This is a genomic window from Streptomyces vastus (assembly GCF_039532825.1).
Lineage (GTDB): Bacteria > Actinomycetota > Actinomycetes > Streptomycetales > Streptomycetaceae > Streptomyces > Streptomyces vastus.
The window spans coordinates 1-113,854 of sequence record NZ_BAAASJ010000014.1 but is presented as its reverse complement, the minus strand read 5'-3'; the positions used below and the strand labels follow the sequence as shown (position 1 = coordinate 113,854).

The window sequence follows — 113,854 nt, the reverse complement described above, 5'->3', positions numbered from 1 at the left end:
CGGTCCATGTCCTCGAAGTCGTAACGCCCCTTGACCGGCTCGGGATTGTCCGCACCCCAGCCCATGATGTGCTGGATCTGCGGCAGCGGCTGCTCAGCGAGGCGCTCCGCCACCCGCCGCGTGGCGGCGCCGCTGCCCTCGTCGGCGCTGAACTGGGTGTGGGTGAAGCCCCAGCCGACGTCCGGTCCCGCCTCCTCCGGAGGAACAGCGGGCGTGCCGTGCACCTTGTCGCCGTCACGGGTCGTACCGGCGGCGCTCCCGCCGTCCCCGGGCAGTGTGTTGATCAGGGTCAGCACCAGAGCCAGAGCCGCCGCGCCCACACCGAGCAGCGCGGTGAGCCGCCACCGCCGTACCCCCGAATTCCACCCATGACGTCCCATCAAGGACAACAGTAGTGGCGGGGGTGGCCGGTTGGGATGGGTTCCGGTGCACAGCCTGGTAACAGGACGGAGGGGATACACGGGGAGGTCGGCGCACACCGGACACTCGGGGTCCAACACGGAATCCGCGTGCATCGGACGCGCGCGTGACGGATCATGGCGGCATGTCTGCGAACCCACACGACGCATTGCCGATCCGACTCAACGTCGACGACAGCGACTCCCCGTCGGACGTCGTCGACGCGCTGTTCCTCGGCCGCTTCGCGACGGGCGAGCAGCCGCACTCGCACGCGGTGAACATCGACCGCGTACGGTCCGGGGCGACGCTGTTGCCGCCGGGCGCCACGGTTTTGCGATCCGCCCGCGACGACAACCACAGCTCCACACTCGCCGAGGGCGACGGCTGGACCCTGCTCATCTCGCGCTGGAACCGCGGTGCCGATGTCACGGTCACCGCGACCAGCGAGGAACTGGCCGCGAAGGTGCTCGGCCAGGCCACGGACAGCGCGGAGGACGAGCCCGAGCCGCAGCCGGAGAACGTGACGATGGGCTTCTGGTACGTCTCGCCGAGGCGCGGCCCGCATCGTACGACCCGGCAGATCTCGGCGGGTACGTGGGAGGAGGTCCGCCCCAACTACACGGCACCGGTCGCGGACGCGATGGACCGCCTGATGAAGACGACCCCGGAGAACATCGCGGGCCGTCTGCTCCTGCTGCACGGCCCGCCCGGTACGGGCAAGACGTCGGCGCTGCGCACCCTGGCCCGTTCCTGGCGCGACTGGTGCCAGGTCGACTGCGTGCTCGACCCGGAGCGCCTCTTCTCCGACGTCGGCTATCTGATGGACATCGCGATCGGCGAGGAGGACGCCACGGGAAAGGACCGCTGGCGGCTGCTGTTGCTGGAAGACTGCGACGAGCTGATCCGCGGCGAGGCCAAGCACACGGCGGGCCAGGCGCTTTCGCGCCTGCTCAACCTCACGGACGGCCTGCTCGGCCAGGGCCGCAACGTCCTGGTGGGCGTGACGACGAACGAGGACCTGGAGCGCCTCCACCCCGCAGTCGTCCGCCCCGGCCGCTGCCTGGCCCGTATCGAGGTCGGCCCGCTGACCCACCGCGAGTCGGTGAACTGGCTGGGAACGGAGAAGGGCGTCGGCCGCGAGGGGGCGACGCTGGCCGAGTTGTACGCCCTGCGCCGGGGCACGTCGCCGACGTCGGTGCCGGGAGCTCGGGAGGGCGCGGACGCGGGGCTGTATCTGTAGGCCACGCCGAGCCTTCCCGGCTGGTGCTTTGATGGGGTTATGACCCTTTTCGTGGGCACGTCCGGCTGGCAGTACAGGGACTGGCGAGGAGTCCTGTACCCGGCCGGACTGCCCACGCGGCTCTGGCTGGAGGAGTACGCGACGCGGTTCGCCACGCTGGAGATCAACAACGCCTTCTACCGGCTGCCGTCGCGGGAGACCTTCGAGTCCTGGCGGGACCGCACGCCACCGGACTTCGTCATCGCCGTCAAGGCGAGCCGCTTCCTGACCCACATCAAGCGCCTGCGGGACCCCGAGGAACCGGTACACCGCCTGATGACCCACGCCGCCGGCCTCGCCGACCGCCTGGGCCCGATCCTCCTCCAGCTCCCACCCACACTGCGCGCAGACCCGGCCCTCCTCGACACCTGCCTGGCCTGCTTCCCACCCGGCACCCGGGTAGCGGTAGAACCCCGCCACGACTCCTGGTGGACCCCCGAGGTACGCGAGATCCTGGAGTCCCGGCACGCCGCACTCGTCTGGGCCGACGTCCTCTCCCGCCCGGTAACCCCGCTGTGGCGCACCACGGACTGGGGCTACCTGCGCTTCCACGTGGGCCGAGCCCACCACTGGCCCCACTACGGCCGCCAGTCCCTGGCAACCTGGACACACCGCATCGCAGTCACCTGGCCCGACAACCAGCAGATCTACACGTACTTCAACAACGACCCCCACGCAGCAGCGGTCCAGGACGCGCTGCTCTTCGCCAGAGTGGCAAAGGCGAGGGGCCTGACGGTGACGCGTACGCCGCGACAACTGAGCGTCCGGTGAGGAGCGCCCCAGGCACCGCCAGGGGGTGGGGGTGACACTGCGTGTCGCGGCTGCGGGTGCGTTGTGGCTGGTCGCGCCACGCGGCGGAGCCGACAACGAACCGCCTCCCGCGGAGCGACTACCCCCGGTCCCCGTAAACCGCGCGCAGCGCATCCCGTACGGCGTCAAGCGCCGCCCCCTCGGCGAGCCCGAGGCGGCGGACCCGCTCGGCATAAGCCCGAGCCGCGGACGCCGCCTCACGCTCAGCCGCCGAACCCGCGGACGCGACAAACGTTCCGTTGCGGCCCCGCGTCTCAATCACCCCATCCGACTCCAACGCCCGATACGCCTTGGCAACCGTGTTCGCGGCGAGCCCCAGCGACTCGGCCAGTCCCCGCACGGTCGGCAGCCGATACCCCACCGGCAGCACACCAGCCCGCGCCTGCTCGGAAATCTGGGCGCGCACCTGTTCAAACGGGGGCGCAACCGCGCCGTCATCGATGTCGATCTTCAACGTCACGAACCGATTGTCCCGCACCACCGCAAAAATCAGAGGCACCCGACGACGCCCTCCACGTAGCGTCAGCGACATGACAGTGATCGTCCGCGACTTCCGCCCGGCAGACGCCGAGGGCTTCGCCCGGGTCCGGCAGCTGGCCCTCCCCTTCATGCTCTGCACGGCCGAGTCCATCGCCTACGACGTCGCGCACGCCCACCCGGACGCCCACTTCCGGCCCCTGGTCGCCGAGGAGGACGGCGAACTCATCGGCACGGCCCAGGTGGGGATCGCGTACGACAGCCCCCAGCCAGGCCAGGGCTACCTGAACGTGTACGTGCACCCGGAGCACGAGCGCCGAGGCGCGGGCTCCCTGCTCGTGCGCACGGCAGAGGAGCATCTGGCCGCCCTCGGCGCGACAAAGCTCTTCGCCTTCGTCACGGACGCCCCCGCGAACCGCGCCTTCGCAGAAAAGCACGGCTATCGCGCAAGCCGCTCAGCACACTTTCTCCGCCTCGACCTGGCGCACGCCACGCTGCCGCCCCGCCGCCCCCTCCCGCCGGACGTCGAGTTCCGCACGGGCGCGGACTTCGCGGACGACCCCCGCCCCTTGTTCGCCCTGGACGCCGAGACGCTGGCGGACGAACCGAGCGACATCGCGCACGAGTTCACCGACTACGAGGCCTGGCTCCGCGAAACCTGGCACCACCCCCTGCTCAGCCACGAGCTCACGTCGGTCGTGGTCGCCGACGGCCGCCCCGCCGCCTTCAGCGCGGCCCGCACCGACGGCGGCACCAGATACGGCACCGTGATGACCGGTACGGCCCGTGCCCACCGCGGCCGCGGCCTGGCCAAGCTCGCCAAGAACGACTCACTGCACCGCGCCCGAGCCGCCGGCTACACAGAGGCGTTCACGGGCAACGACGCCGGCAACGGCCCGATGCTCGCGATCAACAAGTGGTTCGGCTACGAGATCTGCGCCACGGAGGTACACCATGTCCGCGAACTCGGCTGAATCCACCGGCCGCTTGGACGTCGTCCTCGTCAAGGGCGGCCGTACGAAAATCCGTTACGCCGCCGAACTGCTCGCCGACGACGGCACTCGGATCACCGTCCGCGCCCCCTGGGCCGGAGACGTCACCCGCGACTTCGGCTTCGTACGGTTCGAGTCCGGCGACATCTTCACCGAGTACTACTGGCGCGACCGCTGGTACGCGGTGAAGGAAGTCCGCGACTCCACCGGCACCCTCAAAGGCTGGTACACCGACATCACGCGCCCGGCCGTCCTCTCCGGCACCGAACTGGTCGTAGAGGACCTCGACCTGGACCTGTGGCGCTCCGCGGACGGCAGGACCGTATTGCGCCTGGACGAGGACGAGTTCGCGGAGAGCGGTCTGCTGGAGACGGACCCCGACGCCGCATCTGCCGCCGTGGCCGCCCTGGACGAGCTGGAACTCCTGGCCCGCGAGGGCGACTTCGAGGCGCTCCTCGCTTAGGCAGCGCGCCGGCGCACAGCTCAGACCACCGCCACCACCGCATACCGCTCGTCCTCCACCTCCCGCCCCCACAACAACGCCTCGTCCGACAGCCGCTCCACGCGCACGTCCCGCATCAGCGGCGTCAGCAGTGCGGTCAGCCGGTCGGCGGATATCCCCACCGGACTCACCGTCCCCCACAAACCCTCTATCAACACGAGCCGTCCGCCGGGGCGGAGCAACCCGCGCCAGTTCCGCAGCACGCGCTCGGGATCGGGCAACGCCCACAGCACATGACGTACGAGCACGACATCGAACCGCTGCTCGCCGACCGGCGGAGCCGCCGCGTCGCCGACGAGGAAGACGGCGTCACGGCCGGCCAGCTTGGCGCGGGCGAGGTCGACCATGCGGGGCGAGAGGTCGACGCCGGTGACCCGGTGGCGCTGCTCGGAGGCGAGGAGTGACAGGCTGCCGGTGCCGCAGCCCAGGTCCAGTACGTCGGACGGGCCGCGTGGCAGCCAGCCGCGGAGCCGGGCCGACCAGGCCTCGCGCACGGCGGGGTCGCGCAGTCCGTGGTCCGGTTCGTCGTCGAAGGTGGCGGACTCGGCGTCCCAGTCGACGTCGGCCCATGTCTCGCGCTCACTGTTGCCCGTCATGTGCCCAGAGTGACACCTGCCACTGACAACGCCGGGCCCGAGCGTGACGACCGCCACTGAAGCCGCAGGCCAGGGCGTGACCGCCGCCACAGACAGGGGGCCATCGATGAGTCACGCTCCCGGGAACGGTCTACCCATACAACCGCGATACCCGGTAGGCCCAAGGAGGCAGTCATGCGTCGTGTGACCCTGCAGAAGCCCCTCAGGAAGTCGGATTCCCGCCGTGTACGGGAAGAGGCCGACGAACGCACCGCCGAGCGCCCAGAAGTCCGAAAAGACATCCAACGCACCTGGTGGCCGGACGGGTGACCCGTCCGGCCACCAGGTCGCCAGATCTCCAGATTTCTGGCGATGAGAACCCTCAGGGCGCCAGCCGCTTGCGGTAGTGGAGCCGGTCGTACGGCCCCTCCACGCGACGCTCCACGAGCTCGTACCCGTATCCGGGATAGAGCTTTTGGCTCTCCCACATCTTCGCGTTCGTCAGGAGCCTGACCTCGGCCAGTCCGAGCGCACGCGCGCGTGCGTCCACGAATGCGAGCAGCCGCCGCCCGATGCCCTGCCCGTGGGTGTCCGGGTGGACGGCGATGATGTCGAGGTACAGATGGTCCTCGTGGGCCTCCAGAACCAGGAGGCCCACGATCGGATCCCCGGTGACGTACACCCGCCCCGCCGCGATGTTCGCCGCGTGGTCCGCCTCCATCGGCACGGGTACCAGCCCGATGCGCTCGATGTAGGGCTGGAACGCCGCGTCGATCACGGCCTTCACGGCGGGCTCGTCACCGGCTTCGGCGAGGCGGATGTCGTCAGTCGTGCCTTCGGTCATAGCTACGTCATACCTGCGGTCGCCGGCCGGTCACACCCCGGACGAGGCCTCGGTCTTCTCGTCCGAGGTCGGGACTTTTGCCTCGGACGTCTCGAGCGACCTGTTGCGGCGGACGGACGAGAGGAAGGAGGCCGCGATCAGGAAGACACCGACCAGGCCGGTGATGATCTCGCTGATCTGGTGCTGGATGGTGATCAGCAGGATCGCGGCGAGGGCACCGATCGCGTAGTGGGCGCCGTGCTCCAGGTAGACGTAGTCGTCCAGGGTGCCCTGGCGGACCAGGTAGACCGTGAGCGACCGGACGTACATGGCGCCGATGCCGAGGCCGAGGGCCATCCAGAAGATGTGGTTGGTGATGGCGAAGGCGCCGATCACACCGTCGAAGGAGAAGGACGCGTCCAGGACCTCGAGGTACAGGAAGAGGAAGAACGCGGCCTTGCCGGCGAGACCGACCACCGAAACCGGCTTGCCCTCGGCTCTCGCCTTCTCCTCCTCCTCGTGTTCGTGCTCCTCTTCTTCTTCGAGCTTGTCCTCGAAGTATCCGGACAGGCCGCCCACGACCAGATAGGTGATCAGACCGGCGACGCCGGAGAGCAGTACCGTGGACGTCTTGTCCGCATGGCCCGTGCTGACATGCGCGTGGGTGGCGAAGGTCATCGCGGTCACGAGCAGGACGACGAGCGCGATGCACACCGACAGCATGTCGATCCTGCCGAGCTTGGCGAGCGGGCGCTCCAGCCACCCGAGCCACTTGATGTCACGGTCCTCGAAGACGAAGTCGAGGAAGATCATCAGCAGGAACATGCCGCCGAAGGCCGCGATCGCCGGGTGGGCGTCGGTGACCAGGTCCTCGTATCGGCCCGGCTCCTGGATGGCGAGCTGCACTGCCTCGATGGGGCCGACTTCGGCGCTGATGGCGACGATCACGACCGGGAACACCAGCCGCATACCGAACACCGCGACCATGATGCCGATGGTGAGGAAGATCCTCTGCCAGAAGGCATTCATCTTCTTCAGGATCCCGGCATTGACGACCGCGTTGTCGAAAGACAGCGAGATCTCGAGGATCGACAGGATCAGTACGATCCCGAACGCCTCCCAGCCCCACTGCCACGCGGCGAAGGCAAGGCCGGCCGCCGTGACGGCGAACGACCAGCCGAACGTCCTCAGGATCATCTACTGCGCCGCCTTCACCGCGAGGACCGGACAGCCGGCCCCCAGCAGGATCTGCTGCGCCTGGGAGCCCATGATCAGCTTGCCGACCGCGCTCCGGCGCCGGAGCCCGATCACCACCAGGGACACATCGGCCTGCTCCGCCAGTTCGACGATCTCCTCGGCGGCGTCGCCCCCGCCGAGCACCTGACGGATGTCGAACTCGATCTCCAGCGCGGCCAGGTCCTCACGGACATGGGCCAGATCGGGCTCTTGTGCGAAACGCGGGTCCGCGTAGGCGTCACCGCGCGAGGTGTTCACCACCAGCATCTTCTCGCCGCGCAGGCGGGCCTCGTCGATCCCCGCGCGCAGGGCGGCCTCACCCTCGGGTGAGGGTACGTATCCGACCAGTACGGTCATGTCTGCTCTTCCTCCCAGGCACTCTCAGGACTCTCAGCCGCTCTCAGGCACTTCGCTCACGCAGGGGACGTACGACGAACCGCCGGATCAGCGGCCAGGCGAGCACCAGCAGGATCGCCGTGTAGACCGCATAGGACACCGGCCCGCCCATCAGCCCGGACAGTTCGCCGCCCGACAGCTGCAGTGAGCGCCGTCCCTGCAGCTCGGCCCGCGGGCCGAGGATGACGCCGACGATCAGCGGCAGCACCGGCAGGCCGAACCGCCGCATCGCGAACCCGAGGAGCCCCAGCGCCAGCAGCACGAACAGGTCCAGGGGCTGGGCGTTGACGGCGTACGCACCCATCGACGCGAAGAACAGGATTCCCGCGTACAGATAGGGGCGCGGAATCCGCAGCAGCTTCGCCCAGGCGGGCGCGAGGGGCAGATTCAGCAGGAGCAGCAGCAGATTGCCGACGAACAGGCTGGCGATCAGCACCCAGACGAGGCTCGCCTCGCGCTCGAACAGCAGCGGTCCTGGCTGGATGCCGTACGACTGGAATGCCGCGAGCATGACCGCGGCGGTCGCGTTCGTCGGCAGCCCGAGGGCCAGCATCGGGACCAGGGTGCCCGCCGCGGAGGCGTTGTTCGCCGCCTCCGGACCGGCCACGCCCTCGATCGCACCCTTGCCGAACTCCTCGGGGTGCTTGGTCAGCCGCTTCTCGGTCGCGTACGACAGGAAGGTCGGGATCTCCGCACCGCCTGCCGGGAGCGCACCGAACGGGAAGCCGTACGCCGTGCCCCGCAGCCAGGGCTTCCACGACCGCTTCCAGTCCTTCTTGCCCATCCACGGCCTGCCGACCGGGATGATCTCGGCGGGCCTGCGCCGCAGATGCGCGGCCACCCACAGCGCCTCGCCGACGGCGAAGATGCCGACGGCCACGACGACCACGTCGATCCCGTCGGCGAGCTGGGGGATGCCCAGGGTGAGCCGTTGCTGTCCGGACACCGCGTCGATGCCGACCAGGCCGATGGTCAGACCCAGCAGCAACGAGACCAGGCCCCGGACGCGTGACGAGCCCAGCACCGACGTGACCGCGATGAACGAGAGCAGCATCAGGGCGAAGTAGTCCGGCGCACCCAGACTGACCGCGAACTCCACCACGATCGGGGTGACCAGCACCAGCAGCAGGGTGCCGATCGTGCCCGCCACGAAGGAACCGATCGCGGCGGTGGCGAGTGCCTGCGCGGCCCGGCCGGCCTTGGCCATCTTGTTGCCCTCGATGGCCGTCACCACCGAGGACGACTCCCCGGGCGTGTTCAGCAGGATGGAGGTGGTCGAGCCGCCGTACATGCCGCCGTAGAAGATGCCCGCGAACATGATGAACGCCTGCACCGGCTCCATGCCGTAGGTGATCGGCAGCAGCAGGGCCACCGTCATCGCCGGGCCGATGCCCGGCAGCACGCCCACGGCGGTGCCGACGAGGACGCCGATCAGCGCCAGCAGCAGGTTCATCGGGTCCATGACGTCCGCGAAGCCCTGCATGAGATTGTTCAGGTTGTCCATCACAGGATTCCTTGCAGCACACCGGCCGGGAGGTTTACGCCGAGCCCGATCGCGAAGGCGTAGAACGTGGTGAGGGACAGCGTCACCGCGATCAGCAGATTGCGGACGTAGTGCCGGTTCCCGAGGGCGAAGGCGGTGCCCCAGAAGAGCAGCGTGCCGCTGATCACCCAGCCGAGCGGTTCGATCAGCACCGCGTTCACCACGAAAGCGGCGATCAGCGTCAGTACGGTGCGCCAGTCGCTGCCGGTGGACAGGTCGACGTCCTCGCCGGCCTCCGGCTCACCGTGACCGCCCCGGGCGACGTCGAGCGCGTACAGCACCGCGACCACCAGGAGAAGCACACCCAGGAACAGCGGCACCGCGCGCGGCCCGACCGGGTCGGTGCTGCTGGTGACCTGCGCTATCCCGAACCCGTCCACGATGACGGCCGTGCCCAGCAGGGCGAGGAACGCGCACACACCGTACTGTGCGCGGTCCCCAGCCCCGGGCGGACGGGCGTCCTCCACCGTCCGTTCGTTCAGCTCGGAGCTCATGCCAGCCCGAGCTCTGCCAGCAGGTCGGCGACGGCCTTGTCCTGCTCCTTCAGGTAGGTGCCGAACTCGTCGCCTGTGGTGAAGGCGTCCGTCCAGCCGCGCTTGGTCAGCTCGGCCTTCCACTGCTTGGAGTCGTGCATCTTGGTCAGGGCGTCGATCCAGGTCTTCTTCTGCTCGTCGGTGATCCCCGGAGGGGCGACGATGCCGCGCCAGTTGGTGAAGACCAGGTCGATCCCGGAGTCCTTGAGGGTGGGGGCGCCCTTCACGGCGTCGATCGGCTTCTCGCTGGTCACCGCCAGCACCCGCACCTGTCCCGCCTCGATCTGGTCGAGGAACTCGCCGAATCCGCTGGCGCCGAAGGCGACCTTGTTGCCGAGGATGGCGGGCAGCAGCTCACCGCCGCCGTCGTACCCGACGTAGTTGACCTTCTTCGGCTCGATGCCGACGGTCTTCGCCAGCTGCATCGGGAGCAGGTGGTCGGGGCCGCCCGGCGAGGAGCCGCCGCCCACGGGCACCTTCTTGGGGTCCTTCTTCCACGCGGTGACCAGGTCGTCGATCGTCTTGTACGGGGAGTCCTTCGACACGACGATCGCGCCGGCCTCCTCGATCAGCCTGGCGAGCGGCGTGGTGTCGGTCAGCCCCGCCTCCGACTTCGAGGTGTACGCGGCACCGACGACCCCCAGCCCCATCTGCATGGCCAGCTTGCCGTTGCCCTTTTCGTTCACCAGGCGCTGCAGGCCCACGGTGCCGCCGGCGCCGGGCAGGTTGTACACCTGGATGCCGGACGCCACCTTGGAGTCCTGCATCACCTGGGAGACGGTGCGGGCGGTGACGTCGTAACCACTGCCCGGGGTGTTGGGCACCATGAGGCGCAGGCCGGTTGCGGGCTTGTCGGCCGCGCCCGCACTCCCCGATTCCTCCTTGTCCGCGGTGGCACCGCAGGCACTGGCAGCGAGCATCGACACGGTGGCAAGAGCGCCGAGAAGTGCGGCTCTGCGAGTTCTCATGGCTCATCTCTTTCGCTTGGGCGGGTCCGGCGCCATGATTGTGCGGTTCCTCGGACACCCCGTCTCCGTTGTGTGAGCATTGAAGGTTGAGTTCATAGTGGTCGTGACGTCCCGCCGCCATACGCTCGCCGGTGAGCTGCTGGTATTGCAGCTCGTCGGCGTCGTGGTCGTGCTCGTCGCGGTCGCCGCCGTCTCGCTGGCGCAGTCGAAGGCGACGTTCGACCGGGTCGAGGGCCGCCGGGTGACCGCCCTCGCCGAGGAACTGGCCGGAAACCCACTCATGCGCAGCCAGCTCGTCCGTCCCGCACCCGCCGAGACCCTCGCACCGCTGCTCCAGACCAAGCTCACCCCGGCGAACGTCACTTCCGTCACGGTCGCCGACGCCCACGGCCGGATCGTCGCGGCCACCAATCCCACGCTGGTGGGGACGCGGCTGCCGGTCGACGGGCCGAGCGTGTCGCAGGCGCGCGGCTGGTCGGGAGAGCTGCCGGTGGACGGGGTCCGCGAGCTGGTGGCCCAGGTCCCGGTGCTCGGCGAGAAAAAGCCCGACGTCGGCGAGCATCTCGGCACGGTCATGGTCGGACGGGCCTCGCCGACGGTCTGGCAGCGTCTGAGCGGCGCCTCGTCGTATCTGCTGACCTACCTCGGCATCGCGAGCGTGCTGGGGCTGGCCGGGTCCTGGCTGCTGGCCCGGCGGATCAAGCGTCAGACCCTCGGCCTCGAACCCCGCGAGATCGCCGGTCTCGCCGAGCACCGCGAGGCGATGCTGTTCGGTATCGCCGAGGGCGTGGTCGCGCTCGACCCGCAGCTACGGATCACACTGGTCAACGAGGTCGGCCGCAGACTCCTCGAACTTCCCGGGGACTGCGTCGGAATGAGCCTGGGCGACCTGGGGATCGCGGGCAGGCTGTACGACGTACTGGCCGGGACCGGCGGTGAGCAAGGCGCCGAACACGGCGCGGAACATGCCGCCGAACACGCTGCCGAACACGGTACTGAGCGGCGCGACGAGGTGGTCGTACGCCGGGGCCGGGTGCTGGTGATGAACCGGATGGACGTCACCAAGGACGGCCGTCGGCTGGGCTCGGTGACGACCCTTCGGGACCGTACCGAGCTGGCCCAGCTCGAACGCGAACTGGGGTCGTTCCGCAGCAGCACCGAACTGCTTCGTGCGCAGGCCCACGAGTTCTCCAACCAGCTGCACACCATCTCCGGACTCATCCAGATCGGCGAGCACGACGAGGTCGTACGTTATGTCCGTGCCCTGCGGAAACACCGTGAGTCGCTCGATCTGACCCTCACCAGCCGGGTCCGCGACCGGGCCGTCGCCGCGCTGCTCATGGCCAAGTCCGCGCTCGCGGCGGAGCGCAAGGTCAGGCTGCGGATCTCGGAACTCACGGCGTTGGAGAGGCTGGAGCCGATGGACGCCGCGGACGTGGCGACGGTGCTCGGCAATCTCGTCGACAACGCCCTCGACGCGGCTGCGGCCTGGGCATCGGCCTCCGCACACGAGGACGACGCCTGGGTGGAGGTCGAGCTGCGCCAGGACGCCTCGAGCGTGGAGATCGTGGTACGCGACTCGGGCCCCGGCGTGGCTCCCGAGCTCGCGCAGGAGGTGTTCTCCCACGGCTTCACCACGAAGGCCGCACAGGGCGGCGACCGGGGTATCGGCCTGGCACTCACCCGGCTGGTCTGCACGCGCAGAGGTGGCGAGGTGTCGGTGACCAATACAAAGCAGGGCGCCATGTTCACGGCCCGGATGTCCGTGGGGCAGTTGGCCGATCGTGAGACGGAGGAAGTCCGGTGATCGACGTACTGGTTGTCGAGGACGATTTCATGGTGGCGCGGATCCACCGCGGATTCGTCGACGGTGTCGAGGGCTTCCGTGTGGTCGGAACGGTGAACTGCGGGGAGCAGGCGCTCGCCGCCGTCGCCGAGTTGCAGCCCGACCTGGTCCTGCTCGACCTCTATCTGCCCGACATGTTCGGTCTGGACGTCATTCCCCGGCTGCGGACGGCGGGCCATGACTGCGATGTGCTCGTGATCAGCGCCGCCCGCGAGGCGGAGGCCGTCAGGGGCGCCGTCCGCCAAGGCGTGGTCGACTACCTGCTGAAACCGTTCGACGCCGACGACCTGAAGGAGCGACTGGAGCGCTACAGCGCCCGGCGCGGCAATCTGCACGCCGCCGTGGTCACCGGACAGGAGGACGTGGACCGGGCACTGGGCCGGGTGACGGCGCCGGCCCGGACACCCACGCTGCCGAAGGGGATGAGCGTGGAGACCGCGGAACTGGTCGAACGCGCACTGCGCACGGCCGACGGAACCTTGTCCGCGGCCGAGTGCGCGACCCGGGTCGGCATCTCCCGTGTCAGCGCGCGCCGCTACCTCGAGCACCTCGCCGTCACGGACCGGGCCGAGGTGTCGCTGCGCTACGGGCACGCAGGCCGGCCCGAGCGCCGTTACCAATGGCAGGCCTAGCCCGAGACAGAAGCGCAGGTGGTCGGTTTGGCGTGCGCCGGATCGAGGGCGTTGGCCACCTCGTGGTGGGCGATGCGGTCGAAGAGGCCGATCGCCACGTGCTCGGAGAGGTCGGCCGCGCACAGGTCCTGGAGCAGGACGTTGCGTACGTTCGGGCCGTCGAGGAACTGCGAACGGTACGGCGTGACCACCTCGTCGTACTTGGTGGCGATGACCGTGTAGTCGACGCCGGGCACCGTGTCGCCGCCCGCGTTGAGCTTGGCCAGGAAGGCGGAGCCGGCCGTCTGCTCGGCGAGGGACGGTGTGGTTTTGGACAGCAGGTCGCCGGCGCCGGGGAAGTACGGCAGCAGGTTGGTGAGGCCGTTCAGGGTGGTGCCGTGGTTGCTGGGCGCGAGGCCGACGAGGGCCTTCACCTTGGCGGCTCCGCCGAGGAACTTCAGGTAGTAGCGGGGCATCAGGCCGCCCTGTGAGTGGCCGACGAGGTCGGTCTCGGCGGCGCCGGTCGCGGTGAGCACCTTGTCGACGAAGGCCTGGAGTTGCTCTGCCGACTTGTCGATCGGGCCGAGGCCGTGAAAGAGGGGGACGCCGGGGAGTTGGCCGTAGTCGAGCGAGAAGACGCAGTAGCCGCGCTTCTTCAGATACGGCGCGAGGGCCAGCCAGTTGTCGACGGAGTTCCCGAAGGTGCCGTGGACGAGGACGACGGGGCGGGGGTGGGTGGCGGAGGGCTTGCAGGAGTAGTTGTTCCAGCCCGAGCTGGAGGCGGCCTTTGCCTGTGCGGTGGCGGAGGGGGTGACGAGGACGGCGGCGGTCAGCAGCAGCGCGGCCAGAGGTCTGGCCACTCGCTTCCAGGGCAGCATCGAGTGATCTCCTTGCGGCTCAAGGGAGTTGCGACGACGTACGCCCTGTGATCCGGATCACGAGGATGCTGTTCACTTGTCAAGTTACGATCGAGTAGTGCAACTGTGAAGTACGCGTCAGCAAAAACTTCCAGTGATAGCTGACGACCAGCCCGACGCGCACTGACGAAACGTCACCAAACAGGCTTGATGGGCCCGGAGGGCGCGATACGCACCAACCGCTCCCGCAGCGCACGCACTTCACGTTCGCCGAGCAGCTCGACCCACGGCCGCACAGCCTCCGCCGCCGCTTCCTCCGCGGCCCGAGTGCAGGCCCACCCCTGCTCGGTCAGCACCACAAGCCGGGCACGCGCGTCATCGGGATGGGGCCTGCGCTCGGCGTATCCCTTGCGCACGATCTCGTCGACGAGCTGACTCGCGGCCTGCTTGGTCACACCCAGATGGGCGGCAATCTCGGTGACCGTCGCACCATCCGGGGCAAGCCGGGTGAAGGCGAACCCGTGCGCGGGCCGCAGCCCCTCGAAACCGCGGGCCTCCACCCCGTCATGGATGCGCTGCGTGAGCCCACCGGCGACGGCGAGCAGGGCGGCGGACAGGGCCATGGCCTCGGAGTTCTGCACGCACGCATTCAAACACCTTGACGAACTGGTCAAGCTGCTTGACCATAAGTATGTAGTCAAGCAGCTTGACCATCTATCCGGAGGCCGCCACCATGCCCGTAGTCCGCTCGTCCGAAGCCGTGACCCACGAGATCCACGGCGCTCGATTCGTCTCGTACGCCACTCCCCGCACCGGAAGCAAAGAACTGTGCGCCTGGCGGGGCGAGATCCCCGCCGGGACCAAAGCCCCGGCGCACACCGTCAACCGCGAGGAGATCTTCCACCTGCTCGAAGGCGAACTCCTCATCACCCTCGACGGCTGCACCGAACACATCGCCCCGGGCGACACCGTGATCATCAACCCAGGCGCCACCCTCCGTGTCGAGAACCCCACCGACCGGACCGCGGTCTCCTGGGTCACCACCTCGATCGGCCTGGAGGCGGCACTGGCCGACGGGAGCAGGATCACCCCACCCTGGGCCAACTGACCGCCCCGCAAAGAGCACTGTGCATCGTGAAGTTGCTGGTCACGGGGTCTGGTGTGCGCGGGGTTCGGGATGCTCGTGCTGGTCGTGGGCGGATGACTGCGGTGAAGATCGTCGGTCACCGGGAGGTCGGCGATGGCACCGAGTCCGGCCTCGCAGAGATGACGGGTGATGCCGTTGTGGCGGGCGGTGGTGATCTCCGAGGACCGCCCGGGGCGCGCGGCGGAGATCCAGACCAGTCGGCCGCGGGTGTCGGTGATGCCGAGGAACAGCAGGCCGTGGGACTTGTGTTTCCCGCTGTAGTTGCGCCAGTTGTCCGGGCCGGTGCGGCGTTGGGTGCGCACAAGGGTGCCGTCGAGCAGGACGGCATGACCGCCCTTTCGGATGACGCTGAGGCTGCGCCGTCCACGGCGGTGGACCACACCGCGTACGAGCAGGAGCCAGGAGTGGAAGACGGTGTGGGCGCAGGCGTCGTGGGAGTCGTCGAAGAAGGCGAGGTCGACAAGACCGGTGCCGTCATCCAGCGTGCTGAAGATGACCCGCTTGCCGGAGCGGATCGGCGGGGTCTGGGTGGCGGCCTTGGCACCCGCGACCAGACCGCCTCGCCGTGCCGCGCCTCCCGCAGCCGGCGCGCCGTGACCACGCCCAGCTCCTCCAGGAACTCCCGGTGATCGTCCATCAGATTGCGCGAGGCGTCCATGGACAGCACCCCCAGCTCGGCACTGAGCTTCTCCGCGTCGTCAAGGTCGGGCAGCCCGGCGGAGGCGGTTTTCCGCCCACCGGACAAGGGGAGTTGAGCCCCGCGCCCGCCGCGCACGCCCCGGTGCAGCCACGGCCTGGCTGGGCGAACGCACCGCCACTCGCGCCGACGACCGGCTCCCCGATGCCGCCCCGGAGGACCGTAAGCGCGGGGGCTACTACCGAGGGGCGCTTCTGACGGCGACCTCGATCAGGACCGACCCATCCGAGCTCGCGGAGAGCCTGATGACGCGAAGAAGCCTCGGACAGGTCCGGCCAAGGGATGTGCCAGCAGCATGTGTGGGCACCGCACACCTCTCGGTGGGAAAGCCACGTCCGTCTCCTCCTCCATGGCGGAGAAGAACATGCGGCCCTGGGACGACTGCCGCGATGTCGACCACTCGTAGTCCCGGCACGGCGCGAGGGCGGTGTGCACCGCCTCGCGTCCGAGTCCTCTGCCCTGCCAGTGGGCGGCGACGGCGATGCTGTCGATGTAGCCGAGCCGACAGGGGTGGCAGACCTGGTAGTCGAGCGGCCGACCTGCCCGCCTGCGCGGTCCAGCACACGTACGGCCTGACTACCCGCGGGCACCGTCGCGGCCGTACGCTCCACTCGCGCCCCGGGCAGCTGCGCCGGACCGATCACCTGGCTCGCGCGATGTCGGCCGCATCCTGTTTGAAGGCCCATTCCATCTTCGGCTCCATGGCGAAGCGGAAGATCCGCTGTACGGGTGGGGTGCACAGCGCGGTGATCACGGCCGCGGCGACGAGCGTGACGGTGATCTCGCCGAGCGGCTGGTGGATCCAGTCGGGGCCGTACCAGTCCCAGAAGCGGGAGCCCTGGGCGAGGAAGCCGTGCAGCAGGTAGCCGTACAGCGTGCCCGCGCCCAGCACGGTGAACCACATCTTGCGCCGGGGCACCCAGGCGAGGAAGCACGCGACCAGGATCACCGAGCAGCCGAACAGGGCCAGCGTCATGACGGCGCCGGTCCAGCCGGGTGCGGCCAGTTCCTGGGCGCTGTCGCGGCGGTAGAACCAGGCGGCGTTCATCCGCGGAGCCGCCCAGTAGGCGATGGCCAGCGCTCCGGCGAAGACCGGCACCGAGAGGAGGCGCACCTCCCGGCGGCGCACCAGCTGGAAGTGTTCAGGCTTCAGGAGCAGCCCGAGAACGAAGAAGGGCAGGAACTGCAGGACACGCTGCAGGTCGAGATCGTCGCCGATGTCGGGCGAGATCGAGGCCAGGGCGGCAATGGCGAGCGACAACGGCAGCGGCCAGCGCACGACCTTCCACAGCGGGGTGGTCAGCCGCCAGACGAACAGTGCCACCAGGAACCAGGTCAGGTACCAGGGGTCGAGCAGGCTGACCGGGTACGTCGGGTCATCGCCCGCCCACCGCTTGAAGAACGTGTAGGCGACCTCGAAGAGCACGTACGGCACGGCGATGCCGGTGACAAGGCGCCTGATCCGGTCCGGACTGGCGTCGAAGCTGCGCGAGAAGTAGCCGGAGATGACGATGAACGCCGGCATGTGGAAGGTGTAGACGGCGATGTACAGCGCGGCAGCCGCCCGGCTGTCATCGCGCAGCGGCTCCCACGCGTGCCCCATCGCCACCAGCACGATCGCCAGGTACTTGGCGTTGTCGAAGAACGCGTCCCGCTGCCTGACGGGCTTCGCCGCCTCCGCGGGGGCAGCGGTGCCACTCGTAGGGGGCTTCGTGTGCGGAGGCGGCGGTTGTGCCTGCCGTTCCGGGGCGGCCACGGCTCGGTTGGCCGAGCGCGCGATGTCATTCACTGGCCCTCCCGAGACAACCCCGACCCGTGATCTCACGTCTTACGTCAAATGCGGGTGCTGCGTCAGCGCAAAACATTCGCAGCACCCTAGTCACACAACTTCACTCCCGTACAACCCTGCTGGATACGGGACTGCGTACGCCGGACCGTCCGGCGCGAGAGCGCACACAGGACGGCCCGGCGGTCACGCGGCCGCCGGGGTCGGGCCGACCAGCTCCGTCAGGACGTCCTCCATGGTGACGAAGCCGAGCACGGTGCCCGTCTCGCCGGTGACCGCGGCCAGGTGACTGCCATCGGCCCGCAACGCGGTGAGGGTGTCGTCCAGCGGCGTGTCGATGCGGACCTTGGTGACGGGATGCAGGGCGGTCCGCGGGAAAGGCTGGTCCCGGTCGGCGATGCCGAGGGTGTCCTTGATGTGGAGGTAGCCGAGCAGGGCCTTGTCCGGGCCGGTGACGGGGAAGCGGGAGAAGCCCGCCCGGGCGGCTGTCCGCTCCAGCTCGGCCGGGGTGATCGCGTGGTCGACGGTGTGCATCTGCTGAGCCGGGACCAGGATCTCGCCGACTGGGCGGGTACCCAGCTCCAGGGCGTCGCGCAGACGCTCGCCGTCTTCCGGTGAGAGCAGCCCGGCCTGACTGGAGTCGAGCACCATGCGGGCGAGCTGATCGTCGGTGAAGACGGCCTCCACCTCGTCCTTCGGTTCGACCCTCAAGAGCTTCAGCAGGGCGTTGGCGAAGGCGTTGATGCCGAAGACGAACGGCTTCAACGCCCGTGTGAGGGCGACCAGCGGCGGGCCGAGCAACAGCGCGGTCGGCACCGGCGCGGCGAGGGCGATGTTCTTCGGGACCATTTCGCCGATCAGCATGTGCAGGTACGTCGCCACGGTGAGCGCGATGACGAACGCGACCGGGTGGACTAGGGCGTGCGGGATGTGGGCCGCCTCGAAGCCGGGCTCCAGCAGGTGCGCGATGGCCGGTTCGGCGACCGCGCCGAGCACCAGCGAGGAGACAGTGATGCCGAGTTGGGCGGTGGCCATCATCGCGGAGATGTGCTCCAGGCCCCACAACGTCATCCGGGCGCGCTTGTTGCCTTCCTGGGCGCGGGGTTCGATTTGACTGCGGCGCACCGAGATCAGGGCGAACTCTCCGCCGACGAAGAACGCGTTGGTCAGTAGCGTCAAGGCGCCGATGGCCAGTTGCAGAACGGTCATCGGGCGGCCTCCTGCCGGTCCTGACGGGGCACCTGGACCGGCGCCATGATGCGTACGCGGTCGGCGCGGTGGTGCTCGACATCGAGGACGTCGAGGCGCCAGCCATCCAGGTCGAGCGCGTCGCCCTTGGCCGGGATCCGCGCCAGGCGGGTGGCGACCAGGCCGGCCACCGTCTCGTACGGGCCTTCGGGCGCGGCGAGTCCTATCTCGGTCAGCTGGTCGATGCGCACACTGCCGTCCGCCTCCCAGGCCGCGCGGCCGCCCTCGGCGGCGGGGGCGGGCAGCAGGTCAGGCACCTCGATCGGGTCGTGCTCGTCGCGGACCTCGCCGACGACCTCCTCGACGATGTCCTCCACTGTCGCCACGCCCGCCGTGCCGCCGTACTCGTCGATGACGACGGCCATGGTGCGGGCCGTCCGCATCCGTTCCAGGAGCCGGTCGGCAGGCAGGCTGTCGGGCACCAGCAGCGGGGCGGTGGCCAGCTCGGTGACCGGCGTGACGGCCCGCTTCCCGGGCTCCAGGGCCAGCACGTCACGGATGTGGACCGTCCCGACGACCTCGTCCAGGCTGTCGCGGTAGACCGGGAAACGGGACAGACCCGTCGCATGGGTCAGATTGGCGGCGTCAGCGGCCGTCGCGTGCGCTTCGAGGGCGCGGACGTCGACGCGCGGGGTCATCACGTTCTCGGCGGTCAGCTCGCTCAGGTGCAGTGTGCGCACGAACAGCTCGGCGGAGTCCGCCTCCAGGGCGCCCTCGGCGGCCGAGTGCTGGGCGAGGGCAACGAGTTCCTCGGGGCCGCGGGCGGAGGCCAGCTCCTCGGCGGGCTCCAGTCCGAAGCGGCGCACGAACCGGTTGGCGGTGTTGTTGAGGTGGCGGATGAACGGGCCGAACGCGGCCGTGAAACCGCGCTGCGGGCCCGCGACCACCTTGGCGACGGCCAGCGGACGGGAGATCGCCCAGTTCTTCGGCACCAGCTCGCCGACCACCATCAGGACTACGGTGGAGACGACCACGCCCAGCACGGTCGCCACGGACGAGGCCGCACCGCCCAATCCTGCCGCCTCCAGGGGCCCTCGGAGGAGCGCGGCGAGCGACGGCTCGGCGAGCATGCCGATCACCAGCGAGGTGACCGTGATGCCCAGCTGGGCACCGGACAGCTGGAACGTCAGCCGCCGCACCGCCTTCAGCGCGCCCTCGGCGCCGCGCTCGCCCCTCTCGGCGGCCCGCTCCAGGTCACCGCGCTCGACGGTGGTCAACGAGAACTCGGCCGCCACGAACAGCGCGCACGCCAGCGTGAGCAGCAGGGCGAGCAGAAGCAGCAGGATCTCGGTCACCGTGCCACCCCCGCTCCCTCACGCACATACGGCGGGCAGGTCATGGCACGGCTGGTACTGGGAGGCTCACCCATTGCGGGACATCGCTCCTTCTCGGCTCGGAGGGTCGGGCAGACCCTCGGGGGTCGGGAGGGCTGACAGACCCTCCGAGTCATCGTAAAAGACGGGCAAAGCTTCCTGGTCATGTCCATTGCCGACCTGACGGGCGGCTTTTTTCGGACTTTCCCGCCACGGGCTTCGGGAAGCAGCCTGGACCGACCCCGAGAACCCTATGCTTCTACTCGGCTGTAGAGGGAGAACGTGACGGCTTCCCGGGTTGTTCCCATGCACCCGCACGCCCATCCGCCCCCTCATCACGAGAAACACACGCACATGAAGGAGTGGACGCCGCGATGGTGTTCAAACGGCTGCTCGGCTCGCTCGGCGTGGGCGGGCCCACAGTGGACACGGTCCTCGACCCGGGCTCGGCCCTGCCCGGCACCGCACTGTCGGGCCAGGTCCATCTCAAGGGCGGCGACGCCGACTTCGAGATCGAGCACATCACCCTGGAGCTGGTGGCACGGGTCGAGGCCGAACACGAGGACGGGGAGAGCGAAGGCGCGGTCGTCTTCGACCGGTTCAGCGTCGGCGGCGGCTTCCGGCTGGCCGCGGGCGAGCAGCACAGCGTGCCGTTCAGCGTGACGTTGCCCTGGGAGACCCCGATCACCGAGCTGTACGGGCAACCGCTGGGCATCGTGCTCGGTGTGCGCACCGAGCTGGCGGTGGCCGGCGCGAAGGACAAGGGCGACCTCGACCAGCTCACGGTGCGCCCGCTGCCCGTGCAGGAGGCGATCCTCGAAGCCCTCGGCCAGCTCGGCTTCGGCTTCAAATCCGCCGACCTGGAGTACGGCCGCATCGGCGGCACCGGGCAGCAACTGCCCTTCTACCAGGAGATCGAGCTCACCCCGGCGACGCAGTACGCGCACGTCGTCAACGAGATCGAGCTGACCTTCCTCGCCGCACCGGGCGGCATGGAGGTCGTCCTGGAGGCCGACAAGCGCGGCGGCTTCTTCTCCGAGGGGCACGACGCCCTCACTCGCTTCACGGTCGCTCACCACGATGTCGAGCACCGGGACTGGAACACGGAAGTTGACGGCTGGATCCGGCAGTTGGTCGAGCACCGAGCCTCGTACGGATCGCACGCCGCGTACGGCCACAGCGGCCACCACGGGCACCACCACGACAGCCATCGCTCCGGCCCCGGTATGGGCACCGCCGTCGCTGCCGGCGCGGCGGGGCTCGCGGTCGGCGTTGTCGGCGGCATGGTCGCGGCCGAAGTCGTCGACGAGGTCGGCGACTTCTTCGAGGGCGACGAGGAAGAGGAAGAGTGATCGGCGAGAGGGTGAAGTCCGAGGCGCTTCGCCCCTCCCTCGTCACCCCACCCTGATAACTTCTACGTTGCTGTAGAAGAATGCGGCTGTCCGGGCCACTACGGGGCCCGAACCCACCTCTGACACGTACGGAGTTCTCATGGCCCTGTGGGACCGCATCAAGGATTCTGCATCGACGATGCAGACCCAGCTGATGGCGAAGAAGAACGACCTCAAGAGCGGCGCCTTCCGCGACGCCAGCATGGCGATGTGCGCGCTGGTCGCGGCCGCCGACGGCACCATCGACCCGGCCGAGCGCCGCCGGGTGGCCCAGCTCATCGCCACTAATGAAGTACTGCAGAACTTCCCCGCCGACGACCTCCAGCGGCGCTTCGACGACAACCTCAACAAGCTGGTCGCCGACTTCGACTTCGGCAAGGTCAGCGTCCTACAGGAGATCGCCAAGGCGAAGAAGAAGCCCGCCGAGGCGCGTGCCGTGATCCAGATCGGCATCGTCATCGGCGGCGCCGACGGCGACTTCGACAAGACCGAGCAGGCCATCGTCCGCGAGGCATGCTTCACCCTCGACCTGCCGCCGCACGAGTTCGACCTCTGACCGGAGCACCGCGCGTATGCCGGGCCGCTGCCCTTGGGACAGCGGCCCGGCATGTCGTCTTCGACGGGAGCCGCCTGAGGCACGGTCAGGTCAGACGGCGGCGGATCCACCAGGCGCAGAACCCGACCAGAGCTACGGCAAGGCCGAGGTAGAACCCGGTCTCGGCCCACTGCAAGGGCCAGAAGTTGCCGGCCGGCTGATAGACGACCTGTTGCCGGTAGCAGGCCTTGGTCAGGGCGGCGGCGCAGTCCGCCATGGATGGGCAGTCGGTGAATGAGGAGGGCAACGGGGCCGGGTGGCCGGACGCGTTGACGGTCTGTTCGGAAAGGATCCAGGCGCCGGGTTGGCCGAAGTCCACCTCGCGCACGGAGTCGACGCCGATCTGCACCGGTTTCGCCTCGGTGAACGACAGGGTGGCCTGGACGGAGGCGGCCAGGTGGGACCGGACCCACAGGGACATGGCGATCTGGACGGCGGCGTAGGTCGCGAGGGTGGCGGCCATCGCCGGCACGGTGCGACGGATGAGGACACCGAGGGTGACGCCGAGGAGGAAGGCGAAGGCGGCATAGCCGATGGGGACGACGCCCCGCGCGCCGAAGACCAGAGGGTCGATGCGCGGGTAGAAGGGGTCAGCGCCGGTTCCGCCGCTGTTGACGGCCTGGTCGATCGGCCGCTCCACCAGGTCACCGCGAGACTCGCCACTGCGGCGGCAGCCATGGTGGCCAGGCCGGTGAGCCCGAGCTTGGTCGCCAGCCAGCGGGTGCGGCTGATGCTCTGGTTCCACGCCAGGCGGTAGGTGCCGGTCTCCAGCTCGCGGGTGATCAGCGGTGCGCCCCAGAACATGCCGATGACGACCGGTAGCAGGAAAACGACCGCGAGGCCGAGGTAGTACACGCTCTGATCGGCACTGGTGATCCGACCGAACAGGCCGTCTCCGACGGTGTCGTAGAGGCCGGCCAACTGCGGGCCGGTGACCGCGAGGAGCGCGGCGAGAAAGGCCAGCGCGGCGAACACCACCGCGGCCTGGGTGCGGAACTGGCGCCAGGTCAGCCACCCTCGGCGCCCTGGCGCTCTTCATCGCCCTGCTCATGTTCGCCGTCACCCGCTGAACGGCGCCCTGAGTACGCGAGCACAGCCCCGGAAACCGCTCACAAGATCCCCTCTCAGAGGTGCGTCCTCACAGGGGCGTCGCGGCGTGCAGGATGAGCACCATCGTCACTGCGGAGTTCGCGGACGACAGCGCGGACACCGCGGTCCCCGCAGCCGCACCCCAGGCGGCGAGGCCCACCGAGGTGAAGACCGACGGCCAGCTGCGCATCGCGGGCGGAGGGCCGAGCAGGGCGGCCACCCGGCGCGGCACCGGGCCAGGCGCGGCAAAACCCGCGAGCGTGGGCACCGGAGTGCCCCGGGAGACCAGGGCCGCCTTGCCGATCGCGCATGCCACGGCCCTGCGGCTACCGACCGCCTGCGCCGCCTCCTCGTCCGCCCACCGCTCCGCGGTGTAGGACACGGCCGTACGCAGCGGCCGCAGGAACGGGTTGGCGCGCGCGGCCAGCTGGACGGCGAGCAGGAACCGGTGGTGCCGGGCGGCGAGATGGGCACGCTCGTGGGCGAACAGAGCGCGCCGCTCGGCCGGTTCGAGACAGGACAGCAGGGCGGTGGTCACCACCACCCGGTCCCGTCGCCCGCCGGGGAGGGCGTAGGCGTACGGCACCTCGTCGGGCAGTACGGCCACCTCCGTGCCCGGCAGGCCGGCCAGGGCCCGGTGGGCTCGGCGGCGCACCCGCCCATGCCGCCAAAGGGACCGGCCGCACGTCAGTAACACCGCCAGCAGCGCCGGAATGGCCAGCTTTCCGGCGACCTCGTCGTACGGCACCGCCTCGCGCACCTCGGGGTCCGACCAGCCGTCGGGCAGCGGGTTGCCGGGCAACTGCGCCGTGCCGACCACCATCAGCAGCCCCAGACACACGGTGCTGCACACCCCCATCACCACGGCCAGCCCGGTCAGCAGCCGAGTGGCGGTCCGCGGATGCAGCCGCTGCTCGGCCAGGCGCGCGACCGGCCAGGCCGTCAACGGCAGGACCAGCGGCAGAAAGACGAACACCCCCATGAGGCTTCAGTCTTCCCTCTCGTCCTTGGCTCGACTCAGCAGTTCGCGCAGCAGCCGCTCGTCGTCCAGTCCGAGGCCGGTGACGAAGCTGGCCAGCACCGCCTCCCGGTCGCTTTCCGCGTCGAGCACCTTGCGCATCCTGTGCGCGGCCAGACCCGCCTGGTCCGAGGCGGGGGTCCACGCGAAGGACCGTCCGGCGCGCTCGCGGGTCACCGCGCCCTTGGCCAGCAGCCGGGTCAGGATCGTGATCACCGTCGTATAGGCGAGGTCGCCACCCAGCCGCTCCTGCACCCACCCAGCGCTCGCCGGGCCGTCCGCCTCGCTCAGGGCCGACAGGACGAGCGCCTCCAGTTCACCCTGCCCCCGCCGCCGGGGACGCTGCCGCTGATCCGTCACGCCCTGTCTCCCTTACGCCGACCCCGAATTCACGGGCGGTCCATCGTATCGACGACCCACAGCCGGCCACCGCACCGCGACCGGTACTCCGCCGCCCCTCACCACAACATCTACATAATTGTAGAAGCTAGGCTGCCCGGACAACTTCCGTGCCGCACCGACGGCAACGACACAAGGAGAGACGGTAGACATGGGCGTCATCGCATGGCTGGTTCTGGGACTTCTCGCCGGGGCCATTGCCAAGGTCGTCCTGCCCGGGCGCGATCCGGGCGGACTCATCGGTACGACGGTCATCGGCATCGCGGGGGCCTTTCTGGGCGGCTGGCTCTCGGCGAGGTTCCTCGACCGGCCGGTGCAGCGGGAGTTCTTCGACGCCGCTACTTGGGGCTCGGCCATCGCGGGCGCACTGGTCCTGCTGATCGGCTACCGCATCTTCTTCGGCAACTCCCGTGACTGACCGGCCACTTCGCTGCGCCCACCATTTCTCGGCCATACGCGACACGGCCGGCCTCCGAAGGCCGCGTAAAACCTGCCTCGTTTTCTACAGTGTTGTAGATTTTTATCCCCGGGTCCCCCGGGCCCTGACCTGACGCAGCGAGAAGGAGTACACAGTGGGAGTTTCCCTGGCCAAGGGTGGCAATGTCTCGCTCAGCAAGGAGGCGCCGGGTCTGACCGCCGTACTGGTCGGTCTGGGCTGGGACGTGCGCAGCACCACCGGCACCGACTTCGACCTCGACGCATCCGCCCTGCTGCTCGACGCCTCCGGCAAAGTGCTCTCCGACCAGCACTTCGTCTTCTACAACAACCTGACCAGCCCGGACGGTTCGGTCGAGCACACCGGCGACAACCTCACCGGCGAGGGCGAGGGCGACGACGAGGCCGTCAAAGTGAACCTCGCCACCGTGCCCGCCGAGATCGACCGAGTCGTCTTCCCGGTCTCCATCCACGACGCCGAGAACCGCGGCCAGAGCTTCGGCCAGGTCCGCAACGCCTTCATCCGCGTCGTCAACCAGGCCGGCGGCACGGAAATCGCCCGCTACGACCTCTCCGAAGACGCCTCCACCGAGACGGCCATGGTCTTCGGCGAGCTCTACCGCAGCGGCGCGGAGTGGAAGTTCCGCGCGGTCGGTCAGGGTTACGCGTCCGGCCTGGCCGGGATCGCCTCCGACTTCGGCGTCAACGTCTGACACAGGCAGCCCGCCCCCGGGCCTGATCCCCGGGGGCGGGCCCGGCACCCTCGTCCAGCGCCGCAGCGCCCCTACCCGTCAGGAGACCATGTGGCCGACCCCTCTGGCCTCCGCCCGAGGGCCGCGCGGACTTCGAAGCCATATTGCGCCTGGCGCTGCCGAACTGGCCCGCTACACCTCACCGGCGGCGGCAAGCACACCGCCCTGATCATGGCCAAGGTCCACCGCACCGGTGGCAGCTGGCGGATGAAGGCCATCGGCGAACCCGCCACCGGCCGCACCTTCCAGGACCTGCTGCCGTCCATCGCACCCCACCTGTAGACAAGGGCTGCCCGCCCGCCTCCCCCCGATGCGGCTACGCGAGGAACTGACCATGAACTACGGGATCTTCATCGGCTACACCTTCACCCCGGCCTGGCTGGCCAAGTCCGGCAAGGAGAGGGAGCAGTTCCAGCAGGAGCACATCGCGCCGGTCATTGCCAAGTACGCCGACCGGCTGACTGTCCAGCACTACGACGCCGAGGCGTTCTCCGCGCAGCCGACGGACTTCGCCTTCGTCCAGACCGAGGACCTGCGCGCCTACTACTTCTTCATCGAGGAGCTGCGGGACTCCCCCCTGTTCGCCGACGGCTACGCGCAGATCAACGTCATCCACGTCGGCATGGCCGACGCCTACCGGCAGTACGAGGAGGAGGTCCACGGTGACGGCAGCGACGCACGCTGACACCCGCGCCCGGCTGCGCGACATCTACGCCGGGGCCCATGAGCAGACGCTGCACCCCAACGCACTGGGATGGCCCGGCCGCCCGGATGAGCGGGAGCTGGAATTCATCTCACGCGTGGTCTTCGACCGGCCCGGCATGGCACGCGAGGGCTGCGCCTACCTGGTCAAGGAGCTGGCGCAGCTGGCCGAGATCGAGCGGCACCTGTCGGCCGTCTTCGGGATCATCACCTCGCAGCTCGGGGCGGACACCTCGCCGATCAGCGCGGGCTACGACCTGCACCACGCCCTCAGCTGCTTTGCCGCCGAGGAGTACCTGCACGCCGACTTCTTCTACCGCTACGTACGGGAACTGGCCGGCGAGGACGTCAAGCTCGCCGACTCCCGCTTCTCCGAGCGGCTGGCCCTCTACCAGGCAGACGACTCCCCGTACGTGAAGCTTGCGGCGATGTGCATGGCCGCGTACATCGGGGAGTCCGTCATCACGGTGTTCGAGAAGCGCACGGCCCATCTCGATCCGGGGCGCGAGCACTTCCTCACCAAGCTGCTGTGGGCGCACGGCATGGACGAGGCCCGGCACGTACAGGTCGACCATGTCGTACTCGAACACATCATGCCGTCCTTCAGCGAGGCCGAACGACGGCGCGCCTTCGAGATCTTCGCCGGCACCGAGGACCACAACTTCGAACTGGCGGGCCGCTTCAAGCAACTGATCCTGGACGTCTTCAGCGTCGACCACACCGTGGACAACCCAGCCTGGGACATGCAGCTGCGTCTCACCTCGGCCTTCCGCCAGGCGATGACCGACACCTGGCCCCCGTCCCCCGTGGAGGAGCGGCTCGACGACGAGACCCGGAAGCTGCTGCGCGATTTCGCCGGCGCCGACCGCGTCCCCCGGCCCCCGAAGCAAGGTCGTGATCCCGCCCTCGCGGGCGGCATCGAATGGGTGCATGCGAGACCTTCTCCGCGCGACCACAACCGGGGGACCACGGCCTGGGCACCCCGCCCACCAGCACCAGCAACCCGGCGCACGCGCCTACCCGCACGCTGGGGCGGTCGTCCACGGCCTTGACAGCCCCAGCCCTCATGGGTGCGGAAACAAGGAGCGGCAGACGAGTCGGGCTGTACGCCGAGTCTTCAGTCCAAAACGCAACGGCATCGAACCCCCGGCGAGGTGCGCAGCAGTCAGTCGGCCAGAGTCGCTGGGCGGATGGCCCAGGGTCCAAAGCGGCGGCGGGCGCGGTCGGCGGCAGCTTCGGCCACGCGGGCGCGATCGTCGCCCGGATCCATGGAGAGTTGGCGGTAGGCGCTGTCGGCCGGCAGTAGGGCGTCGGCACGGATCACGAAGGCGCGAACTCTCGCCCGCTGCAGCCCAAGGGAGTTCAGCAAACCCAGGGCGGTTGCCGCGAGGGCGGGTGAGTGGTTGGTGGGTTCCGGCAGCGTGCGCGTACGTGTGGTGGAACTGCTGTCGGCGTACCGCACGGTGAGGGTGAGCCGGCTGGTGATCTGGCGTTCGCCGCGCAGGCGTTGGCCTGTCTGGTCGGCGAGCCCCAGGACTGCTCGGTGATGCTGTGCCGGGTCAAGACAGTCCCGCTCCAGCGCCAGCTCGGCGACCAGATGCGCCGCAGGTTCCACCGGGGTGACCGGGCGTGGGTCGTGTCCACGGGCGCGCTCGGCCAGCAGCCGGGCGGGACCTGCACCGAGCAGTCGCTGCAGGGTTCCGGCGGGCAGATCGACGACCTGCCCGATGGTATGCAGGCCGTATCTGCGTAGCGTCTCCGCTGTGGTGCGGCCGATCCCGGGCAGGGCAGTGACCGGCCGCGGATACAACCAGTCGGCCGCTTGCCCCATGGGAACCCAGGTGGTGTCTCCCGGTGCAGAGGCGTCGGCGGCCATGGCCGCCAGCATGCGGTTGCCCGCGAGCCCGGCGCTGCTGTCGATGCCGTACAGCGCCTTCAGTCTAATCTTCGCCAACTGGACCACGTTGCAGGGAGACAGATCGAAGTACCGGAGCGCCGATGTCAGGTCCAATTGCACGGCGTTGGGCGGGACGGCCTGGACGTGAGGCGTGACGCCAGACATCAGTTCGATTACATCGGCGTACTGATCCCCGGTCAGCACAGCGTGCAGGTAAAGGTGGGCAATGTGCCGGTGCCGCGTGGTCATCTCGTTCATCCCGCGCTCCCGGGGCTGCGGTGGCCGAACTTCTTCAGGTCGGCGGAGCGGGTGCCGGCGGGCTGGAGGTCGGCGTAGGGGTGGAGGCGGGCACCGGTGGCGCCGTTGGCCAAGGTGCGCTGCGGCTGGGCGGGGGTCGGGTGCGGGCGGCTCTCGCCGAGGAGGGCGAGGGCGGCCTCGGGGCCGTTGTCGCGGCGGGCGGCGGCGATCTCGTCCAGGTCCCAAGCCATGGTGCCGACGACGGTACGGCGGGTGCCGCGCACCTGGACCGTGCCACGCACCAGCAGCAGCCCGCTGTGGAAGACGGTGTGCGCGCAGGCGGGATGGGAGTCCTCGAAGAAGGCCAGGTCGACCAGGCCGGAGCCGTCCTCCAGGGTGACGAAGATGACGCGCCGACCGCTGGCGATCGGCGGGGTCTGGGTGGAGGCCCGTACACCGGCGACGAGGACCTGCTGCCCGGCGCGCAGGCTGGCCAGGTGCGCCGCGTCGGTCGCGCCGATCTCCCGCAGGAGGCGGTGGTGGTGCTCCATCAGGTGCTTGGAGACGTCGATGCCCAGAGTGCTCAATTCCGCGCTCATGGCTTCGCGTCCGGTCATCTCCGGCAGGCCGCTCGGCTCTGCTCCGCCAACAGCGCCCGCGCCGATGGGCAGTTGCCCCTCGTGCGCAGAACGGGTGCGGGACTGCCGGTGCAACTCGGCGATCTGGAGCAGAAGATCACGCCGAGTGAGGCGGCCGTCGTGGAGGCAGCTCAGGGCACCGATCTCGGCGAGGCGTTCGGCGACCGGCCTGCTGGGGCGTGCCCGCTGCCAGAAGTCCGACAGCGATCCGTATAGCTGCCCCTCTTCGATCCGAGCACACTCCTCCTCGCTGATGCCGTGCACCGCGGACAGCGCGAGCCGCACGCCCCACTGGTCTCCGTCGGTCTTCTCCACGGTGTGCTTCGCCTGGGAACGGTTGATGTCGACGGGCAGGATCTGTACGCCGCCCCGGCGGGCGTCGGCGACCAGGACGCGCTTGGGCCACATACCGGGGTCGTGTTCCAGGAGGCCTGCCAGCAGGAACGCCGGGTAGTGCGCCTTGAGCCAGGCGCTCTGCAGAGCCGGTACGGCGAAGGCGACCGCATGCGCCCGGCAGAAACCGTAGGCGCCGAAGGCCTCGACGGTCTTCCACACCTCGTCCCGGACCGCCGCACTGTAGCCGCGCGCGCGTGCCAGGCCGTGGAACCACTCCCTGATCTGCGGCAGCCGCTCCTTGTCGCCGAGCGCCCGCCGGGCGATCTCCGCCAGCGCGTAGTCGCAGCCGGTCATGACCGACAGGGTCTCGATGATCTGCTCGTGCCAGATGGTCACGCCATAGGTGTCGGCGAGCACCGGCTCCAGGTCCGGATGGGCGTACGACGGTGTGCCGCCGTGGCGGGCGGCGATGTAGCGCTCGGGCATGCCGCCGGCGACCGGGCCGGGGCGGAAGAGGCTGATGTCGGCGATGACGTCCTGCGAATTGCGGGGCTGTAGCCGGGACAGCAGGTCTTGCTGGCCGGGCGACTCCAACTGGAACAGGCCCAGGGTCCGGCTGTCCTGGATGAGCTTGAATGCGAAGACGTCATCGAGCGGCACCTGCTTCGGGTCGTCCAGGTCGATGCGGTTGCCGGTCACCCGTTCGATCTCGGTGATCGCATGAGTCATTGAGGACAACATCCGGACGCCCAAGACGTCCAGTTTGATATTGCCCAGCGCCTCGATCTCCTCCTTCGCGGCCATGGCCATGGGGTAATCACCCTGTGGGGTGGGTTGCACCGGCAGTCGGTCCAGGAGGGTGGCGTCGCTGATGACCACGCCGCAGGGGTGCATGGCCATGCCGTGGACCAGGGAGTCGAGGCCTTCGGCGAGCTCCCACAGCGGACCGTAGCGGTGCGCCTCGGCAGCCAGTTGGCGCAGTTCGGGCAGTTCGGCGAGGGCGCCGGTGATGTCGGCGGCGCGGAGGTGCGGGAAGCTCTTGGCGATCCGGTCTACGTCCGCGGGTGCGATGCCGAGGGCCAGGCCGGTGTCACGCAATGCCCGGCGGGCACGGTAGGTCTCGGGCATCGCGGTGACCGCCACCCGTTCCTTGCCGAACCGTTCGAAGATCGTGTCGTAGCACTCCAGCCGTCGGGCGGATTCCACGTCGATGTCGATGTCGGGCAGCGAGGCCCGGCGCACGCTGAGGAAGCGCTCGAACAGAAGACGGTGGTCGAGCGGGTTGGCGGTGGCGATGTCCAGCGCGTGGCAGACCATCGAGCCGGCGCCGGAGCCGCGGGCCGCGACCCGGATGCCCTTGGCCCGGATGTCGGCCACGACCTGGCCGACGGCGAGGAAATACGAGTCATAGTCCAGCGCGGAGATCACCTTGAGTTCTTCCTCCAGCCGGTCGAGCGCCCTTCGGTCACGGTCGAGGCCGCGTCGAACCATGCCCGCCTCGCACCGCCGCCGCAGCAGCTGCGCGGCTGCGCCCGCTCGGGGCTCGGCGCCGAACAGCGCCGGTTCCGGGAAGTGCCGGGCGCCGAGCCCGAGGTCCGCCACCGGATCGACGGTGCACTCGGCCGCCGTGGCGGCAGTATCCGCTACCAGGCGGCGGGTCCGCCGAATGTCCCCTCCGGCACATTCGGCGATCATTCGCGCGACGGTTTCCATTCCTCGCTCGCCCTTGAGCCAGCGCTGTCCGCTGTCCAGGCGACGCCGGTCGATCGGCCTCAGTAGTCGCGCAGCGTCCAGGACGTCGGCGAGGCGGTGCTGGTCGGGGTCGGCGTAGCGGACGGCGTTGGAGAGCACGGCGGGGGTGTGGGCGCGGTCGGCCAGGGCGAGAGTGCGGGCGGCCAGACGCAGGGATCCCGGACCGATGCCGAAACGTTTCTGCGCAACGGCTTCCAATCGGACCCCCATTCCGAAGATCTCCTTCCAGGGCGCCAGCAACTTCATCGCGACGTCCTCCCGGCCCACCGACAGCGCCCGCACAGGCTCCGAGAGCGGTCCGAGCAGCACGGTCAGGCCGGGACCGCCGTACTCGCGCAGCGCCTCCCACGGCACCACCGGCGCCATACCGGACACGGCACCGACGTGGGCGGCCGACGTGATGCGGCACAGCCGCGCCCAGCCCGCCCGGTTCTGCGCGAGCAGCACGAACCGCAACGGCGGCTCGACAACGTGTGCGCCGCCGCGCGCCGGGGTGCGGCGACGCTGGGCGGGTGGCGAGGGCGCAAGGGCTTCCACTGCCAGATCGACGCCGAAGAGCGGCCGGATCCCGTCCTTCGCGCAGGCCTGCGTGAACCGGACGGCCCCGGTGACCGTGTCCCGGTCGGTGAGCGCGAGCGCGGACATGCCCCGCTCGGCCGCCCGCCGGGCGAGCTGCTCGAGGTGGGATGCACCGTAGCGGGCGGAGTAACCGGACGCGACGTGCAGATGGGCGAAGCCCGTCATGCCACACCTCCATCACTCCACCCCTTTTCAGTGATACACCCGATATGTTCATCGTACGCTCGTTCGATTACTCTAACCCCATCAGCCCCGGCCAGCGACTAGATTCGAACACACCAGCGATTACTTGGCGAGGTGAGCAACGAACGAAACGGGCACCACCCCGTCACCTCCCCAACCAGGCAGAGCAGTTGGAAAAATCGCCCCTGCGACGCACCTCACGCAGGCGTGATGCAGCAACTCAGGACGGGGCGGACGGGCAACGGTTCACAGCCGACCGACACCTTCCGTAATGGATCAAGCACCGGGCGGTCGCGTCAGCCCCCGGGATTCCCACCGCCGTCCGATCGGCCGACCGCCTGCTGACACTGACCGCCCTTCGGCAGCAGTTCCCAGCACAGGTCTCCTGAGACAAGGGCCACGCTCCAGGAGACGAGGGATGCCGCCATCCGGTCGAGCACTGGAAACAGAGCCACAGGGACGAGTCCGCACTCACGCGCGATCCGGTCCGCCTCAGCACACCCTCGACCGGCCGATGGGTCCGTGTGTGCCGCAAGGCAGAGGGCGGTCAGCCGCACAAGGGGGTCCTCGGTGCCCGCACAGCCGCCTTCGCCATGCGCAGCGCCCAGTCAGCAGCGCTCCTGCGGTCTGGACGCGCGGGAGCAAACAACATTTCGTCGAAGATCTGGGCAACCACCATCCTGTCGGCAGGGCCCGGGGTGGTCGGCGTTCTACGGAGCCACCGCGCCTGCTCCAGTTCGCTCCACGGCAGCGGATCACGACCGAGGCGAAGGCTGCGCAGGACCCCAGTCGGCAGCCGGACCCGCCCTTGAGAGTCCATGCGTAGAGCGCACTGCACGGCGAGCAGCCGGGCCCCAGCGCCGGTATGGATTGGCAGGGCTGCGGCCAGGTAACTGAGCATCTCCCGGACCCGGATCTGGTCGCCCGGCCCCCTGGGCCGTCGTCTGCGGCGCCGCGCGACACTGTCCGACGACGCCACGGCCGCACGCAGGTCCCGCGAAGACTGGGCGGAACTGATCAGCGGTCTGCCTGGGGCGAAGGCCCACCAAGGGCTCAGCGAGACTCCGAGTCGGCTGGAGGAGTGCGCGTCTGCGCTCGTCTGGTCGAAACTCACCGGGAGTGAGTGGCGTCTCGCCCCCACCATCGACCCGCTCACGTTCGGCGCCGGCGCAGCGCTCGCCCGTCGAAGTCCAGTGGGAGAGACGATGACGAGGCTCCTTGCCCGGCGGGACCCCTACGTCCGATCCCTCGGACCGCTCCTGGATGAGTACGCAGCCGGGCTTGCAGCCACTGGCCCTGTCGGTGAGTGACGATCTGCACGGCAGACTGCCGCCCCGACCAGCACACCCCCGAACAACGTCACACCAGCCCCTTGGCCTGACACTTCAAGATGGCGGCAGCCTGTCGGCAGGCACTCGCTCAATGCGGGTCCAGCCCCTCCAGCCACGCTCCTTCAGAATCGCCAACACCAGTTCGGCGCCCGGTGCGGACTCAAGCATCGTTGAGTCCATCAAGTCGACGAACTGATCGTCGAAGTCATCGGCCCCCACCTCGCCGGCCTCCACAGCGCGAATCATCAGGCGCTCCAGGATGTCGGCGACCTCGACGATCCGTGGATCGCCAGCCCGCCAGTCGGGCTCCCCGGTGAAGAAGCTGTAGAGCCTCACCATGTCGGGGTCGTCCAGCTCCTCGTGCTTCTTGGCGATCACGGAGTCGATCAGGTCCGGCACCTGCGCGGCGATCATGATCCAGGCATCCCGCTCCAGCTCGATATACCGCTCCCCGACGCCGAGACCGCGCAACCGGTCGAGGTAGTCCACGACGCTCTGCGGGAGCGCCAGGTGCTCTCCGGCGGCGAGCCGGGCGAGCCGGCTGCGGGTGCCCTGCAGCCGCCGGATCTCGGCGCGCAGATCCTTGTCGATCTCCTGAACGCCGTCGGCGAACTCCTCCGGGCCGGCGTCGAGGAGTTCCTGCACCTTGGCCAGCGGCACGCCGGCATCAGCCAGGGTGCGGATCCGGATCAGGCGCACGACCGCGGCGGCATCGTAGGTCCGGTACCCGGACCGGTCGCGCTCGGGCTCGGGCAGCAGCCCGATCTTGTGGTAGTGGCGTACCGCCCGTACCGTCACCCCGGCATACGCCGCCAGCTGGCTGATGGTGAGCATGGATCTCAGCCTGCCTCAGGCAATCTTCCGGCGATAGGCGGCCATCGCGAAGACGTACGCCACGACGAGGATGCCCACACACCACGCGAGCGCGATCCAGATGTCGTCGCCGACCGGCTGCCCTGTAAACAGAGCACGGATCGTGTTGACGATCGACGTCACCGGCTGATGCTCGGCGAACCAGCCCACCGGGCCAGGCATCGTCTTTGTGGGCACGAACGCCGAGCTGACGAACGGCAGGAAGATGAGCGGGTAGGCGAACGCGCCCGCTCCCTCGACCGACGATGCGGAGAGCCCGGGGATCACGGCGAGCCAGGTCAGCGCCAGGGTGAACAAGAGCAAGATGCCGGCGACCGCGAGCCATGCCAATACTCCTGCCCCTGAGCGGAAGCCCATGAGCACAGCGACGCCCACGACGAGCACGAGCGCGATCAGGTTGGCGACCAGAGAGGTGACGACGTGGGCCCACAGCACACCCGACCGCGCGATCGGCATGGACTGGAATCGCTCGAAGATCCCGCTCTTCACATCGGTGAACAGCCGGTACGCGGTATAGGAGATGCCCGATGCGATGGTCATGAGCAGGATGCCGGGCAGCATGTAGTTCACGTACGAAACCGACCCGGTATCAATGGCGCCGCCGAACACGTAGACGAACATCAGCATCATGGCGACCGGTGTGATGGCGGTCGTGATGATGGTGTCCATGCTGCGTGTGACATGGCGCAGGGTCCGCCCCGTGAGTGCGGCAGTGTCGCTGAAGAAGTACGCGGTCACCCTTGTCCCCCAGTTGTCGTGCCAGTGGCGTCGCTCTTGTCGCCGCCGATGACCGCGAGGAAGATCTCCTCCAGAGTCGGCTGCTTCTCGACGTACTCGACCTTGGCGGGCGGGAAAAGCTGCTTGAGCTCGTTGAGGGTGCCGTTCACGATGATCCGACCCTGGTGGAGGATCGCGATCCGGTCGGCCAACTGCTCAGCCTCGTCCAGATACTGCGTGGTGAGCAGCACCGTCGTCCCGTGGCCGGCCAACTCCTTGACCGCATCCCACACCTCGATGCGCGCCTCGGGGTCGAGTCCGGCCGTCGGCTCGTCCAGGAAAATCACCGGCGAATTCCCGATGAGGCTCATCGCGATGTCCAGCCGGCGGCGCATCCCACCCGAGTAGGTGGACACTCGCCGCGCGCCCGCCTCGCTCAGCGAAAAACGCCTCAGCAGGTCATCCGCGATCGCGCCCGGGTCCTTGAGGTGGCGCAGCCTGGCGACGAGGGCGAGGTTCTCCCGACCGCTGAGGATCTCGTCGACGGCCGCGAACTGCCCGGTGAGACTGATGGACTCCCGCACGTTCGCCGGTTGCGTGGCGACGTCGAAGCCATTGACGCTCGCCGTCCCCGCGTCGGCCTTCAGGAGCGTGGCGAGGATCCTCACGGTCGTGGTCTTGCCCGCCCCGTTGGAGCCGAGCAGGGCGAAGATGCTGCCTGGCGCCACGTCGAAGTCCACACCGCGCAGCACTTCGAGCTTCCCGTACGACTTCTCCAGACCCTGCACGCGCATCGCCAGACCGGCGATCGTTTGGGCCGTCATGGTCATCTGCCTCCTTTGCGGAGCTGTTCCACGCGTCTGCGAGGAAGCTCCTGCTGGAAGGATGGAGGGTTGACCCAGCGTCAAGGTCAAGTCGGCTCCGACCGCGGCATCCAGATCGCCGGCACCGATGTCCGGTCAAGCACTCTTCGTGACCAGCTAAGCCCCTTCTCTCGCCAGCAATCGCGAACAAGACCCGCCAACCCGCGTGAACGAAAGGCGCGTGAGCAGCGAAGCCATCCAGCCTCAATCGCCAACAAGCGCGAACGGTCACATCCGTCCGGAAGCCGTCCAAGCCCCTCCCCCTGCCCAGTTACCGCTCCCCACCTGCGCAAACACCGAGAAGCGCGCGGAAACGCGAAAGCCCCGCCCCCGCAGAAGCTGAGCGGGGACGGGACCCTTCGTGGCGATGGAGCGAGATGGAGCGCGATGGTGGAGCTGTCAGCCGATCTCGGTACCGGTGGCCTCGAGGGCCTCGGTGACCGGCTGGAAGAAGGTCTCGCCGCCGGAGGTGCAGTCGCCGCTGCCGCCCGACGTGAGGCCGATCGCGCTGCTGCCCGAGAAGAGCGAGCCGCCGCTGTCACCGGGCTCGGCGCAGACGTCGGTCTGGATGAGCCCCTCGACGATGTCGCCGCCGCCGTAGTTCACGGTGGCGTCCAGGCCGGTGACCGTGCCGTCGGACACCTGGGTCGTGGAACCGCTGCGGGTGACCTCCATGCCGACGGTGGCCTCGGCGGCACCCGTGATCTCCTGGGCGGAGCCGTTGTAGAGGTTCACCTCGCTCGGGTGCTCCACGTCCGCGGTGTACTTGACCAGGCCGTAGTCGTCGCCCGGGAAGCTGGAGTCGGCGTTCTCACCGATCACGTTGCCGTCCGCGTCCGACCAGCTGGTGATCGCCTCGGTGCAGTGACCGGCGGTCAGGAAGGCCGGCTCGCCGCCCTGGACCACGTTGAAGCCGAGCGAGCAGCGGCTGCCGCCACCGGTGATGGCGTCACCGCCGGCGATGAACTTCTTGAACTCGCCCTTCGTGGTCTTCAGTTCGGCCTTGGCGCCGAGCTTCTCGACGACCTTGGTCAGCTGGGCCATCTTCGCGCCCTTGACCGTACGGTCTGCGGTGACGACGATCTTGTTCGTGGTCGGGTCGGTCGCCCACGAGGTGCCGGGAATCGTCGCGTCCTGCTTCAGCGTCGTACGGGCGCTCTTCAGCTCGGCGAGGGAGTTCTCGACGACTCTGGCCTTGGCTCCCGCCGACTCGACGGCTTCGGCCGCGGCCTTGTCGAGCACGTTGACGACGAGGTTCTTGGCCTTCGCGTCGTAGTACGTTCCCGCCGCGTCGGCACCGAGGTCCTTGCCGAGCGTCGAGGCGAGCTTTCCGGCCGCCTTGACCGAGAGAGTCTCGGGTGCGGGTGCGGCCGTGGTCTCACTCGCGTTCGCGGACTGGAAGGTGACTCCCGCGGCCACGAGTGCGGCGATGCCCGCACCGGCCACGGCGGCACGCCGCTTGGGTATGCGTCGGTGCTTCAACTTACGTCCTCCTGTGGGGGGTCGGCCGCGGCGACTGTGGGGGCCGTCGCGACCGGAAGGTGTACGGGCATGAACACGACAAACAGTAAAAGCCACGTCCACGCCAACGGACGGCGCCCACTATTCCGATCCTTACGGGGAGCACACAAGGTCTACTTCAGGACGCGCATACGGCAACGAGCGTGCGCCCCCCGCAGGTTGACGCGCGTTGAACTGCCGGAATAAACACCACGTCAATACCCGCGGCATGCACTACGGGCGAGTAACTATTGGCGCTCCGTGAGGACTACACCTGTCCGGATTTCGACCCTCCGGTGTCCAGATCGAACGGCTCGGGAACCGGCGGGAGTTGCTCCCGCAGCGATTGCTCGACCACCGACGGCGCTGACGGCACCGGCCGATCCGGCTCGGACGACGACTCCTGCGAGGACTCCGAGGGCGACTCGGACGAAGGCCCGGCCGAGTGCTCCTTCGCCTCGGACAACTGCTGTTGGGGCTGCGACAACAGCTTCTGCAGCTGGGCGAACAACTCCGGGGAGGGCAGCGAAGGCTGCTCCTGCGCGGGCGGCGCCGGCTGCTGCGCACGCTCCAGGAAACGCAGCAGTTCCACCGGGAAGGGCAGCACTAGCGTGGAGTTCTTCTCGGCCGCGACCGCCACCACGGTCTGCAGCAGCCGCAGTTGGAGCGCGGCGGGCTGGTCGGACATCACCCCGGCGGCCTCGGCCAGCTTCTTGGAGGCCTGCAGCTCGGCGTCCGCGTTGATGACCCGGGCCCGCCGCTCCCGGTCGGCCTCCGCCTGCCGCGCCATGGACCGCTTCATCGTCTCCGGCAGCGATACGTCCTTGATCTCGACCCGGTCGATGGACACACCCCACTCCACGGCCGGACTGTCGATCATCAACTCAAGGCCCTGGTTGAGCTTTTCGCGGTTGGAGAGCAGATCGTCCAGCTCGCTCTTGCCGATGATCGAGCGCAGCGACGTCTGCGCCATCTGCGCGACCGCGAACCGGTAGTCCTCGACCCGGATGACCGCATCGGCAGCGTCCACCACCTTGAAGTAGACGACCGCGTCCACGCGCACCGTGACGTTGTCCCGGGTGATCCCCTCCTGCCCGGGCACCGGCATCGTCACGATCTGCATGTTGACCTTCTGGAGCCGGTCCACGAAGGGCACGATCATGGTGAATCCGGGACCACGCACTTCGGATCGCAGCTTGCCGAGCCGGAGGACCACGCCCCGTTCGTACTGTTTGACCACACGGGCCGCCGCCATCACATACACCGCTCCGACGGATCCGAGAGTCACTCCGGCCGTCACCAGCTCCTCGATCATTGCGACCCCCAGGGTCCGTGTCGGGCGCATCAGGTGTGTACTTCGACGGTAACTCCGGGGCGGACGCGAAGGGGAGATGGAGGACGCAGGTGCCGAACGGCATTCGGATGCGGGACGGACGGTGGCTGGCGATCGAGGAGTGGGGCGACCCGGACGGTACGCCGGTGGTGGTGCTGCACGGCACACCGGGCTGCCGGTCCGGGGCGGTGCCGCAGGATCTGGTGGCCGCGCGCCCCGGGGTGCGGTTCATCGCGTACGACCGCCCGGGGTACGGGGATTCGGACCGTGGCCCGGGGCGGCGGGTGGCCCACGCCGCGCGGGACGTGGCCGCGGTGGCCGACGCGCTGAAGCTCGGCCGGTTCGCGGTGCTCGGCCGCTCGGGCGGTGCCCCGCATGCGCTGGCCTGCGCGGCGCTGCTGCCGAACCGGGTGCGGCGCACGGCGGCGATGATGAGTCTCGCACCGCCGGACGCGAAGGGGCTGCGCTGGTTCGACGGGATGGCCGAGTCCAACGTCGAGGAGTTCACCCAGGCGCTGACCGACCCACTGGACTTCGCCGAGCGCATCTCCGCGCGGGCCGCCGCGATCCGCAAGGACCCGGCCCAGCTCCTCGTGTCGATCCGCGACGGCCTCACCGACTCCGACCGGCGGATCATCGCCCGGCCCGCCATCAGCGAGATGCTGCTGCGCACCTTCCGCGAGGCGCTGCGCAGTTCGGCGTACGGCTGGATCGACGACGATCTCGCCCTGCTGAGCAACTGGGGCTTCGACCCGGCGGCGATCACCCGGCCCGTACTGCTGTGGCACGGCGCCCAGGACACCTTCTCCCCGGTGAGCCACTTCGAGTGGCTGGCCGAGCGCATCCCGCGCGTCCGGCCCGTACTGGACCCGGAGGCCGGTCACTTCGCGGCCCTGGAGGCTCTTCCGGACGTACTCGACTGGCTGGCGCCGCGAGCGTCCGCCTGAACGGCCCGAACGAGGAGGACGAGCCCCCGCACCCACCTAGGTGCGGAAGCTCGTCCACTGCTGGCTGCGTGCTGCGCTGTGTTCCTTCGTGCCTTGCTTCGTGCCGTGCGCGCCGATCAGTAGACGCTGACTCCGTAGGCGCTCAGGGCCTCGGTGACCGGCTGGAAGAACGTGGTGCCGCCGGAGGAGCAGTTGCCGCTGCCGCCTGAGGTCAGGCCGTACGCGGTGCCGTTGCTGCCGTAGAGCGAGCCGCCGGAGTCGCCGGGCTCGGCGCAGACGTTGGTCTGGATCAGACCGGAGACGATGTCACCGCCGCCGTAGTTGACGGTCGCGTTCAGGGCGGTGACCCGGCCGCTGTGCGTACCGGTGGTGGAGCCGTCACGGATGACGGTGGTGCCCACACTCGGCGTGGCCGCGCGGGTGATGTCCACGCCGTTCGCGGTGCCGGGCCTGCTGACGGACCCGGAGTACCGCACGATGCCGTAGTCGTTGCCCGGGAAGCTGGAGCCGGCGGTCGAGCCGATGACCGTGGTGCGGCCGGAGTTGGAGTACCAGGTGCCGGCGCCGTCGGTGCAGTGACCGGCGGTCAGGAAGAACTGCGTACCGCTGCTGTTCCGGACGTTGAAGCCGAGGGAACAGCGCCAGCTACTCGCATAGATGGCGTCGCCGCCCTGGATGAGCTTGTTGAACTTGCCCGGGGTGTGCTTGATCTGAAGGGCGTCGGCGTTGCCGCCCGCCGCTTCCTTGATCTTCGCGATCTCCGCGTCGGAGACGGTGCTGTCGACGGTGACCATGACCTTGTTGGTCTTGGAGTCGACCGCCCAGGCGGTGCCCGGTACATCGGCCTGGAGTACCGAGGCGCCGGCCTTCTTGAGCTGGGCCGTGCTGAAGGTCTGTGCGTCGCTCGCGTTCGCGTTGGGGACGGTGACGGCGGCCGCGGCCACGAGTCCGGCACCGATGGCGATCAGCCGGGTGCGTCTCGCTATGCCGCTGCGGGGGGTGGTGCGCTTGGTCCTCACTTTTTCGTTCCTCCACATGGGAAGTCGGGGGCCCGCGTGGGGTCGGGGCCCGTGAGGCGCAGCCAGAAGCCACATGTCCGGATTCCGAACACGTTGTGCGCCTGGCAGGCGCTGGACGGAATATTCGACCGCCCGGCCGACCTGCGCAAGGGCGCCTTTCGGCCGTGCAGCGTTCAACTTGCGTACGCCCCGCAGAGGTTGCTGAGGTCAGAGGCCAGATTGCGCTCCCCCGCGGCAATCAATATGCCCAGGGTATTCCCCGGAACTCACCGTCAGACAGCCCTCGACAGGCGTTGAATCACCGTCAGACGGTCAGTTACGGCGCCGGATCGACCACCTCGTTCACCCGTACGCTCCGACCGTCACCCATACGCCGTGAAGAATCATATTTCACTCTTAGTCAGCAGCCGTACACGGTACGGCCCTTGGGAAACGCGGGCTCTCGACTAATTCCCTGTGCACCAGTACCGTCACGAAACCCCCGCGCGGCGTCTATCCCCTTGGCGCGACATCCGCATCATGGACGACCATGGGGAGGCGGAAAGAGATAAGACCGCTGCGAGAGGAGGCGTCCATGGGATCGGTGCGCAAGGCGAGTGCCTGGCTTGGCCTCGTCGACGACAACAACAACGATGACGAGCGTTACTACGACGACGACTACGCCGAAGGTTCCGAGCCCCGGGATGCCTGGGTCACGGATCCGCGGGTGAAGGTGGCGTCGGAGGCGGCTGAGGAGAAGGGCCGCCGGATCGGCACGGTCACCCCGGACAGCTTCCGGGACGCCCGTGGTATCGGCGAGCTCTTCCGGGACGGCGTGCCCGTCATCATGAACCTCACGGCCATGGAGCCGACCGACGCCAAGCGCGTCGTCGACTTCGCGGCCGGCCTGATCTTCGGCCTGCGCGGCTCGATCGAGCGTGTGTCGAACCGTGTCTTCCTGCTGACCCCCGCCGACACCGAGATCGTCAGCGGGGAGCCGGTGGGCCGTCGGACCGACGGTTTCTTCAACCAGAGCTAGGCAAGGCCGCTCACCGGCCCCGCCTTCCGGAGCCTGAGGGCTACCGGAAGGCGTCGAGTCCGGTGAGCGCCTTGCCCAGCACCAGTTGGTGCATCTCGACGGTGCCTTCGTAGGTCAGCACCGACTCCAGATTCGTGGCGTGCCGCATCACGGGGTATTCGAGCGAGATCCCGTTGGCGCCCAGGATCGTGCGCGCGGTACGGCAGATCTCGATCGCTTCTCGTACGTTGTTGAGCTTGCCGAAACTGACCTGCTCGGGACGCAGCCGTCCCGCGTCCATCCGCCGCCCCAGATGGTGGGCGAGCAGAATCCCCTTGTGCAGTTCGACCGCCATGTCGGCGAGCTTTGCCTGGGTGAGCTGGAATCCGCCGATGGGCCGCCCGAACTGCTCACGCGTCTTCGCGTATTCGACCGCCGCCTCGAAACTCGACCGCGCGGCGCCCATCGCACCCCACACGATCCCGTAGCGGGCGTGCGAGAGACAGCTGAGCGGCCCCTTCAGCCCGGTGACCTCGGGCAGTACGGCATCGGCGGGCAGCCGCACATCGTCGAGTACGAGCTCACTGGTGACCGAAGCCCGCAGGGACCACTTGTGCTTGATCTCGGGCGCGGAGAAGCCAGGGCTGTCGGTGGGCACCACGAAGCCGCGGATCCCGTCGTCGGTCTGCGCCCAGACGACGGCGACCTGGGCGACCGAGCCATTGGTGATCCACATCTTGCGCCCGTTAAGGACCCAGTCGGTCCCGTCCCGCTTGGCGTACGTACGCATCGACCCGGGGTCGGACCCGTGATCCGGCTCGGTCAGCCCGAAGCACCCGATGACCTCACCGGAGGCCATCGGCGGCAGCCACCGCTGCTTCTGCTCCTCGGACCCGAACCGGTGGATCGCGTACATGGCGAGCGACCCCTGCACGGACACCAGCGACCGGATCCCGGTGTCGGCGGCCTCCAACTCCAGGCAGGCCAGCCCGTACTGCACAGCGCTGGCCCCCGCACACCCGTACCCGCTGAGCGACATGCCCAGCGCCCCGATCTCCCCCAACTCCCGTGCCAACTCCCGGACCCCGGGCAGCTCCCCCGACTCGTACCACTCGGCGATGTACGGCATCACCCGATCCGCGGCCCAGTCCCGCACGGTGTCCCGAATCGCCAGATCCTCCGGCTCGAGAAGCTCGTCGAGTCCGAGGGGGTCGGCGGGATCGAAGGACGGCAACTTCGAGGCAGCGGACATGGGAGGCCTCCGACGGCGAAAACTAGCACTGTTAACCACAACGCACGGCTGACGTTACGACGCGGTGTCACGCAAGTCGAGAGCGTGTTCCCGCCCGCGACCCGCGACCCGCGAGCGCGAACCGCGAACCCGCAGCCGCCAACGCGCCGCACCCCCACAGGAAACCCACAGGTCAGCGAAGTTGAAACGGGCGGTGCGTGGGTGGGAGAAGCCCTGACCGCAGCCACAACGCACGCTCAGACGGAAGACTCCGCCCGCAGGTGTGCCGGAGCCTCCCGAGGCGCAGGCACCTCAGCCAAGCCCGCCGCAGGCGACTCGCACTCCATGGCGCGCGGCAACCGCAAAGCCATCACCGCCCCGAGCAACAGCAGCACCGCACTGACGAGCAACGTCACATGCAGCCCGTGCACGAACGAGTCCCGGGCAGCATGCCGCAACGCCTCCCCCGGCCCCCCGCCGAGCCGAGCAGCGACCTCGTACGCCTCACCCAGGGAATGACTGGCCGCAGCCGAATCCGCAGCAGGCACCCCCTGCACAGAGGAAAGCCCCGGCGCGTACGCCGCATTCATCACGCTCCCGAGCAGCGCGACGCCGATCCCCGCACCCAGCTGATACGACGTCTCCCCGATCGCAGCGGCCCCACCGGCCTGCGACTGCGGAGCCTCGCTGAGCATCGACTCATACGCCCCGAACAACGTCACCTCGAGCCCGAACCCGAGCAGCACGAACCCCGCCAGCAGCAGCGGAGCGTTGTCGTGGCGGCCCATCCCCGTGAGCATGATGACGGCGGCTGCGGTGAGGCAGAAGCCGAGGCTGACCATGGTCCGCGGCCCGAAGCGGTGCAGCAGCTTCGCGCCGACAAGACCCGCGGCCATCGCGGCGAAGGTGAGCGGCACAAGCCGCAGCCCGGTCTCCAGCGGCGAGAGCTTCAGCACAAGCTGGAGATACTGCGCGGCGATCAGCTCCAGACCGACCAGCGCGAGCAGGGCGAGCACTATGCACCCGACGGACGTGCTGAAGGCGGGCCTGGCGAACAGCCGAAGATCGACGAGTGGATGCTTGCGCCGCCGCTGCCGCCGTACGAAGGCGACGAGCAGCCCGGCCCCCACCAGCAGCGGCGCCACCGTGGAGGCGCTCAGCGGCATCTCGCCGGCGCCCAGCCGCTTGACGCCGAGGACGACGCCGAAGAGTCCGGCGGCGGCCAGCAGCGCGCCGACGACGTCCCACGGCCCCTTGCCGTCCCCGGTCGACTCGGGCAGCAACAGCCGCCCGACGGGCAGGCTGACCAGCATCAGCGGGATGTTGATGAGGAAGACCGCACCCCACCAGAAGTGCTCCAGCAGGAATCCGCCGAGCAGCGGTCCGACGGCCGCGCCCACCGCGGCGACCGCGCTCCAGACGCCGATCGCGAGGGCCCGTTCGCGCCGGTCGGGAAAGACCTGCCGCAGGATCGAGAGCGTCGCGGGCATGATCATCGCGCCGCCGACACCGAGCAGGGCGCGCGCCGCGATCAGGACGTGCGCACTGTCGGCACAGGCCGCGAGCGCGGAGGCGACGCCGAAGAGGGCGTATCCGAGAAGGAGAATCCGTCTGCGGCCGACCCGGTCGCCCAGCGTGCCGAAGAGGATCAGCAGCGAGGCGCAGACCAGCGGATAGATGTCGACGATCCAGAGCAGTTCGATCGCGCCGGGCTTGAGATCCTCGGTGACGGCGGGCACCGCGACATGCAGCACGGTGGCGTCGACGGCGACCAGCAGCAGGCTGACGCAGAGGACGACGAGGACAACCCAGCGGTTTGCACCGGCCCCGGCCTCCCGACGGCGACGCGAAGCGGCCGTGGTCGTCCCGGACATGCACGTACCTCCCAGATGTTCCCTCGCGTTCGGCGGATCCGCGGGGTGGGGACTCCCTGCGGTTGCGGCCGGGAGGAGCGGTGTCCCGGTCTCACGCAACAAAGGCGAGTGAGTACGCCAGAGTACGCGAGATCCCGCCAGTGGCCAGTGGCGGGTCTCTCACGTTCCTCACAGACAACGTGTGGCATGCGCCACGCTCCCCCTGTCCGACCACGCCCGGCGGGGCCACCCGGTTCCGGGCGCGGCCCATAATCGAGCCCGTGACCGATCTTGAAACGCCTGTCGCGCCGGCCCGTCCAGGGCCGTGGCCGCGCCGCGTCGCCCCCGCCCTGCTGGGGTACGCGGCGGTCCGCGCGCTTGGCCTGGTGGCGCTCGCCCTGTGGAGCGCCACCCGCGACAAGAGCACGCACCAGCTGCTCACGGCACGCTGGGACTCGCTCTGGTACACGCGGGTCGCGGAACTCGGTTACGGCTACGAGGTGCGCCTCCCGAACGGCGACGTGCACTCCAACCTGGCGTTCTTCCCGCTGCTGCCGTGGCTGGAGCGGGCCGTATCGGCCGTGACCCCGCTGTCGTACGCGGACGCGGGCCTGCTGATCAGCACGCTGGCGTCACTCGCCGCGGCCTGGGGCGTCTTCGCGGTCGCGGACCATGTCTACGGCCGTCGGGCCGGCGTCTGTGCCGTACTGCTGTGGGCGGTGCTGCCCGTCGGAATCGTGCAGTCGATGGCGTACAGCGAGTCACTGTTCACGGCGCTCGCGGCCTGGTCGCTGTACGCGGTCCTGACCGGCCGCTGGCTGACGGCGGGCCTGCTCGCCTCCTTCGCCGGCCTGACCCGCCCGGTGGGCGCCGCGGTGGTGGCTGCGGTGTGGGCGGCGGCGATCGCCTCGTACGTACGGGGCTCGTCCGCGCAGGATTCGTCCGTACGGGATTCGTCCGTACGGGATTCGTCCGTACGGGAACGGAGTGGTCCGGCACCGGACAGCGCGTCCCTGTGGCGGCGCGCCCTGGGCATGCTCCTCGCACCGCTGGGCGCCGCCGGTTACGTCCTGTGGGTCGGGCAGCACACGGGCAGGGGCCCGCTGGGCTATCTCGACGTCCAGGCGGGCTGGGGCAACGGCTTCGACGGCGGCTACGCCTTCGCCCGGTTCGCCGGCGACAAGTTCACGTCGTTTCCCTCCGCGCTCGCAGGGCTCGGGCTGATCGTCGGGGTCGCCCTGGTGATCTGGCTGTATGTGATCTGTGTACGACAGGCTCAGCCGCTGCCGCTGCTGGTGTACGCGGGGATCGTCACCGCGCTCGCCCTGTGCGCGTCGAGCTACTTCGGCTCGAAACCGCGCCTGCTCCTGCCCGCTTTCCCTTTGCTCCTGCCCCTGGCACTGGCCGTGGCCCGGCTGCGAACGTCCAGGTCGGCGTGGGTGCTGGGGGGCGTGGCGGTGGTGTCGGCGGCGTACGGCGCGTTCTGGCTGAACGGCTCCGGTCCGCCCTGACCGCCTCCCTGCCCCTCCCCTGACCCGTGATGAGCACTGGGGAAATTGCGTGCAAGCTTTTGGTGAACAAATTCAGACGCACCAAAAACAACTCACTGGATGGAGCAATGGAATTGCAGGGACGGCGCACTCAGTAGAATCCATTATCACCGGCGATAAACCCCCTCCTGAGAGGAATCCCACATCACATCGTCATCACAAAGAGCGCGCTCCGGCGTTGCGCAGAGCTCACTCGCTGTAACGTCGAATACGTGCGTACCGAACGAAAGCTGACTCGTCTGGACCGGGTCTTCGCCCGGCTGGACCGTGAGCCGGAACGACCGGCCCATATCGACGTGCCCAGGATGAGCCGCCACAGGGTGGTTCTCCTCGCGGCCACGCTCGCCTTCTACGCGGCCATCGTGTGGGCCGTGATCATCAACTCCTGGCTGGTCACGCTCGACTGGCAGGTCATGTTCTTCCGGCCCTACCAGCAGTGGCCGGAGATCCACGCGTTCCTCGACTACTACGTGGTGCTCGGCCAGCGCGGCCCCACCGCCGTGATGGTCACGGCCTGGCTGGGCTGGCGTTCCTGGCGGATGCACACGCTGCGCCCGCTGCTCGCGCTCGGCGTCTCGCTGCTGCTGCTGAACGTCACGGTGGGCGCCGCCAAGATCGGCATGGGCCGTCTCGGCCCGCACTACGCGACCACGATCGGCTCGAACGAGATGTGGCTCGGCGGCGATATATTCCCTTCGGGCCACACCGCCAACGCCGTCGTGACCTGGGGCATCCTCGCCTATCTGGCCTCGACGCCACGCGCCCGCCGCTGGCTGTCGGCCGTCTCCGCCGTGATCTCCCTGGGCGTCGGCCTGACCACCGTCTACATCGGCACACACTGGCTGAGCGATGTGGTCCTGGGCTGGGCCGCGGGTCTGCTGATCCTGCTGGCGCTGCCCTGGTTCGAGCCGCTGATCGCCCGCGCCGAGGCCCGTATCTTCGCCCTGCGGGACGACTGGCGCAGCCGCCGCGCCGGTACGGCACCGGTGCCTGCCACCGCTTCGGTGGGCGCTCCCGCGATGCTCTCGCCACACGAAGCGCAGGCCGAGAGCGCGGCCCCCGCCGCCTCTCCCGCCTCCGCCGACGAGGAGCCCGCGTACGCGCCCCGTGAGCCGGTCAGCGTGCCGCATACGTCCCGGACGCCCCCTGCGCCCGTGTACCTGGCGCCGGGCCCGCACACGAGCCGCGGGGAGCGTACGCCGGTGACGCCCGCCGGAAGCCGCAGACCTCCGCACTCGGAGCGAGTGACACGTGGCAATCCTCACGCCAACCAGCCCCGCCCCGTGACGGGCGGCTGAGCAGCAGACAGCGGGGACGGTACGCACACGGCTCCCCGCACGCGAAGGCCCTCGGCTCCCGGAGCCGAGGGCCTTCGCAGTGGGCGGCTGGGGGACGTTCAGCCCTTCCAGCAGCGCTTCACGACGCCGTCGCTGACCTCGAAGTTCAGGCGGCCGCTCAGGTATTCCATGGTGATGATCGCGCCCGGGGGCAGCGACCTCACGGTGGACCAGCCGCGCTCACGCGCGCGCTGCTCCGCGCCACTCGCCTCCAGACCGACGTACGTGTCCGGGTTGTCCTGGGGCTCTGCGGAAGGGGTGGGAATCGGTGCCATGCCGCCACGTTAGGCGTCGGCATGCGGACGGGGAAGCCCGATACCCGCCACGATCCGTCACCGGTCCCCCTCCTGTCACGCTTCTGTCACAGGACCACGACACTCGATTTGGCCGAACCGAGTCACACGAACGGGCGGTTCCCGACGTGTTTCGCGCACTGCCGAACGTAATTCCTGACTAACTTGACGGCGATCCGAATAAGCCCGAGAGGACCCGGCGGAATGCGCGGCACCCACCCGGCGCGCACGCCTTTCCGTTCCGAATCCGTGGTGAGTCCCGAAAGGTGACACACCACAGGAAATACATGGTTCAAGTACAGAACCGACGTACGCCCCCTGTCGAAGCGCCGCGCGACGCGCGCATCATGGCGTGAGCTTCAGGAGGCCCGTGGCGCGACGAGCGAGGGGGCAGCGATGGGCACTGAGACCGCGCAGGCACCGGTCCGGGCCGTGCCAGTGAAGCCCGGGCGGTTGGTCGTCGACTGGCTCACCACCACCGATCACAAGAAGATCGGCCATCTCTACCTGATCACGTCGTTCGCGTTCTTCCTGGTCGGCGGTGTGATGGCGCTGCTGATGCGGGCCGAGCTCGCCCGTCCGGGCACGCAGCTGATCGACAACAACCAGTTCAACCAGATGTTCACCATGCACGGCACGATCATGCTGCTGCTCTTCGCGACGCCCACCTTCGCCGGTTTCGCCAACGAGATCATGCCGCTGCAGATCGGCGCGCCCGACGTGGCCTTCCCGCGCCTGAACATGCTGTCGTACTGGCTGTTCCTCTTCGGCGGGCTGATCGTGCTGGGCTCGCTGCTGGTGCCGGAGGGGCCCGCCAACTTCGGCTGGTTCGCCTATGCCCCGCTCAACAGCCTGGAACGGTCACCCGGCATCGGTGCCGACATGTGGATCATGGGACTCGCGCTGGCCGGTTTCGGCACTATCCTCGGCGCGGTGAACTTCCTGACGACCATCATCGGGATGCGCGCGCCCGGCATGACGATGTTCCGGATGCCGATCTTCGTCTGGAACACGCTGTTCACCTCGATCCTCATCCTGATGGCGTTCCCGGTGCTCGCCGCGGCGCTTTTGGTCCTGGAGTCGGACCGGCGGTTCGGCTCGCAGGTCTTCGCCTCGGCCAACGGCGGGGCGCTGCTGTGGCAGCACCTGTTCTGGTTCTTCGGGCACCCGGAGGTCTACATCATCGCGCTGCCGTTCTTCGGCATCGTCACCGAGATCCTGCCGGTGTTCAGCCGGAAGCCGATCTTCGGTTATCTGACGCTGGTCGGCGCGACGATGGCCATCACCGGTCTGTCGGTGGTCGTGTGGGCGCACCACATGTTCGCGACGGGAGCGGTGCTGCTGCCGTTCTTCTCGTTCATGTCGTTCCTGATCGCGGTGCCGACGGGAGTGAAGTTCTTCAACTGGACCGGCACGATGCTCAGGGGATCCCTGTCCTTCGAGACACCCATGCTGTGGTCCACGGGCTTCCTAGTGACCTTCCTGTTCGGCGGGCTGAGCGGGGTCATCCTGGCGTCACCGCCGCTGGACTTCCACGTCACGGACACCTACTTCGTGGTGGCGCACTTCCACTACGTGGTGTTCGGCACCGTCGTCTTCGCGACCTTCGCCGGCTTCTACTTCTGGTGGCCGAAGTTCACCGGGAAACTGCTCGACGAGCGGCTCGGCAAGATCCACTTCTGGACGCTCTTCGTCGGCTTCCACGTCACGTTCCTGGTGCAGCACTGGCTCGGCGCGGAGGGCATGCCGCGCCGGTACGCGGACTATCTGGCCGCCGACGGGTTCACGGCGCTCAACACCGTCTCGACGATCGGCTCGTTCCTGCTCGGCCTGTCGACGCTGCCGTTCCTCTACAACGTCTGGAAGACGGCCAGGTACGGAGAGAAGGTGGAGGTCGACGACCCCTGGGGCTTCGGCCGCTCCATGGAGTGGGCGACCTCCTGCCCGCCGCCCCGGCACAACTTCCTCACGCTGCCCAAGGTCCGCTCGGAATCCCCGGCATTCGACCTCCACCACCCGCAGTTCGCGGCGATCACGCCACCCCAGACCCGGTCGGGTCAGGAGCGGGGCTTCAGCTCTCCGCAGTGACCGTCACCGACAGGTCGTTGTCCGCCGTGTAGTACGGCCCCGCCTGCGCCGGGCCCTGCTCCGTCTTCAGCGTGACCTTCGGGTAGGTGAAGATCGGCTTCTTGTCGACGACGTCGTCGAGCAGCCGGGCGATCCGTACCGGCGGCCCGTTCTCCCCCGCGGGGCGCAGCCACAGGTCCCAGATGCCCTCCGTCAGAGCGCCGTAGTCGACGGTGAAGCGGAACTGCGTCCGGTCAGCCGTGACGTCGGCTCGTAGCGGGGTCGCCGGTGCGTGACGGGCGCGCGCTTCGGCGTACGCGTCCGGGGTGAGCGTCTCGCCGTACAGCCGGCCGCGTACGCTCAACTCCCTCTCGTTCACGTACAGTTCGCCCGCCTCGGCGTGCGGGGCGCGCAGCCAGCTGCGGACCGTGAGGTTGCCATGCCGGGTGGCGTACGGGATACGGACGGCGACGTGGCCGGCGGCGGCGTCGGGGGCGCGGTCGATGAGCGAGCGCAGGTCGTTGATGCCGGGCACCAGGCGCTGCGGCTCGCCGTCGGCCGGCTGGGCGTAGGCGTCCCAGCGGCCCTCGGGCAGTTCGACACTGCTGGGAAGTACGGCACGCAGCCGGCCGTCGGCGGCCGGCGTGAGCGGCAGGCTGACCTCCTCGTCGCTGCCGCGGCGGCGCAGCACCAGGTACGCGGCGCCGGCCCGGGCGGCCTGGCTGAGGTCAAAAGTGAGCCCGCCCGCGGAGTCGGCGATGCAGTCGGCGCGCGGAGGCAGGGCGGCGTCCTCGTCGGTGTGCCGGGGCGCGGGCTGCGGAGCCAGCGTCATGATGCGGCGTGCCCCTTCTTCAATGCCGCGCGTCCGGCATCCCGAACGGCATACGCGCCACCGAGCAGCGCTGCGCGGGTGCGGTGCAGTGAGCCGCGCATCCGTCCATCCGCCGAGTCACCGCCGCGGGTGACGAGGCCGGAGAACAGCGACTCGTAGCGTTCGGCGATCCGGCTCGGGTCGAAGCGCTCGGAGTCCTTGAGGGCCGCGCTCGCCATCCGGTGGCGGAGCGCGTCGTCGTTGATCAGCTCCAGGAGGCCGTCGGCGATGGCCTTGACGCTGCCGACCTTGACGAGGCGTCCGTCGACACCGTTGTCGATGATCTCCCCGGGGCCGTGCGGGCAGTCCGTGGAGACGACGGGCAAACCGCAGCGCATGGCCTCGACGATCGTCATGCCGAAGCTCTCCAGGCTGGAGGTGACGGCGGCGATGGAACCCTTGGTCCACTCGGGCTCGATGGGGTGGGCGGGGCCCATCAGATAGACGTGGTTGTAGAGACCGAGGTCGTCGATGAGGGCGCGCAGCTTGTCCTTCTGCTTGCCGCCGCCGTATATCCGCAGGCGCCAGTCGGGCCGTTGGGCGCGTACCCGGTCGAAGGCCTTGATCAGCAGGTCGTACCGCTTGACCGGGGCGAGCCGCCCGGCCGCCACGACCCACTTGCCGGAGCCGTCCGCGGGCTGGATGCCGGGCGCGGGCACGGAGTTGGGCACGGCCTCGAGGCATACGCCGGGCAGCCGCATCTTCTTGCGGTACGCACCGGCATCCGCCTCGGTGGTCGTCGTGAGCGCGTCGAGCCTGGGGTAGACGCCGCGCAGTTCCTCGCGCAGGGCGGCCGAGTGGCTGTCGAGCGTGAGGTGCTCCTGGCCGACGCGGATCGGGCCGCGCCGGGTCTCACGGGCCAGATGCACGTTCAGGCCGGGCCTGGTGCCGACCACGACATCGGCGTCGACCTTCGCGAGGTGCTCGGCGATACGACGGTCGGTGAGGGCGCTGTACTGCTCGTAGCGGCCCTCCGCACGCGGGAAGACCGTGGCAGGATGCTTGTTCTCGGGGTCCTCGCCCTCGTATCCCGGGCTCTCCCTGCGAAGGTCGACGAGGTGGCGCAGACGGACACGCGGGTCGGGCGCGAAGACCGGCTCGTCGCGGTGGCGGAACACCGAGACGATCTCGACGTCGTGCTGCTCGGCCAGAGTACCGGCGAGGTTGAACGTCGTCCGGATCGTCCCCCCGATCCCGTACGCGTTGTGTATCAGGAAAGAGATATGCATGCGTCCCCGAATCCCCTGTCTCGTCCGCTGCCGCGTGGTTAGACCTGGGCCACTGGGAGATGGTTGGCTCCATCATCATCTTGTTCCCTAAAAGTTTCCCATTTGGTAACAGATATACGGAACCGTTCGTCATCTTCATCCCTACCGGGCAAGTAGAGGGCCTCGCTCGGAGCATGTATCTCAGGGCTCGTAGGCCAGCTGCGGTACGTCGAAACAGGTGCTGTTCATGTCGCCCTGGCTCACCCACCCCTCGTTGTCCTGCCAACGGGCCACGGACACACAGGTCCTGCGGGCCTTCGGGGGCTCGGCCAGGCGCTCGTAGGTGACGGGCAGCAGCAGGCCGTCGGCTGTATACGGCTTACCCTCGCCTCTCTCGCCCCCCTCGGCCACGAAGCGGTCGACACACGCGCGCGTGATGCCCGTTCGTGCACAGGACTCGGCCGCGTCCGCGAACCACATCGCCGCCGCCCAGCCCTCCAGCTGCCACTGGGAATGGGTTTCCAAGTCCTTCGTGGCGTCCCGGAATTCCCGTACGGCCTCGTGGTCCGTGTCCTCGTGGTTGCGGCTGGAGCCCGTCGCCCACAGGGCGTTGCGGCAGCGCGGCGAGTCCTTGTAGTCCTCGCGGACGGTGGACGACCAGTTCTGCACATTGGTGACCTTGGCCAGGACCTCGGCGCCCACGTCGTCCATGGCCTTGCACAGCTGGGCGTTGCCGTACGAGTCGATGGCGTCGAAGACCAGGTCGGCGCCCTGCTCCTTCAGGTCGGCCGCCGCGGCGCGGAAGTTGGGCAGCGAGAAGTCGACCTGCTCGGTGACCACCTCGTAGCCCTCGGCCTCAAGGCCCCGGGTGATGAGCCGCGCGTACGCGGCCGACGCCGGCTGGTTGTAGGAGACGACCGCCGCCGTACGGGCGCCCTGCTCCCGCTTGAAGTAGCGGTACACCTCCGTACCGCCGTACAGCTTGCCGTCCCAGCCGGGCTTCCCGTTCCGAGGCGCGAGGCTGCCGTAGATGCTGTAGAGGTGCGGATACGTGTCGTACGCCGGGCCGATGGGCTGTCCGCCGATGTCGGGCACGCGCGCGCGTGAGACGCGGGAGGCGCCCGCGTAGTCCAGAGACGCACCGGCGACGAGGGCGACGACCTTCTCCTCGTCGACGAGCTTGTGCACGCACTCGTTGTTGCCGACCCCACTGCCGCCGTCGTCGCACGTACGGACCTCGACCCGGCGGCCGTCGATGCCGCCGCGCGCGTTCAGCCGCTCGAAGTAGGCCTTCGCGCCGTCGCGCGGGCCGGTGAACGCGTCGCCGCCGACCGGGCTGGTGGCGCTGGTGATGACGCCGACGCGGATCGGCTCGCCGCCGGCCCGTGTGGGGGCGTTGTCATCGGGCCGGTTCTCGAAGTCGCTCTCCGGGAGGCGGCTGCCGCAGGCCGTGCTCAGCAGGAGCAGCAGGCCCGCGACGGCGCACTCAGCAGCCCGGAAGCGGCGACGCATTGCCGCTCAGCCCGACCAGGCCGCACAGCGTCTTGACGGAGACCTTCCACACATCGTCCTGCTCGACGGCCGTCCCCTTGGCGTCGTGCATGACCGTGGCGCCCTTCAGAGTGAGGGTGTACGTCACGTTCGCCTCGGTCGCCGAGGTGAACTCGACCTTGTTGACCTCCGCCTGCACCTGCCCGCCGCGCTCGTCACCGCTGAAGGCCTGCAGGACCGGGGCCATCCGGTCGCCGTTCTCCAGGTAGGCCTGCTTGTCCTTCAGCGGGGTGGCGGGGTCGAAGAACTTCACCCAGTTCTCCTTGATCTCCCGCTCCGCCGCCGCAGCGTCCTCCGGCGCCGTGGGACTCTCTTCGGTGCGGGTGGGTTCCTCCACCGTGGGCGAGGGCGGCGTCGTGTCGCCGCCGCCGCTGTCGTCACCGCAGGCCGTGAGGGCCGGGCCCGCCACCAGGACCGCGGCTGCCAGCCACGCTGCCGTACGCCGTCCGGGACCACGCATCCGCTTGCCGCTCCCCCGCTTGAGGTCGCTGCCGAGAACCATCTGGCTCACCACCGGGTGTCGGTCCGGGCCATCAGCGCCCGGTTCTTTCAGGGTCAGCTTCCACAGGGCATAGTGCAAGCCATCGGCTGGCATGGACAGATACGTGACAGACACATGACGTGGGAGCTCCGATGCGGACTGCTCGACTGCGGACTGTGCACCCCGTCCTCTGGGCCGGGTGGGCGGCGCTCGCCGCCGGAGCGGTGCTGTGCGTCATCGGCTGGTACGGGATCTCGGGCGAGCGGTTCGCCGAGCGGCAGCTGCCCTATCTCGCGTCCTGCACGGTGCCCGGCGCCGCGCTGATCATCGCGAGTGCGGTGCTGCTCACCCACGGCAGGAACGCCCTCGCGGCGGCGCGCGTGGAGGAGCTGTACGGGCTCCTGGTGGCCGCCGAATCCGCCGACGCAGACGAGTCCGGGCAGGCCGTGACGGAACCCGTCGCCGTCAGCGGCGAGTTGCTGATGGTGCCGGGCGGCACCCTGTGGCACCGGGCCGACTGCCCGCTGGTCGCCGGGAAGACGGACGCCCTGCCGGTCGACTCGCGGGTCCTCGCGCGCGGGGAACTGGATCCCTGCCCGATCTGCGAGCCCGCCGCCTCGGACGACCGGTCGTCCGAGGCGGGCGGCTGATGGCGTCACTGACGTACGACCTCACGCTCGCCGGGCTGTCCGTCGGCGCTGCCGCCGCGCTCACCGGGATCGGGCTGATCGTCACCCACCGGGCGACCGGCGTGCTCAACTTCGCGCACGGCGCGATCGCGATGGTGTGCGCCTATGTGCTGCGTCAGCTCACGGTCGAGTGGGACTGGCCGCTCCCGCTCGCCGCCGCCCTCACCCTGCTCGTGGTGGCGCCGGGCATCGGCCTGGCCCTGGAACGCTTCGTCTTCCGTCCGCTGTCCGTCCTCGGCAGCGATCCGGCGCAGACACTGGTCGCCTCGATCGGCGTGTTCGTGCTGCTGGTCGGCGGAGCGGCGCTGATCTGGGGTCCGGGCGCCCACTCGGACGCGCCGACGTTCGTATCGGCGGATCCCTGGGGTCAGTTGGCCGTGACGCTGGTGCTGGCCGTGGGTGTGGGGGCGCTTACCCGCTGGACGCGCTTCGGGCGGGAGCTGCGGGCCGTCGTCGACGACCGTTCGCTCGCCGTTCTCGGCGGCATCGACGCGGACCGGGTGGCCGCTGCGGGCTGGGCCTTCGGCTCGTTCACGGCGGGACTGACGGGGGTGCTCCTGGCGCCTTACGTACGCCTTGATCCGTACGGTCTGCCGCTGCTGGTCATGGAGGTGGTGGCGGTCGCGGTGGCCGCCCGGATGCGCAATCTGCCGGTGGCCGTGGTGGTGGCTCTGGGCATCGGGGTCGCCCAGAGCCAGCTGACGCGGCTCCACCCGTCGGGCTGGCGCGAGCCGCTGGTGCAGGCACTGGGGGCGAACCTCTTCGTCGTCGCGCTGCTGATCGCGGCGCTGGTGCTGCCGGGGATCGGCACCCGGGACGCGCTGCCGCGCACGGCGACCGCGCGGGTGGCGACACCGCCGGGCGCGTGGATAGTGGCCGTGGTCCTCTTCCTGATCCCGCTTGGTTTCGCGGGCCGGGATCTGCATACGTCCGTGCAGGTCCCGGCGCTGGGCGTGGTGCTGCTTTCCCTGGTCGTGGTGACGGGCCGCGGCGGCCAGATCTCGCTCGGTCAGGCGGCGTACGCGGGTCTCGGCGCCCTCTTCACGGCGCTGCTGGCGGCGGGCCGCTTCCCGGGCCTGCCGGAGCTTCCCGAACTGGCCGCGCTGGTGCTCGCCGTCCTGTTGGTGGCACCGCTGGGGCTGCTGACCGGCTGGCCCGCCATCAGCCGGCACGGTCTCGCCCTCGCCCTCGCGACCTTCGCGGTGGGCGTCGGCGTCAGCCGCTTCGTCTTCGCCCAGCCGTACGCGACGGCGGGCCTGACGCTGGGCCGCCCGGCGGGCTTCGAGAACGACCGCACGTACTACGTACTCGAACTCGGCCTCCTGGCAGGCGCCTTGCTCGCCGCGCACGCACTGCGCCGGGGCCGCACCGGGCGCGCCCTGGCCGCGATGCGCGACCACGAGGCGGGCGCGTCGGCGGCGGGCGTCCGCGTACCCGCACTGAAGCTGACGGCCTTCGTGGCGGGCGCGGCCCTGGCCGCCCTGGGCGGCGGCATGCTCGGCATGGGCCTGCGCGCCTTCGACCCCGCCGCGTACGACCCCGTGCGCGGTCTCCTCTGGTTCGCGGCGATCGTCGTCCTCGGCGCCGACAGCGTCCTCGGCGCCCTGGCCGCGGCGGCGCTCCTGGTGGGCCTGGACGCGGGCACCCGAGGCGGCGTGGCGGCGGCGCTGATCGGCCTCCTGGCTGTGCTGGTGGGCCGCTTCCCCGGCGGCCCCTACGAGGCGCTGCGCCTGGCGGCGAGCCGTCTCCGCCTGCGCCGCGAGGCGACGCTCACGCCGCTGGGGACCGGCGTACGGAAGAGGCTGCGCCCGAAGCCGCCCGCGTCGAACCGGGCGCGGGTCTCGGCGGGGGCGACGGGAGTCTCGGCGGGAGCACCGGGCTCGACGGAGGCACCCGGTCCCGCCGGGGAACGCGGTCCCGCCGGGCCGTGCCCTGGCGGCACGCCCCGCCAGGGCACGGCCCAGGGCCCGAGCGGGACGCGCGAGCAGGGCGGAACAGCCGCCGGCCCTGGCCGAACGGGGGAACCGGAGGCGCCCGGCCCCGCCGGGACGGGTGGCACGGGCGGCACAACTCGCCCGGACACAGCCCACGGTCCCAGCGGTACGCCCGAGCCGGGCACAACGCCCGCCGGCCCGAGCCGCCCGGCACCCGACCGAACCAGAGAACCAGGACCGGCAGGAACACCCCGCCCAGCCGCGGCAGACAGCCCAGAAGGCCCACCCCACCCGCCCACGCCCCACGGCCCCAGCGGGACACCCGAACCGGGCACACCGCCCGCCGGCCCCGACGACGCGGCACCTGACCAAGACGCCGCGTCCGAGTCGGCCGGGCCCCCCACGGGCCGCGGCCCTGCGCTGCCGCCGAAGCCGCGGGGTGAGCCGGCCGGGCGCCTCCTCCGTGCCCGCGGCCTTCGTGTCACGTACGGCGGTTTCACCGCCCTCGACGGTGTCGATCTCGACCTCCGGCCGGGTGCGGTCACCGCCGTCGTCGGTCCCAACGGGGCCGGGAAGAGCACCCTGTTCCACTGTCTCGCCGGGACCGTGCGGCCGGACGCGGGGCGTGTCACGTTCGGGGAGCGGGATGTGACCCGGCTCCCGGCTCACGCCCGTACGCGTCTCGGCGTGGCGCGGACGTTTCAGCAGCTCGCTGTCTTCCCGACGTTGACGGTGGCCGAGAACGTGCGGGTCGGCGCCGAGCACGGGCGCGTCGTCGATCCGGGCGCCGTGGAGCGCGTGTCGCGGCTGCTCGGACTCGACGGGGCGGTACGGGCCTTGCCCGCGGCGGGGCTGCCGACCGGCACCCTGCGGCGTGTCGAACTCGCCCGCGCCCTCGCGGGCAGCCCGCGTGTCCTGCTCCTCGACGAGCCCGCCGCGGGCCTCGACACGGGCGAAGTGGCCGCGCTGGCCCGCGTGTTGCGGGCCGTCGCCGCCGACGGCATGGCCCTGCTCGTCGTCGAGCACGACCTGGACCTGGTGGCCGACCTGGCCCACACCGTGCACGTCATGACGGCGGGTCGCATCGTGGCCTCCGGCCCCACCCGCCACGTACTTGACAGCCTCGAAGGACTCGACACGGCGGTCGAACCATGAACACCGGCATTTCGCTGCGCCACGCGCGCGTGCGGTACGGCCCGCTGGAGGCCCTGCACGGAGTGACCCTCCTCGCGCCCGCCCCCGGCCTCACCGTCCTGCTCGGCCGCAACGGCTCGGGCCGTACGACAGCACTGCGCGCCCTCGCCGGAACCGTCCCCCTCTCCCGCGGCGCCGTGGTGTGGGACGGCACCGATGTGACGCGAATGCCCGCATACGAACGAGCCCGCCGCGGACTGTGCATGGTGCCGGAGCGGCAGGCCGTCTTCGGTTCGCTCACCGTCCGCGAGAACCTCGAACTCGCCGCCACCGGCGGCCACTTCGAGCCCGCTCTGGACGCCTACCCCGCCCTGCGCCCCCTGCTCGCCAGGAACGCCGGCACTCTCTCCGGCGGCGAGCAGCGCATGCTCGCCCTCTCCCGCGCCCTCCTGGCACGCGCGCGCGTGGTGCTCGTCGACGAACCCGCGCAGGGCATGTCACCGCCGGTCGCGGCCCGCACGTACGAACTGCTCGGCGGCCTCGACGCCTGTGTGATCGTGGCCGAACAGCGACTGCCGCCCGGCCTGAGCGGCAGGGCGGCAGTCGTGTACGAACTTCGGCGTGGCGAGGTCGTGTTCAGCGGCGAGGCGGCGGAGGTGGCAGCGGCGGACCCATCAGCACCGGACCGTGAGTGACCGTTGCCTGGCCGGAGGCGGCGCCCTTGGGGAGGCTCAGCATCATGCCGGGAGTCAGCCGGTCGGGGTCCTTCCCGACGATCTGCTCGTTGAGCTGGTAGAGCTCCTGCCAACCACCCTTGATCTTGTAGCGGCGGGCAAGCGACGAGAGCGTCTCGCCGGACTTCACCACATGCGCCCGCCCCTTGAGTCCGTACCTCTTGGAGCAGACGGGCCACGCCTCCCATCCCTGAACGCTCAGCACCTCCTGGGCGATGGTGATCTGCTCCTGACGCGTGGCCAGGTCCGCGCGCGGCGCGTACTTCAGCCCGCCGAACAGCTCCCAGGAGGACTGCAGGAACTGCAGCCCTCCGTAGAAGCCGTTTCCGGTGTTCACATTCCAGCGCCCACTGCTCTCGCACTGGGCGAGACAGCCCCACGGCCACTGGTCCTTCTCACAGTCGTACGCCGCCCCTGCCGCGGTCGGCGGACCGGGCGCCGGGGGCGGTGTCGGTGGCGCCGGGGCCGCCTCGGCGGGGGCAAGCAGGGTCAGGGCTACGGCGACGACTGCCGCGTACCACGTGCGCTTGATCAGCATTCGCCCACGCTAAGCAGGCAGCCACGGAGGTCCGCCCAGCCGCGCCTGAGGCGGGTGGGGCCCCACCCGGTCGGAGGACCGGATGGGGCCCAGAAGCTCCCTCGTACCCGAGGGCAGGGGGAGTAAGGGCTCAGAGGTCGAGCCGCTGACCGGGGACGATCATGTGGGGATCGGCGCCGATGGCGGCCTTGTTGGCGGCGTAGATCCGCTCCCATGTGGTGCCGTGCCGCGCGGCGATGGCGCTCAGCGTGTCGCCTGCACGGACGGTGTAGTCGCCGCGGGACGCGTCGCGGCCGGTGTGGCTCGTCGAGCGGGCCGGCGCCTTCGACGGCTTCGCGGGCTTGGACGGGGCGGCCTTGGTGCTGGGCGTGGACGCCGCGGGCGCGCTGCCGGACGCACCGGCACGCGAGGAGCAGGTGGGCCAGGCGCCCCATCCCTGCGCGCGCTGCACCTTGGTGGCCACAGCGATCTGCTGCGCCTTGGAGGCCTTGTCGGCGGTCGACGCGTAGGCCGTGCCGCCGTACGCGCGCCAGGTGGCCGCGGAGAACTGGAGTCCTCCGTAGTAGCCGTTACCGGTGTTGATGTGCCACTTGCCGCCGCTCTCGCACTGGGCGATGCGGTCCCACACTCCGCTGTCCGCCGCTGCGGCGTTGCCGTTCGCGGCCAGCAGTCCGAGCGGGGCGAGCAGTGCCGCCCCGGCGAAGACCGCGGTCGTACGTACCTTGCGAGTGTTGTCGGCACAATCGGACATGTATTTCCCTCTCGAAGGACTCGGGGTCCCCCAAGGCGGGACGGAACTCGCCGCTCTTCGGCCGCGGTCGCTCCGCTCCGCCCCGTCCGCCGACGGTGGTGCATCGAGCTGGCTGTGGTGCGGCCGGCGGACGTACCCGAGCGGTGCTCGTTGCACACGGCCGAGGAATCTATGGAGCTGCGCGGCCCGATATCAACCAAATCCTTGTCATTCCAGGCCAGTTCGCCGTTACCAGCAGTATCGGCGAATTCCAGCCACCCACTTCATTCGCTGATATCCGGATTTGTCGACCTGGCATGCCGGTGATCTGTGACTCACCTCACCGGATCAACTTCCTTGGACATCCGAGAAGTTGGCGTGGAGTAGCAGATTCCGCAGCCGGATTCACGGTGCGCGCAGGATGGTTCGATTCCGTTCGCTTCAGGGCGTGACTCCGGCCACAGATCGCCCGTTGTCTTCTTCATGAACCGGGAACCCTCCCGCTTCATGAGCCGGGAGCCGCCCGGCGACGCCACGCACCGCATCCCGAGGAGCCACCCGTGCCGCGCATGCTCGACGTCAGCGACGACGTACGCGCCGAGATCGGCGACGAAGAAGCCGACCGGCTGCTCGCCGGAGAGAACGCCCCCGGCAGTTACGACTGCACGTCCTGCCGCACTCCGGGCGACTCGGAACAGGAGCGCACCAGCACCGTCCTGTTCATCGGCGATGAGACCGCCGTGCTCGCCTTCGCCCACGCCACCTGTCTGCCCTCGCAGGTCGTCCAGGTCACGGAGGAGCAGCTGCAGGGGGCCGTCCGCTCGATCACCGGACAGGACTCGGCCGCCGGGCACGAGCGCCCCTCGGAGGCCCTGCCCGAGCAGGCCGTCCTCGGTGTCACCAGCGGACTCGTCCTGCTCGGCGGCGAGTTGCACCCCGCGCTCGTGGTCGAACCGACCGGGCCCATCGCGCGCCCCGGCACGACGGGAGGCGGCGGTGACGACTTCCTGCCGCTCCTCATCGAGCAGGGCTTCATGCCGCTGTCCCAGCTGACCGAGGTGCCGCCCGTGCTGCACGGCTGGTCCGTGCTGCTCGCCATGGGTCAGCTGCACGCGGTCCTGCAGCCCGGAACCGGTGGCGGCTCGCCCGTCGCCTGGTGGCAGGCCCACCAGCCGCTCCAGGTCACCGACAGCTGGCGGCAGGCCGCCAACAAGCACCAGCAGGTGCTGCTGTTCGCGGCGCCGGTCGGCTCGATCGGCCGCCAGCCCCGCGAGGACCTGCTCCGCGAGGCCCTCGACAAGGCGGCGGCCAACGGCAAGCTGGTGGCTTGCGCGATGCCGCTCGCAGGGACGTGAGCGTACGCGCCCCTATCAGGGGCGCGGGGCTGTATCAATTTGCCGCTCCGCCGCGATGGGGGCGCGACCAGCCACAACGAACCCGCAGCTTTCGAACCGCCTAACCAGCGGAGCGCTCCCGCATCCGTTGGGCTTCGGGGTCGTTGGCACGTACGTGCACACCTACGACTCCCCTCGCCGCCTGCCGTACACGTCACCGATCCCGGCCATGCGGCCGGCGCAGGACTCCTCCGGTCAGTCGGCCACGCCGATCTACGACGCGCTCTACGCGGAGTTCCGCCGGTCCTTCCGTGCCCTGCCGGGCGATCGCAGCGGCGAGGAGGAGCTGGGCTTCACCGCCTTCGGTACCGTGCAGAACGCGAGTGGACGCCCGGCCTCGCGCGGCCGCAGCACCACCGGCGTCTGGCAGCCGGTCGCGCGGCAGCACGCCTCGGGGCTGATTCCGGCGCTGCCACCCTGGCCCCGTAAGGAACGCTGACGCGGCTGTTCGCACATACGGGACATCTACATCTCGTACGCACGGAAAGGGCCCCCTGCACCAGCAGGGGGCCCTTTCAACGCACTCAACTCGCCCCAGGCGCCCGTTACTTCTTCTTGCCGCGCTTCTCGCGAACCCGTACGGAGATGTGGATCGGCGTCCCCTCGAAGCCGAACTGCTCACGCAGGCGGCGCTCCACGAAGCGCCGGTAGCCGTGCTCGATGAAGCCGGACGCGAAGAGCACGAACCGCGGCGGCTTCGTGCCCGCCTGCGTACCGAACAGGATCCGCGGTTGCTTGCCACCCCGGATCGGGTGCGGATGCGAGGCGACCAGCTCACCGAGGAAGGCGTTCAGCCGGCCCGTCGGGACCCGGGTCTCCCAGCCCGCCAGCGCCGTCTCGATGGCCGGGACCAGCTTCTCCATGTGGCGGCCCGTGAGCGCCGAGACGTTCACGCGCGGCGCCCACGCCACCTGGCCGAGCTCGGTCTCGATCTCCCGCTCCAGGTAGTAGCGGCGCTCCTCGTCGAGGGTGTCCCACTTGTTGAAGGCGACGACGATCGCGCGGCCCGCCTCCACGGCCATCGTCACGATGCGCTGGTCCTGGACGGAGATGGACTCGGAGGCGTCGATGAGGATCACCGCGACCTCCGCCTTCTCCACGGCGGCTGCCGTGCGCAGCGAGGCATAGTAGTCGGCGCCCTGCTGGAGGTGGACGCGCTTGCGGATGCCCGCCGTGTCCACGAACTTCCAGGTGATTCCGCCGAGTTCGATGAGCTCGTCGACCGGGTCACGGGTGGTGCCCGCGACCTCGTCGACGACCACGCGCTCCTCGTTCGCCACCTTGTTGAGCAAGGACGACTTGCCGACATTCGGGCGGCCGATGAGGGCGATACGGCGAGGTCCGCCGACGCCGCCGCCGAAGGTCTGCGCCGGGGCGTCCGGCAGCGCCTCCAGTACTGCGTCCAGCATGTCGCCGGTGCCGCGGCCGTGCAGAGCGGAGACGGGGTGCGGCTCGCCGAGGCCGAGGGACCACAGGTACGCCGCGTCGGCCTCGCCGCTCGGGCCGTCGACCTTGTTGGCGCACAGCACGACGGGCTTGCCCGCCTTGCGCAGCAGGCGGACGACCGCCTCGTCGGTGTCGGTCGCGCCGACCTTGGCGTCCACGACGAAGACGACCGCGTCGGCCGCGTCGATCGCGTACTCGGCCTGCGCGGCCACGGACGCGTCGATGCCGAGGACGTCCTGCTCCCAGCCGCCGGTGTCGACGACCTTGAAGCGGCGGCCCGCCCATTCGGCCTCGTAGGTGACGCGGTCGCGGGTGACACCGGGCTTGTCCTCGACGACGGCCTCGCGGCGGCCGATGATGCGGTTCACCAGGGTCGACTTGCCGACATTCGGGCGGCCGATGATGGCGAGCACCGGGAGCGGGCCGTGTCCGGCGGCCTCGATCGCGCCCTCGACGTCCTCGACGTCGAAGCCCTCTTCCGCGGCGAGCTCCATGAACTCCGCGTACTCGGCATCGCCAAGTGCCCCGTGCTCGTGCTCCGAGCCGTCGGGCTGGATGTGGTCGTTCATGAAGTCCGTACCTCGTCGTTCATCGTGGTGATCGGTGGAACCCCTGATTCCGGGTGATCCACTACTCAAGTGTCGCCTAGTGCGTGGGGAGACGCCGGGCGTTTTCCAGGCGTCCGGTGAGGCGCCTGGCATCTTCCAGGTGGGCGGCGAGCTGCTTCTGGATGCGCCCGGTCGCCTCGTCGAGCGCCTTGCGCGTACGCCGTCCGCTGCCGTCGCCCGCTTGGAAGGGATCCCCGAAGACGACGTCGACCCGACTGCGCAGTGGAGGCAGCCCCTTTATCAACCGTCCGCGCCGCTCCGTACTTCCCAGGACGGCGACCGGAACGACCGGCGCTCCGCTGCGCACGGCGAAGTAGGCGAGCCCCGCGCGCAGCGAGGCGAAGTTCCCCTCGCCGCGGGTGCCCTCGGGGAAGATACCGAGGACGCCGCCGTTCTCCAGGACGCCGAGGGCCTGGGTGATGGCCGTGCGGTCGGCGATCGAGCGGTCCACCTTCAGCTGGCCGACGGCGTGCATGAAGGGGCCGAGCGGGCCGACGAACGCCTCCTTCTTGACCAGGAAGTGCGACGGCCGGGGCGCCACGCCGATGACCATCGGACCGTCGATGTTGTGGGAGTGGTTGACGGCGAGGATCACCGGGCCGGTCGCGGGGACCTTCCAGGCGCCGAGCACGCGCGGCTTCCACAGCCCGTACATCAGGCCGACGCCGATGCGCCGCCCGACCTCGGCACCCTTCTCGGACGGAGGGGTCACTTCGCTGCCCGCTTCTCCTCGACGAGGGTGACGACACACTCGATGACCTGCTGGAGCGTGAGGTCGGAGGTGTCCACCTCGACCGCGTCGTCCGCCTTGGCGAGCGGCGAGGTCTTACGGCTGGAGTCGGCCGCGTCCCGCTTCAGCAGGGCCTCGCGGGTCGTGTGGAGGTCGGCGCCCCTCAGCTCACCGCTGCGACGGGCGGCGCGGGCTTCCGGGGACGCGGTGAGGAAGATCTTCAGGTCCGCGTCGGGCAGCACTGTGGTCCCGATGTCCCGGCCCTCGACGACGATGCCCCGCTCGGCTGCCGCGGCGACCGAACGCTGCAGCTCGGTGATCCGGGCGCGCACCTCGGGCACGGCACTGACCGCGCTCACCTTGGAGGTGACCTCCTGGGTGCGGATCGGGCCCGAGACGTCCGTGCCGTCCACCGTGATGGTCGGCGCAGACGGGTCCGTGCCGGACACGATCTCGGGCTTCGCGGCCACGGCCGCGATCGCGGTGGGGTCGCTGATGTCTATGCCGTTGTTCACCATCCACCACGTGATCGCCCGGTACTGGGCACCGGTGTCGAGGTAGCTCAGACCGAGCTGGGCCGCGACGGCCTTCGAGGTGCTCGACTTGCCCGTGCCGGAGGGGCCGTCAATGGCGACGATCACTGCCTGTGCGGTCCGGGCGGCGCTGGTTTCCACGGGTGCGGGCACCTTCCTGATACGGGGTGGTGAACTGGTACGGGCACGATCGCGCCCCGCACAAGGTTACTGTCTCCCCGACCCCGGTATTACTGGCCTCCGGCTGCATCCTCGCCGCCGGACCCTACTGCCGGATCGCCCAACCCCGCTCCCGCAGCGCAGCCGTCAGCACGGGCGCCACCACCGGCTTCACCATCAGCTCCACCAGACCCGCCTGTTGCCCGGTCGCGTGCTCGATCCGTACGTCCTCGATGTTGACGCCCGCGGCGCCCGCGTCCGCGAAGATGCGGGCCAGTTGGCCCGGCTGGTCGTTGATGAGGACGACGACGCTCTCGTACACCGTGGGGGCGGCGCCGTGTTTGCCGGGAACTCGGATCTGGCCGGCGTTGCCGCGGCGCAGGACGTCCTCGATGCCGGTGGCGCCCTCGCGGCGCTTGGCCTCGTCGGAGGACTGGAGGGCGCGCAGGGCCTGCACCGTTTCGTCCAGGTCGGCGGAGACGTCCGCGAGGAGGTCGGCCACCGGCCCGGGGTTCGCGGACAGGATGTCGATCCACATCCGGGGGTCGGAGGCCGCGATCCGCGTGACGTCACGGATGCCCTGGCCACAGAGGCGTACGGCCGCCTCCTCGGCGTTCTCCAGGCGCGCGGCGACCATGCTGGACACCAGGTGAGGCATGTGGGAGACCAGGGCGACCGCGCGGTCGTGGGCGTCGGCGTCCATCACAACCGGCACGGCCCGGCAGTGCGACACCAACTCCAGCGCCAGGTTGAGCACTTCGGTGTCGGTGTCCCGGGTCGGCGTCAGCACCCAGGGGCGGCCCTCGAAGAGCTCCCCGGTCGCGGCCAGGGGACCCGACTTCTCACGGCCCGACATGGGATGCGAACCGATGTACGCGGAGAGGTCGAGACCCAGTGACTCCAGCTCACGACGCGGCCCGCCCTTGACGCTGGCCACGTCCAGATAGCCGCGCGCGACCCCGCGCCGCATCGCGTCGGCGAGCGTCGCGGCCACGTGTGCGGGCGGCGCCGCGACGATCGCGAGGTCGACGGGGCCCGCGGGCTCCTCGTCCGTGCCGGCGCCGAGCGCGGCGGCCGTACGGGCCTGCTCCGGGTCGTGGTCGGCGAGGTGCACGACGACGCCACGCCCCACCAGGGCCAGCGCCGCCGACGTGCCGATGAGCCCCGTACCGATGACGAGTGCGGTCCTCACTGGGCGATGTCCTTGCGGAGCGCTGCCGCGGCGCCGAGGTAGACATGTGCGATGTCGGAGCGCGGCAGATCGGATTCGATGTGCGCGAGGACGCGTACGACCCGGGGCATGGCGCCCTCGATGTCCAGCTCCTGCGCGCAGATCAGCGGTACGTCGACGATGCCGAGCTTGCGCGCGGCGGCTGCCGGAAAGTCGCTGTGCAGATCGGGCGTCGCCGTGAACCAGATGCTGATGAGGTCCTCGGTGGTCAGGGAGTTCCGCTCCAGGATGGCGGTGAGCAGCTCACTGACCTGCTCGTCCATGTGCCCGGCTTCGTCCCGCTCCAGTTGGACGGCGCCGCGGACCGCTCGTACCGCCACGGTGTCGCTCCTCGCTGATGTACGTATTGGCTCTGCACATCCAGCGTAGTCAGCCCGCAGTACGCGAGTACGCGGCGCCCGCCTGCCGAGACGAGGGGCGATCCCCTTGTCGGGGGCCCGGCCCAAGCCCCTGCCATTGTTACGGAACCGTACGTTCCCGCCACTCGGAGTGAAACCGTCTGGGTCCGCCTCTGGACGCCGCCCCCGCGCTTCCGCTTGCATGGGGATGCTGTCCGCGACGCCTCGGGGGAGGCACAAATGAAGCGCTCCGGACCACTTTTCACGCTTCTCGGGGGACTCCTGCTGGCCCTGTTGATGCTGTCGCTCAACGCGACGACAGGGACGAGCACCACCTCATCGGCTGGGGGCGAGAAGCCCGCCACGAAGGTGTCGCCCAGCCCGGCGCCGGACCCGACGAAGACGACCGCCCCACCGAGCCCGTCGCCGAGCGCACCGGGCAACGCCGACTACGCGGGCCGCACGGACGACGACTCCTCCGCGGTCGCGGTCTCCCTGCGCGACGGCAGGGCGATCGCGTACTTCTGCGACGGCCGGGACCAGGAGTCCTGGCTGAAGGGCGACGTCAAGGCCGACGGCACCATGCGCCTCACCAGCCGGCAGGGCGGCGTGCTGAACGGCGAGCTGAAGGGCAGCCGGATCAGCGGCACGGTGGACATGGGTCAGCAGGAGTACGGGTTCACCGCAGACAAGGCGCTCAAGCCCTCGGGGCTGTACCGGGCCACCGAGTCCGTACGCGGTGCCGAGATCGACGGCGGCTGGATCGTGCTGCCGGACGGTCAGCAGGTCGGCATCGTCAAGCGTGACGGCACCCCCTCGGCCGCGCCCCGTATCGACCCCGAGACCGGCGCCGTGACGGTCGACGGACAGCAGCTCACCGCGCGCCCCGTGCAGCCGTAGTCCTGCCCTGTGCAGCCGTAGTCCTCCGTTCAGCCCTGGCCTCAGCCCTGACCGCAGGGAGCCGACCATGACCGTCGACCCGAACGCCGCCACCCAGGACTTCCCCTCGCCCGAACCGGCCCGCGGTCGCCGCCCGCAGGCCGTCGGCTACCTCGTCCCGGCCCTGGTCGCCGGGGCGGTCGCCCTCGCCCTCGGCGCCTACGGCAAGGTGCACGACCCGGCCGGCACGGCCTTCAACCTGGCCGGGTTCAGCAGCACGGGCGCCGTCAAGTCCTGGCTGGCCACGGCGGCGATGGGCTTCGCGGTCGTCCAGCTCGTCTCGGCGCTCATGGTGTACGGGAAGCTGCCGGGACCGAGCTGGGCAGGGGTGCTGCACCGCTGGTCGGGGCGGGTCGCGTTCCTGGTCGCGGTGCCGGTCGCTGTGCACTGCTTGTACGCATTGGGCTACCAAACATATGAACCGCGCGTATTGTGGCATTCGGTCCTGGGCTGCTTCTTCTTCGGTGCCTTCAGCGCCAAGATGCTGCTCCTTCGCTCGGAGCGACTGCCCGGTTGGCTGCTGCCCATCGTCGGCGGGCTCGTCTTCGCCGTGCTCACGGTGGTCTGGCTGACCTCCGCCCTCTGGTTCTTCCGCACCTTCGGAGTGACCACATGACGATCAGCGCGACGCGTCGCACGGTTCTCGCGGCGGGCGCGGCAGGCGCGGCTGCCCTGCTCGTGGGGTGCAGCGAGTACGGGAACGGCGGAGGCGAGGCGGAGTCGCCGCCTCAGGAGGAGCCGACGTCCGGCGAGTCCCCGGCCGGCGAGGAACTGGCCAAGACCACCGACATCCCGGTCGGCGGCGGCAAGATCTTCAAGGACGAACAGGTAGTCGTCACCCAGCCCGAACAGGGCGAGTTCAAGGCCTTCTCGGCCATCTGCACCCATCAGCGCTGCACGGTCGCCAACGTCTCGGACGGCACCATCAACTGCACCTGCCACGGCAGCAAGTTCCGCGTCGCCGACGCCTCGGTGGCGGACGGCCCCGCGACGAGGCCACTCCCCGAGGAGAAGATCGCGGTCACGGGAAATTCGATCCGCCTGGCGTGAACGGGCCCCTAGGCTCGTCCGCATGAGCCCCGAGGAGCTGGTCCGCGATCACACGATCTACTCCTGCGTCATGGGCTCCCGTGCCTTCGGTCTGGCCACGGACACGAGTGACACCGACCTCCGGGGCGTCTTCCTGGCCCCCACCCCGCACTTCTGGCGCTTCGAGAAGCCGCCGACGCACACCGACGGCCCCGCGGACGAGCAGTTCAGCTGGGAACTGGAGCGCTTCTGCGCACTGGCCCTGCGCGCCAACCCGAACATCCTGGAGTGCCTGCACTCCCCGCTCGTCACCTACGCGGACGACACGGGCCGCGAACTCCTCGCCCTGCGCGAAGCGTTCCTCTCCCGCCAGGCTCACAACACCTTCGCGCGCTACGCACTGGGCCAGCGCAAAAAGCTGGAAGCGGACGTCCGCACCCACGGCGCACCCCGCTGGAAGCACGCCATGCACCTGCTGCGCCTCCTGACGAGCTGCCGCGACCTGCTCCGCACGGGCACCCTCACTCTCGACGTCGGCCACCAGCGGGAACCCCTGCTCGCGGTGAAACGCGGCGAGGTCCCCTGGCCGGCCATCGAGTCCCGCATGACCCGCCTCGCCACGGAAGCGGACGAGGCAGCCGCCCGCACCCCACTCCCGCCCGAGCCGGACCGCGCCAGGATCGAGGACTTCCTGATCCGGACCCGCCTTGCATCAGCCGTCCAGCACATTTGAGTTCGTGACTTGGTGCGGGCACGTGGGTGCTGACGGCTCCAGGGACGCGCCCTTTAGGGGCGCGGGGAACTGCGCGACCAGCCACAACGCACCCGCAGTCGCCCATGAACCGAACCCACCCTCCCGGTAGGTGCCCGCGCCCAACCGCCGGAGGCAAGCGGCTCAAGAATCCCAGAGCGCTCCCAGGGCCATGAGATCACCCCGGTACTCGATCCTGTCGGCCCACTCCGTGGGCCATGCGTCGGCACCGATGTACGCCCCGGCGAACGCGCCCGCCAGGCAGGCGATCGAGTCGGAGTCGCCCGAGGTGCAGGCCGCCCGGCGCAGCGCCGTGAGCGGTTCGTCGAGGAAGAGCAGGAAGCAGAGCAGGCCGGTGGCGAGGGCTTCTTCCGCGATCCAGCCCTCGCCGGTGGCCAGGCACGGGTCCGTCTCGGGTGAGTGTGAGCGCACGGCTTTCTGCAACCGGTCCAGGATCTCCACGCACTCGTCCCAGCCCCGCTCGATGAAGTGCGTGGGCGTCGGGTCCTGGCTGCGCGTCCACAGGTCGCCGAGCCAGTGGTCGTGGTAGCGGCTGCGGTTCTCGTACGCGTACGAGCGCAGCAGGCCGACGAGGCCGGTCGGCTCGGTGCCCTGCGCGAGCAGCCGTACCGCGTGCGCGGTCAGGTCGGACGCGGCCAGCGCCGTGGGGTGGCCGTGTGTGAGCGCGGCCTGCAACTGGGCGGCCCCGGCGCGCTGTTCGTCGCTCAGGCCGGGGATCAGCCCGATGGGGGCGACGCGCATGTTGGCGCCGCAGCCCTTGGAGTGGATCTGGCTGGCGTCCTGCCAGGGCCGGTCCGGGCGCTCCAGCAGACCGCAGGCCCTGAGGCAGGTGTTGCCCGGGGCGCGGTTGTTGTCCGGAGAGCGGTTCCAGGCGATGAACTCCTCGCGTACGGCCTCGGCCATCGCCTCGGGTTCGAGCACCCCGCGGTCCATGACCGCCCGCAGCCCTCGCCCCAACGCCAGGGTCATCTGCGTGTCATCGGTGACGAGCGCCGGCGTCGGCAGCTCCATCTCCCGCCAAGGCCCGTACTTGGCGAGGATCGACGGCACGTCGCGGAACTCGGTCGGGTAGCCGAGCGCGTCCCCGAGCGCGAGACCGTTGAGCGCTCCGGTGGCGGCTTGCTTCCTCACGGTGGTGGTCATACGGGGCGTCCTTCCCGGGACGGTCGGAGCAGAGGTGGGTGGAGGGTGACGGCCGTACCCGCTCGGTACAGCGCCGCCGGCTTGCCCCGCCCGCCGGTCAGGCGCGCCGCGCCGGGGATCGGTTCGACGAAGCCGGGCGTGGCGAGGACCTTGCGCCGGAAGTTGGGCCGGTCCAGGACCGTTCCCCACACCGTCTCGTAGACCTGCTGAAGCTCCCCGAGCGTGAACTCGGGCGTGCAGAAGGCCGTGGCGAGACAGGTGTACTCGAGCTTGGCGCCGACCCGTTCGCGGGCGTCGGCGAGGATCCGGTCGTGGTCGAAGGCGAGCGGCCCGAGCCCGTCGTACGGCAGCCACTGGGCGCGGACCGCGTCTCCGCCGCCGTGCGGCTCGAGCGAAGCGAGGTGGGGGTCCCCTCGGACGGAGTCTGCGGGAGCGTCGGGCAGCAGCGCCGTGTACGCGACGGAGACGACCCGCATCCGGGGATCGCGGTCCGGTTCGCTGTATGTCCGCAGCTGCTCCAGATGCAGCCCGGGGACGTCCGACAGGCCGGTCTCCTCGGCGAGTTCGCGCCGGGCGGCCGTCTCCGCGGACTCGTCGGGCAGGACGAAACCGCCGGGCAGTGCCCAGCGGCCCGCGTACGGCTCCTGCCCGCGCTCGATCAGCAGCACCTGGAGTACGGCCGACCGGATCGTGAACACCGCGAGGTCGACGGTGACGGCGAAGGGCTCGAAGGCGTGCTTGTCGTAGCCCTCGGGTGCGGTGCCCGTTGCTGGTGTCACGCCCGCCCACCTCCTTAATAGTCACTAAGACTATAAAGAGGTGGGCGAGGCTGTGGCAACCCCTCAACTCCCGTCCCTGGACGTCAACTCCCGCCCTTGGACGACCTCCCGTCCCTGGACGTCAAATCCCCTGCTTGGACGGCGCGAACGACGCCACCACCGCCCCGGCGGCCGAGACCGCCGCCGAGACCCACAGCGCGGGGGCGCATCCGTCGATGAAGCTCTCCGCCGAGTCATAGCCTCCGTACCGGACGAACACGGCCGCGGCCACGGCGACTCCGAAGACCCCGCCCAGCTCGCGCAGCGCGTTGTTGACGCCCGACGCGACGCCCACCTCTGCGGGCGGCACCGACGAGCTCACGGCGTTCGCGACGGTGGGGAAGACCATGGAGATGCCGACTCCGGCGATGATCAGCGGCACGACCAGGCGGTCGTAGCCGACCCCGGGCTCCACCTGCCAGGCCATCAGCCCGAGCCCCACCGCCTGGAGGACAAGGCCCGTCAGCATGAAGGGCCGGTTCCCGAACCGGTCCGCGAGCGCGCCCGCGACCGGCGCGACGAGCAGCGGCGTACCGGTCCACACCAGGATCCGCAGGCCCGCCTCCAAGGGGGAGTTGCCCAGGCTGACCTGGAAGAGCTGCGAGATCATGAACAGCGCGCCGAGCAGCGACATGAACATCAGGAAGACCGCACCGTTGGCGGTGGAGAAGCCGCGCCGCCGAAAGTGCGCGAGCGGCAGCATCGGGTACCGCGCCCCCGACCGCTCCCAGCCGAGGAAGGCCGCCACGAACACGACCCCGACGGCCAGGGCGACCAGCACCTCGGCGCTGCCCCACCCCGCCTCCGGCGCCCGCACCGGCGCCCAGGCGAGCCCGGTCAGGCCCACGGCCGCCAACGCCAGTCCCACGATGTCCAGTTGGGGCCGCGGACCGTGGCTCTCGCGCAGCTTCCGCGCGGCGAGCGGAAGCATCACGAGCCCCAGGGGCACGTTCAGCCAGAAGATCCACTGCCAGGACAGACCATCCGTGACGGCCCCGCCAAGGACCGGCCCGGCGGCCACTCCGAGTCCGCTCACCCCACCCCACAGTCCGATCGCCACGCCCCGCTTCTCGGCCGGGAACGCCTCGCTGATCAGGGTCAGCGTGAGAGGCAGCAGTACGGCCGCTCCCGCCCCCTGGACGGCACGTGCGGCGATGAGTTCACCGGCGCCGCCGGCGAGCGCGGCCCACGCGGAGGCCAGGGTGAAGACGGCGAGCCCGACGACGTACATCCGCCGCCGCCCGAACCGGTCGCCCAGCGCGGCGCCCGTCAGGGTCAGGCAGGCGAAGACGAGGTTGTACGCATTGATCGTCCACTCCAGCTGGGACAGGCTCGCCCCGAAGTCGGCCTGCAGCGCGGGCAGCGCGGTGGCGACGACCACCACGTCCAGCGCACACAGGAGCGCCCCCAGCCCGGCAAGGACCACCGTCCAGACGCGCCGTGGAGGCGCGGTGGACGGCGGTGCCTTGCGGGCGGGGGCGAGCAGAGTTTCCGCGATGTCGATGTCAGAGTCGATGTCAGACATGAGGGATAAAAGCCCTTCCGTGAGAGTCACTCACGGAAGGCAGACCAGCCCCGCCCGGAAAAGGAATCGCGCCCGAGGAACGCGACGAGCCTGTCGGAGGCGCCGGCCCGGGGCAGCACGCCGACCGGCTCGGCGAAACGCACTCCCCGGTCCTCGTCCGCGACCACACACCGCGCGACGGACAGCAACTCGGCCGCGAGCGCGGACGGAATCGGCCGCGGCCGCCCGCAGGCCTGCGCCACGTCCCAGCCGTGGACGGCGATCTCCACAGCGCCGGTGGCGGCCATCACACGGACGTCCAGCGGCCGGTCGCCCACGGCCACCGAGTGCTCCTCCCCTGGCAGGGCAACCCAGGCACCGAGCAGCGCACAGGCACGCCGCCGGAAGTCGCACGCGGGATCCGCGCGGCCCTCCGCCGCCGGGAAGAGACCGATCCGCCCGCCCGTCAGCCCCTCGTGCAGTGCGTCGAGCGCGTCGTCGAGATGGCCGAGCAACTCCCCCAGGTCCCACCGCGCACACGGCGTGGCCCGGCCCAGACTCCCGGGTGCCACGGCGGCGACACTCCCCAGCGCGTACGCGAGCGAACGCTCCAGCAGCTCCCCGGAGTTCATGACAACACCTCCGGCAGCCCGAAGCGCCCGGTCAGCCCCGGTTCCAGGAAGACGGTGATCCGCGTGATCTCCCGGTCCTCGACAGGCCCCTCGACGGTGAGCACCTGCACGGAGTGCGCCCGGTACATCTCGTCCGCACCGCGCTTGTACGCCACCACGGCCGGCTGCCCGTTCGCCCGCGTGGGGATCATCCGCATACGTCCCTTCTTGTGGTCGAGCGCCTCCAGGAACCGCATGACGTCCTTCCCCCCGCTGAACCACTCCAGGTAGGGCGGCATCTCCAGCTCGACGCCTTCCTGGAGCAGCCCGAGCAGCGCATCCATGTCGGCGTGCTCGAAGGCGGCCACATAGCGGTCGAGCAGCTCGCGGTCGCCCGTGCTGTCCGGCTCCGCCAGCAGGTCCTCGTCCGGCGCCACTTCGTCGAGCCGGGCACGCGCGCGTTGGAGGCTGCTCTTCACTGCCGCGGTCGTGGTCCCGAGCAGGGCGGCCACCTCGTGCGCGCGCCAGGCCAGCACGTCCCTGAGGATGAGCACGGTCCGCTGCCGCGCGGGCAGATTCTGCAGCGCCGCGACAAGCGCGAGCCGCAGACTGCCGCGCGCCGCGACGACGGTCGCCGGGTCGACGAGCGTGTCGGGTACCGGCTGAAGCCACGGGATGTCCGTCGAAGGGGCGCTCAACGGCTCCTCAGGCGCGTCTGACGGCCCGCCGAGCCCCGTGGGCAGCGGACGCCGTTCGCGCCCCTCCAGCGCCGTCAGACACGTATTGGTGGCGATCCGGTAGAGCCAGGTCCGCAAGGAGGCGCGGCCCTCGTATCCGTCGTACGACCGCCAGGCCCGCAGATACGTCTCCTGCACCAGATCCTCTGCGTCGTCGACCGACCCGAGCATCCGGTAGCAGTGCGCCAGCAGCTCGCGCCGGTACATCCCCGTAAGCCGTACGAACTCGTCGCGATCCGTCGTCACAGCCATGGCCGCTCCCTTCCCTCACGGGTACAGACCGCAGGAGCGGCGAAAACGCATCGGCCGGTCCCGGACGAATTCCGGAACCGGCCGTCGAGCGCGGCGAGTACAGGGGCGGCCTAGAGGTCGACCTCCTGCATCAGCATCCCGACCTCCGTGTTGGACAGGCGGCGCAGCCAGCCCGACTTCTGGTCGCCGAGCGTGATCGGCCCGAAGGCGACGCGTACGAGCTTGTCGACCGGGAAGCCCGCCTCGGCGAGCATGCGCCGCACGATGTGCTTGCGGCCCTCGTGGAGAGTGACCTCTACGAGGTAGTTCTTGCCGGTCTGCTGGACGACGCGGAAGTGGTCCGCGCGCGCGTACCCGTCCTCCAGCTGGATGCCGTTCTTGAGCTGCTTGCCCAGGTCGCGCGGGATCGGGCCCACGATGTGCGCGAGGTAGGTCTTCTTGACGCCGTACCGGGGGTGGGTCAGCCGGTTGGCCAGCTCACCGTGGTTGGTGAGCAGGATGATGCCCTCGGTCTCGGTGTCGAGCCGCCCGACGTGGAAGAGCCGCGTCTCACGGTTGGTGACGTAGTCCCCGAGGCACTGGCGCCCCTCCGGGTCCTCCATCGTGGAGACGACACCGGCGGGCTTGTTCAGCGCGAAGAACTGGTACGCCTGTGTGGCGACCGTCAGCCCGTCGACCTTGATCTCGTCCTTCTCCGGGTCGACGCGCAGCCCCTGCTCGAGCACGATCTCGCCGTTGACCTCGACGCGGGCCTGCTCGATCAGCTCCTCGCAGGCGCGCCGCGAACCGTATCCCGCGCGCGCGAGCACCTTCTGCAGCCGCTCGCCCTCCTGCTCGGCGCCCGGGAAGGTCTTCGGGAGCTTGACGTCCTTCTTGCCCGCGTACCGGTCGCGGTTGCGCTCCTCGATCTGCGTCTCGTACTCGCGGGGACGCCCCGGAGCCGTACGACCGCGCCCACCCGGCTGTGCCTTCTTCGGAGCGCCCTTGGCGCCGCCTCGCGCGGAGCTGCCACGCCCGGACTTGGGGCCCTCCTTGCTGGCGTCGGGGCCCACGTCGTAGCGGCGCTCCTCGGGGCGGGGCTTGCGGGGGCGGCCCTGCCCCTGCTTCTGGTCCCTGTTGTTGCCGGCGCCGCGGGAGTTACCGCGCCCGCCGCTCTTGCCGCTGCTTCGCATCAAATTTCCGTCGTCGTGTCGTCATCGGGGTCCGGTGCATCCGGATCGAACGACGGTACGCCTTCCTGCGTCTCGGCCTCGATCGCCTCCGCCTCGGGAAGGAAGGGCGCGAGCTCCGGAAGCTCGTCCAGGCCGCGCAGGCCCATCCGCTCCAGGAAGTAGTTCGTCGTCCTGTACAGGATCGCACCTGTTTCGGGTTCCGCGCCCGCCTCCTCTATCAGCCCGCGCTGCAGGAGGGTGCGCATCACACCGTCGCAGTTCACTCCTCGCACGGCCGAGACCCGCGAACGGCTGACCGGCTGGCGGTAGGCCACGACCGCGAGCGTCTCCAGGGCGGCCTGCGTGAGCCGCGCCTGCTGGCCGTCCAGTACGAACCGTTCGACGGCCGCCGCGTACTCGGGCCGGGTGTAGAACCGCCAGCCGCCCGCGACAAGCCGCAGCTCAAAGCCCCGCCCCTGGACGGTGTACTCGTCGGCCAGCGCCCGCAACGCGTCCGCGATCTGCCGCCGGGGCCGCTCCAGGATCTTCGCGAGGTGCTCCTCCGTCGCGGGTTCGTCCACGACCATGAGTACGGCCTCCAAGGCGGGGCCGAGGTCGAGATCCGCGACGCTGCGCAGCCCTGCGGGGGCCTCGGTGGTGTTCTCGCTCACGCCTTCTCCTCCTTGACTTCGTCCTGGACCGGCTCCGGAGGCCTGTCGAACTCGTCCGTCACCTTGGGCTCCTCTTCGCTGTCCCCGCCCGTCCAGCGCACCAGCAGCTCCCCCAGCGCCTCCTCCTGGTCGAGCGCGACGGCCTTCTCGCGATACAGCTCCAGCAGGGCCAGGAACCGTGCCACGACCGTCAGCGTGTCGTCCGTGTCCTCCACGAGCGCCCGGAAGGTGGCCTCCCCCAGCTCTCTCAGCCGCGCCACGACAATCCCGGCCTGTTCCTGCACGCTCACCAGCGGGGCGTGGATGTGGTCGACGTACACCTGCGGCTTGGGCCTGGGCTGCATCGCCTTCACGGCAAGCTTCGCGAAGCCCTCCGCCCCGATGCTGATGACGACCTCGGGCAACAACTCGGCGTGATGCGGCTCCAGTCCGACGGTGCGGGGATACCGCCGGGCCTCCTCCTCGAGCCGTCCGCTGAAGATCTCGGCGATCTGTTTGTACGCGCGGTACTGCAACAGCCGCGCGAACAACAGATCCCGCGCCTCGAGCAGCGCCAGATCCGCCTCGTCCTCCACCTCGGCGGACGGCAGCAGCCGAGCGGCCTTGAGATCGAGCAGGGTGGCGGCGACAACAAGAAACTCGGTCGTCTCATCAAGATCCCAGTCCGGCCCCATCCCCCGGATGTGCGCCATGAACTCGTCGGTGACCTTGGAAAGCGCCACCTCGGTCACATCGAGCTTGTGCTTCGAGATCAACTGAAGCAGCAGATCAAAGGGCCCTTCAAAGTTCGCCAGCCGAACTTTGAAGGTGCCGTCATCGGGCTGGGAGGGAGCCTCGGGTACGACAACGGGCGGTACGGCGACATCCCCGCCGGCGTTGTGGGCAGTCGTTCCGCGGGGCGATGGGGGTCCCCCCGCTCGAGCGGAGCCGAAAATGGGGGAGGGTGGGCACAACGCCCCACGGTCCGCAGTCGAAGAACCGTCCTCAACCAGAGACTTGCTCTCCGCCGAAGGCGAAACGGCTTCCGCCGCAGGCGGGTCAACCTCCGCCGGAGGCGCATGCACCGGCGCCTCATCCGCCTCCAGAGGCCCGGACTCCCCAACCTCCGCCGGAGGCGATGGCGGAGCCCCCGGCCCCCGCCCCAGCGCACGCCGACGACCGGCGGAGCCGGATGCGGGGACGGAGCCGTCGTACGAGGTCATGGCCGTCGCAGGCTACCGCTTACCGCCCACGAAGCCGACGGACAAGAATGCTGGCGTCCCCTCGGGACTCAAGGTCCGCGAGCACAACGGCGACAGCCTCACGCACGATCCGCCCGCGATCCACCGCAAGCCCGTGCTCGCCGCGGAGCACCAGCCGGGCGTGCTCGAGGTCCATGAGTTCCTCGGCGGACACGTACACGGTGATCTTCTCGTCGTGCCGCTCCCGCCCACTGGGCCGCCGCGCGGCAGCCCGCCCGCGCTTGCGCGGCTGAGCGGCGGCAGAACCTTCCTGCGCGCCCGGCCGTCGCCCGGAGCGCTCGGCCCCGGCGGCGCGGGTGCGGGACTCCCCGGCATCGGCGGACTCGGAGTCCGCGGCCACATGCTCGGCCCCGTCACCGTCCCCGCCCTGCGCGGGCACGGCCTGCGGCGCATCCTCCGCGGTCCCGGAACCGGATCCCGAGCCGGAGGCAGCCGTATCGCCCTCGCCCGCGGGAGCCGGCACCCGGGCCTCACCGTTGGCCTGACCGTTGGCCTGGCGCCTGGGGCTGGACGACTGAAGCGCCATCCCCCCTGTCGTACGGAACAGTTCGTCGGCCCCCGGCAGACTCACTCGGCGTGACACCGGGCGAGCACCTCCCTGGCGAGCTGGCGATAGGCGGCGGCACCGACGGAGTTGGAGGCGTACGTGGTGATCGGTTCACCGGCGACCGTGGTCTCCGGGAAGCGGACCGTGCGCCCGATGACCGTGTGGTAGACGTGATCGTCGAAGGCCTCGACGACACGCGCGAGCACCTCGCGGCTGTGCACGGTGCGCGAGTCGTACATCGTGGCGAGGATGCCGTCGAGCTCCAGCTCGGGGTTGAGCCGCTCCTGGACCTTCTCGATGGTCTCGGTGAGCAGCGCGACACCTCGCAGTGCGAAGAACTCGCACTCAAGCGGCACGATCACCTTGTGGGCGGCCGTGAGGGCGTTCACGGTGAGCAGGCCGAGCGAGGGCTGGCAGTCGATCACGATGTAGTCGTAGTCGGCCATCAGCGGCTTCAGAGCGCGCTGCAGCGTGGACTCGCGCGCGACCTCGGACACCAGCTGAACCTCGGCGGCCGACAGATCGATATTGCTGGGAAGCAGGTCCATGTTCGGGACCGCGGTCTTCAGGAGGACCTCGTCGGCCGCCATGCCCCGCTCCATGAGCAGGTTGTAGACGGTGAGATCGAGTTCCATCGGATTGACACCGAGGCCCACCGACAGCGCGCCCTGCGGGTCGAAGTCGACCAGCAGGACCCGTCGTCCGTACTCCGCGAGCGCGGCCCCCAGGTTGATGGTCGACGTCGTCTTGCCGACGCCGCCCTTCTGGTTGCACATCGCGATGATCTTCGCGGGGCCGTGATCGGTCAGCGGGCCCGGGATCGGGAAGTACGGCAGTGGGCGCCCGGTCGGGCCGATGCGTTCACGACGCTGGCGTGCCGCGTCGGGCGCGAGCGTGGCCGCGTACTCCGGATCGGGCTCGTACTCGGCGTCGGGGTCGTAGAAGTGCCCCTCGGGCAGGTCGTCGTAGTCGGCGAAGTGGGTGCGGTTCTCGCCACTTCCGTTGCCGGCCATGGCGTTCACGTGATGGCCATCCATGCTCTGGTGGACTGTCTGAGTCCGGTGTGGACTCTGGTGGGCTGCGAAGGTGCGCACAGCTACGGAGCCGACAGCCTCGAGCCCCGTGGGCCTCGGGCCCTGCGCAGGCATTCCTGGTTGACCACCCCCGGGAGTAAATGTCGACTCATTCACAAGTCGTCTTACCTCCTTGGTGACCAGGAAACTTCTAGATAGGTCAGCGTGGCACCATGCCGACGGTTGGCGACTCTATGGCGTGTCACCGGTCCGCAGCAACACAATCCGCCGGACCCGGCCCGATGTGTCGGCAACGGAACACCCCTCTGTCAAGGGCGTAAGGGCGTCGCACGGCAGGTTTCGCGGGTGTGCGAAACGGTCGAAGGGTTACGTTCGAGACGAGTTGAGCGAGTCTCGCAAAGGGTCTCGACAACATACGGCCGGACCTGGTTCCCCAAGGTCCGGCCGGGTGCATGTCGTTGACGACTCGTGTTGACGTATCGCCTTTTGTCGGTGGAGAGATGGGCCGGCGGATCAGCCGAGCAAGGTCTCCAGCTCTCGGTACTCCAGTCCGTGCGCTTCGGCGACCTCACGGTAAATGACCTTGCCGTCATGGGTGTTGAGGCCCTTGGCGAGCGCGGCGTCACGGCGCAGCGCCTCGACCCAGCCGCGGTTCGCGAGTTCCACGATGTACGGGAGCGTGGCGTTGGTCAGCGCGTACGTGGAGGTGTTGGGCACGGCGCCGGGCATGTTGGCGACGCAGTAGAAGACCGAGTTGTGGACCGGGAAGGTCGGCTCGGCGTGGGTCGTCGGACGCGAGTCCTCGAAGCAACCGCCTTGATCAATCGCGATGTCGACAAGAACACTTCCCGGCTTCATCCGGGAGACGAGCTCGTTGGTGACCAGCTTCGGCGCCTTGGCCCCCGGGATGAGCACGGCGCCGATGACGAGGTCGGCCTCCAGGCACGCCTTCTCGAGTTCGAAGGCGTTGGAGACGACGGTCTGGATCTTCGTGCCGAAGATCTTGTCGGCTTCCTTGAGCTTGTTGATGTCCTTGTCGAGCAGGGTCACGTGGAAGCCCATGCCGATGGCGATCTGCGCGGCGTTCCAGCCCGAGACACCGCCGCCGATGACGACGGCCCGGCCGGCCAGCACGCCCGGGACCCCGCCGGGCAGCACACCGCGGCCGCCGTTCGCGGCCATCAGGTGGTAGGCACCGACCTGCGGGGCGAGCCGGCCCGCGACCTCGGACATCGGGGCGAGCAGCGGCAGCGCGCGACTGGGCAGCTCGACCGTTTCGTACGCGATGGCGGTGGTGCCGGACTCCAGGAGCGCGTCCGTGCACTCCTTGGACGCGGCCAGGTGCAGATAGGTGAAGAGGATCTGGTCCTTGCGGAGGCGGTGGTACTCCTCGGCGATCGGCTCCTTGACCTTCAGCAGCAGGTCGGCGGAGGCCCACACCTCGTCGGCGGTGCCGAGGATCCGCGCACCGGCGGCGACGAACTCGTCGTCCGTGATCGAGGAGCCGACACCGGCACCCTGCTCGATGACGACCTGGTGGCCGTGGCGCACCAGCTCATGCACTCCGGCAGGGGTGATGGCCACCCGGAACTCGTTGTTCTTGACCTCGCGGGGGATGCCGACCTTCACGTCGATCACGGTCCTTGGCTCAGTGGGTTGTGGGTAACGCCTGCCCGGACGATGCCAGACATACCCGGATGCACAGGAGCACACCGGGAGACACCACGTAGGAACGCGGTGGAGCCAGTCTAATGAAGGGATTCCCCGTGTCTAGCCTTTCAATGCTTCAATCTTCTGCGGATGTACTACGGATTTCGTAGGCGTTAGCGTCGTGTTCCCTCGCGGACAGGTCCTCCGGGAGCTCGTCTCCCAGCATGCGCTCGGCTGCACCACGGTGCAGCCGAGCAGCCACGGGGTCGCCGAGCCGGTCCAGGGTGTCGGCGAGCCGGAGCTGCAGAGCGGCCCGCAGTCGTACGTCCTCGGCGCGGCGCGCCCACTCGATCGCCTCCTGGCAGGTGCGCAGCGACTCCTCGGGCCGGCCGGAGTACTCCTGCACCCGTGCCAGTTCGCTCAACGCCCTGGCCACGCCTGCCGCATCACCGTTCCTGCGATGGCCGGTGACCGCCGACCGCCAGCTGCGCAGCGCCTCGTCGTAGCGGCCCGCGTAGGCGTGCACGGTGGCGATACGGCCGTGCAGCCGGGCCGCGTCCACGCGCTCGTCGCGCGCGAGCCGTTGCGCGAGCGCCCGCCCGTACCAGTCGGCGGCCCGGTCGAAGTCCCCCAGCTCCTGGTGGGCACCGCCTACGGATTCCATCGCGCGGCCGGTCGCATACGGGTCGTTCGCCTCCCGTCCGGCGTCGAGAGCGGCGCGATAGCGGGCGAGCGCCTCACTGGTGCGGCCGTTCCGGGCGTCCAGGTCCGCGAGGTTCAGCAGCGCGGCGGCCTTCTCGCGGGGCAGCTTCCGCCGCTCGGCGACATCGAGGACGAGCTGGTGGATGCCGTACAGCTCGGGAGCAACCGCCCGCGTACCGAAGTGCGCGACCATCGCCCGCACCAGCGCGGCCATCAGGCGGCGCGCTAGGGTGTCCAACTCCCCGTCGGCGACCGCGAGCCGGGCCGAGGCCAGCAGCGCGGGCTGCCGGATGCGAAGCCAGTCGGCTGCCGCGCGGGGGTTCTTGAAACGCAGGGCGCTGGGCATCCCGGCGAGCTTCTCGCGGGCGGGCGAGCTGTCGGTCTCGGTGATCGCGCGGCAGGAGGCCAGCAGCCGTACGGTCCGCTCCAGCATCCGGGCGCTGGCCAGCTGCAGCTCGGCCGGCCGGTCCTCGCTCTCGGTGCGCGAGCGCAGCAGCGGCAGCAGACAGCCGGGCACCTCGTACTGCGGCAGCGGTGACTCGACGCGCCGTACGAGGCCGAGACCGACGAAGTCGTCGAGGGCGGACTCGGCGGCGCCCACCGAGCAGCCGGCGAGCGCGGACGCGGTGTGCGGGTCGACGAGTCCCGCCGGGGCAAGCGAGAGCAGGCGCAGCATCTGTGCGCGGGCCGGGGAAAGTTCGGCGTACACGAGGTGGAAGACACGCTCGAGTGCCGTTCCCTCGTCACCCTCGGTGCGCAGCTGCTTGGCGAGGTCGGCGACGGCAGCCTTCGGCCGACGGGCCAGCCAGCCGCCCGCGAGCACCAGCGCGGCGGGCTGGGCGGCGCAGATCTCGACGAGTCCTTCGGCGGCGCGCGGGTCGACGGTGATGCGTACCGAGCCGGTGTAGCGGCCGAGGAGTTCGACGGCGGACTTGGTGTCCAGGCCGCCGAGGGTGCAGGGACGGACGTCGGAGATCCCGGTCAGGGGTCCGTCGGAAACGGCTACGACCAGGCATTCCGGGTTGTCGGGGAGGAGCGCGTCGACCTGTTCCGCGTCCGCCGCGTCGTCGAGCAGGAGCAGCACCCGGCGGGTGGCGAGGCCCTCGCGCAGCGCCTCGACGAGGTCGTCCTCCGGGGCTCCGGGCGGGGCGGTCAGCTCCAGGGCGGCGAGCAGGTCGCGGGCTGTGCGCTCGGTCGGTACCGGTGTGCCGTCGGGTTCGCTCAGGCAGGCTCGTAGCATGCCGTCCCGGTAACTCTCCGCGACCTGCCGTACGAGTTCTTCGGCGAGCGCGGTGCGGCCGAAGCCGGGCTTGCCCGCGATGAGCAGCACGCGCGCGCGTGGCGCTTTCCGGCCCGCCAGGGTGTCCAGGCCCGCACGCTCGATGTCAGCGCGGAGTTCCTTCAACTCTCTTGTGCGGCCGAGGAACTGACCCTCCGTGGAAGGGGGTCCCCCCGCTCGAGCGAAGTCGGGAGTGGGGGACCCGGCAGCCGGACGCTGCTCCTTGGCCGACACCTTCTTGCCCTGGGTGCCCACCGCCTGATCCGTCACGGGCCACACTCCCGTCCCACCGCACGCGCAAGCCCGCCGGGACTCCGGACGGGGCGTTTCCAGAGCCTAGTTCACGCTCTGCGACGATTCCGGCGGAGCACGGCGGGTACGTCCCCCGATCGGATCAGGCGATCGTCACACCGGCGACGGGACGGTATGCGTGGCGGCCTGCCGAGCAGGCGTGGGGGTTACACCTCGAAGGGCCGCGCGGGCCACGGTGCCTCGGCCGGGCGCAGCGCGTCGAGGCCTTCGCCGTTCTGGGCGGCGGCCAGGGAAAGGACGCCCACGACAAGGCAGTTGTTGTGCAGTTCACCGGCGAGCACGCCGCGGACGAGCTCCTCGACGGGGACCCGCGAGAGCTCCATGTCGGCTTCTTCGTCCTCGACCTCGAATCGCTGCCCCTCGGCCTCGGACAGATCCCGGGCGAGGAAGATCCGTACGGCCTCGTCGCAGCCACCCGGCGTCGTGTAGACGTCGGTGAGCACCCGCCAGTCCTCGGCCTTGACGTGGGCCTCTTCGTACAGCTCGCGCTGCGCGGCGTGCAGCGGGTTCTCGCCGGGGACGTCGAGCAGGCCGGCCGGGATCTCCCACAGCTTCTGGCGTACGGGGTGCCGGTACTGGCGGATGACCAGGACGCGGCCCTGGTCGTCGAGGGCGAGGACCGCCACCGAACCGGGGTGGACCTGGTAGTCGCGCCGGACGACCGTCCCGTCGGGCATGACCACGTCGTCCGTGCGCACGGAGGTCTTGTTCCCCGTGAACGGAGTCTCGGTCGCCCTGACCTCCCACTCCTCGGCGGTGTCCTTGATGGTCATGTCGACTTGTCCTCCCACGTACACAGAAAAACCGGGGCACGCGTCGCAAAGGACCCGCACCCCGGCAACCGTACAACCTCGTGTTACTTACCCGTCTTCCGCTCCACAGCGGCCTTCACCAGGCCCGCGAACAGCGGATGCGGACGCGTCGGGCGCGAGCGCAGCTCGGGGTGCGCCTGGGTCGCGACCAGGTAGGGGTGGACGTCACGCGGGTACTCCAGGTACTCCACGAGCTTGCCGTCCGGGGACGTGCCGGAGAACAGCAGACCGGCCTTCTTCTCCAGCTCGGCGCGGTAGGAGTTGTTCACCTCGTAGCGGTGACGGTGGCGCTCCTCGACGTACTCCTTGCCGCCGTAGACCTCGCGCACGACCGAGCCCTCGGCAAGCTTGGCCGGGTACATGCCCAGCCGCATCGTGCCGCCCATGTCGCCCTCGCCGGCGACGATGTCGAGCTGCTCGGCCATGGTGGAGATGACGGGGTGGCCGGTGGCGGCGTCGAACTCCGTGGAGTTGGCGTCCGCGATGTCGGCGAGATTGCGCGCGGCCTCGATCACGATGCACTGCAGGCCGAGGCACAGCCCGAGCAGCGGGATCTTGTTCTCGCGGGCGTACTGGATGGCGCCGACCTTGCCGGAAACGCCGCGGTCGCCGAAGCCGCCGGGGATACAGATCGCGTCGACGTCGGCGAGCTGCTGGGCGGCACCCGCCGGGGTCTTGCAATCGTCCGAAGTGACCCACTTGATCTTCACGCGCGCCTTGTTGGCGAAACCGCCCGCACGCAGCGCCTCGGTGACCGAAAGGTATGCGTCGGGCAGGTCGATGTACTTGCCGACGAGCGCGAGATTGATCTCGTGCTGCGGGTTGTGGACGCGGTCGAGCAGGTCGTCCCAGATCGTCCAGTCCACGTCGCGGAAGGCGAGGTCCAGCTTGCGGACGACGTAGGCGTCCAGGCCCTCGGTGTGCAGAACCTTCGGGATGTCGTAGATCGACTTGGCGTCGATGGCCGCGACCACGGCCGCCTCGTCGACGTCGCACATCAGCGAGATCTTGCGCTTGATCGCGGTCGGCACTTCCCGGTCGGCGCGCAGCACGATCGCATCTGGCTGAATACCGATGTTGCGCAGAGCCGCAACCGAATGCTGCGTCGGCTTCGTCTTCAACTCTCCCGACGGTCCGATGTAGGGAAGGAGCGAGATGTGGACGACGAACACATTGTCGCGGCCGACCTCGTGACGGACCTGACGGACGGTCTCCAGGAACGGCAGCGACTCGATGTCGCCGACCGTTCCGCCGACCTCCGTGATCACCACGTCCACGTCGTCCGTGGCCATGCGCCGGATTCGGTGCTTGATCTCGTTGGTGATGTGCGGGATGACCTGCACGGTGTCGCCGAGGTACTCGCCGCGCCGCTCCTTGGCGATCACCGTCGAGTACACCTGGCCGGTGGTGATGTTGGCGGAGCCGTCCAGGTCCACGTCCAGGAAACGCTCGTAGTGACCGATGTCCAGGTCCGTCTCGGCGCCGTCATTGGTGACGAACACCTCACCGTGCTGGAACGGGTTCATGGTGCCCGGGTCGACGTTCAGATACGGGTCGAGCTTCTGCATCGTGACCCGCAGCCCCCGCGCCTTGAGCAGTGCGCCCAGGCTGGACGCGGTCAGGCCCTTGCCGAGGGAGGAGGCGACACCCCCGGTGACGAAGATGTGCTTGGTCGTCGAGGATTTGGAGGGCATGGCCAAGACGGGGCTCCCGTGGTCGCGGTTCGGAGTGCGGGCCGGCTTCCTGACCCGGGCGTTTCGGGAGGTGCCGTCGCTGCGGTTCGGGGGACCCCTCGCGTCGGTTTCTGCTTCGGGGGCGCCCACCGGTCCACGGGCTACCAGGGTATCAGCGCCTGGACGAGGCCGCTTCCGGCCACGCTCCGCACACGGACCGACACGGGGCACAGTGGTGGTCACTCTTCCCACTCATCCGGCGCAATCGCTTTCCGGGGACGGGCGCACGGATCACGATCGTGCGTCGTATCCTGCTCGGACGATCGCTGCCGAGCCGGGCCGAACAACGGCACCACCCCGCCCGTATTCTCCGGACACAGAGCTCGTCAGTTCGTTTCGCAACGACAATCACTGCGACCATTGACGTCATGCGACGACGTTGTATTGACCCGTTCCCCTGACCGCAAAGAGCAACCGCCCCCTGGGGGGCGACGTGGCCGTTCGACTGGAGATGCACGTGGCCGGGCGCATCGAGGACTACGCACTTATCGGAGACATGCAGACCGCAGCGCTGGTCTGCCGGAACGGCACGGTGGACTGGCTGTGCCTACCCCGCTTCGACTCCCACGCCGTCTTCGCCGGACTGCTCGGCACCGAGGAGCACGGCTTCTGGCGGCTTGGCCCCGCGCACTCGGCGGACGCCGAGCCGCCCAGAGCGGCCCGCCGCACCTATCGCGGCGACTCCCTGGTCCTCGAATCCGAGTGGGATACGCCACGTGGAACGGTCCGTGTGACCGATTTCATGCCCCCGCGTGACGGCGCACCCCAGCTGGTGCGGATCGTCGAGGGTGTCTCGGGCCGGGTGCCGATGCGCTCGGCGCTGCGGATGCGTTTCTCGTACGGCCGTGTCGTGCCCTGGGTGCACAAGCACGAGGGGCGGACGGTGGCCGTCGCCGGGCCCGACTCCGTGTGGTTCGACACAACGGCCGAGACGTACGGCAAAGCGCTGACCACGTACGCGGACTTCACGGTGGCGCCGGGTGACCGGATCGCGTTCACCATCTCCTGGCAGCCCTCGCACAAGGAGCCGCCCGCCGAGCCCGAGCCGGAGCAGGCCCTGGAGGCCACCGAGGAGTTCTGGCGCGAGTGGGTCGAGCAGTGCACGTACCACGGGCCCTACCGCGAGGCCGTGGTCCGCTCGCTGATCACCCTGAAGGCGCTGACGTACGCGCCGACCGGCGGCATCGTCGCCGCGCCCACCACATCGCTGCCGGAGGAGATCGGCGGCGTCCGCAACTGGGACTACCGCTACACCTGGCTGCGTGACGCGGCGATCACCCTCTCCTCGCTGCTGCGCACGGGCTACCGCGAGGAGGCGCGCGCCTGGCGCGAGTGGCTGCTGCGCGCGGTCGCCGGCGACCCCGAGAACCTGCAGATCATGTACGGCATCGCGGGCGAGCGAGAGCTGGGCGAGGCGGAGCTCGACTGGCTGCCCGGCTACGAGGACTCGGCGCCCGTACGCGTCGGGAACGGCGCCGCGCACCAGCTCCAGCTGGACGTGTACGGCGAGGTGACCGAGGCCCTGCACCTGGCGCACATGACGGGTCTGGCCCGCAGCGACTACGCGGCCCTGCTGCAGCTCAAGCTGATCCGGTACCTGGAGGACCACTGGGACCAGCCGGACGAGGGCATCTGGGAGGTCCGCGGTCCACGCCGGCACTTCGTGCACTCGAAGGTGATGGCCTGGGTCGCGGTCGACCGCACCATCAAGCTCATCGAGTCCGGCGACGCGGACGGCCCGCTGGAGAAGTGGCGCGAACTGCGCGACGACATCCACCGCGATGTGTGTGAGAAGGGTTACGACAAGGAGCGCAACACCTTCACCCAGTCGTACGGCTCCAAGGAGCTGGACGCCTCGCTGCTGCTGATCCCGCAGATGGGCTTCCTGCCGCCGGACGACAAGCGGGTGATCGGCACGATCGAGGCCATCCAGCGGGAGCTGTCGACCACGGACGGCTTCATCCTGCGCTACCCCACCGCCGGTGAGGACGCGGGCGTGGACGGCCTGGAGGGTGACGAGGGCGCGTTCCTCGCCTGCTCGTTCTGGATGGCGGACGACCTGGCGATGATCGGCCGCGTGGATGAGGCCCGCAAGCTCTTCGAGAAGCTGCTCGCCCTGCGCAACGACCTCGGCCTGCTGGCCGAGGAGTGGGACCCGCGCCTCAAGCGCCAGGTAGGGAACTTCCCGCAGGCGTTCAGCCACGTGCCCCTGATCGACACGGCACTGCGGCTGACGGCTTCGGGCGCGTACGGCGGCTGATGAGCTGTGGGATCCCGTTCCCCGTGTCGGATTCCGCGCGGGGATGTCGTAGCCGTGTCGGATACGACAGGTGAGCGGGATTCATGCCTCTAACTCGAGTAGTTCCACTCTTCGTGTACCGGACCGTCCCGGTCGTCATCAACGCAGACGACCGGGGCATGCCCACGGCGTTCGGTGGCCGATCAGGCCACCGTGGAGAACGCGAGGTGGGGCCCGGTGTGCACGACGGATCTGGCTGCGTTGGTACAGGTGAGTGTCCGGCAGGCCGACGAGTGTGTGGTGGAGGACTTGGAGTGGGCGTCCGCGCCCCTCGATCTCCTGCGGCACGCACAGCCGTGGCGGACGTTCCGCTGGTACAAGGGTCAGCAGCACTACTCGGGGACGTACTGGGCGGCGACGGTACGCGACCACGTGATCTACGAGTCGCGGCTGGAGCTGGCGCGGCTGCTGTTCGCGGACTTCGCCCCGGACGTCCGGTACGTCGTCGCTCAGCCTTTCCTGCTCAAGGCCGTGGTCGAGGGCAGGCTGCGGCGGCACATCCCGGACTATCTGCTGCTGACCGATGACGGGCCGGTGGTCGTGGATGTCAAGCCGCGTCATCGGCTGGAACGTCCGAAGGTCGCGTTCACGTTCGCGTGGACTCGTGCGGCGGTCGCCTCCCGCGGATGGCGTTACGAGGTCTGGAGCGAGCCGGATCCTCATGAGCTGGAGAACGTCCGCTTCCTCGCCGGCTACCGCAGGCACTGGCTGTTCGATCCGGGCCTCTTGGACGGTCTGCGGGCCTGTGAGCTGGAGGGGCTCTCGCTGGGCGAGGCTTTCCGGCTGCTGCCCGACCGGCCCCGGCCGTTGGTGAAGTCGGCGGTGCTGCACCTGCTGTGGTCGGGGCACGTGACGACGGAGCTGGACCGGCCGCTCAGCCCGGGGCACGTGCTGAGGAGGGCCGCATGAGCGGGGCGGGAACGCGGCTGGGTGTCGGCACGCGCTTTCGGCTCGACGGCGAGACGGTCGAGGTCGTGGAGTTCGCGAGCCTGGCCACGGGCATGGAGGTCATCCTCAAGGACGCCCGTGACCGGCTGGTGCGGATGTCGGTACGGGAACTGCTGACCTCGGACCGGGCTGAGGTGATCCCTGAGGACCGGGGGCCGGCCGCCGACGACGAGGGGGACCTGGTCTCCGTGGTGCTGGCCCGGCTGACCAAGGAGGAACGCAAGGACGTTCTGGAACGAGCCGAGCATGTCCGGGAGACGCTGACGGGTTACCGCTCGGGTTCCGAGGAGTTGGCGAGGCCCGGTGAGCCGCGGCCTGAGTACGCTCCTGGCCTTTCGCTGGGGAAGCGGTACGCGGCCAAGGCGTCCGAGCTGGGTGTGACCGTGCGGTCGGTGGAGCGCTGGGCACGCGCGTTTGTCGAGAGCGGTGAGGCGGGGCTCGTCCCGAAGAGGGCTCAGGCGGAGGGCGGGCTGTCTCATGCCGATCAGCGCTGGGTGGAGACGGCTGAAGAGGTTCTGGGCGAGTACGAGGAGGAGTCCCGGCCCTCGATCAAGCTCGTGCTGGAGCGAGTCGAGGCAAGGCTGGAGGAGCGTTTCGGGCCCAAGGTGGTGCCGCTGCCGAAGCGGACGGCGGGCTATCGGTGGATGCACGAGCTTGACCGACGTCATCCGACATTCCGGCTGAGTACGAAGCGCAACCGCGAGATCGCGGATCGTCCCGCTGGCGTCTACGGGAAGCTGCGGCCCACCCGGCCGGGCGAGTACGTACTGATGGACACCACGCGGCTGGATGTCTTCGCTTTCGACCCGGTGACGCTGAAGTGGGTGCAGGCGGAGCTGACGGTCGCGATGGACTGGTACACCCGCTGCATCACCGGCATCCGGGTCACGCCGGTGTCGACGAAGGCCGTCGACGCGGCGGCCGTCCTGTTCCAGACCTACCGGCCCCGGCCCGCCCCGGAGAACTGGCCGAAGGAAGCGGCCTGGCCCGATCACGGGATCCCCCGCGGTGTCCTGGTGGAGGCTGAGGCGGTCCATGGCCCCGTCACGGGGGCCGTCGGCCCGGCACTGGCGGCGGAGACGGTCATCGTCGACCACGGCAAGATCTATCTCTCCGCCCATCTGACCAGCGTCTGCCGCCGACTGGGCATGTCGATCCAGCCGGCCCGACTACGGACGGGCCGGGACAAGGCGCCGGTCGAGAGATTTTTCAGGACCGTGCGGGAAGACCTGCTGCAGCTACTGCCCGGCTACAAGGGTCCCGACATCCATTCGCGCGGACTCAACCCCGAGAAGGACGCCTTCTTCTTCCTGCACGAGCTTGAGGCGATCATCCGCGAGTGGGTGGCCTGTGTGTATCACCGCAGGCCACACAGCGGTCTCGTCGACCCGCACCTGCCGAGTGTGGACCTGTCGCCGGCGGCGATGTTCGAGCACGGGCTCGCGCGGGCCGGCTACATCGAAGTGCCGCGTGATCCAGATCTGGCCTACGAGTTCCTGGACGTCACGATGCGGACCGTCCAGCACTACGGCGTCGAGATCAAAGGACGGCGCTACGACGGTCCGGGAGTCGACGGCCTGCGGGACATGGCCGGATCGGAGATCTCGCTGTCCCAGCGGCGGCTTGAGTTCTTCGCCGACCCCGATGACGTCGCCCGCGTCTACTTCCGCGACGCCGAGCGAAAGTGGCACACACTGCGCTGGGAACAGGCACCGAGTCTCCAGATGCCGCTGAGCGAGGAGGCTTTCCAGTTCGCCCGGCGCCTGGCCGCCAAGCAGTACACCTACCCCAACGACCGGCTCGCCGTCGCACTGCTGCTGGAGCGGTGGAATCTCGGACTCGGCAATTCCCTGGTCGAGCGGCGCATGGCCCTGAGGCTCTCTCGCGAACAGGCCGCCGTGGACCTGCCCAAGGACGAAGGCTGCGAGGTCGACGTCTTGCCGTCGGTCGCCCGCGTGCTGTCCCTTCCCGAACAGCCCTCGGCGCCGGCCATCGAGTCCTGCAACGATGAGCAGGGGGATGACGATGCGGACGGTCTGGAAGAGCTGGACGAAGAACTCGACTTCTACGCCACGGCTTTGAAGGACGTTGATGACGATGAGTAAGACGCCGCGCGCCTTGACCGAGGAAGCCGATCTGCGCACCCGGCTGGACCACCTCACACTGTCCCGCAAGGAAGGCTTCGACCGGTTCGCCAATGCTCCACGACGAGTACGTCCGGAGCTGCTGTCCCGTCGGCAGTTGAAGAAGCTGGGTGATGAGGCGCTGACCGAGTACAACCGCGCCCGCCGCAAGTGGCACGCGAACCTCGGTCCGCTCGACACCCCTCAGATGCAGGCCCTGCACGAAGACCTGTGGGACATCTTCGACAGCAACGACCAGGACGGCGACAAGGTCAAGGGCGGGATCGCCCTCGACGCCTTCCCCGGTCTGGGCAAGACCACCGCCGTGCTCGCCTTCGCCCGCAAGCTCCACCGCCGCATCATCAAGGAAGAAGGCAAGTACACCGACGACGGCCACGAGCGCTGGCCGGTCTGCCGCGTCGGCCTGACCAGCAACACCGGAATGCGCGATTTCAACAGGGCCATTCTGGAGTACTTCAGTCACCCCGGCCGTCACCGCGGCACGACGGCCGAATTCGGCTACCGCGCACTCGATTCCGTTCTGTCCGCAGAAACAAAGCTGCTGATCGTGGACGACCTACACTTCCTGAAATGGCGAAACAAGAGCGGTATCGAGGTCAGCAACCACTTCAAATACATCGCCAACGAATTCCCGGTGACCCTGCTGATGGTCGGCGTCGGCCTGGAAAACCGGGGCCTGTTCAGCGAGGGAGCAAGCTACGAGGACGCGGTCCTCGCCCAGACCGGACGCCGCACGACACGGCTGGGCATGGAACCGTTCGACATCAAGACCGAAAAGGGACGCCGCGGCTGGCGCGACACCCTCCTCGCGATCGAGGAACGCGTCGTCCTCTCGGACGGGCACCCCGGCATGATCGCGGATGACCTGTCCGACTATCTCTTCGCCCGCAGCACCGGACACATCGGCTCGCTCATGACGTTGGTCAACCGCGGCTGTCAGAGAGCCGTACGCACCGGCATCGAGCGCCTGGACACACAGCTGCTGGACCGGGTGAAGAACGATGCCGCGTCCGAACGAGCCCGCCGGGAATGGCAGGACGCGCTCGAGGCAGGAAGGCTCGTCAGCCGGCCCGGGCAGCAGCGGAAGAAGGCGTCGTGAGTGAACCCCGGACTCTGGCGATCCGCGTCCTGCCCCAGCCCGGCGAGAGCCTGGACAGCTGGATGGAGGCACTCGCCCGTCGCTCCTGGACATCGCTGTCCGCGCTGCTGGACGCGCTCGGGCTGCCGACGCAGGAACGCACTCACCACCTCTTGACCGGGCTGCCTCCGGAAATGTTCCAACGGTTGAAGAAGCAGCTGAACCTGCGTGCTGGAGTGCTTGAGCAGTCCGTCATCCCCGCCGCCCTCTTCGGGCGCCGGGCCCCTCACTGGCGCTTCTGTCCCCAGTGCCTGAGCGAAGGGCAAGGACGCTTCCCGATCCGCTGGTGGCTGCCCTGGACCTTCGCCTGCACCAAGCACCAAGCACTTCTCCACAGACGCTGCCCCAGCTGTCACACCGAGCCGCGTGTGTTCCTGCCCAGGTCCGTTCACCTGCACCCGCCCGGGCACTGCATGCGCCGCACGGGCCGCAGGACGGTCTGCGGAGCAGATCTCGGTGAACTTCCTGCCCTCGCACTCCCCCACGGGCACCCCCTGCTGCAGGCCCAGGAGCTGCTCAGCGCTCTGCCCGTCCATCAGCGGATGGCTGCCGACCGAACCTTCACAAAGGTCGACAAGTGCCTTTCGCCGCTCATGGAGTCGATGTCCGCTTCCGACCTGCTCCCCCTGAACGAAGCCGCTCGAGATGCCTGGCAGAACGTGCTCGCCGACGTCACCGACCTCAATTCCGGGATCGGGATCTGGCGGGTGCAGGAGCGGCGACGCACCATTCTGACCCCCGACTTCTTTCAGCGCGAGCACACAGAAGGCGGAACACCTTTCCGCGTGATCGCCGAGATCCATGGACTTCCACGGCAACTCGTTATCCAGCACGCAAAGGGTCTCGGCCTCCCAGTTCACCCCGGAACTCGTCCCCGCATCATCGACGACGAGGAATGGCTCCGTGAGCAATACCTTGACCGCACCCGCAGCATCGAAGACATCGCCCAGGAGCTCGGCACCAGCCACACCGTCGTCATTCGACACCTCGAAGATCTTGGTGTTCCCCGGCGCCCGTTCGGCCCTCGCAGCATGACAGCGTTCATCACGAAGCTGGATGAATCGGTGCCGCGCGACATTCGGGCGGCGGTGGAGGGGACCCTGCACGGCTGGCTCCGTCTCCGGCGGTTCCAGATCAGTATGGCCTTCCCCAACCTCACAGCTGCCGCCCGGCATCTCGACCTCATGCTGAGCGTGCTGGCCAGCCAGTTCCTTCAGCTCGAGCAGGACATCGGCACCCGGCTGTTCCACCGGTCCGTCCGCCACGCGCCCCAGCGGCCCACCGCACGCGGCGCGACGCTCCTTCATGACCTCGAAGACAGCCAGGTCCAGTCGCTCATGCAAAACGCACTCGGACCTCGCCTTGATCCACTACCAGCCGCCGACGCCGTCGATTTCGCAACCGTTGCCGTCGACGGCGAGCGCGCCGCCCTCACGGTTCTGCACACGCACGCACCGCCCCCTCAACGCCTGAACATCCCCTCACCTCTGCACCCTCTCCTCAGCCACCTGCTGCACCACAGCGACGAGGAAACCTCCGTATCCCAGATCCACACCGCCACCGGCATGCCGTTCAACACCGTCTACAAGCAGATCAAGCGCCTGGAAGCAGCCGGCTGGGTCACGAGCCGCCTCGAAACCCATGCTGAGCGGCCAGCCGCCGCACGCCGACGCACCTTCTACTCGCTCACCCCCGCAGCGCATCAAGCCGCTGCCACGACTACCCGAGGACCCGCGGCGCTGAGGAAAACGACAGACTCACCGGACGAAACCACCGACAGAACAGCAGAACTGCTCCATGAAACACCAGGTCAGGAGAACTATTGATCAGAAACTCATGGGGTTCTTGTCCAGGACGTAGCGGACGTGTGGGCCGCCGAAGTAGCCGCGTCCGGCGGTGATCAAGTCGGTACTGGTCGGCAACGAAGAGTCCTTCGGCCTGTGATCTACGAGGTCTGTATCCGGGCAGGTCGGCGCCGGGGGCAGAAGGTCACTCCCGTGTGCCTGCCAGCTCCACCGCCCTACGGCGCAGGGAGAGGCTGGCCGGAGCGACCGCCGAGATCACCGCGAGCACCGCGCAGGCACCCAGGGCCGCCGCGAGCGTCGCCCATGGGATCTCGATGGACGTCCACACCGAGAGCAGGCCCAGCGCGCTCCACATGCCCACCAGGTTGAGCCCGGCGACCAGCGCTCCCAGCAGTCCGCCGACCATGACCACCATCAGCGCCTCGGCGCCCACCAGCCGCAGCACCTGCCACCTGGTGGCGCCGGCCAGCCGCAGCACAGCCAGCTCGCGGACCCGGTCGGAGGTCGCCATGACCATCGTGTTGGCCAGCGAGATGCCGGTGTAGAGGAGAGCGATCCCGAGGACCAGGACGAACCCTATCCGGGTCGTCCGGTTGGTCTCGGGATACGTCGCCCGCACCCAGGCGTCCCTGGTGAGGACCTCCCCGCCCGACGCGCGCACCGCCTGACGCAGACCGGCGGCCACGGTGCCCGCGTCGGCACCGTCCGCGAGGCGTACGTCGACCCGGTCGACGGGTGCCGCGAGGGCGTTGCGCGGGGTGACGTAGACGCCGCTGTTGCCGGTGCCGATGGTCATGACCGCGGCGATCTTCAGGGACTTCCTCGTGCCGTCGCCGAGCCACACGTCCACCCGCTCGCCCACGGTGTGCTTCTCCCACTCCTCGTTGACGATGATCGAGTCGTCGTCCAGGTCGCTCACCTTCCCCGCGGCGAGCGGGAGACGGGCCGTTGTGGCGAGCGGTTCCGGCTCGACGGCCCTGGCATCGGACCTGATGAGCGCCACGCCGTCCTCCAGGACGTACACGGCGCTCGACGAACTCGCCGAGACCTCGGCACCGGACACGGCCCGAAGCCGCTGCAGCGTCGCCTCGTCGAAGCCGGCATTGCCCGCCGGAGTGACCACGAAGTCGGCGGCCGTCTGCTCGCGCACCTCGGTGGCCTTCGCCTCGTTGAGGGTGGCGGTGGCGCCGAGCAGCGAGCCCGCCAGCGCCACCGTGACCAGCACGGGCGCCGCGACGGCGGCGGTGCGGCGCACCCCGGCGGCGGCGTTCTCCCGCACCAGCATCCCGCCAGCGCCCGGCAGTTGGGCCGGCAGCCAGGCGATCAGCCGGGCCAGTGGCCGCACCAGCACCGGCGCGAGCAGCGCGACCGCGGTGATCAGCAGCATCGGCCGACTCACATAGGTCTTGCGCTGCAGCAGCTCGCTCGGGTTCGTCACCAGGGCCAGGGCCAGCGTCACCGCGGCGGTGATCAGCAGGGCCGCGCCGAACAGCCAGCGGCCCCAGGTCATCGGCCGGGTGTCGGCGGACGCCTCGCGCAGTGCCTCGGTGGGACCGGTGCGCCCGGCCCGCCAGGACGCGGCCAGCACCCCGCACAGGGCCACGAACAGGCCCGTCCAGAACGCCATGTGGTAGGGCCAGGTGTAGTCCCCGATGGTGAACCAGCGGGGCGCAAGGCTCTCGTCGACCGCCCACTCGGCGAGCTTCGGAGCCCCGTAGGAACCGAGCACACAGCCGGCGGCCGAGGCGAGCACACCGACCGCGAGTGCCTCGGAGACGACCATGCGGCGGATCTGGCCCGGGGTCGCCCCGGCGGTGCGCAGCAGCCCGAACTCGCGGCGCCGCTGGGCCACCGCGAACGCGAAGGTCGAGGCCACCACGAACACCGACACGAACCCGGTGACGCCGCCGGCCGTGCCGAACATGGCGTTCATCGCGGTGAGGGCCTCGCTGTCCCGGTCGGGGTCGGCGTCGGCGTACCGGCGCGCGTTGCCGGTGAGGACCTGGACGCCTTCGCTGCCGCGCACCGTCTCGCGCACGGCCGCCGCATCGGCGTCGACCACGAGCTGGAGGCTGCGCGGCGACAGTTCGGCGGCACGGGTGTCGGTGTAGAACACGGCGTTCTCGAAGCCGAGCCCGGCCACGGTGCCGACGACGCGCACCGTGCCGCCGTCGGTCCGCACCCGGGTGCCCGGACGGGCCCAGTCACCGCTGACGACGACCTCGTCCGCGGCCTCGGGCGCGCGTCCCGCGTCTAGGTCGTACGGCGCGAAGGCCGCCGTAGACCAGGGGTGGCCCACCAGATCGGCGGGGCCGCCCTTGGCCCGCACGGCGAACGACCGGTCCTCGACCATGGTCCCGAGATCCCGCAGCTTCGCGACCGCGTCGTCGGGCACGGCACGCGGCTGCGCGAGTTTCTGGGTGCGGTCGCCGACCGAGGTGGGCACCTCGAGGGTGTCCTGGCCCTTGACGACGACCGGGGCGGCGGCGAACCGCTCCGGCCCCCGGGCGGGTGCGTCCAGCGAGGACGCCAGAGCCAGCCCCATGATGGCGATCAGCGCCACACCCAGGGAGAGGGCGACGAAACTGCCGACAAAGGTGACCCAGCGGGTGCGCAGGGTGCGCAGCGTGGTGCTCAGCACGGCGCCGCCTCGAGCTTGGTCATGCGCGCCGCGATGTCCTCGGCGGAGGCGCCGATCAGCTCGCCGTTGACACGGCCGTCGACGAGGAAGACGACGCGGTCGGCGTAGGAGGCGGCGACGGGGTCGTGCGTGACCATGATGATTGTCTGGCCGTCCCGGTCGACCATGCCGCGCAGCAGGGTCAGCACCTCGCGGCCGGTCTGCGAGTCGAGCGCGCCGGTCGGCTCGTCGCCGAACAGCACTTCGGGACGGGTGATCAGGGCGCGGGCCAGGGCAACCCGCTGCTGCTGGCCGCCGGACATCTCCGTCGGCCGGTGCCGCGCCCGGTCGCCGAGTCCGACCTGTTCGAGCACCTCGCGCACCTGGGCCTTCTTCGGGCGGCGGCCGGCCAGCCGCAGGGGCAGGGCCACGTTCTGTTCGGCGGTCAGCGAGGGCAGCAGGTTGAACGCCTGGAACACAAAGCCGATGCGCTCGCGGCGCAGCAGGGTCAGCTTGGTCTCGCTCAGGCTGGTCAGCTCCGTGTCGCTCACGGTGACCGAGCCCGACGTGGGCCGGTCCAGGCCCGCGGCGCACTGCAGCAGGGTCGACTTGCCGGACCCGGACGGGCCCATCACGGCGGTGAACGTCCCCCTCGGGAAGGCGAGCGATACCTCGTCGAGGGCGGTGACGGACGTACCGCCCGAGCCGTACCGCCGGGTTACGGAGCGCAATCGGATTGCGTCGTTACTCATATGTTCCCCCACCAGCACCTGCTCCTTGGCTCGTTGGTTCCTCCACGAAACCGCGGAAGTCCCGCGTGACGCAGTACGGCCCGAAGGAGACTTGGGGTAGTGCCAGGCCTACCCCCGATACGGACCCTGGACTGATGGCACCGGACTGGTGGGGCCGCTTACGGTCATGCACATGCACCCTCGGAATGTGTGGCAGGCCATGTCCCGGCCGGGCTTCCTGCTGTCGGCCTGGCCCTGGCGCGCCGCCGCGTATCTGCTCACCGGCGCGGTGACCGGCGTCGCCACCTTGGTGGGGATAGTGACGGTGGCAGCGGTCTGCGGTGCGCTCGCCATCGTCTTGGTGGGGCTGCCCCTGCTCGTCATGGTCGCCCTCAGCGGGATCCCAGTGGCCTGGGTGGAGCGGCGCAGGCTGCGCCTGATCGACCACAACCCGGTGTCCGGCCGGCACCAGGTGCCGACCGCGCCGGGACTGTGGGCCTGGCTCACCACACGGCTCCGCGAACAGGGGACCTGGCGGGAACTCGGGTACACGCTGCTGTTCGCCGGGCTGCTGTGGCCGGTCGACGCCCTGGCGATCACGGTCGCGCTGTTCTTCCCGCTGTCCATGGTCGCCACCCCGCTGCTGATGGCCACGGTCGGCGACGGCCACGAAGCGAAGGTGCTCAAGCAGTGGACGGTCACCACCTGGCCGACCGCGTTAGGCGTCGCCGTACTGGGCCTGCTCCTGATGGGCCTGGGCGCATACGTGCTCTGCGCCACGGCGGGCGCCCGCGCAGGGCTGGCTCGGCTGCTGATCGCCTCCCGCGAGGGCGAGCTCGGTGCCAAGGTAGTCGAACTGGCCCGCTCCCGCGCCCGGTTGGTGAATGTCTTCGAGGCCGAGCGGCGCCGTATCGAGCGCGATCTGCACGACGGCGCCCAACAGCGCCTTGTGGCCCTGACGATGGCCCTCGGGCTGGCCCGCCTCGATGCCCCGCCCGGCCCACTCGCCGACCAGCTCACCAGGGCCCACGAGGAGGCGGGCAAGGCGCTCGCAGAACTGCGCGAGCTCATTCAGGGCATCTACCCCAAGGTCCTCACGGACTATGGCCTTCAAGCCGCGGTCGCCGATGCCGCCGACCGCTGCGTGGTCCCCGTCGACGTCGACCTCAAGCTGCCAGGCCGACCAACCGAGGCAGTCGAGTCCGCGGCGTACTTCGTGGTCTGCGAGGCGCTGGCCAACGTCGCCAAGCACAGCGGGGCCGACCACGCACAGGTGAGCGGCGGTCATCGCGACGGACGCCTGTTCCTCGAAGTGCGCGACGACGGCTGCGGCGGCGCGGACCCCTCGGCGGGCAGCGGGCTCACCGGTCTCGCGGACCGGGTATCGGTCCTGGATGGCAGACTTGCCCTGACCAGTCCGCCGGGTGGACCGACTCTGTTGCGTGTGGAGTTTCCTTGCGAGTTGACCGAGGCGGCCGACCGCTCCGCGTAGTGCTGGCCGAAGACAGCGTGCTACTGCGGGAAGGACTCATCGGCCTGCTCAGCCGCTGCGGCCACGAGGTGGTGTCGGCCGTCGGGGACGCGCCGGCACTGATTTCCGCTGTCGAGGAGCATGCCCCCGACATCGTGGTGACGGACGTACGTATGCCGCCCGGTTTCCAAGACGAAGGACTGCACGCGGCAGTGCGGCTGCGCGAGAAGCGCCCCACACTCCCGGTCCTGGTCCTCAGTCAGTACGTGCAGCGGACGTACGCCGCCGAACTCCTGGACTCCGGCGACGGAACAGGCGTCGGCTATCTGCTTAAGGACCGAGTCGGCCAGGTTGAGGAGTTTGTAGAAGCGCTGCACAAGGTGGCGGACGGCGGGACGGTGGTCGACCCCGAGGTGGTGCGCCAGTTGCTGCGCCGCCGCCGCGATCCGCTGGAGCAGCTCACTCCGCGCGAACGCGAGGTGCTGGCACTGATCGCCGAAGGCAAGTCCAACGGCGCGATCGCCAAGGAGCTGGTGGTCTCCGAAGCGGCGATCGGCAAGCACATCGGCAACATCCTTACCAAGCTGGACCTGCCTCCGACGGACAAGACCCATCGCAGGGTCCTGGCCGTCCTCACTTACCTGCGGGCCTGACCCACCGAGCGCACCGGGTCGCCATGCCTGGCCGACATCGACCGCGACCAGGATGCTGAGCTGGAACGAGTGCTTGCTCTCGGCGCACGGCCCAACGGCATTGGCCGGACCGGCACCGAAAGTTGGCATGTTCTGGCCGACCCCGAGGCAACGAGTTCTGCCTCCTGCGCACCCAGCTCAAGCCCCTGTGGCAATTCTGTCCTTCGTGCGAGGCCCTATACGCGGCTTTGAGGAAGAGGAAAACGACATCAAGACGGGACCGCGCCGCCGACACGACCGCGGAATCGAGCCGTGAAAACGCAGGTCACTCAAACTCGGGAGGACACGGCTCACAGGAACCTACATGAGCGACTGACGACAAGCCGCCACCCGGCTACGGCAGGGGTGGCGGCTTCGTCAACTCGTCGTAGATGCTGAGGACTTGGGCTACGGTCTCGTCCTCGCTCGGCCAGGATGCTGCCTGCAGCGTGCCCTTGTCCTTCAGGACCTCACGCCGCTGCGGATCCTCAAGTAGGCGTACGACGGCGTCGGCGAGCGCTTCCGCGTCCCCGTGCGGTACGAGTTCGGCGGCGTCCCCGACCAGTTCGGGGACCCCTTCCATATCGGCCGCGACGAGCGGCACGCGCGCGTGAAGGGCTTCCTGAGCGAGTACGGAGCGCGCTTCACCCCCGCCGGGCAGCAGGGCGAGATCGGCTGCCGCCAGCAACTCGCCGACGTCGTCACGGCGCCCGACGAGACGTACCGGCAGCCCTTCGTCCTCGATACGCCCCTGAAGTTCCGCGCGCAGCGGTCCCTCCCCGGCGATCACGAGCAGCGGTACGGGATCCAGTCGCCGCCAGGCACGCGTCGCGTCCAGCAGCGTGTCGTACCCCCGCAGCCGCTCGAGCGAGCCGACAGCCATCAGCAACGGCCGGTCCGTGGCACCGAGTTCGGCCCGCGCCTTGGGACGCAGCCGCTCGAGCTCCTCGCCCACGAAGGCGGGCCGCCGCACTTCCGGCAGCGCGACCGCGGCGAGCCGGGCATCACGCGCCCCGCTGCGCCGGGCCCGCTCCACAAGGTCGGACGAGACCCCGAGGACCACCGAAGCGGCCTTAGCGACCCGCCGCTCCAGCAGTCGCAGCAGATGCGCCCGCGCGCCCTCCTCGTGCGAGCGGTTGTGCCAGGTAACGACGAACGGAACACGCCGCCCACTGAGCGCCATGGCCGCCCTCATTCCGGCATGCAGCCCATGTGCGTGCACGAGATCGGCGTCCGCACAGGCCGCCCGCAGCGCGGCCACGGAAGCCGGGTCACTCCGCCGCGGCACGTGCACATGCCGGGCTCCGGCACCGCTGAAGTCATACGCCCGGTCCGCCGCGGCCGGCGCACACACGGTGACCCGCACGCCTCGCGCCACGAGGCCGGACGCCAACGACCGCACATGCGCGCTGCTTCCCGCACTGCCGCCTCCGAGCACCTGCACGGTACGCAGCGCCGATCGACCATGCGACAACTGGCTGCTCACGGTGGTGCTCACGTGGCCGGGGCTCCTGGTTCAGCGACGGGCGGTCACGAAGAAAGTACAGAGAAAGTACAGAGATGACGCGCACGGGAACGCTCCGTTGGGGTGTAGGGAGTGTTCGCCTACACCCAAGGATGCCAGGACATACGGGCGTTCCGGACCACGGTGGGGCGGTGGGGGACAGATCGGCCCGCGGAGCGGGCGCGAGACGGGACCGCGGCGCGGCGGCTTCCCGTCGTCCTAACCGTCCCCCCGAGCCGTCGCCAGCAGCTCCTCCGCGTGGGCGCGGGCCGTTTCCGAGTCCTCCTGGCCCGCCAGCATGCGGGACAGCTCGCGGACGCGGTCCTCGCCCTCCAGGGCCTTCACGCCGGAGCGGGTGACCGAGCCGTCGTTGGTCTTCTCGACGAGGAGCTGCCGGTCGGCGAAGGCTGCGACCTGGGGCAGGTGGGTGACGACGACGACCTGTGCGGTCTTGGCGAGGCGGGCGAGCCGACGCCCGATCTCGACCGCGGCCTTGCCGCCGACGCCGGCGTCGACCTCGTCGAAGAGGTACGTCGGCACCGGGTCCGTACCCGCGAACACGACCTCCACCGCGAGCATCACGCGCGACAGCTCACCACCGGAAGCGCCCTTGGCGATCGGCCGCGGTGGCGCCCCCGGATGCGGCGCGAGAAGCAGCTCGACCTCGTCGACACCGGCAGGCCCGTACGCGACCGTACGACCGCCCACCTCCACGCCGTCCGGGTCCTCCGTCTGCCGGATCGCGAACGACACGCGCGCGTGCGGCATGGCGAGCGAGGCGAGCTCGGCGGTCACGGCTGCGGCGAACCGCTCGGCGGCCTCCGTGCGAGCGTCCGTCAACGCCTGCGCCAACCCTCCCAGTTCGGCCCGCAACGCATCCCGCTCGGCCGTCAGGTCACCGATCCGGTCGTCGTCGCCCTCCAGCTCCAGGAGCCGCGCGGCCCCCTGCTCGGCCCAGGCCAGTACGGCGCTCACGTCCTCGCCGTACTTGCGCGTCAGCGCGGTGAGCGCGGCCCGCCGCTCCTCCACCGCCGCGAGCCGCAGCGGATCGGCGTCCAGGTCGTCGGCGTACCCCGCCAACTCCCCCGCCACATCGCCCAGCAGAATCCCGATCTCCCCGATCCGGTCGGCGAGCGAGGCCAGCGCGGCGTCATGGGAACGCACCGCTTCCAGTGCCCGGTGCGCGCCGGCGACGAGCGTCGTGGCGTCGATGCCCTCGGGATCCTCGGGGTTGCCCGCCAGCGCCGCGTGCGCCGCCGTGGCCGCGGACGCGAGCGCCTCGGCGTGCCCGAGCCGCTCGGCCTCGGCCGCCAGCTCCACGTCCTCACCCGCCCGCGGCTCCACCGCCGCGATCTCGTCGAGCCCGAAGCGCAGCATGTCGGCTTCCTGGGCACGTTCGCGCGCACGCGTGGTGATCTCGTCCAGTTCGGTCGAGATGGCACGCAGCCGACGGTAGGCGCTCGCGTACTTGGCGAGCGGCACGGCGACCGCGTCCCCCGCGTACCGGTCGAGCGCCTGCCGCTGCCGGGACAGCTTGAGCAGCCCCTGCTGATCGCTCTGCCCGTGCACGGCCACCAGCTCATCGGCGAGCTCGGCAAGCACCCCCACAGGCACGGAACGCCCGCCCAGATGCGCCCGAGAGCGCCCCTCGGCAGACACGGTACGGCTGATCAGCAGCGCCCCGTCGTCGAGCTCGGCCCCGGCCTCCTCGGCCCGTACGACCGCCGAGGCGCCCTCAGGAACGGTGATCCGCCCCTCCACCACAGCATTCTTGGCACCGATCCGCACGAGAGCCGCATCCGCACGCCCGCCCAGCAACAGCCCGAGGCTGGTGACCACCATCGTCTTGCCCGCCCCGGTCTCACCGGTAACAGCGGTGAAGCCGGGCGACAACTCGACAACGGCGTCATCGATGACTCCGAGCGACCGTATCCGCATCTCCTCCAGCACGGACACGACCATACGAGGTCAGGGGGCCCGTGTGCGACGCCCCCCTGACTTCGTTGCGTGAAGGCGCAGGCATTTAGGGGCGCGGGGAACTGCGCGACCAGCCACAACGCACCCGCAGCGAACACACGAACCCCGGGGAGCCTGGGGGCGGAGCCCTCAGTTTCGGGAAGGGGCGGGGCTGGGGCAAAAACCCCTAATGCGGCGCCCCACGCCAACCCGCCACAGGCAACGCGAACTTGGCGACAAGCCGATCAGTGAACGAAGCATGGTGCAACCGAGCAAGCCGCACCGGCACAGCCCCCCGCCGAACCTCCACCCGCGCCCCCTCCGGCAACTCAATCGTCCGTCGCCCATCGCACCACAACACCCCATGCGGAGTGTGCGGCTGAACCTCCACGGCAAGCACCGAATCCGGCGAGGTAACCAACGGCTTGGCGAACAGCGCATGCGCACTGATAGGCACCATGAGCAGCGCCTCAACCTCCGGCCACACCACAGGCCCACCTGCGGAAAACGCATACGCCGTAGACCCGGTAGGGGTCGCGCAGACTATCCCGTCGCACCCGAACCCGGTGACGGGCCGCCCGTCGATCTCGAGCACCACCTCAAGGAGCCGCTCCGCGGAAACCTTCTGCACGGCGGCCTCGTTCAGCGCCCAGTCGGTATGCACGACATCACCGTTGCTGTGCACGACGACATCGACGGTCATGCGCTCCTCGACCTCGTACGCACGAGTCACCACCCGGTCGACAACCTTGTCGAGGTCGTCACGCTCAGCCTCCGCAAGGAAGCCGACACGCCCCAGGTTGACGCCGAGCATCGGCACCCCCGAGGCGCGCGCGAACTCGGCGCCACGCAGCAGCGTGCCGTCACCGCCCAGCACGATCAGCAGCTCACACCCGTCGAGGCACTCGGGAGTCGCCTCCTTGACGAGTTCCACCGTCGGCGGCAGCGGCAGATCGGCCGCCTCGGCCTCGAGCACCCGTACACCGAGCCCGGAGCGCAGCAGCCCCTGGACGACGAGTTCGGCGCTGCGGATGGCCGCGGGCCGCCCGGTGTGGGCCAGCAGGAAAACAGTACGAGCTCGGGTATCGGTCAACGCGGCCCCTCCGCCACTGCACGGTCTACGTCGGCCGGGTCCAGTTCGGGTGCACCGGCTCGCAGCCACAGAAAGTACTCGACGTTCCCAGAGGGCCCGGGCAGCGGGCTGGCGGTGACGCCCTTCACCCCGAGCCCCAACCCCCACGCGTGCCGGGCCACCCCGCGCACGGCCTCCGCCCGCAGTTCAGGGCTGCGTACGACACCGCCGCTCCCCAGCCGCTCCTTGCCCACCTCGAACTGCGGCTTGACCATCATCACCAGATCGGCATCGGGCGCCGCGCACCGCACGAGGGCGGGCAGCACCAGTCCGAGCGGGATGAAGGACAAGTCACCGACAATAAGATCCACCGGCTCCCCATCGATCGCCTCCAACGTCAACTCGCGTACGTTCTTACGGTCCTTGACGGTGACCCGTTCATCGCTTTGGAGTGACCATGCCAGCTGCCCGTAGCCGACGTCGACGGCGACGACGTGGGCGGCTCCCGCGCGCAGCAGTACGTCGGTGAATCCGCCGGTCGAGGCACCGGCGTCCAGCGCCCGCCGCCCCTCGGTCCTGAGGCCGAGCGGCACGAAGACCTTCAGCGCCCCCGCCAGCTTGTGGCCGCCGCGCGACACATAGTCGGGCTCGCTGTCGTCCCGGGCGATCACGATCGCGGCGGCCGTCTCCACCTGGGTGGCGGGTTTCGTCGCGACGGTCTTGCCGACGGTGACCCGCCCGGCGGCGATCAGCTGGCCGGCGTGCTCACGCGAGCGGGCGAGCTTCCGGCGGACCAGCTCGGCGTCGAGGCGGCGTCGTGCCACTCCTGCCACGTTCGGTTCAGCTCCTGTTGTTCATGCTGTACGGTCCCGGGGCCCTCGGAGGTCTCTCCGGCCCCGGACGGGCGTCGAGCGCGGTGAGCGCGTCGCGCAGCCCCCGGTGCACATCCTCGTACACCTCGATGTGCCCGTCCGCAGCAAGGTGGTCGGCATCGGCCAGCCGGTCCAGCTGGGCGTCCACCTCGGCATTCCCGGTGGGCGTGCGCGGCACGTTCAGCGGGGCGGGGGCGGCGGGAGCGTATGCGGGTCCGCTCTCCGCGCCGACTACGAGTCCGGCCCCGGTTCCGGCCGCCGGTCCGACGTCGAATCCGGCCTCGGGCCCGGTTCCGGATACGGCCCCGGAGTCGCTCTCCGGGCCGGCTTCGGGTCCGGTCTCCGCGCCGGCGTCGAGTCCAGCCCCGGATCCGGACTCCGGGCCGGCCTCGATTGCGTCCTGCGCGCCGGCTTCGAGCCGGGTCTCGAATCCGGTCGCCGGTACGGCGCCGAATCCGGCTCCAGGTGCGGCCCCGGATCCGGCCGCCCGGCCGACGTCGAGTCCAGCCCCGGATTCGGTTTCCGGGACGGCCTCCAGATCAGCCTCGGGCCCGGCAGCCGGGCCGGCCTCCGGTTCGGCGGGACGTTCCCAGTCGTTCATGCCCCGACGCTACCGCGAAGCGCTGGGGTACCGTCGTCCGCGATGGCCACGATTGAGGAGTGCCGCAGCGCGCTCGACAAACTCTCGGACAACATGGCGGGCGCGGAAGGCGACGTGCGCAGTGCCGCCGCCCTGGACCGCTCGCTGAGCTGCCGTATCACCGACCTCGACATCACCTTCGTAGGGCGTCTCAAGGACGGCGGCATCGAGGTGCTCGACACGGTGCAGGGCCTTCCGCCAGAGAAGGCCCAGATCCGGCTCACGATGAGCGGGGACGATCTGGTCGCCCTGGTGAACGGCGAGCTGCACTTCGCGAAGGCCTGGGGCTCGGGCCGGGTCAGGCTCGAAGCGGGTCTGCGCGACCTGCTCCGGCTCAGAAAGCTGCTCTGACCCATCACCCTGTTCAAGGCCTTCAGGAACCCTTCGCGACACCGACGGCAGCGGACGTACGCGCCTTCCGCGCCGCCGGCACCACCAGCGGCATACCCGTCTCCGGATCGTCGATGACCTGGCAGCGCAGCCCGAAGACCTCCTCGACCAGCTCGGCCGTGACGATGTCGGACGGCGCGCCCTGCGCGATGATCGCCCCCTCTCGCAGGGCGATCAGATGCGTCGCGTACCGGGCCGCGTGGTTGAGGTCGTGCAGCACGGCGACCAGGGTCCGGCCCTGCTCCTCGTGGAGTTCGGCACACAGGTCGAGTACGTCGATCTGGTGCTGGATGTCGAGATAGGTGGTCGGCTCGTCGAGCAGCAGCAGCGGCGTCTGCTGGGCGAGCGCCATGGCGATCCAGACGCGCTGGCGCTGACCGCCGGAGAGCTCGTCGACATAGCGGTCGGCGAGTTCTGCGACTCCGGTCGAGGCCATCGACTCCCGTACGACCCGCTCGTCCTCCGACGACCACTGCCTCAGAAGCCCCTGGTGCGGATAGCGCCCGCGGCCCACCAGGTCGCCGACCGTGATCCCGTCGGGCGCGATCGACGACTGCGGCAGCAGCCCGAGCGTTCTGGCCACCTTCTTCGCGGGCATCGACTGGATGACCTGCCCGTCGAGCAGCACGCGGCCCTCGCTCGGCTTCAGCATCCGTGACAGGGCGCGCAGCAGGGTGGACTTGCCGCAGGCGTTCGGGCCGACGATGACGGTGAAGGAGTTGTCGGGTATCTCGACCGACAGCTGCTCGGCGATGACCCGCTGGTCGTAGGCGAGGGTGACGTTCTCGGCGGACAGACGGTTCGTGGACGGGCCGTTCACAGTGCGAGTGCTCCTTTGGATGTTCGTGTGCGGCCCGCCATCGGCGCCCGTACTCGTCTTGCCGTCGGTGTTCATATTCGGCCCGCCTTGCGCTCGGTGACGAGGAGCCACAGCAGATAGACACCGCCGAGCACCCCGGTCACCACCCCGACGGGCAACTGGTCGGCGCCGAAGGCCCGCTGCGAGGCCCAGTCGGCGACGACCAGCAGGGTGGCACCCATGCACATCGCGGGCATCAGGTTCGGCCCCGGCGAGCGGGTGAGGCGCCGGGCGAGCTGTGGCGCGGTGAGCGCGACGAAGGCGACCGGGCCCGCGGCGGCGGTGGCGGCCGCGGTGAGCAGCACAGCGGCCAGCATCAGCAGCATCCGCGTCCGCTCGACCCGCACCCCGAGTGCATACGCGACGTCGTCGCCCATCTCCAGGATGTACAGCCCGCGCGCGTTGCCGAGGACGAGGGGTACGAGGACGGCCCACATCCCGAGCAGCGGCCAGACCTGTTCCCAGTCACGGCCGTTGAGCGAACCCGTCATCCACACGACCGCACGGGCCGCGTCCACGATGTCGGCCTTGGTGAGCAGATAGCCGTTGACGGCCACGGCCATCGCGGAGACACCGATACCGACCAGGACCAGTCGATAGCCGTGCACACCCCGCTTCCAGGCGAGCACATAGATGGCGAGTCCGGTCACCAGACCGCCGAAGAGCGCCCCGAGGGTGACCTCGGCCGCACTCCCCGAGAACAGCACGATCATGGTGAGCGCGCCTGCCGTCGAGCCCTGCGCGAGACCGAGCACGTCCGGACTGCCCAGCGGATTGCGGGAGATGGCCTGGAAGAGCGCGCCGCCGAGCCCGAGCGACGCCCCGACCAGGAGGCCGACGAGAACCCGCGGCAGCCGCAGCTCGTTGACGATGAACTCCTGCCCCACGTCGCCGTTGCCGAACAGCGTCTTGAGCACGTCGCCGGCCGGGATCGGGAAGTCGCCGGTGCCGATGAGGACGACGCTCGCAGGGAGCGCGGCCACCAGCAACAGAACGACAACCGTCAGCGAGCGGACGTCGATACGGACGGACAGCCCGCCGCGGGCACGGACGGGCCGGGCGCGGAACGGCCGGGCGGAACCGGCCTGCTTGGTCAGGACCTTCACAGCTGAGCCGTCCTCCGCCGTCGTACGAGAAAGATGAAGACCGGGCCGCCGAGGATCGCGGTGACGATGCCGACCTGGAGTTCGGCGGGCCGCGCGACCATCCGGCCGACCACATCGGCGCCGAGCAGCAGCACCGGCGAGAGTACGGTGGCGTACGGCAGGATCCAGCGCATGTCGGGCCCGGTGAAGGACCGTACGACGTGCGGGACCATCAGCCCGACGAACACGATCGGTCCGCAGGCCGCCGTCGCGGCCCCGCACAGCAGGGTCGCGGCCGCCATGGACAGGGCGCGGGTACGGCCCAGATGCGCGCCGAGCGCACGGGCGGTGTCGTCGCCCATGGCCATGGCGTTCAGCGGCCGGGCGAGAGCCAGCGCCAGGACCGTACCGATCGCGAGGAACGGCAGCACCTGCTCGATGGTCCTGTCGCTGGCCGAGGACAGCGAACCGACCGTCCAGAAGCGCATCTTGCCGAGCGCCGCCTGGTCCATGATCATCACGGCTTGCAGATAGCCGTAGAGCGCGGCGCTGAGCGCGGTGCCGGCGAGCGCGAGCCGCACCGGCGTCGCGCCCCGGCTGCCGCCGAGCACGTACACCAGGACCCCGACCACGGCCGAGCCCCCGAAGGCGAACCACACATAGCCGCTCAGCGAGGTGACGCCGAAATAGGTGATGGCCGTGACGACGGCCGCGGACGCGCCCGCGTTGATGCCGAGCAGCCCGGGATCGGCCAGCGGGTTGCGGGTGAGCGCCTGGAGGACGGCCCCGGCGAGGCCGAGCCCGGCGCCGACGAGCAGCCCGAGGACGGTACGCGAAAACCGCTCGCTCACCACGACGTCGCCGTACGTGCCCGAGTCGTCGAACAGGCCGTGCCAGACCTGGCTCAGCGACAGGTCCTTCGCACCGATCGCGATACTCGCCATCGCGATGAGCACCAGCACCGCTATGGACACGAGGAGCCCGGCGGCCCGTATCGCCTGTCGTTTGGGGGGCGCGGAGGCGGTCTCCGCGTTCGGTTCGGGGCGACTGTCGACCAACACGCAGTTAGGTTAGCCTACCCTCCCTATCTGGCTCGATTCGTGCGCCTGCGGGACGCCGTCGGTCCTGCGGACCTGCGCGCCAGGCCGGTCCCGGAGCCCTGGAATTCCGGCGTCAGGGGCCGCCTGCGGCTCAAAGTGTCCAGCGTCCCAGCCGTTCAAAAAGCCCGTCCGTCAAAGTCCCAGCCGCGCCAGTGCTTTGCCCCCGTCCAACTCGCATGTCCCGTCCCCCGCAGCCGTCCAGGCGGCGGCGCACAGCGCCCGCAGCCCGTCGAGAGCCTCGCCCTCGCCCTCCAACTCAAGCCTCCCCCACTCTCGGCTTCGCTCGAGCGGGGGGACCCCCACATCGCCGACCGTTGCGGTCCAACCCCCACAGCGGAATCCCTCGCCTACCGCGACGACTTCGGGCTGCCCGGTCAACAGCCCGCGCAGATCGGCATCCACGTACGTCGGCCGGTGCTTGGGCGAAGCGGCAAGCAGCTGCTCGCCGTCCGTCACCCCGGTCAGCACCAGCAGGGAGTCCACTTCGCCGTTGAAGGCGCCCTCGATATCCGTGTCCAGCCGGTCCCCGACGACCAGCGGCCGCGCCGCTCCCGTCCGCAGAATCGTCTCCCGGTGCATGGGCGGCAGTGGCTTTCCGGCCACCTGCGGCTCGGCGCCCGTCGCGATGCGTACGACCTCCACGGCCGCCCCGTTGCCCGGAGCGATCCCCCGCGCACTGGGGATCGTCAAGTCGGCGTTGGAGGCGAACCACGGAACCCCGCGCGCGATGGCATAACAGGCCTCCGCGAAGCGCCCCCAGGGCAGCTCCGGCCCGCCGTACCCCTGCACCACCGCCACCGGCTCGTCCTCGGCCGACTCGACCGGTACGAGCCCACGCTCGCGCAGCGCGACCCGCAGTCCGTCGCCGCCGATCACCAACACCCGTGCTCCCGCGGGCACTTGCTCGCTGATCAGCCGGGCCACGGCCTGCGCCGAGGTGATGACGTCCGACTCCTCGGCCGGTATCCCCAGCTCCGTGAGGTGCGCGGCCACCGTGTCGGGTGTCCGCAGCGCGTTGTTCGTGACGTACGCGAGATGCATCCCGCCCGCGCGAGCGGTGCCGAGCGACTCGACGGCGTACGCGATCGCCTCCCCGCCCGCGTACACCACACCATCCAGGTCGAGCAGCGCCGTGTCGTACGCCTCGCTCAGGGGCCGGTCGCTCCCCTCGGGCCGCATCCTCACGGTCTGGCTCATTCCGCATCGCTCCTCGTTCGATCCCATTGCCCCGATCATCGCGCATGCCACTGACACTCTTACGATGCACCAATGAACACTGCAGGTCCCGCGGACGTACCGGCCCGCATGGGCCTTGACCTCACCCCGTTCCGGGGCCTGCGCTACGACCCGAACCGGGTCGGCAGCCTCTCCGCCGTGACCTCACCGCCGTACGACGTGGTCGTACGCCCCGACGGACTGCACCACCTCGAATCGTCCGATCCGCACAACATCGTCCGTCTGATCCTCCCCCAGGCCGCCACGCCCGCCGCCCGCAACAAGAAGGCGGCGGACACTCTCCAACGCTGGCTCGCCGAGGGCGTCCTGACCGCCGACTCCGAGCCAGGCTTGTACGTCTACGAACAGCGAGCCGGCGACGGCATGCTCCAGCGCGGCCTCATAGGCGCCCTGCGCCTGTCGGAGCCGTCGGAGGGCGTGGTCCTGCCGCACGAGGACGTCATGCCGCACATCGTCGCGGACCGCGCGGACCTGATGCGCGCCACCTCCGCGAACCTCGAACCCCTCCTCCTGACCTACCGCGGCAACGGCTCCGCCGACGACGCCACCGCCGTCATCGAGCGCACCGCCCAGCATCCGCCGCTCCTGGCCACGACCACGGAGGACGGCTTCAGCCACCGCCTGTGGTCGGTGACCGACCCCGAGGACCTGACCGCGATCCACAAGGACCTGGCCCGCCACCAGGCCCTCATCGCGGACGGCCACCACCGCTGGGCCACGTATCTGCGCCTGCGCGCCGAACACCCCTCCCCCAGCCCCTGGGACTTCGGCCTGGTGCTCCTGGTCGACACCGCGCGCTACCCGCTCCGCGTCCGCGCGATCCACCGACTCCTGCACCACCTCCCCGTCGCGGACGCCCTTTCCGCCCTCGGCGACTCCTTCCGCGTCCGGCCCGTCCAAGGCACCCTCTCCGATGCCCTGGAGGCCCTCTCCGTAGCGGCCGCCGGGGGAAATGCCTTCCTCCTTGCGGGCGATGGCGCCTTCCACCTGGTCGATCGCCCCTCCCCGGACCTCCTCGCCCGCACGATCCCGGCCGACCGTCCGGAGGCCTGGCGGACCCTCGACGCAACGGTTCTGCACGCCGCGCTCCTCGACCACATCTGGCGCATCCCGGACGTCCCGGAGCACATCGCGTACATCCACGACACCGCCGCCGCCGTCGCCAAGGCCGAACACGACGGTGCCACGGCCGTCCTGATGCACCCGGTCCGCGAGGAGGTCGTACGCGAACTGGCGAGCCGGGGCGTCACGATGCCCCGCAAGTCGACGTCGTTCGGCCCGAAGCCGGCATCCGGCCTGGTACTGCGCACACTGGAACGCTGATACACGAATGGGCGGGCCCCGTCAGGGAGCCCGCCCATGTGCGCGCACGTCGCGTACGCCTCCTGTGTCGGCGTCAGTCGTCCAAGTCGTCCAAGTCGCCCTTGTCGTCGGGAGCATCCCTGTCCGCGGCGTCGTTCACGACCGGCTCGGGCGCCGGGGCGTCGAGGGTTGCCGCGGCTTCCACGGCCTCGATCTCGGGACCGTCGGCGCTCTCGTCGAGGGTCTCCTCGTCCAAGGCATCGACGAACTCCACGCCATCCATCTCGGCGAGCCGGTCCGAGGCATCCGTACTGCCGTCCTTGTCGGACTCGACGGCCTTCGCGAACCACTCGCGTGCCTCGTCCTCACGACCGGCCGCGAGCAGCGCGTCGGCGTACGCATAGCGCAGCCGCGCCGTCCAGGGCTGAACCGAATTCGAGGCGAGCTCGGGGCTCTGCAGCGTCACGATGGCCGCATCGATCTGCCCCATGTCGCGCCGTGCCCCGGCCGCCACGAGCCGCATCTCGACCTGCCCCGCCTTGTCGAGCTTGTGCACCTCGGGCGCTCCGGCCATCTCCATGGCCTTCTCGGGCCGTCCCAGACCCCGCTCGCAGTCCGCCATGACGGGCCACAGGTCCACGTTCCCGGTCATCCGCCGCGCGGCCCGGAACTCGGCGAGCGCCTCGCTGTACTTCTGATTCGCGTACGCCGCGAAGCCTGCCGCCTCACGCACGGCAGCCACGCGCGACGCCAGCCGCAGTGCGACCCTCGAGTAGCCGTACGCCCCCTCGGGGTCCTCGTCGATGAGCCTGGCCACCATCACCAGGTTCTTGGCGACATCCTCGGCAAGCCCCTTCGGCAGACTCTGCAACTCCTGCCGTACGTCCTTGTCGATCTCCTCGCCGGTGACGTCCTCGGGGATCGGCAGCCGCTTGATCGGCTCGCGATCCCGCTCCTCACGGAAGCGCCCGCCCCCACGCCGGTCGTCGCCCCGCCGGTCGTCCCGCCCCCGGAAACCACCGGGCCGCCCCCGGCCGTCCTCACGCCGCGGCCCACGCCCGCCACGCTCGTCCCGCCCACGCTCGTCCCGCCCACGGAAGCCACCCCGGCTGTCGTCCCGCCGGAAGCCACCGCGCTCCCCACGGTCACTGTCCCGCCGGTCGTCACGGCGCCCATAACCGGCACGGTCACCCTGCCGCTGCTCATCACGCCGGTCGTCCCGACGATCATCCCGGCGATCGTCACGCCGGAAGCCACCACGATCGTCGCCTCGACGGTCATCCCGGCGGGGACCACCACGCTCATCGCCCTGCCGGTCATCGCGCCGCTCATCGCGCCGGAGAGCCGGACGGTCATCCGACCGCCGGACCCCGCCACGGTCACGATCATCGCCCCGCCGCTCGTCGCGACGGAAACCTCCGCCACGGTTCTCATCCCGACGGAAACCGCCGCGCTCGTCACGGTCTTCACCACGGCGATCATCCCGCCGGAAGGCCGGCCGCTCCCCGCCACCGGTGTTGTCACGCCGGAACGCCGGGCGGTCGCCACCACCACGACTGTCATCGCTACGGAAACCACCACGGTCACCGCCACCACGACTGTCGTCCCGACGGAAACCACCACGATCTCCGCCACCACGACTGTCGTCCCGACGGAAACCACCACGATCTCCGCCACCACGACTTTCATCCCGACGGAAACCACCACGATCTCCGCCACCACGACTTTCATCCCGCCGGAAACCACCACGATCTCCGCCACCACGACTTTCATCCCGACGGAAACCACCACGATCGCCGTCCCTGCGGTCGTCGCGACGGAACCCCCCGCGCTCATCATCGCGACGGTCGTCACGACGGTACGGCGGCCGATCGCCGTCACGCCGAGGCCCACCACGGTTGTCATCCCGCCGGAACCCACCACGATCGCGGTCACCGCCACCACGGCTGTCATCACGACGCTCGTCGCGCCGCGGCCCACCTGAGCGATCGTCACGACGGAACGCCGGACGGTCGCCACGATCCCGGTCGTCGCGCCCACGGAAGCCGCCGCCACCACGGTTGTCATCGCGCCGGAAGCCACCGCGCTCGCCACGGTCGTCACCACTGCGGTCGTCCCGCCGGAAGGCCGGCCGGTCACCCCCACCGCTGCTGTCACGGCGGGCGGCCTGCCGGTCGCCCTCACGCCGAGGCCCACCACGACTGTCATCCCGACGGAACCCACCACGATCACCACGGTCACCGCCACCACGGCTGTCATCACGGCGGTCGTCGCGCCGACCGTAGCCACCACGGTCGTTGTCGCGTCGCGGCCCCCCGCGGGAGCCGCCGCGGTCACCACTGTCCCGGCGGCGCTGATCGCGCTCCGGTCGCTCGTCGGGAGAGTTGGTGGACATGGTGACTCCTGTCTTAGGTACCGCAAGTCATTCTCGCGCAGTCGAGTACCGTGCGCGCACTTCGGAAAAACAAAAAAGGACCTCTGGTCCCAGCAAGTCGCTGGGACCAGAGGTCCTCCAAAGATTGTTCGGCGGCGTCCTACTCTCCCACAGGGTCCCCCCTGCAGTACCATCGGCGCTGTAAGGCTTAGCTTCCGGGTTCGAAATGTAACCGGGCGTTTCCCTCACGCTGTGGCCACCGAAACCCTAATGGTTTCGAGCGAACAAGCACACTCTTCAATTAAATGTTCTGCTCAAAGCCGACAACGGTTCGTTGTCTCAGAACCAACACAGTGGACGCGAGCAATCTGGGGACAAGCCCTCGGCCTATTAGTACCAGTCACCTCCAGCGGTTACCCGCCTTCCAGATCTGGCCTAT

Annotated in this window: 104 protein-coding genes, 1 rRNA gene and 4 pseudogenes (1 of these 109 cut by a window edge); 39 read left to right on the top strand and 70 right to left on the bottom strand. The window is 69.7% G+C overall.

What is annotated here, in order from left to right:
• Window positions 1–380, bottom strand: the beginning of a protein-coding gene (locus ABD357_RS05320) for a GH39 family glycosyl hydrolase (protein ID WP_344387797.1). Its footprint begins 1,042 nt before the window's first position; 380 of the gene's 1,422 nt are visible here — the first part of the coding sequence; its start codon is at window positions 378–380; its stop codon lies off the left edge, out of view.
• A 164-nt stretch (window positions 381–544) separates the two neighbouring features.
• Here ABD357_RS05320 and ABD357_RS05315 point away from each other — a divergent pair, with 164 nt between their 5' ends.
• Both ABD357_RS05315 and ABD357_RS05310 read left to right on the top strand, forming a co-directional pair.
• Window positions 545–1,639 carry a DUF5925 domain-containing protein gene (locus tag ABD357_RS05315; protein WP_344387796.1) on the top strand — a complete coding sequence of 365 codons (1,095 nt, stop codon included), beginning with the start codon at window positions 545–547 and terminating at the stop codon, window positions 1,637–1,639.
• A 39-nt stretch (window positions 1,640–1,678) separates the two neighbouring features.
• Window positions 1,679–2,449 (top strand): DUF72 domain-containing protein, encoded by a 771-nt coding sequence (locus tag ABD357_RS05310; RefSeq protein ID WP_344387795.1) that lies wholly within the window; start codon window positions 1,679–1,681, stop codon window positions 2,447–2,449.
• A gap of 118 nt (window positions 2,450–2,567) precedes the next feature.
• On the opposite strand, the gene ABD357_RS05305 is transcribed toward ABD357_RS05310, so the two are convergent.
• Entirely contained in the window at window positions 2,568–2,948 is a 381-nt protein-coding gene (locus ABD357_RS05305) for a GntR family transcriptional regulator (protein WP_344387844.1), read from the bottom strand.
• A gap of 70 nt (window positions 2,949–3,018) precedes the next feature.
• On the opposite strand from ABD357_RS05305, the gene ABD357_RS05300 reads away from it, so the two are divergent.
• On the top strand, window positions 3,019–3,939 hold the full coding sequence (locus ABD357_RS05300; protein WP_344387793.1) for a GNAT family N-acetyltransferase: 921 nt from the start codon (window positions 3,019–3,021) through the stop codon (window positions 3,937–3,939).
• A complete protein-coding gene (locus ABD357_RS05295; protein WP_344387791.1) occupies window positions 3,920–4,420 on the top strand; it encodes a ribonuclease FAU-1 family protein in 501 nt (166 codons plus the stop codon). Before ABD357_RS05300 ends, ABD357_RS05295 begins: the two co-directional genes overlap by 20 nt.
• Window positions 4,421–4,440: 20 nt before the next feature.
• Here ABD357_RS05295 and ABD357_RS05290 read toward each other — a convergent pair whose 3' ends face one another.
• The gene (locus ABD357_RS05290) at window positions 4,441–5,055 is read right to left on the bottom strand and encodes a class I SAM-dependent methyltransferase (RefSeq protein ID WP_344387790.1); all 615 of its coding nucleotides are present in this window, start codon (window positions 5,053–5,055) and stop codon (window positions 4,441–4,443) included.
• Window positions 5,056–5,229: 174 nt separating this feature from the next.
• Between ABD357_RS05290 and ABD357_RS05285 the strand changes: the two genes are divergently transcribed.
• Window positions 5,230–5,364, top strand: a complete 135-nt coding sequence (locus tag ABD357_RS05285) for a hypothetical protein (protein WP_344387789.1) — start codon at window positions 5,230–5,232, stop codon at window positions 5,362–5,364.
• Window positions 5,365–5,416: 52 nt separating this feature from the next.
• On the opposite strand, the gene ABD357_RS05280 is transcribed toward ABD357_RS05285, so the two are convergent.
• Genes ABD357_RS05280 through ABD357_RS05255 form a run of 6 tightly spaced genes read right to left on the bottom strand, consistent with a single transcriptional unit; the run spans window position 5,417 to window position 10,533 of the window.
• Entirely contained in the window at window positions 5,417–5,878 is a 462-nt protein-coding gene (locus ABD357_RS05280) for a GNAT family N-acetyltransferase (RefSeq protein WP_344387787.1), read from the bottom strand.
• Between the two features lie 30 nt (window positions 5,879–5,908).
• Window positions 5,909–7,054, bottom strand: a complete 1,146-nt coding sequence (locus ABD357_RS05275) for a DUF475 domain-containing protein (RefSeq protein ID WP_344387785.1) — start codon at window positions 7,052–7,054, stop codon at window positions 5,909–5,911.
• Window positions 7,055–7,450, bottom strand: coding sequence for a universal stress protein (locus ABD357_RS05270; RefSeq protein ID WP_344387783.1), 396 nt, complete (start codon window positions 7,448–7,450; stop codon window positions 7,055–7,057).
• Between the two features lie 43 nt (window positions 7,451–7,493).
• Window positions 7,494–8,993 carry a tripartite tricarboxylate transporter permease gene (locus tag ABD357_RS05265; protein WP_344387782.1) on the bottom strand — a complete coding sequence of 500 codons (1,500 nt, stop codon included), beginning with the start codon at window positions 8,991–8,993 and terminating at the stop codon, window positions 7,494–7,496.
• Window positions 8,993–9,526, bottom strand: a complete 534-nt coding sequence (locus tag ABD357_RS05260; protein WP_344387780.1) for a tripartite tricarboxylate transporter TctB family protein — start codon at window positions 9,524–9,526, stop codon at window positions 8,993–8,995. Before ABD357_RS05260 ends, ABD357_RS05265 begins: the two co-directional genes overlap by 1 nt.
• Window positions 9,523–10,533 carry a Bug family tripartite tricarboxylate transporter substrate binding protein gene (locus ABD357_RS05255; protein ID WP_344387779.1) on the bottom strand — a complete coding sequence of 337 codons (1,011 nt, stop codon included), beginning with the start codon at window positions 10,531–10,533 and terminating at the stop codon, window positions 9,523–9,525. Before ABD357_RS05255 ends, ABD357_RS05260 begins: the two co-directional genes overlap by 4 nt.
• A 97-nt stretch (window positions 10,534–10,630) precedes the next feature.
• Between ABD357_RS05255 and ABD357_RS05250 the strand changes: the two genes are divergently transcribed.
• Both ABD357_RS05250 and ABD357_RS05245 read left to right on the top strand, forming a co-directional pair.
• Window positions 10,631–12,340, top strand: coding sequence for a sensor histidine kinase (locus tag ABD357_RS05250; protein ID WP_344387843.1), 1,710 nt, complete (start codon window positions 10,631–10,633; stop codon window positions 12,338–12,340).
• Window positions 12,337–13,011, top strand: a complete 675-nt coding sequence (locus ABD357_RS05245) for a response regulator (RefSeq protein ID WP_344387777.1) — start codon at window positions 12,337–12,339, stop codon at window positions 13,009–13,011. The genes ABD357_RS05250 and ABD357_RS05245 overlap by 4 nt, the downstream gene beginning before the upstream one ends.
• Here ABD357_RS05245 and ABD357_RS05240 read toward each other — a convergent pair.
• Both ABD357_RS05240 and ABD357_RS05235 read right to left on the bottom strand, forming a co-directional pair.
• The gene (locus ABD357_RS05240) at window positions 13,008–13,868 is read right to left on the bottom strand and encodes an esterase/lipase family protein (protein ID WP_344387776.1); all 861 of its coding nucleotides are present in this window, start codon (window positions 13,866–13,868) and stop codon (window positions 13,008–13,010) included. The two genes, ABD357_RS05245 and ABD357_RS05240, sit on opposite strands and share 4 nt — an antisense overlap.
• A 173-nt stretch (window positions 13,869–14,041) precedes the next feature.
• Window positions 14,042–14,488, bottom strand: coding sequence for a MarR family winged helix-turn-helix transcriptional regulator (locus ABD357_RS05235; protein ID WP_344387775.1), 447 nt, complete (start codon window positions 14,486–14,488; stop codon window positions 14,042–14,044).
• A gap of 92 nt (window positions 14,489–14,580) precedes the next feature.
• Here ABD357_RS05235 and ABD357_RS05230 point away from each other — a divergent pair, with 92 nt between their 5' ends.
• The gene (locus tag ABD357_RS05230; RefSeq protein ID WP_344387842.1) at window positions 14,581–14,955 is read left to right on the top strand and encodes a cupin domain-containing protein; all 375 of its coding nucleotides are present in this window, start codon (window positions 14,581–14,583) and stop codon (window positions 14,953–14,955) included.
• 200 nt (window positions 14,956–15,155) lie between these two features.
• Here the strand turns inward: ABD357_RS05230 and ABD357_RS05225 are convergent.
• The 6 genes and pseudogenes from ABD357_RS05225 to ABD357_RS05205 form a co-directional block, all read right to left on the bottom strand.
• Window positions 15,156–15,251, bottom strand: a pseudogene (locus ABD357_RS05225) (IS5/IS1182 family transposase); the annotation flags it as partial.
• 84 nt (window positions 15,252–15,335) lie between these two features.
• Window positions 15,336–15,781 (bottom strand): annotated as a pseudogene (locus tag ABD357_RS05220) (OB-fold nucleic acid binding domain-containing protein); the annotation flags it as partial.
• 120 nt (window positions 15,782–15,901) lie between these two features.
• Complete coding sequence (locus tag ABD357_RS44570) at window positions 15,902–16,183, bottom strand: hypothetical protein (protein WP_425584745.1); 282 nt, start codon at window positions 16,181–16,183, stop codon at window positions 15,902–15,904.
• 148 nt (window positions 16,184–16,331) lie between these two features.
• Complete coding sequence (locus ABD357_RS05215; RefSeq protein WP_425584744.1) at window positions 16,332–17,471, bottom strand: acyltransferase family protein; 1,140 nt, start codon at window positions 17,469–17,471, stop codon at window positions 16,332–16,334.
• Between the two features lie 192 nt (window positions 17,472–17,663).
• A complete protein-coding gene (locus tag ABD357_RS05210; RefSeq protein ID WP_344387774.1) occupies window positions 17,664–18,686 on the bottom strand; it encodes a hemolysin family protein in 1,023 nt (340 codons plus the stop codon).
• Complete coding sequence (locus ABD357_RS05205; protein WP_344387773.1) at window positions 18,683–20,020, bottom strand: hemolysin family protein; 1,338 nt, start codon at window positions 20,018–20,020, stop codon at window positions 18,683–18,685. Before ABD357_RS05205 ends, ABD357_RS05210 begins: the two co-directional genes overlap by 4 nt.
• 392 nt (window positions 20,021–20,412) lie before the next feature.
• Here ABD357_RS05205 and ABD357_RS05200 point away from each other — a divergent pair, with 392 nt between their 5' ends.
• Both ABD357_RS05200 and ABD357_RS05195 read left to right on the top strand, forming a co-directional pair.
• Complete coding sequence (locus ABD357_RS05200; RefSeq protein ID WP_344387772.1) at window positions 20,413–21,390, top strand: sporulation protein; 978 nt, start codon at window positions 20,413–20,415, stop codon at window positions 21,388–21,390.
• 139 nt (window positions 21,391–21,529) lie between these two features.
• Window positions 21,530–21,985: a tellurite resistance TerB family protein gene (locus ABD357_RS05195; RefSeq protein WP_151484836.1), complete on the top strand. Its 456-nt coding sequence runs from the start codon at window positions 21,530–21,532 to the stop codon at window positions 21,983–21,985.
• Between the two features lie 85 nt (window positions 21,986–22,070).
• Here the strand turns inward: ABD357_RS05195 and ABD357_RS05190 are convergent, their stop codons facing one another.
• The 3 genes from ABD357_RS05190 to ABD357_RS05180 form a co-directional block, all read right to left on the bottom strand.
• On the bottom strand, window positions 22,071–22,664 hold the full coding sequence (locus ABD357_RS05190) for a hypothetical protein (RefSeq protein ID WP_344387771.1): 594 nt from the start codon (window positions 22,662–22,664) through the stop codon (window positions 22,071–22,073).
• Window positions 22,665–23,162: 498 nt separating this feature from the next.
• Window positions 23,163–24,095: a M56 family metallopeptidase gene (locus ABD357_RS05185; protein ID WP_344387770.1), complete on the bottom strand. Its 933-nt coding sequence runs from the start codon at window positions 24,093–24,095 to the stop codon at window positions 23,163–23,165.
• A gap of 6 nt (window positions 24,096–24,101) precedes the next feature.
• Window positions 24,102–24,491: a BlaI/MecI/CopY family transcriptional regulator gene (locus ABD357_RS05180; RefSeq protein ID WP_344387768.1), complete on the bottom strand. Its 390-nt coding sequence runs from the start codon at window positions 24,489–24,491 to the stop codon at window positions 24,102–24,104.
• A gap of 190 nt (window positions 24,492–24,681) precedes the next feature.
• Here ABD357_RS05180 and ABD357_RS05175 point away from each other — a divergent pair, with 190 nt between their 5' ends.
• The 5 genes and pseudogenes from ABD357_RS05175 to ABD357_RS05155 all read left to right on the top strand — a co-directional run bounded on the left by ABD357_RS05175 (window position 24,682) and on the right by ABD357_RS05155 (window position 27,471).
• Window positions 24,682–24,948 carry a GlsB/YeaQ/YmgE family stress response membrane protein gene (locus tag ABD357_RS05175; protein ID WP_344387767.1) on the top strand — a complete coding sequence of 89 codons (267 nt, stop codon included), beginning with the start codon at window positions 24,682–24,684 and terminating at the stop codon, window positions 24,946–24,948.
• A 154-nt stretch (window positions 24,949–25,102) separates the two neighbouring features.
• The gene (locus ABD357_RS05170; protein ID WP_344387766.1) at window positions 25,103–25,678 is read left to right on the top strand and encodes a TerD family protein; all 576 of its coding nucleotides are present in this window, start codon (window positions 25,103–25,105) and stop codon (window positions 25,676–25,678) included.
• Between the two features lie 160 nt (window positions 25,679–25,838).
• Window positions 25,839–25,999, top strand: a pseudogene (locus ABD357_RS05165) (TerD family protein); the annotation flags it as partial.
• 52 nt (window positions 26,000–26,051) lie between these two features.
• Complete coding sequence (locus tag ABD357_RS05160; protein ID WP_344387765.1) at window positions 26,052–26,402, top strand: darcynin family protein; 351 nt, start codon at window positions 26,052–26,054, stop codon at window positions 26,400–26,402.
• The gene (locus ABD357_RS05155; protein WP_344387763.1) at window positions 26,380–27,471 is read left to right on the top strand and encodes a hypothetical protein; all 1,092 of its coding nucleotides are present in this window, start codon (window positions 26,380–26,382) and stop codon (window positions 27,469–27,471) included. Before ABD357_RS05160 ends, ABD357_RS05155 begins: the two co-directional genes overlap by 23 nt.
• A 113-nt stretch (window positions 27,472–27,584) precedes the next feature.
• Here the strand turns inward: ABD357_RS05155 and ABD357_RS05150 are convergent, their stop codons facing one another.
• From ABD357_RS05150 to ABD357_RS05120, 7 genes are all read right to left on the bottom strand, one after another.
• A complete protein-coding gene (locus tag ABD357_RS05150) occupies window positions 27,585–28,565 on the bottom strand; it encodes a DNA polymerase Y family protein (protein WP_344387839.1) in 981 nt (326 codons plus the stop codon).
• A 5-nt stretch (window positions 28,566–28,570) separates the two neighbouring features.
• Window positions 28,571–32,023, bottom strand: a complete 3,453-nt coding sequence (locus ABD357_RS05145) for a DNA polymerase III subunit alpha (protein ID WP_344387762.1) — start codon at window positions 32,021–32,023, stop codon at window positions 28,571–28,573.
• A 1,403-nt stretch (window positions 32,024–33,426) separates the two neighbouring features.
• Window positions 33,427–34,206, bottom strand: coding sequence for a MerR family transcriptional regulator (locus ABD357_RS05140; protein WP_344387761.1), 780 nt, complete (start codon window positions 34,204–34,206; stop codon window positions 33,427–33,429).
• Window positions 34,207–34,221: 15 nt separating this feature from the next.
• A complete protein-coding gene (locus ABD357_RS05135) occupies window positions 34,222–34,983 on the bottom strand; it encodes an ABC transporter permease (protein WP_344387759.1) in 762 nt (253 codons plus the stop codon).
• Entirely contained in the window at window positions 34,980–35,786 is an 807-nt protein-coding gene (locus tag ABD357_RS05130) for an ABC transporter ATP-binding protein (RefSeq protein WP_344387757.1), read from the bottom strand. The genes ABD357_RS05135 and ABD357_RS05130 overlap by 4 nt, the downstream gene beginning before the upstream one ends.
• 438 nt (window positions 35,787–36,224) lie before the next feature.
• Window positions 36,225–37,307 (bottom strand): S1 family peptidase, encoded by a 1,083-nt coding sequence (locus ABD357_RS05125; protein WP_344387756.1) that lies wholly within the window; start codon window positions 37,305–37,307, stop codon window positions 36,225–36,227.
• Window positions 37,308–37,593: 286 nt separating this feature from the next.
• Window positions 37,594–38,640, bottom strand: coding sequence for a slipin family protein (locus ABD357_RS05120; protein WP_344387837.1), 1,047 nt, complete (start codon window positions 38,638–38,640; stop codon window positions 37,594–37,596).
• 89 nt (window positions 38,641–38,729) lie between these two features.
• Here ABD357_RS05120 and ABD357_RS05115 point away from each other — a divergent pair, with 89 nt between their 5' ends.
• Entirely contained in the window at window positions 38,730–39,605 is an 876-nt protein-coding gene (locus ABD357_RS05115; protein WP_344387755.1) for an alpha/beta fold hydrolase, read from the top strand.
• 116 nt (window positions 39,606–39,721) lie between these two features.
• Here ABD357_RS05115 and ABD357_RS05110 read toward each other — a convergent pair whose 3' ends face one another.
• Window positions 39,722–40,624 (bottom strand): S1 family peptidase, encoded by a 903-nt coding sequence (locus ABD357_RS05110; protein ID WP_344387754.1) that lies wholly within the window; start codon window positions 40,622–40,624, stop codon window positions 39,722–39,724.
• Window positions 40,625–41,198: 574 nt separating this feature from the next.
• Here ABD357_RS05110 and ABD357_RS05105 point away from each other — a divergent pair.
• Window positions 41,199–41,642, top strand: a complete 444-nt coding sequence (locus ABD357_RS05105; protein WP_344387752.1) for a cell division protein SepF — start codon at window positions 41,199–41,201, stop codon at window positions 41,640–41,642.
• Between the two features lie 40 nt (window positions 41,643–41,682).
• Here ABD357_RS05105 and ABD357_RS05100 read toward each other — a convergent pair whose 3' ends face one another.
• Together ABD357_RS05100 and ABD357_RS05095 are read right to left on the bottom strand one after the other, a co-directional pair.
• On the bottom strand, window positions 41,683–42,873 hold the full coding sequence (locus tag ABD357_RS05100; protein ID WP_344387750.1) for an acyl-CoA dehydrogenase family protein: 1,191 nt from the start codon (window positions 42,871–42,873) through the stop codon (window positions 41,683–41,685).
• Window positions 42,874–43,109: 236 nt separating this feature from the next.
• The gene (locus tag ABD357_RS05095; protein ID WP_344387748.1) at window positions 43,110–44,726 is read right to left on the bottom strand and encodes an MFS transporter; all 1,617 of its coding nucleotides are present in this window, start codon (window positions 44,724–44,726) and stop codon (window positions 43,110–43,112) included.
• Between the two features lie 260 nt (window positions 44,727–44,986).
• Between ABD357_RS05095 and ABD357_RS05090 the strand changes: the two genes are divergently transcribed.
• Entirely contained in the window at window positions 44,987–46,216 is a 1,230-nt protein-coding gene (locus tag ABD357_RS05090; protein ID WP_344387746.1) for a glycosyltransferase family 39 protein, read from the top strand.
• 251 nt (window positions 46,217–46,467) lie between these two features.
• Window positions 46,468–47,553, top strand: coding sequence for a phosphatase PAP2 family protein (locus ABD357_RS05085; RefSeq protein ID WP_344387744.1), 1,086 nt, complete (start codon window positions 46,468–46,470; stop codon window positions 47,551–47,553).
• A 98-nt stretch (window positions 47,554–47,651) separates the two neighbouring features.
• On the opposite strand, the gene ABD357_RS05080 is transcribed toward ABD357_RS05085, so the two are convergent.
• The gene (locus ABD357_RS05080; RefSeq protein WP_344387743.1) at window positions 47,652–47,867 is read right to left on the bottom strand and encodes an I78 family peptidase inhibitor; all 216 of its coding nucleotides are present in this window, start codon (window positions 47,865–47,867) and stop codon (window positions 47,652–47,654) included.
• A gap of 414 nt (window positions 47,868–48,281) precedes the next feature.
• Between ABD357_RS05080 and ctaD the strand changes: the two genes are divergently transcribed.
• Window positions 48,282–49,973 (top strand): aa3-type cytochrome oxidase subunit I, encoded by a 1,692-nt coding sequence (gene ctaD, locus ABD357_RS05075; protein ID WP_344387742.1) that lies wholly within the window; start codon window positions 48,282–48,284, stop codon window positions 49,971–49,973.
• On the opposite strand, the gene ABD357_RS05070 is transcribed toward ctaD, so the two are convergent.
• From ABD357_RS05070 to ABD357_RS05055, 4 genes are all read right to left on the bottom strand, one after another.
• Entirely contained in the window at window positions 49,957–50,784 is an 828-nt protein-coding gene (locus ABD357_RS05070; RefSeq protein WP_344387741.1) for a hypothetical protein, read from the bottom strand. The genes ctaD and ABD357_RS05070 overlap by 17 nt on opposite strands.
• Window positions 50,781–52,052, bottom strand: coding sequence for a glycosyltransferase family 4 protein (locus tag ABD357_RS05065; protein WP_344387740.1), 1,272 nt, complete (start codon window positions 52,050–52,052; stop codon window positions 50,781–50,783). The genes ABD357_RS05070 and ABD357_RS05065 overlap by 4 nt, the downstream gene beginning before the upstream one ends.
• 180 nt (window positions 52,053–52,232) lie before the next feature.
• Complete coding sequence (locus tag ABD357_RS05060) at window positions 52,233–53,543, bottom strand: ABC transporter substrate-binding protein (RefSeq protein ID WP_344387739.1); 1,311 nt, start codon at window positions 53,541–53,543, stop codon at window positions 52,233–52,235.
• A complete protein-coding gene (locus ABD357_RS05055) occupies window positions 53,518–54,084 on the bottom strand; it encodes an MTB12 C-terminal domain-containing protein (RefSeq protein ID WP_344387738.1) in 567 nt (188 codons plus the stop codon). Before ABD357_RS05055 ends, ABD357_RS05060 begins: the two co-directional genes overlap by 26 nt.
• A gap of 131 nt (window positions 54,085–54,215) precedes the next feature.
• Between ABD357_RS05055 and ABD357_RS05050 the strand changes: the two genes are divergently transcribed.
• From ABD357_RS05050 to ABD357_RS05040, 3 genes are read left to right on the top strand one after another with little or no spacing between them, the layout of a single operon-like run.
• Window positions 54,216–54,713, top strand: a complete 498-nt coding sequence (locus ABD357_RS05050) for a hypothetical protein (protein WP_344387737.1) — start codon at window positions 54,216–54,218, stop codon at window positions 54,711–54,713.
• Window positions 54,713–57,841 carry an ABC transporter permease subunit gene (locus ABD357_RS05045; protein ID WP_344387736.1) on the top strand — a complete coding sequence of 1,043 codons (3,129 nt, stop codon included), beginning with the start codon at window positions 54,713–54,715 and terminating at the stop codon, window positions 57,839–57,841. Before ABD357_RS05050 ends, ABD357_RS05045 begins: the two co-directional genes overlap by 1 nt.
• Window positions 57,838–58,515, top strand: coding sequence for an ATP-binding cassette domain-containing protein (locus ABD357_RS05040; protein WP_344387735.1), 678 nt, complete (start codon window positions 57,838–57,840; stop codon window positions 58,513–58,515). Before ABD357_RS05045 ends, ABD357_RS05040 begins: the two co-directional genes overlap by 4 nt.
• Here the strand turns inward: ABD357_RS05040 and ABD357_RS05035 are convergent.
• Window positions 58,457–59,092 (bottom strand): transglycosylase family protein, encoded by a 636-nt coding sequence (locus ABD357_RS05035; RefSeq protein ID WP_344387734.1) that lies wholly within the window; start codon window positions 59,090–59,092, stop codon window positions 58,457–58,459. The genes ABD357_RS05040 and ABD357_RS05035 overlap by 59 nt on opposite strands.
• 130 nt (window positions 59,093–59,222) lie before the next feature.
• Window positions 59,223–59,843 (bottom strand): transglycosylase family protein, encoded by a 621-nt coding sequence (locus ABD357_RS05030; RefSeq protein WP_344387733.1) that lies wholly within the window; start codon window positions 59,841–59,843, stop codon window positions 59,223–59,225.
• Window positions 59,844–60,382: 539 nt separating this feature from the next.
• Between ABD357_RS05030 and ABD357_RS05025 the strand changes: the two genes are divergently transcribed.
• Both ABD357_RS05025 and ABD357_RS05020 read left to right on the top strand, forming a co-directional pair.
• Window positions 60,383–61,177: a hypothetical protein gene (locus tag ABD357_RS05025; RefSeq protein WP_344387732.1), complete on the top strand. Its 795-nt coding sequence runs from the start codon at window positions 60,383–60,385 to the stop codon at window positions 61,175–61,177.
• Between the two features lie 154 nt (window positions 61,178–61,331).
• The gene (locus ABD357_RS05020; RefSeq protein ID WP_344387731.1) at window positions 61,332–61,655 is read left to right on the top strand and encodes a hypothetical protein; all 324 of its coding nucleotides are present in this window, start codon (window positions 61,332–61,334) and stop codon (window positions 61,653–61,655) included.
• Between the two features lie 106 nt (window positions 61,656–61,761).
• Here the strand turns inward: ABD357_RS05020 and der are convergent, their stop codons facing one another.
• From der to aroH, 5 genes are all read right to left on the bottom strand, one after another.
• Entirely contained in the window at window positions 61,762–63,231 is a 1,470-nt protein-coding gene (gene der / locus ABD357_RS05015; RefSeq protein WP_344387730.1) for a ribosome biogenesis GTPase Der, read from the bottom strand.
• Between the two features lie 76 nt (window positions 63,232–63,307).
• The gene (locus ABD357_RS05010) at window positions 63,308–64,021 is read right to left on the bottom strand and encodes a lysophospholipid acyltransferase family protein (protein ID WP_344387729.1); all 714 of its coding nucleotides are present in this window, start codon (window positions 64,019–64,021) and stop codon (window positions 63,308–63,310) included.
• Window positions 63,979–64,674, bottom strand: a complete 696-nt coding sequence (gene cmk / locus ABD357_RS05005; RefSeq protein WP_344387728.1) for a (d)CMP kinase — start codon at window positions 64,672–64,674, stop codon at window positions 63,979–63,981. Before cmk ends, ABD357_RS05010 begins: the two co-directional genes overlap by 43 nt.
• A gap of 124 nt (window positions 64,675–64,798) precedes the next feature.
• Complete coding sequence (locus tag ABD357_RS05000) at window positions 64,799–65,884, bottom strand: prephenate dehydrogenase (protein WP_344387727.1); 1,086 nt, start codon at window positions 65,882–65,884, stop codon at window positions 64,799–64,801.
• Window positions 65,881–66,243: a chorismate mutase gene (gene aroH, locus ABD357_RS04995; protein WP_033324028.1), complete on the bottom strand. Its 363-nt coding sequence runs from the start codon at window positions 66,241–66,243 to the stop codon at window positions 65,881–65,883. The genes ABD357_RS05000 and aroH overlap by 4 nt, the downstream gene beginning before the upstream one ends.
• 258 nt (window positions 66,244–66,501) lie before the next feature.
• Between aroH and ABD357_RS04990 the strand changes: the two genes are divergently transcribed.
• The 4 genes from ABD357_RS04990 to ABD357_RS04975 all read left to right on the top strand — a co-directional run bounded on the left by ABD357_RS04990 (window position 66,502) and on the right by ABD357_RS04975 (window position 68,962).
• Complete coding sequence (locus tag ABD357_RS04990) at window positions 66,502–67,161, top strand: hypothetical protein (RefSeq protein WP_344387726.1); 660 nt, start codon at window positions 66,502–66,504, stop codon at window positions 67,159–67,161.
• 67 nt (window positions 67,162–67,228) lie between these two features.
• On the top strand, window positions 67,229–67,816 hold the full coding sequence (locus ABD357_RS04985; RefSeq protein WP_344387725.1) for a DUF6529 family protein: 588 nt from the start codon (window positions 67,229–67,231) through the stop codon (window positions 67,814–67,816).
• On the top strand, window positions 67,813–68,250 hold the full coding sequence (locus tag ABD357_RS04980) for a Rieske (2Fe-2S) protein (RefSeq protein ID WP_344387723.1): 438 nt from the start codon (window positions 67,813–67,815) through the stop codon (window positions 68,248–68,250). Before ABD357_RS04985 ends, ABD357_RS04980 begins: the two co-directional genes overlap by 4 nt.
• Before the next feature lie 22 nt (window positions 68,251–68,272).
• The gene (locus ABD357_RS04975) at window positions 68,273–68,962 is read left to right on the top strand and encodes a nucleotidyltransferase domain-containing protein (RefSeq protein ID WP_344387722.1); all 690 of its coding nucleotides are present in this window, start codon (window positions 68,273–68,275) and stop codon (window positions 68,960–68,962) included.
• A gap of 162 nt (window positions 68,963–69,124) precedes the next feature.
• On the opposite strand, the gene ABD357_RS04970 is transcribed toward ABD357_RS04975, so the two are convergent.
• From ABD357_RS04970 to pyrG, 14 genes are all read right to left on the bottom strand, one after another.
• A complete protein-coding gene (locus ABD357_RS04970) occupies window positions 69,125–70,144 on the bottom strand; it encodes an ADP-ribosylglycohydrolase family protein (protein ID WP_344387720.1) in 1,020 nt (339 codons plus the stop codon).
• Window positions 70,141–70,923: an NUDIX hydrolase gene (locus ABD357_RS04965; protein WP_344387719.1), complete on the bottom strand. Its 783-nt coding sequence runs from the start codon at window positions 70,921–70,923 to the stop codon at window positions 70,141–70,143. Before ABD357_RS04965 ends, ABD357_RS04970 begins: the two co-directional genes overlap by 4 nt.
• Window positions 70,924–71,044: 121 nt before the next feature.
• A complete protein-coding gene (locus tag ABD357_RS04960) occupies window positions 71,045–72,487 on the bottom strand; it encodes an MFS transporter (protein ID WP_344387718.1) in 1,443 nt (480 codons plus the stop codon).
• A 26-nt stretch (window positions 72,488–72,513) separates the two neighbouring features.
• Complete coding sequence (locus tag ABD357_RS04955) at window positions 72,514–73,098, bottom strand: TIGR03086 family metal-binding protein (RefSeq protein ID WP_344387717.1); 585 nt, start codon at window positions 73,096–73,098, stop codon at window positions 72,514–72,516.
• Window positions 73,095–74,066 (bottom strand): sigma-70 family RNA polymerase sigma factor, encoded by a 972-nt coding sequence (locus ABD357_RS04950; RefSeq protein WP_344387715.1) that lies wholly within the window; start codon window positions 74,064–74,066, stop codon window positions 73,095–73,097. Before ABD357_RS04950 ends, ABD357_RS04955 begins: the two co-directional genes overlap by 4 nt.
• 110 nt (window positions 74,067–74,176) lie before the next feature.
• Window positions 74,177–75,238 carry a pseudouridine synthase gene (locus ABD357_RS04945; RefSeq protein WP_344387714.1) on the bottom strand — a complete coding sequence of 354 codons (1,062 nt, stop codon included), beginning with the start codon at window positions 75,236–75,238 and terminating at the stop codon, window positions 74,177–74,179.
• Window positions 75,238–75,888, bottom strand: coding sequence for an SMC-Scp complex subunit ScpB (scpB, locus tag ABD357_RS04940; RefSeq protein ID WP_344387713.1), 651 nt, complete (start codon window positions 75,886–75,888; stop codon window positions 75,238–75,240). The genes ABD357_RS04945 and scpB overlap by 1 nt, the downstream gene beginning before the upstream one ends.
• Window positions 75,885–77,090: a segregation and condensation protein A gene (locus ABD357_RS04935; RefSeq protein ID WP_344387712.1), complete on the bottom strand. Its 1,206-nt coding sequence runs from the start codon at window positions 77,088–77,090 to the stop codon at window positions 75,885–75,887. The genes scpB and ABD357_RS04935 overlap by 4 nt, the downstream gene beginning before the upstream one ends.
• Window positions 77,091–77,109: 19 nt before the next feature.
• A complete protein-coding gene (locus tag ABD357_RS04930) occupies window positions 77,110–77,712 on the bottom strand; it encodes a hypothetical protein (protein WP_344387711.1) in 603 nt (200 codons plus the stop codon).
• The gene (locus ABD357_RS04925; RefSeq protein WP_344387709.1) at window positions 77,697–78,824 is read right to left on the bottom strand and encodes a ParA family protein; all 1,128 of its coding nucleotides are present in this window, start codon (window positions 78,822–78,824) and stop codon (window positions 77,697–77,699) included. Before ABD357_RS04925 ends, ABD357_RS04930 begins: the two co-directional genes overlap by 16 nt.
• Window positions 78,825–79,223: 399 nt before the next feature.
• On the bottom strand, window positions 79,224–80,348 hold the full coding sequence (gene ald / locus ABD357_RS04920) for an alanine dehydrogenase (RefSeq protein ID WP_344387708.1): 1,125 nt from the start codon (window positions 80,346–80,348) through the stop codon (window positions 79,224–79,226).
• A 148-nt stretch (window positions 80,349–80,496) separates the two neighbouring features.
• On the bottom strand, window positions 80,497–82,611 hold the full coding sequence (locus ABD357_RS04915) for a tetratricopeptide repeat protein (RefSeq protein ID WP_344387707.1): 2,115 nt from the start codon (window positions 82,609–82,611) through the stop codon (window positions 80,497–80,499).
• A gap of 188 nt (window positions 82,612–82,799) precedes the next feature.
• On the bottom strand, window positions 82,800–83,426 hold the full coding sequence (locus tag ABD357_RS04910; RefSeq protein ID WP_344387706.1) for an NUDIX domain-containing protein: 627 nt from the start codon (window positions 83,424–83,426) through the stop codon (window positions 82,800–82,802).
• 83 nt (window positions 83,427–83,509) lie between these two features.
• Window positions 83,510–85,159, bottom strand: coding sequence for a CTP synthase (gene pyrG / locus ABD357_RS04905; RefSeq protein ID WP_344387705.1), 1,650 nt, complete (start codon window positions 85,157–85,159; stop codon window positions 83,510–83,512).
• A gap of 490 nt (window positions 85,160–85,649) precedes the next feature.
• On the opposite strand from pyrG, the gene ABD357_RS04900 reads away from it, so the two are divergent.
• The 5 genes from ABD357_RS04900 (at window position 85,650) to ABD357_RS04880 (ending at window position 93,553) form a co-directional block, all read left to right on the top strand.
• Entirely contained in the window at window positions 85,650–87,458 is a 1,809-nt protein-coding gene (locus tag ABD357_RS04900) for a glycoside hydrolase family 15 protein (RefSeq protein ID WP_344387836.1), read from the top strand.
• Window positions 87,459–87,707: 249 nt separating this feature from the next.
• The gene (locus tag ABD357_RS04895) at window positions 87,708–88,406 is read left to right on the top strand and encodes a TnsA-like heteromeric transposase endonuclease subunit (protein ID WP_344387704.1); all 699 of its coding nucleotides are present in this window, start codon (window positions 87,708–87,710) and stop codon (window positions 88,404–88,406) included.
• Window positions 88,403–90,550 (top strand): transposase, encoded by a 2,148-nt coding sequence (locus ABD357_RS04890; RefSeq protein WP_344387703.1) that lies wholly within the window; start codon window positions 88,403–88,405, stop codon window positions 90,548–90,550. The genes ABD357_RS04895 and ABD357_RS04890 overlap by 4 nt, the downstream gene beginning before the upstream one ends.
• Window positions 90,543–91,688 (top strand): AAA family ATPase, encoded by a 1,146-nt coding sequence (locus ABD357_RS04885; RefSeq protein WP_344387702.1) that lies wholly within the window; start codon window positions 90,543–90,545, stop codon window positions 91,686–91,688. Before ABD357_RS04890 ends, ABD357_RS04885 begins: the two co-directional genes overlap by 8 nt.
• Window positions 91,619–93,553: a TniQ family protein gene (locus tag ABD357_RS04880; RefSeq protein ID WP_344387701.1), complete on the top strand. Its 1,935-nt coding sequence runs from the start codon at window positions 91,619–91,621 to the stop codon at window positions 93,551–93,553. The genes ABD357_RS04885 and ABD357_RS04880 overlap by 70 nt, the downstream gene beginning before the upstream one ends.
• Window positions 93,554–93,716: 163 nt before the next feature.
• On the opposite strand, the gene ABD357_RS04875 is transcribed toward ABD357_RS04880, so the two are convergent.
• Together ABD357_RS04875 and ABD357_RS04870 are read right to left on the bottom strand one after the other, a co-directional pair.
• Window positions 93,717–96,173, bottom strand: a complete 2,457-nt coding sequence (locus ABD357_RS04875) for an ABC transporter permease (RefSeq protein ID WP_344387700.1) — start codon at window positions 96,171–96,173, stop codon at window positions 93,717–93,719.
• Window positions 96,167–96,904 (bottom strand): ABC transporter ATP-binding protein, encoded by a 738-nt coding sequence (locus tag ABD357_RS04870; protein WP_344387699.1) that lies wholly within the window; start codon window positions 96,902–96,904, stop codon window positions 96,167–96,169. Before ABD357_RS04870 ends, ABD357_RS04875 begins: the two co-directional genes overlap by 7 nt.
• A gap of 199 nt (window positions 96,905–97,103) precedes the next feature.
• Between ABD357_RS04870 and ABD357_RS04865 the strand changes: the two genes are divergently transcribed.
• The 3 genes and pseudogenes from ABD357_RS04865 to ABD357_RS04855 form a co-directional block, all read left to right on the top strand.
• On the top strand, window positions 97,104–98,375 hold the full coding sequence (locus ABD357_RS04865; RefSeq protein WP_344387835.1) for a sensor histidine kinase: 1,272 nt from the start codon (window positions 97,104–97,106) through the stop codon (window positions 98,373–98,375).
• On the top strand, window positions 98,375–99,007 hold the full coding sequence (locus ABD357_RS04860) for a response regulator (RefSeq protein ID WP_344387698.1): 633 nt from the start codon (window positions 98,375–98,377) through the stop codon (window positions 99,005–99,007). The genes ABD357_RS04865 and ABD357_RS04860 overlap by 1 nt, the downstream gene beginning before the upstream one ends.
• A gap of 39 nt (window positions 99,008–99,046) precedes the next feature.
• Window positions 99,047–99,195: pseudogene (locus ABD357_RS04855) on the top strand (VOC family protein); the annotation flags it as partial.
• 185 nt (window positions 99,196–99,380) lie between these two features.
• On the opposite strand, the gene ABD357_RS04850 reads toward ABD357_RS04855, so the two are convergent.
• The 5 genes from ABD357_RS04850 to ABD357_RS04830 all read right to left on the bottom strand — a co-directional run bounded on the left by ABD357_RS04850 (window position 99,381) and on the right by ABD357_RS04830 (window position 104,823).
• On the bottom strand, window positions 99,381–100,523 hold the full coding sequence (locus tag ABD357_RS04850; protein ID WP_344387697.1) for a glycosyltransferase family 4 protein: 1,143 nt from the start codon (window positions 100,521–100,523) through the stop codon (window positions 99,381–99,383).
• Window positions 100,524–100,748: 225 nt separating this feature from the next.
• Window positions 100,749–102,491 carry a DNA repair protein RecN gene (gene recN / locus ABD357_RS04845; RefSeq protein WP_344387696.1) on the bottom strand — a complete coding sequence of 581 codons (1,743 nt, stop codon included), beginning with the start codon at window positions 102,489–102,491 and terminating at the stop codon, window positions 100,749–100,751.
• A gap of 181 nt (window positions 102,492–102,672) precedes the next feature.
• Window positions 102,673–103,578: an NAD kinase gene (locus ABD357_RS04840; RefSeq protein WP_344387695.1), complete on the bottom strand. Its 906-nt coding sequence runs from the start codon at window positions 103,576–103,578 to the stop codon at window positions 102,673–102,675.
• Window positions 103,575–104,390, bottom strand: a complete 816-nt coding sequence (locus ABD357_RS04835; protein ID WP_344387694.1) for a TlyA family RNA methyltransferase — start codon at window positions 104,388–104,390, stop codon at window positions 103,575–103,577. Before ABD357_RS04835 ends, ABD357_RS04840 begins: the two co-directional genes overlap by 4 nt.
• A gap of 7 nt (window positions 104,391–104,397) precedes the next feature.
• On the bottom strand, window positions 104,398–104,823 hold the full coding sequence (locus tag ABD357_RS04830; RefSeq protein ID WP_344387834.1) for a hypothetical protein: 426 nt from the start codon (window positions 104,821–104,823) through the stop codon (window positions 104,398–104,400).
• 249 nt (window positions 104,824–105,072) lie between these two features.
• On the opposite strand from ABD357_RS04830, the gene ABD357_RS04825 reads away from it, so the two are divergent.
• The gene (locus tag ABD357_RS04825) at window positions 105,073–105,420 is read left to right on the top strand and encodes an SCP2 sterol-binding domain-containing protein (RefSeq protein WP_344387693.1); all 348 of its coding nucleotides are present in this window, start codon (window positions 105,073–105,075) and stop codon (window positions 105,418–105,420) included.
• 22 nt (window positions 105,421–105,442) lie between these two features.
• Here the strand turns inward: ABD357_RS04825 and ABD357_RS04820 are convergent, their stop codons facing one another.
• From ABD357_RS04820 to ABD357_RS04805, 4 genes are all read right to left on the bottom strand, one after another.
• On the bottom strand, window positions 105,443–106,354 hold the full coding sequence (locus ABD357_RS04820; RefSeq protein WP_344387692.1) for an ABC transporter ATP-binding protein: 912 nt from the start codon (window positions 106,352–106,354) through the stop codon (window positions 105,443–105,445).
• Complete coding sequence (locus ABD357_RS04815) at window positions 106,351–107,424, bottom strand: FecCD family ABC transporter permease (protein WP_425584743.1); 1,074 nt, start codon at window positions 107,422–107,424, stop codon at window positions 106,351–106,353. The genes ABD357_RS04820 and ABD357_RS04815 overlap by 4 nt, the downstream gene beginning before the upstream one ends.
• Window positions 107,421–108,464: a FecCD family ABC transporter permease gene (locus tag ABD357_RS04810; RefSeq protein ID WP_344387691.1), complete on the bottom strand. Its 1,044-nt coding sequence runs from the start codon at window positions 108,462–108,464 to the stop codon at window positions 107,421–107,423. The genes ABD357_RS04815 and ABD357_RS04810 overlap by 4 nt, the downstream gene beginning before the upstream one ends.
• A 171-nt stretch (window positions 108,465–108,635) precedes the next feature.
• Window positions 108,636–109,700 carry an HAD hydrolase-like protein gene (locus tag ABD357_RS04805; protein WP_344387690.1) on the bottom strand — a complete coding sequence of 355 codons (1,065 nt, stop codon included), beginning with the start codon at window positions 109,698–109,700 and terminating at the stop codon, window positions 108,636–108,638.
• A gap of 72 nt (window positions 109,701–109,772) precedes the next feature.
• On the opposite strand from ABD357_RS04805, the gene ABD357_RS04800 reads away from it, so the two are divergent.
• Window positions 109,773–111,062: a DUF1015 domain-containing protein gene (locus tag ABD357_RS04800; protein ID WP_344387689.1), complete on the top strand. Its 1,290-nt coding sequence runs from the start codon at window positions 109,773–109,775 to the stop codon at window positions 111,060–111,062.
• Between the two features lie 73 nt (window positions 111,063–111,135).
• On the opposite strand, the gene ABD357_RS04795 is transcribed toward ABD357_RS04800, so the two are convergent.
• The 3 genes from ABD357_RS04795 to rrf all read right to left on the bottom strand — a co-directional run bounded on the left by ABD357_RS04795 (window position 111,136) and on the right by rrf (window position 113,679).
• A complete protein-coding gene (locus ABD357_RS04795) occupies window positions 111,136–111,969 on the bottom strand; it encodes a tetratricopeptide repeat protein (protein ID WP_344387832.1) in 834 nt (277 codons plus the stop codon).
• On the bottom strand, window positions 111,861–113,330 hold the full coding sequence (locus ABD357_RS44565) for a hypothetical protein (protein ID WP_425584746.1): 1,470 nt from the start codon (window positions 113,328–113,330) through the stop codon (window positions 111,861–111,863). The genes ABD357_RS04795 and ABD357_RS44565 overlap by 109 nt, the downstream gene beginning before the upstream one ends.
• A gap of 232 nt (window positions 113,331–113,562) precedes the next feature.
• Window positions 113,563–113,679: ribosomal RNA gene (rrf, locus tag ABD357_RS04785) — 5S ribosomal RNA — on the bottom strand.
• Window positions 113,680–113,854 lie beyond the last annotated feature (175 nt).

Bases quoted from the DNA above. Each gene is read 5' to 3' on its own strand.
- ABD357_RS05315 (WP_344387796.1), top strand. From the start codon at position 545: ATGTCTGCGAACCCACACGACGCATTGCCGATCCGACTCAACGTCGAC.
- ABD357_RS05260 (WP_344387780.1), bottom strand. From the start codon at position 9,526: ATGAGCTCCGAGCTGAACGAACGGACGGTGGAGGACGCCCGTCCGCCC.
- ABD357_RS05265 (WP_344387782.1), bottom strand. From the start codon at position 8,993: ATGGACAACCTGAACAATCTCATGCAGGGCTTCGCGGACGTCATGGAC.
- ABD357_RS05140 (WP_344387761.1), bottom strand. From the start codon at position 34,206: ATGCTCACCATCAGCCAGCTGGCGGCGTATGCCGGGGTGACGGTACGG.
- ABD357_RS05060 (WP_344387739.1), bottom strand. From the start codon at position 53,543: ATGCGTCGCCGCTTCCGGGCTGCTGAGTGCGCCGTCGCGGGCCTGCTG.
- ABD357_RS05275 (WP_344387785.1), bottom strand. From the start codon at position 7,054: ATGATCCTGAGGACGTTCGGCTGGTCGTTCGCCGTCACGGCGGCCGGC.
- ABD357_RS05065 (WP_344387740.1), bottom strand. From the start codon at position 52,052: ATGCATATCTCTTTCCTGATACACAACGCGTACGGGATCGGGGGGACG.
- ABD357_RS04985 (WP_344387725.1), top strand. From the start codon at position 67,229: ATGACCGTCGACCCGAACGCCGCCACCCAGGACTTCCCCTCGCCCGAA.
- ABD357_RS04975 (WP_344387722.1), top strand. From the start codon at position 68,273: ATGAGCCCCGAGGAGCTGGTCCGCGATCACACGATCTACTCCTGCGTC.
- ABD357_RS05035 (WP_344387734.1), bottom strand. From the start codon at position 59,092: ATGCTGATCAAGCGCACGTGGTACGCGGCAGTCGTCGCCGTAGCCCTG.
- ABD357_RS05070 (WP_344387741.1), bottom strand. From the start codon at position 50,784: ATGACGCTGGCTCCGCAGCCCGCGCCCCGGCACACCGACGAGGACGCC.
- ABD357_RS05230 (WP_344387842.1), top strand. From the start codon at position 14,581: ATGCCCGTAGTCCGCTCGTCCGAAGCCGTGACCCACGAGATCCACGGC.
- ABD357_RS05185 (WP_344387770.1), bottom strand. From the start codon at position 24,095: ATGGGGGTGTTCGTCTTTCTGCCGCTGGTCCTGCCGTTGACGGCCTGG.
- ABD357_RS05040 (WP_344387735.1), top strand. From the start codon at position 57,838: ATGAACACCGGCATTTCGCTGCGCCACGCGCGCGTGCGGTACGGCCCG.
- ABD357_RS05240 (WP_344387776.1), bottom strand. From the start codon at position 13,868: ATGCTGCCCTGGAAGCGAGTGGCCAGACCTCTGGCCGCGCTGCTGCTG.
- ABD357_RS04865 (WP_344387835.1), top strand. From the start codon at position 97,104: ATGTCCCGGCCGGGCTTCCTGCTGTCGGCCTGGCCCTGGCGCGCCGCC.
- ABD357_RS04925 (WP_344387709.1), bottom strand. From the start codon at position 78,824: ATGCCTGCGCAGGGCCCGAGGCCCACGGGGCTCGAGGCTGTCGGCTCC.
- ABD357_RS04885 (WP_344387702.1), top strand. From the start codon at position 90,543: ATGAGTAAGACGCCGCGCGCCTTGACCGAGGAAGCCGATCTGCGCACC.
- ABD357_RS04960 (WP_344387718.1), bottom strand. From the start codon at position 72,487: ATGTCTGACATCGACTCTGACATCGACATCGCGGAAACTCTGCTCGCC.
- ABD357_RS04825 (WP_344387693.1), top strand. From the start codon at position 105,073: ATGGCCACGATTGAGGAGTGCCGCAGCGCGCTCGACAAACTCTCGGAC.
- ABD357_RS04890 (WP_344387703.1), top strand. From the start codon at position 88,403: ATGAGCGGGGCGGGAACGCGGCTGGGTGTCGGCACGCGCTTTCGGCTC.
- ABD357_RS05100 (WP_344387750.1), bottom strand. From the start codon at position 42,873: ATGTCCGCTGCCTCGAAGTTGCCGTCCTTCGATCCCGCCGACCCCCTC.
- ABD357_RS05295 (WP_344387791.1), top strand. From the start codon at position 3,920: ATGTCCGCGAACTCGGCTGAATCCACCGGCCGCTTGGACGTCGTCCTC.
- ABD357_RS05300 (WP_344387793.1), top strand. From the start codon at position 3,019: ATGACAGTGATCGTCCGCGACTTCCGCCCGGCAGACGCCGAGGGCTTC.
- ABD357_RS05200 (WP_344387772.1), top strand. From the start codon at position 20,413: ATGGTGTTCAAACGGCTGCTCGGCTCGCTCGGCGTGGGCGGGCCCACA.
- ABD357_RS05310 (WP_344387795.1), top strand. From the start codon at position 1,679: ATGACCCTTTTCGTGGGCACGTCCGGCTGGCAGTACAGGGACTGGCGA.
- der (WP_344387730.1), bottom strand. From the start codon at position 63,231: ATGAACGACCACATCCAGCCCGACGGCTCGGAGCACGAGCACGGGGCA.
- ABD357_RS05270 (WP_344387783.1), bottom strand. From the start codon at position 7,450: ATGACCGTACTGGTCGGATACGTACCCTCACCCGAGGGTGAGGCCGCC.
- ABD357_RS05290 (WP_344387790.1), bottom strand. From the start codon at position 5,055: ATGACGGGCAACAGTGAGCGCGAGACATGGGCCGACGTCGACTGGGAC.
- ABD357_RS05120 (WP_344387837.1), bottom strand. From the start codon at position 38,640: ATGATCGAGGAGCTGGTGACGGCCGGAGTGACTCTCGGATCCGTCGGA.
- ABD357_RS04990 (WP_344387726.1), top strand. From the start codon at position 66,502: ATGAAGCGCTCCGGACCACTTTTCACGCTTCTCGGGGGACTCCTGCTG.
- ABD357_RS05255 (WP_344387779.1), bottom strand. From the start codon at position 10,533: ATGAGAACTCGCAGAGCCGCACTTCTCGGCGCTCTTGCCACCGTGTCG.
- ABD357_RS04980 (WP_344387723.1), top strand. From the start codon at position 67,813: ATGACGATCAGCGCGACGCGTCGCACGGTTCTCGCGGCGGGCGCGGCA.
- ABD357_RS04805 (WP_344387690.1), bottom strand. From the start codon at position 109,700: ATGAGCCAGACCGTGAGGATGCGGCCCGAGGGGAGCGACCGGCCCCTG.
- ABD357_RS05130 (WP_344387757.1), bottom strand. From the start codon at position 35,786: ATGACGGCCCAAACGATCGCCGGTCTGGCGATGCGCGTGCAGGGTCTG.
- ABD357_RS05080 (WP_344387743.1), bottom strand. From the start codon at position 47,867: ATGGCACCGATTCCCACCCCTTCCGCAGAGCCCCAGGACAACCCGGAC.
- ABD357_RS04800 (WP_344387689.1), top strand. From the start codon at position 109,773: ATGAACACTGCAGGTCCCGCGGACGTACCGGCCCGCATGGGCCTTGAC.
- ABD357_RS05105 (WP_344387752.1), top strand. From the start codon at position 41,199: ATGGGATCGGTGCGCAAGGCGAGTGCCTGGCTTGGCCTCGTCGACGAC.
- ABD357_RS04910 (WP_344387706.1), bottom strand. From the start codon at position 83,426: ATGACCATCAAGGACACCGCCGAGGAGTGGGAGGTCAGGGCGACCGAG.
- ABD357_RS05045 (WP_344387736.1), top strand. From the start codon at position 54,713: ATGGCGTCACTGACGTACGACCTCACGCTCGCCGGGCTGTCCGTCGGC.
- ABD357_RS04955 (WP_344387717.1), bottom strand. From the start codon at position 73,098: ATGAACTCCGGGGAGCTGCTGGAGCGTTCGCTCGCGTACGCGCTGGGG.
- ABD357_RS04935 (WP_344387712.1), bottom strand. From the start codon at position 77,090: ATGACCTCGTACGACGGCTCCGTCCCCGCATCCGGCTCCGCCGGTCGT.
- ABD357_RS05030 (WP_344387733.1), bottom strand. From the start codon at position 59,843: ATGTCCGATTGTGCCGACAACACTCGCAAGGTACGTACGACCGCGGTC.
- ctaD (WP_344387742.1), top strand. From the start codon at position 48,282: ATGGGCACTGAGACCGCGCAGGCACCGGTCCGGGCCGTGCCAGTGAAG.
- ABD357_RS04950 (WP_344387715.1), bottom strand. From the start codon at position 74,066: ATGGCTGTGACGACGGATCGCGACGAGTTCGTACGGCTTACGGGGATG.
- ABD357_RS05285 (WP_344387789.1), top strand. From the start codon at position 5,230: ATGCGTCGTGTGACCCTGCAGAAGCCCCTCAGGAAGTCGGATTCCCGC.
- ABD357_RS04970 (WP_344387720.1), bottom strand. From the start codon at position 70,144: ATGACCACCACCGTGAGGAAGCAAGCCGCCACCGGAGCGCTCAACGGT.
- ABD357_RS05055 (WP_344387738.1), bottom strand. From the start codon at position 54,084: ATGGTTCTCGGCAGCGACCTCAAGCGGGGGAGCGGCAAGCGGATGCGT.
- ABD357_RS04945 (WP_344387714.1), bottom strand. From the start codon at position 75,238: ATGCGAAGCAGCGGCAAGAGCGGCGGGCGCGGTAACTCCCGCGGCGCC.
- ABD357_RS04820 (WP_344387692.1), bottom strand. From the start codon at position 106,354: ATGAACACCGACGGCAAGACGAGTACGGGCGCCGATGGCGGGCCGCAC.
- ABD357_RS05175 (WP_344387767.1), top strand. From the start codon at position 24,682: ATGGGCGTCATCGCATGGCTGGTTCTGGGACTTCTCGCCGGGGCCATT.
- ABD357_RS05280 (WP_344387787.1), bottom strand. From the start codon at position 5,878: ATGACCGAAGGCACGACTGACGACATCCGCCTCGCCGAAGCCGGTGAC.
- ABD357_RS05195 (WP_151484836.1), top strand. From the start codon at position 21,530: ATGGCCCTGTGGGACCGCATCAAGGATTCTGCATCGACGATGCAGACC.
- ABD357_RS05210 (WP_344387774.1), bottom strand. From the start codon at position 18,686: ATGACCGTTCTGCAACTGGCCATCGGCGCCTTGACGCTACTGACCAAC.
- pyrG (WP_344387705.1), bottom strand. From the start codon at position 85,159: ATGCCCTCCAAATCCTCGACGACCAAGCACATCTTCGTCACCGGGGGT.
- ABD357_RS04900 (WP_344387836.1), top strand. From the start codon at position 85,650: ATGCACGTGGCCGGGCGCATCGAGGACTACGCACTTATCGGAGACATG.
- ABD357_RS05145 (WP_344387762.1), bottom strand. From the start codon at position 32,023: ATGACGGGCTTCGCCCATCTGCACGTCGCGTCCGGTTACTCCGCCCGC.
- ABD357_RS05095 (WP_344387748.1), bottom strand. From the start codon at position 44,726: ATGTCCGGGACGACCACGGCCGCTTCGCGTCGCCGTCGGGAGGCCGGG.
- ABD357_RS04870 (WP_344387699.1), bottom strand. From the start codon at position 96,904: ATGAGTAACGACGCAATCCGATTGCGCTCCGTAACCCGGCGGTACGGC.
- ABD357_RS05150 (WP_344387839.1), bottom strand. From the start codon at position 28,565: ATGACCACGCGGCACCGGCACATTGCCCACCTTTACCTGCACGCTGTG.
- ABD357_RS04880 (WP_344387701.1), top strand. From the start codon at position 91,619: ATGGCAGGACGCGCTCGAGGCAGGAAGGCTCGTCAGCCGGCCCGGGCA.
- ABD357_RS05050 (WP_344387737.1), top strand. From the start codon at position 54,216: ATGCGGACTGCTCGACTGCGGACTGTGCACCCCGTCCTCTGGGCCGGG.
- ABD357_RS05160 (WP_344387765.1), top strand. From the start codon at position 26,052: ATGAACTACGGGATCTTCATCGGCTACACCTTCACCCCGGCCTGGCTG.
- recN (WP_344387696.1), bottom strand. From the start codon at position 102,491: ATGGTCGTGTCCGTGCTGGAGGAGATGCGGATACGGTCGCTCGGAGTC.